This is a genomic window from Flavobacterium sp. AED, assembly GCF_000812945.1.
Taxonomy (GTDB): domain Bacteria; phylum Bacteroidota; class Bacteroidia; order Flavobacteriales; family Flavobacteriaceae; genus Flavobacterium.
Genome location: NZ_JSYM01000003.1, coordinates 346,029 through 459,917 on the forward strand (window position 1 = coordinate 346,029; position 113,889 = coordinate 459,917).

At 33.8% G+C, this 113,889-nt stretch carries 109 protein-coding genes and 1 tRNA gene (1 of these 110 cut by a window edge); 33 read left to right on the plus strand and 77 right to left on the minus strand.

Annotated features, from left to right (window positions below; all coding sequences use genetic code 11):
• The 33 genes from carA to rpsL all read right to left on the minus strand — a co-directional run.
• On the minus strand, nt 1-686 hold the 5' portion of the coding sequence (carA, locus tag OA85_RS13040; RefSeq protein WP_039110213.1) for a glutamine-hydrolyzing carbamoyl-phosphate synthase small subunit. The gene continues 415 nt to the left of window position 1, outside the view; only the first 686 of its 1,101 coding nucleotides appear in the window; it begins with the start codon at nt 684-686; its stop codon lies beyond the left edge, outside the window.
• A 465-nt stretch (nt 687-1,151) separates the two neighbouring features.
• Nucleotides 1,152-1,640 carry a 50S ribosomal protein L17 gene (rplQ, locus tag OA85_RS13045; protein ID WP_035668085.1) on the minus strand — a complete coding sequence of 163 codons (489 nt, stop codon included), beginning with the start codon at nt 1,638-1,640 and terminating at the stop codon, nt 1,152-1,154.
• 36 nt (nt 1,641-1,676) lie between these two features.
• The gene (locus OA85_RS13050) at nt 1,677-2,669 is read right to left on the minus strand and encodes a DNA-directed RNA polymerase subunit alpha (RefSeq protein WP_039110214.1); all 993 of its coding nucleotides are present in this window, start codon (nt 2,667-2,669) and stop codon (nt 1,677-1,679) included.
• Nucleotides 2,670-2,690: 21 nt separating this feature from the next.
• Entirely contained in the window at nt 2,691-3,296 is a 606-nt protein-coding gene (rpsD, locus tag OA85_RS13055; protein ID WP_039110215.1) for a 30S ribosomal protein S4, read from the minus strand.
• A gap of 94 nt (nt 3,297-3,390) precedes the next feature.
• Nucleotides 3,391-3,774, minus strand: coding sequence for a 30S ribosomal protein S11 (gene rpsK / locus OA85_RS13060; RefSeq protein WP_024981527.1), 384 nt, complete (start codon nt 3,772-3,774; stop codon nt 3,391-3,393).
• An 8-nt stretch (nt 3,775-3,782) separates the two neighbouring features.
• On the minus strand, nt 3,783-4,157 hold the full coding sequence (gene rpsM, locus OA85_RS13065) for a 30S ribosomal protein S13 (RefSeq protein ID WP_039110216.1): 375 nt from the start codon (nt 4,155-4,157) through the stop codon (nt 3,783-3,785).
• 2 nt (nt 4,158-4,159) lie between these two features.
• Nucleotides 4,160-4,276, minus strand: coding sequence for a type B 50S ribosomal protein L36 (gene ykgO, locus OA85_RS17240; RefSeq protein ID WP_008992256.1), 117 nt, complete (start codon nt 4,274-4,276; stop codon nt 4,160-4,162).
• A 12-nt stretch (nt 4,277-4,288) separates the two neighbouring features.
• Nucleotides 4,289-4,504, minus strand: a complete 216-nt coding sequence (infA, locus tag OA85_RS13070; RefSeq protein WP_007136545.1) for a translation initiation factor IF-1 — start codon at nt 4,502-4,504, stop codon at nt 4,289-4,291.
• A gap of 3 nt (nt 4,505-4,507) precedes the next feature.
• A complete protein-coding gene (secY, locus tag OA85_RS13075) occupies nt 4,508-5,854 on the minus strand; it encodes a preprotein translocase subunit SecY (protein WP_039110217.1) in 1,347 nt (448 codons plus the stop codon).
• 13 nt (nt 5,855-5,867) lie between these two features.
• The gene (gene rplO / locus OA85_RS13080; RefSeq protein WP_039110218.1) at nt 5,868-6,320 is read right to left on the minus strand and encodes a 50S ribosomal protein L15; all 453 of its coding nucleotides are present in this window, start codon (nt 6,318-6,320) and stop codon (nt 5,868-5,870) included.
• A gap of 11 nt (nt 6,321-6,331) precedes the next feature.
• Nucleotides 6,332-6,514: a 50S ribosomal protein L30 gene (rpmD, locus tag OA85_RS13085; RefSeq protein ID WP_035668100.1), complete on the minus strand. Its 183-nt coding sequence runs from the start codon at nt 6,512-6,514 to the stop codon at nt 6,332-6,334.
• A gap of 12 nt (nt 6,515-6,526) precedes the next feature.
• On the minus strand, nt 6,527-7,054 hold the full coding sequence (gene rpsE, locus OA85_RS13090) for a 30S ribosomal protein S5 (RefSeq protein ID WP_035668102.1): 528 nt from the start codon (nt 7,052-7,054) through the stop codon (nt 6,527-6,529).
• 6 nt (nt 7,055-7,060) lie between these two features.
• Nucleotides 7,061-7,411: a 50S ribosomal protein L18 gene (gene rplR / locus OA85_RS13095; protein ID WP_039110219.1), complete on the minus strand. Its 351-nt coding sequence runs from the start codon at nt 7,409-7,411 to the stop codon at nt 7,061-7,063.
• An 11-nt stretch (nt 7,412-7,422) separates the two neighbouring features.
• Nucleotides 7,423-7,965, minus strand: a complete 543-nt coding sequence (gene rplF / locus OA85_RS13100) for a 50S ribosomal protein L6 (RefSeq protein WP_039110220.1) — start codon at nt 7,963-7,965, stop codon at nt 7,423-7,425.
• Between the two features lie 18 nt (nt 7,966-7,983).
• Entirely contained in the window at nt 7,984-8,382 is a 399-nt protein-coding gene (gene rpsH, locus OA85_RS13105; RefSeq protein WP_039110221.1) for a 30S ribosomal protein S8, read from the minus strand.
• Between the two features lie 123 nt (nt 8,383-8,505).
• Complete coding sequence (rpsN, locus tag OA85_RS13110; RefSeq protein WP_007136553.1) at nt 8,506-8,775, minus strand: 30S ribosomal protein S14; 270 nt, start codon at nt 8,773-8,775, stop codon at nt 8,506-8,508.
• A gap of 3 nt (nt 8,776-8,778) precedes the next feature.
• Nucleotides 8,779-9,330: a 50S ribosomal protein L5 gene (gene rplE, locus OA85_RS13115; RefSeq protein ID WP_035668110.1), complete on the minus strand. Its 552-nt coding sequence runs from the start codon at nt 9,328-9,330 to the stop codon at nt 8,779-8,781.
• Between the two features lie 2 nt (nt 9,331-9,332).
• Nucleotides 9,333-9,647 carry a 50S ribosomal protein L24 gene (rplX, locus tag OA85_RS13120; RefSeq protein ID WP_035668111.1) on the minus strand — a complete coding sequence of 105 codons (315 nt, stop codon included), beginning with the start codon at nt 9,645-9,647 and terminating at the stop codon, nt 9,333-9,335.
• A 12-nt stretch (nt 9,648-9,659) separates the two neighbouring features.
• The gene (rplN, locus tag OA85_RS13125; RefSeq protein ID WP_026717863.1) at nt 9,660-10,028 is read right to left on the minus strand and encodes a 50S ribosomal protein L14; all 369 of its coding nucleotides are present in this window, start codon (nt 10,026-10,028) and stop codon (nt 9,660-9,662) included.
• A gap of 2 nt (nt 10,029-10,030) precedes the next feature.
• Nucleotides 10,031-10,291, minus strand: a complete 261-nt coding sequence (rpsQ, locus tag OA85_RS13130) for a 30S ribosomal protein S17 (RefSeq protein ID WP_039110222.1) — start codon at nt 10,289-10,291, stop codon at nt 10,031-10,033.
• A gap of 17 nt (nt 10,292-10,308) precedes the next feature.
• Nucleotides 10,309-10,500: a 50S ribosomal protein L29 gene (rpmC, locus tag OA85_RS13135; RefSeq protein ID WP_035668115.1), complete on the minus strand. Its 192-nt coding sequence runs from the start codon at nt 10,498-10,500 to the stop codon at nt 10,309-10,311.
• A 13-nt stretch (nt 10,501-10,513) separates the two neighbouring features.
• Complete coding sequence (gene rplP, locus OA85_RS13140; RefSeq protein ID WP_007803637.1) at nt 10,514-10,939, minus strand: 50S ribosomal protein L16; 426 nt, start codon at nt 10,937-10,939, stop codon at nt 10,514-10,516.
• A gap of 19 nt (nt 10,940-10,958) precedes the next feature.
• A complete protein-coding gene (gene rpsC, locus OA85_RS13145) occupies nt 10,959-11,720 on the minus strand; it encodes a 30S ribosomal protein S3 (RefSeq protein ID WP_039110223.1) in 762 nt (253 codons plus the stop codon).
• Nucleotides 11,721-11,725: 5 nt separating this feature from the next.
• Nucleotides 11,726-12,139 carry a 50S ribosomal protein L22 gene (gene rplV / locus OA85_RS13150; RefSeq protein ID WP_035668120.1) on the minus strand — a complete coding sequence of 138 codons (414 nt, stop codon included), beginning with the start codon at nt 12,137-12,139 and terminating at the stop codon, nt 11,726-11,728.
• A 6-nt stretch (nt 12,140-12,145) separates the two neighbouring features.
• Nucleotides 12,146-12,424, minus strand: coding sequence for a 30S ribosomal protein S19 (gene rpsS / locus OA85_RS13155; RefSeq protein ID WP_007136562.1), 279 nt, complete (start codon nt 12,422-12,424; stop codon nt 12,146-12,148).
• A 6-nt stretch (nt 12,425-12,430) separates the two neighbouring features.
• Nucleotides 12,431-13,255 carry a 50S ribosomal protein L2 gene (rplB, locus tag OA85_RS13160; protein WP_035668122.1) on the minus strand — a complete coding sequence of 275 codons (825 nt, stop codon included), beginning with the start codon at nt 13,253-13,255 and terminating at the stop codon, nt 12,431-12,433.
• Between the two features lie 6 nt (nt 13,256-13,261).
• Nucleotides 13,262-13,552 (minus strand): 50S ribosomal protein L23, encoded by a 291-nt coding sequence (rplW, locus tag OA85_RS13165; RefSeq protein ID WP_035668124.1) that lies wholly within the window; start codon nt 13,550-13,552, stop codon nt 13,262-13,264.
• Between the two features lie 6 nt (nt 13,553-13,558).
• A complete protein-coding gene (rplD, locus tag OA85_RS13170; protein ID WP_035668126.1) occupies nt 13,559-14,188 on the minus strand; it encodes a 50S ribosomal protein L4 in 630 nt (209 codons plus the stop codon).
• Nucleotides 14,188-14,805, minus strand: a complete 618-nt coding sequence (rplC, locus tag OA85_RS13175; protein ID WP_039110224.1) for a 50S ribosomal protein L3 — start codon at nt 14,803-14,805, stop codon at nt 14,188-14,190. The genes rplD and rplC overlap by 1 nt, the downstream gene beginning before the upstream one ends.
• Before the next feature lie 154 nt (nt 14,806-14,959).
• Entirely contained in the window at nt 14,960-15,265 is a 306-nt protein-coding gene (rpsJ, locus tag OA85_RS13180) for a 30S ribosomal protein S10 (RefSeq protein WP_011963470.1), read from the minus strand.
• Between the two features lie 11 nt (nt 15,266-15,276).
• Nucleotides 15,277-17,433 (minus strand): elongation factor G, encoded by a 2,157-nt coding sequence (gene fusA / locus OA85_RS13185; protein ID WP_039110225.1) that lies wholly within the window; start codon nt 17,431-17,433, stop codon nt 15,277-15,279.
• Between the two features lie 10 nt (nt 17,434-17,443).
• A complete protein-coding gene (gene rpsG / locus OA85_RS13190) occupies nt 17,444-17,920 on the minus strand; it encodes a 30S ribosomal protein S7 (RefSeq protein WP_035668130.1) in 477 nt (158 codons plus the stop codon).
• 73 nt (nt 17,921-17,993) lie between these two features.
• Nucleotides 17,994-18,377, minus strand: a complete 384-nt coding sequence (gene rpsL, locus OA85_RS13195; protein WP_007136570.1) for a 30S ribosomal protein S12 — start codon at nt 18,375-18,377, stop codon at nt 17,994-17,996.
• Between the two features lie 180 nt (nt 18,378-18,557).
• Between rpsL and OA85_RS13200 the strand changes: the two genes are divergently transcribed.
• The 4 genes from OA85_RS13200 (at nt 18,558) to rlmB (ending at nt 25,859) form a co-directional block, all read left to right on the plus strand.
• Nucleotides 18,558-20,267, plus strand: a complete 1,710-nt coding sequence (locus tag OA85_RS13200) for a membrane protein (RefSeq protein WP_039110226.1) — start codon at nt 18,558-18,560, stop codon at nt 20,265-20,267.
• A gap of 85 nt (nt 20,268-20,352) precedes the next feature.
• Nucleotides 20,353-23,610: a SusC/RagA family TonB-linked outer membrane protein gene (locus OA85_RS13205; RefSeq protein ID WP_039110227.1), complete on the plus strand. Its 3,258-nt coding sequence runs from the start codon at nt 20,353-20,355 to the stop codon at nt 23,608-23,610.
• 3 nt (nt 23,611-23,613) lie between these two features.
• Nucleotides 23,614-25,056: a SusD/RagB family nutrient-binding outer membrane lipoprotein gene (locus OA85_RS13210; protein WP_039110228.1), complete on the plus strand. Its 1,443-nt coding sequence runs from the start codon at nt 23,614-23,616 to the stop codon at nt 25,054-25,056.
• 68 nt (nt 25,057-25,124) lie between these two features.
• The gene (gene rlmB, locus OA85_RS13215; RefSeq protein ID WP_039110229.1) at nt 25,125-25,859 is read left to right on the plus strand and encodes a 23S rRNA (guanosine(2251)-2'-O)-methyltransferase RlmB; all 735 of its coding nucleotides are present in this window, start codon (nt 25,125-25,127) and stop codon (nt 25,857-25,859) included.
• 55 nt (nt 25,860-25,914) lie between these two features.
• Here rlmB and OA85_RS13220 read toward each other — a convergent pair whose 3' ends face one another.
• Nucleotides 25,915-26,706 carry a rhomboid family intramembrane serine protease gene (locus OA85_RS13220; protein WP_231557104.1) on the minus strand — a complete coding sequence of 264 codons (792 nt, stop codon included), beginning with the start codon at nt 26,704-26,706 and terminating at the stop codon, nt 25,915-25,917.
• A gap of 259 nt (nt 26,707-26,965) precedes the next feature.
• Here OA85_RS13220 and OA85_RS13225 point away from each other — a divergent pair, with 259 nt between their 5' ends.
• A complete protein-coding gene (locus OA85_RS13225; protein WP_039110231.1) occupies nt 26,966-28,243 on the plus strand; it encodes a replication-associated recombination protein A in 1,278 nt (425 codons plus the stop codon).
• 51 nt (nt 28,244-28,294) lie between these two features.
• Here the strand turns inward: OA85_RS13225 and OA85_RS13230 are convergent, their stop codons facing one another.
• From OA85_RS13230 to OA85_RS13255, 6 genes are all read right to left on the minus strand, one after another.
• Nucleotides 28,295-29,056, minus strand: coding sequence for a hypothetical protein (locus OA85_RS13230; protein WP_039110232.1), 762 nt, complete (start codon nt 29,054-29,056; stop codon nt 28,295-28,297).
• A gap of 85 nt (nt 29,057-29,141) precedes the next feature.
• Nucleotides 29,142-29,831: a YjjG family noncanonical pyrimidine nucleotidase gene (locus OA85_RS13235; RefSeq protein WP_039110233.1), complete on the minus strand. Its 690-nt coding sequence runs from the start codon at nt 29,829-29,831 to the stop codon at nt 29,142-29,144.
• 9 nt (nt 29,832-29,840) lie between these two features.
• A complete protein-coding gene (radC, locus tag OA85_RS13240) occupies nt 29,841-30,536 on the minus strand; it encodes a DNA repair protein RadC (RefSeq protein ID WP_039110337.1) in 696 nt (231 codons plus the stop codon).
• 13 nt (nt 30,537-30,549) lie between these two features.
• Nucleotides 30,550-31,008, minus strand: a complete 459-nt coding sequence (locus OA85_RS13245; RefSeq protein ID WP_039110234.1) for a GNAT family N-acetyltransferase — start codon at nt 31,006-31,008, stop codon at nt 30,550-30,552.
• A 7-nt stretch (nt 31,009-31,015) separates the two neighbouring features.
• Nucleotides 31,016-32,371: a UDP-N-acetylmuramate--L-alanine ligase gene (gene murC, locus OA85_RS13250; protein ID WP_039110235.1), complete on the minus strand. Its 1,356-nt coding sequence runs from the start codon at nt 32,369-32,371 to the stop codon at nt 31,016-31,018.
• A 61-nt stretch (nt 32,372-32,432) separates the two neighbouring features.
• The gene (locus OA85_RS13255) at nt 32,433-33,128 is read right to left on the minus strand and encodes a lipopolysaccharide assembly protein LapB (RefSeq protein ID WP_039110236.1); all 696 of its coding nucleotides are present in this window, start codon (nt 33,126-33,128) and stop codon (nt 32,433-32,435) included.
• A 134-nt stretch (nt 33,129-33,262) separates the two neighbouring features.
• Between OA85_RS13255 and OA85_RS13260 the strand changes: the two genes are divergently transcribed.
• Together OA85_RS13260 and OA85_RS13265 are read left to right on the plus strand one after the other, a co-directional pair.
• A complete protein-coding gene (locus OA85_RS13260) occupies nt 33,263-34,078 on the plus strand; it encodes a UDP-2,3-diacylglucosamine diphosphatase (RefSeq protein WP_039110237.1) in 816 nt (271 codons plus the stop codon).
• 102 nt (nt 34,079-34,180) lie between these two features.
• The gene (locus OA85_RS13265; protein ID WP_039110238.1) at nt 34,181-35,182 is read left to right on the plus strand and encodes a glycosyltransferase family protein; all 1,002 of its coding nucleotides are present in this window, start codon (nt 34,181-34,183) and stop codon (nt 35,180-35,182) included.
• 61 nt (nt 35,183-35,243) lie between these two features.
• Here OA85_RS13265 and obgE read toward each other — a convergent pair whose 3' ends face one another.
• The 4 genes from obgE to hpt all read right to left on the minus strand — a co-directional run bounded on the left by obgE (nt 35,244) and on the right by hpt (nt 38,937).
• Nucleotides 35,244-36,245, minus strand: coding sequence for a GTPase ObgE (gene obgE / locus OA85_RS13270; RefSeq protein WP_039110239.1), 1,002 nt, complete (start codon nt 36,243-36,245; stop codon nt 35,244-35,246).
• Nucleotides 36,246-36,332: 87 nt separating this feature from the next.
• Complete coding sequence (locus tag OA85_RS13275) at nt 36,333-37,604, minus strand: hemolysin family protein (protein WP_082014171.1); 1,272 nt, start codon at nt 37,602-37,604, stop codon at nt 36,333-36,335.
• 217 nt (nt 37,605-37,821) lie between these two features.
• Nucleotides 37,822-38,394 (minus strand): adenylate kinase, encoded by a 573-nt coding sequence (locus OA85_RS17645; protein ID WP_039110241.1) that lies wholly within the window; start codon nt 38,392-38,394, stop codon nt 37,822-37,824.
• 12 nt (nt 38,395-38,406) lie between these two features.
• Complete coding sequence (hpt, locus tag OA85_RS17650) at nt 38,407-38,937, minus strand: hypoxanthine phosphoribosyltransferase (RefSeq protein WP_039110242.1); 531 nt, start codon at nt 38,935-38,937, stop codon at nt 38,407-38,409.
• Between the two features lie 267 nt (nt 38,938-39,204).
• On the opposite strand from hpt, the gene OA85_RS13290 reads away from it, so the two are divergent.
• The 4 genes from OA85_RS13290 (at nt 39,205) to purE (ending at nt 44,488) form a co-directional block, all read left to right on the plus strand.
• Nucleotides 39,205-40,857, plus strand: a complete 1,653-nt coding sequence (locus OA85_RS13290) for a DUF1800 family protein (protein WP_039110243.1) — start codon at nt 39,205-39,207, stop codon at nt 40,855-40,857.
• Nucleotides 40,858-41,022: 165 nt separating this feature from the next.
• Nucleotides 41,023-42,666 carry a DUF1501 domain-containing protein gene (locus OA85_RS13295; protein ID WP_082014172.1) on the plus strand — a complete coding sequence of 548 codons (1,644 nt, stop codon included), beginning with the start codon at nt 41,023-41,025 and terminating at the stop codon, nt 42,664-42,666.
• A gap of 114 nt (nt 42,667-42,780) precedes the next feature.
• A complete protein-coding gene (locus OA85_RS13300) occupies nt 42,781-43,932 on the plus strand; it encodes a 5-(carboxyamino)imidazole ribonucleotide synthase (RefSeq protein ID WP_039110245.1) in 1,152 nt (383 codons plus the stop codon).
• 70 nt (nt 43,933-44,002) lie between these two features.
• Entirely contained in the window at nt 44,003-44,488 is a 486-nt protein-coding gene (gene purE / locus OA85_RS13305; RefSeq protein ID WP_039110246.1) for a 5-(carboxyamino)imidazole ribonucleotide mutase, read from the plus strand.
• A 49-nt stretch (nt 44,489-44,537) separates the two neighbouring features.
• Here purE and OA85_RS13310 read toward each other — a convergent pair whose 3' ends face one another.
• Nucleotides 44,538-45,203 (minus strand): hypothetical protein, encoded by a 666-nt coding sequence (locus tag OA85_RS13310; protein ID WP_039110247.1) that lies wholly within the window; start codon nt 45,201-45,203, stop codon nt 44,538-44,540.
• A 215-nt stretch (nt 45,204-45,418) separates the two neighbouring features.
• Between OA85_RS13310 and OA85_RS13315 the strand changes: the two genes are divergently transcribed.
• Complete coding sequence (locus tag OA85_RS13315; protein WP_039110248.1) at nt 45,419-47,446, plus strand: M3 family metallopeptidase; 2,028 nt, start codon at nt 45,419-45,421, stop codon at nt 47,444-47,446.
• Between the two features lie 175 nt (nt 47,447-47,621).
• Nucleotides 47,622-48,077 carry an SRPBCC family protein gene (locus tag OA85_RS13320; RefSeq protein ID WP_039110249.1) on the plus strand — a complete coding sequence of 152 codons (456 nt, stop codon included), beginning with the start codon at nt 47,622-47,624 and terminating at the stop codon, nt 48,075-48,077.
• Here OA85_RS13320 and OA85_RS13325 read toward each other — a convergent pair.
• Nucleotides 48,057-48,872 (minus strand): hypothetical protein, encoded by an 816-nt coding sequence (locus tag OA85_RS13325; RefSeq protein WP_039110250.1) that lies wholly within the window; start codon nt 48,870-48,872, stop codon nt 48,057-48,059. The genes OA85_RS13320 and OA85_RS13325 overlap by 21 nt on opposite strands.
• Before the next feature lie 136 nt (nt 48,873-49,008).
• On the opposite strand from OA85_RS13325, the gene gcvP reads away from it, so the two are divergent.
• The 6 genes from gcvP (at nt 49,009) to OA85_RS13355 (ending at nt 56,401) form a co-directional block, all read left to right on the plus strand.
• Nucleotides 49,009-51,858 (plus strand): aminomethyl-transferring glycine dehydrogenase, encoded by a 2,850-nt coding sequence (gcvP, locus tag OA85_RS13330; protein WP_039110251.1) that lies wholly within the window; start codon nt 49,009-49,011, stop codon nt 51,856-51,858.
• A gap of 291 nt (nt 51,859-52,149) precedes the next feature.
• The gene (locus tag OA85_RS13335; protein ID WP_039110252.1) at nt 52,150-53,208 is read left to right on the plus strand and encodes a 3-oxoacyl-ACP synthase III family protein; all 1,059 of its coding nucleotides are present in this window, start codon (nt 52,150-52,152) and stop codon (nt 53,206-53,208) included.
• 234 nt (nt 53,209-53,442) lie between these two features.
• Nucleotides 53,443-53,967 carry a methyltransferase gene (locus OA85_RS13340; RefSeq protein WP_039110253.1) on the plus strand — a complete coding sequence of 175 codons (525 nt, stop codon included), beginning with the start codon at nt 53,443-53,445 and terminating at the stop codon, nt 53,965-53,967.
• Complete coding sequence (locus tag OA85_RS13345; protein WP_039110254.1) at nt 53,967-54,815, plus strand: glycosyltransferase family 2 protein; 849 nt, start codon at nt 53,967-53,969, stop codon at nt 54,813-54,815. Before OA85_RS13340 ends, OA85_RS13345 begins: the two co-directional genes overlap by 1 nt.
• 78 nt (nt 54,816-54,893) lie before the next feature.
• Entirely contained in the window at nt 54,894-55,640 is a 747-nt protein-coding gene (locus OA85_RS13350; protein WP_039110255.1) for an ABC transporter permease, read from the plus strand.
• Complete coding sequence (locus tag OA85_RS13355) at nt 55,640-56,401, plus strand: ABC transporter ATP-binding protein (RefSeq protein ID WP_039110256.1); 762 nt, start codon at nt 55,640-55,642, stop codon at nt 56,399-56,401. The genes OA85_RS13350 and OA85_RS13355 overlap by 1 nt, the downstream gene beginning before the upstream one ends.
• 15 nt (nt 56,402-56,416) lie before the next feature.
• Here the strand turns inward: OA85_RS13355 and OA85_RS13360 are convergent, their stop codons facing one another.
• Nucleotides 56,417-57,019 (minus strand): SprT-like domain-containing protein, encoded by a 603-nt coding sequence (locus OA85_RS13360; protein WP_039110257.1) that lies wholly within the window; start codon nt 57,017-57,019, stop codon nt 56,417-56,419.
• A gap of 35 nt (nt 57,020-57,054) precedes the next feature.
• Entirely contained in the window at nt 57,055-57,732 is a 678-nt protein-coding gene (locus OA85_RS13365) for an SDR family oxidoreductase (protein ID WP_039110258.1), read from the minus strand.
• Between the two features lie 131 nt (nt 57,733-57,863).
• Here OA85_RS13365 and OA85_RS13370 point away from each other — a divergent pair, with 131 nt between their 5' ends.
• Nucleotides 57,864-58,433: a hypothetical protein gene (locus tag OA85_RS13370; RefSeq protein ID WP_052257256.1), complete on the plus strand. Its 570-nt coding sequence runs from the start codon at nt 57,864-57,866 to the stop codon at nt 58,431-58,433.
• A 6-nt stretch (nt 58,434-58,439) separates the two neighbouring features.
• Here OA85_RS13370 and OA85_RS13375 read toward each other — a convergent pair whose 3' ends face one another.
• The 9 genes from OA85_RS13375 to OA85_RS13415 all read right to left on the minus strand — a co-directional run bounded on the left by OA85_RS13375 (nt 58,440) and on the right by OA85_RS13415 (nt 65,294).
• Nucleotides 58,440-59,417, minus strand: coding sequence for a M20/M25/M40 family metallo-hydrolase (locus tag OA85_RS13375; protein WP_039110259.1), 978 nt, complete (start codon nt 59,415-59,417; stop codon nt 58,440-58,442).
• 61 nt (nt 59,418-59,478) lie between these two features.
• The gene (locus tag OA85_RS13380; RefSeq protein WP_039110260.1) at nt 59,479-60,120 is read right to left on the minus strand and encodes a LysE family transporter; all 642 of its coding nucleotides are present in this window, start codon (nt 60,118-60,120) and stop codon (nt 59,479-59,481) included.
• Between the two features lie 4 nt (nt 60,121-60,124).
• Nucleotides 60,125-61,159: a D-alanine--D-alanine ligase gene (locus tag OA85_RS13385; RefSeq protein ID WP_039110261.1), complete on the minus strand. Its 1,035-nt coding sequence runs from the start codon at nt 61,157-61,159 to the stop codon at nt 60,125-60,127.
• 11 nt (nt 61,160-61,170) lie between these two features.
• Entirely contained in the window at nt 61,171-61,881 is a 711-nt protein-coding gene (locus tag OA85_RS13390; protein WP_039110262.1) for an NRDE family protein, read from the minus strand.
• Nucleotides 61,869-62,357 carry a hypothetical protein gene (locus OA85_RS13395; RefSeq protein ID WP_039110263.1) on the minus strand — a complete coding sequence of 163 codons (489 nt, stop codon included), beginning with the start codon at nt 62,355-62,357 and terminating at the stop codon, nt 61,869-61,871. Before OA85_RS13395 ends, OA85_RS13390 begins: the two co-directional genes overlap by 13 nt.
• Nucleotide 62,358: 1 nt before the next feature.
• The gene (locus OA85_RS13400; protein ID WP_039110264.1) at nt 62,359-62,748 is read right to left on the minus strand and encodes a DoxX family protein; all 390 of its coding nucleotides are present in this window, start codon (nt 62,746-62,748) and stop codon (nt 62,359-62,361) included.
• 10 nt (nt 62,749-62,758) lie between these two features.
• On the minus strand, nt 62,759-63,268 hold the full coding sequence (locus OA85_RS13405) for a YHS domain-containing (seleno)protein (protein ID WP_052257257.1): 510 nt from the start codon (nt 63,266-63,268) through the stop codon (nt 62,759-62,761).
• Between the two features lie 107 nt (nt 63,269-63,375).
• Complete coding sequence (locus OA85_RS13410; RefSeq protein WP_039110265.1) at nt 63,376-64,053, minus strand: Crp/Fnr family transcriptional regulator; 678 nt, start codon at nt 64,051-64,053, stop codon at nt 63,376-63,378.
• A 101-nt stretch (nt 64,054-64,154) separates the two neighbouring features.
• Nucleotides 64,155-65,294, minus strand: coding sequence for an acyl-CoA dehydrogenase family protein (locus OA85_RS13415; RefSeq protein WP_039110266.1), 1,140 nt, complete (start codon nt 65,292-65,294; stop codon nt 64,155-64,157).
• Nucleotides 65,295-65,526: 232 nt separating this feature from the next.
• Here OA85_RS13415 and OA85_RS13420 point away from each other — a divergent pair, with 232 nt between their 5' ends.
• The 3 genes from OA85_RS13420 (at nt 65,527) to OA85_RS13430 (ending at nt 68,984) form a co-directional block, all read left to right on the plus strand.
• Nucleotides 65,527-66,597 (plus strand): anhydro-N-acetylmuramic acid kinase, encoded by a 1,071-nt coding sequence (locus OA85_RS13420; RefSeq protein WP_039110267.1) that lies wholly within the window; start codon nt 65,527-65,529, stop codon nt 66,595-66,597.
• Between the two features lie 67 nt (nt 66,598-66,664).
• Nucleotides 66,665-67,891, plus strand: coding sequence for a Glu/Leu/Phe/Val dehydrogenase dimerization domain-containing protein (locus tag OA85_RS13425; RefSeq protein ID WP_039110268.1), 1,227 nt, complete (start codon nt 66,665-66,667; stop codon nt 67,889-67,891).
• 193 nt (nt 67,892-68,084) lie between these two features.
• Nucleotides 68,085-68,984 carry a hypothetical protein gene (locus tag OA85_RS13430; RefSeq protein ID WP_039110269.1) on the plus strand — a complete coding sequence of 300 codons (900 nt, stop codon included), beginning with the start codon at nt 68,085-68,087 and terminating at the stop codon, nt 68,982-68,984.
• A 121-nt stretch (nt 68,985-69,105) separates the two neighbouring features.
• On the opposite strand, the gene OA85_RS13435 is transcribed toward OA85_RS13430, so the two are convergent.
• Together OA85_RS13435 and OA85_RS13440 are read right to left on the minus strand one after the other, a co-directional pair.
• On the minus strand, nt 69,106-69,501 hold the full coding sequence (locus tag OA85_RS13435) for a biopolymer transporter ExbD (protein WP_035668225.1): 396 nt from the start codon (nt 69,499-69,501) through the stop codon (nt 69,106-69,108).
• A 1-nt stretch (nt 69,502) separates the two neighbouring features.
• Complete coding sequence (locus tag OA85_RS13440; RefSeq protein ID WP_039110270.1) at nt 69,503-70,198, minus strand: MotA/TolQ/ExbB proton channel family protein; 696 nt, start codon at nt 70,196-70,198, stop codon at nt 69,503-69,505.
• Nucleotides 70,199-70,327: 129 nt separating this feature from the next.
• Here OA85_RS13440 and OA85_RS13445 point away from each other — a divergent pair, with 129 nt between their 5' ends.
• The 3 genes from OA85_RS13445 (at nt 70,328) to OA85_RS13455 (ending at nt 72,756) form a co-directional block, all read left to right on the plus strand.
• A complete protein-coding gene (locus OA85_RS13445; protein WP_039110271.1) occupies nt 70,328-71,563 on the plus strand; it encodes a folylpolyglutamate synthase/dihydrofolate synthase family protein in 1,236 nt (411 codons plus the stop codon).
• A gap of 117 nt (nt 71,564-71,680) precedes the next feature.
• Nucleotides 71,681-72,475 carry a hypothetical protein gene (locus tag OA85_RS13450; RefSeq protein WP_039110272.1) on the plus strand — a complete coding sequence of 265 codons (795 nt, stop codon included), beginning with the start codon at nt 71,681-71,683 and terminating at the stop codon, nt 72,473-72,475.
• 206 nt (nt 72,476-72,681) lie between these two features.
• A tRNA-Val gene (locus OA85_RS13455) sits at nt 72,682-72,756 on the plus strand.
• Nucleotides 72,757-72,829: 73 nt separating this feature from the next.
• Here OA85_RS13455 and OA85_RS13460 read toward each other — a convergent pair.
• The 12 genes from OA85_RS13460 to OA85_RS13515 all read right to left on the minus strand — a co-directional run bounded on the left by OA85_RS13460 (nt 72,830) and on the right by OA85_RS13515 (nt 92,680).
• Nucleotides 72,830-74,749 carry an alpha-amylase family protein gene (locus tag OA85_RS13460; RefSeq protein ID WP_052257258.1) on the minus strand — a complete coding sequence of 640 codons (1,920 nt, stop codon included), beginning with the start codon at nt 74,747-74,749 and terminating at the stop codon, nt 72,830-72,832.
• 294 nt (nt 74,750-75,043) lie between these two features.
• Nucleotides 75,044-75,799, minus strand: a complete 756-nt coding sequence (locus tag OA85_RS13465; RefSeq protein WP_039110273.1) for an NUDIX domain-containing protein — start codon at nt 75,797-75,799, stop codon at nt 75,044-75,046.
• Between the two features lie 1,008 nt (nt 75,800-76,807).
• Nucleotides 76,808-79,036, minus strand: coding sequence for a glycoside hydrolase family 3 N-terminal domain-containing protein (locus tag OA85_RS13470; protein WP_039110341.1), 2,229 nt, complete (start codon nt 79,034-79,036; stop codon nt 76,808-76,810).
• 76 nt (nt 79,037-79,112) lie between these two features.
• Nucleotides 79,113-80,852 carry a cellulase family glycosylhydrolase gene (locus OA85_RS13475; RefSeq protein ID WP_039110274.1) on the minus strand — a complete coding sequence of 580 codons (1,740 nt, stop codon included), beginning with the start codon at nt 80,850-80,852 and terminating at the stop codon, nt 79,113-79,115.
• A 33-nt stretch (nt 80,853-80,885) separates the two neighbouring features.
• Nucleotides 80,886-82,343 (minus strand): glycoside hydrolase family 30 beta sandwich domain-containing protein, encoded by a 1,458-nt coding sequence (locus OA85_RS13480; RefSeq protein ID WP_039110275.1) that lies wholly within the window; start codon nt 82,341-82,343, stop codon nt 80,886-80,888.
• Between the two features lie 43 nt (nt 82,344-82,386).
• The gene (locus OA85_RS13485; RefSeq protein ID WP_231557105.1) at nt 82,387-83,841 is read right to left on the minus strand and encodes a glycoside hydrolase family 30 beta sandwich domain-containing protein; all 1,455 of its coding nucleotides are present in this window, start codon (nt 83,839-83,841) and stop codon (nt 82,387-82,389) included.
• A 1-nt stretch (nt 83,842) separates the two neighbouring features.
• Nucleotides 83,843-84,691, minus strand: coding sequence for an endonuclease/exonuclease/phosphatase family protein (locus tag OA85_RS13490; RefSeq protein ID WP_039110276.1), 849 nt, complete (start codon nt 84,689-84,691; stop codon nt 83,843-83,845).
• Between the two features lie 97 nt (nt 84,692-84,788).
• The gene (locus tag OA85_RS13495; protein WP_082014173.1) at nt 84,789-85,892 is read right to left on the minus strand and encodes a glycoside hydrolase family 16 protein; all 1,104 of its coding nucleotides are present in this window, start codon (nt 85,890-85,892) and stop codon (nt 84,789-84,791) included.
• A gap of 85 nt (nt 85,893-85,977) precedes the next feature.
• The gene (locus OA85_RS13500) at nt 85,978-86,937 is read right to left on the minus strand and encodes a hypothetical protein (RefSeq protein WP_039110277.1); all 960 of its coding nucleotides are present in this window, start codon (nt 86,935-86,937) and stop codon (nt 85,978-85,980) included.
• Between the two features lie 9 nt (nt 86,938-86,946).
• Nucleotides 86,947-88,032, minus strand: coding sequence for a hypothetical protein (locus OA85_RS13505; protein WP_039110278.1), 1,086 nt, complete (start codon nt 88,030-88,032; stop codon nt 86,947-86,949).
• Between the two features lie 14 nt (nt 88,033-88,046).
• Nucleotides 88,047-89,555: a RagB/SusD family nutrient uptake outer membrane protein gene (locus OA85_RS13510; protein WP_039110279.1), complete on the minus strand. Its 1,509-nt coding sequence runs from the start codon at nt 89,553-89,555 to the stop codon at nt 88,047-88,049.
• 14 nt (nt 89,556-89,569) lie between these two features.
• A complete protein-coding gene (locus OA85_RS13515; RefSeq protein ID WP_039110280.1) occupies nt 89,570-92,680 on the minus strand; it encodes a TonB-dependent receptor in 3,111 nt (1,036 codons plus the stop codon).
• A gap of 348 nt (nt 92,681-93,028) precedes the next feature.
• On the opposite strand from OA85_RS13515, the gene OA85_RS13520 reads away from it, so the two are divergent.
• A complete protein-coding gene (locus OA85_RS13520; RefSeq protein WP_039110281.1) occupies nt 93,029-95,893 on the plus strand; it encodes a triple tyrosine motif-containing protein in 2,865 nt (954 codons plus the stop codon).
• A gap of 67 nt (nt 95,894-95,960) precedes the next feature.
• On the opposite strand, the gene murF is transcribed toward OA85_RS13520, so the two are convergent.
• Both murF and gldJ read right to left on the minus strand, forming a co-directional pair.
• Complete coding sequence (murF, locus tag OA85_RS13525) at nt 95,961-97,244, minus strand: UDP-N-acetylmuramoyl-tripeptide--D-alanyl-D-alanine ligase (protein WP_039110282.1); 1,284 nt, start codon at nt 97,242-97,244, stop codon at nt 95,961-95,963.
• Nucleotides 97,245-97,310: 66 nt separating this feature from the next.
• Nucleotides 97,311-98,996, minus strand: coding sequence for a gliding motility lipoprotein GldJ (gldJ, locus tag OA85_RS13530; protein WP_039110283.1), 1,686 nt, complete (start codon nt 98,994-98,996; stop codon nt 97,311-97,313).
• Between the two features lie 210 nt (nt 98,997-99,206).
• Here gldJ and porU point away from each other — a divergent pair, with 210 nt between their 5' ends.
• From porU to OA85_RS13555, 5 genes are all read left to right on the plus strand, one after another.
• Nucleotides 99,207-103,037 (plus strand): type IX secretion system sortase PorU, encoded by a 3,831-nt coding sequence (porU, locus tag OA85_RS13535; protein WP_039110284.1) that lies wholly within the window; start codon nt 99,207-99,209, stop codon nt 103,035-103,037.
• Between the two features lie 38 nt (nt 103,038-103,075).
• Entirely contained in the window at nt 103,076-104,245 is a 1,170-nt protein-coding gene (gene porV / locus OA85_RS13540; RefSeq protein WP_039110285.1) for a type IX secretion system outer membrane channel protein PorV, read from the plus strand.
• 77 nt (nt 104,246-104,322) lie between these two features.
• On the plus strand, nt 104,323-104,805 hold the full coding sequence (gene cdd, locus OA85_RS13545; protein WP_039110286.1) for a cytidine deaminase: 483 nt from the start codon (nt 104,323-104,325) through the stop codon (nt 104,803-104,805).
• A 144-nt stretch (nt 104,806-104,949) separates the two neighbouring features.
• Nucleotides 104,950-105,948: a pyruvate dehydrogenase (acetyl-transferring) E1 component subunit alpha gene (gene pdhA / locus OA85_RS13550; protein ID WP_039110287.1), complete on the plus strand. Its 999-nt coding sequence runs from the start codon at nt 104,950-104,952 to the stop codon at nt 105,946-105,948.
• A 7-nt stretch (nt 105,949-105,955) separates the two neighbouring features.
• On the plus strand, nt 105,956-107,593 hold the full coding sequence (locus OA85_RS13555) for a pyruvate dehydrogenase complex dihydrolipoamide acetyltransferase (protein WP_039110288.1): 1,638 nt from the start codon (nt 105,956-105,958) through the stop codon (nt 107,591-107,593).
• 55 nt (nt 107,594-107,648) lie between these two features.
• Here OA85_RS13555 and OA85_RS13560 read toward each other — a convergent pair whose 3' ends face one another.
• Nucleotides 107,649-108,890, minus strand: coding sequence for a glycosyltransferase (locus OA85_RS13560; RefSeq protein WP_039110289.1), 1,242 nt, complete (start codon nt 108,888-108,890; stop codon nt 107,649-107,651).
• A gap of 110 nt (nt 108,891-109,000) precedes the next feature.
• On the opposite strand from OA85_RS13560, the gene OA85_RS13565 reads away from it, so the two are divergent.
• Nucleotides 109,001-109,582, plus strand: a complete 582-nt coding sequence (locus tag OA85_RS13565) for a tRNA-(ms[2]io[6]A)-hydroxylase (RefSeq protein ID WP_039110290.1) — start codon at nt 109,001-109,003, stop codon at nt 109,580-109,582.
• Between the two features lie 89 nt (nt 109,583-109,671).
• Here OA85_RS13565 and OA85_RS13570 read toward each other — a convergent pair whose 3' ends face one another.
• From OA85_RS13570 to OA85_RS13580, 3 genes are all read right to left on the minus strand, one after another.
• Nucleotides 109,672-111,540, minus strand: a complete 1,869-nt coding sequence (locus OA85_RS13570) for an OmpA family protein (RefSeq protein ID WP_039110291.1) — start codon at nt 111,538-111,540, stop codon at nt 109,672-109,674.
• Nucleotides 111,541-111,557: 17 nt separating this feature from the next.
• Nucleotides 111,558-112,475, minus strand: a complete 918-nt coding sequence (locus OA85_RS13575; protein ID WP_039110292.1) for a type IX secretion system membrane protein PorP/SprF — start codon at nt 112,473-112,475, stop codon at nt 111,558-111,560.
• 62 nt (nt 112,476-112,537) lie between these two features.
• Nucleotides 112,538-113,889 (minus strand): gliding motility-associated C-terminal domain-containing protein (locus OA85_RS13580; protein ID WP_039110293.1); only part of this gene is annotated, 1,352 nt, incomplete at its 5' end.

Sequence of the window (113,889 nt, forward strand, 5' to 3'; positions counted from 1 at the left end):
CCATTAGATAAAAAATAGCCATCTGGATTAAATGCAGCTAGATCTTGGTAAGATGAATCAAAAGGGAATACTTTGATGTAGCAATCTCTTTTAGCAAGGTTACGAAGGATATTCGTTTTAATTCCTAAGTCAAGCGCAGAAATTTTATAGGTTGCATTCTCATCACCAAAAAAATAAGGCTCTGTAGTAGAAACTTTAGAAGCTAATTCTAAGCCTTTCATGTCTGGTACTTTTGACAATGCGATTTTTAATTCTTCGATTGGTGTTTCATCTGTACAAATTACAGCATTCATAGCACCATTGTCACGTATGTAGCTTACCAGCGCACGTGTATCAACATCAGAGATACAAATAAGGTTTTGTTTTATAAAATAGTCTTCCAAACTCCCTGAAGCACCTTCGCGAGAATAATTGAAGCTAAAGTTTTTACAAACTAAACCAGCTATTTTAATACTTTTTGATTCAACTTCTGAATCGTTTACTCCGTAGTTCCCAATATGGGCATTAGTGGCTACCATTAATTGACCAAAATAAGAAGGGTCAGTAAATATTTCTTGGTAACCTGTCATTCCTGTGTTAAAACAAACTTCACCAAAAGTAGTTCCACTGATTCCAATAGATTTACCATGGAATATGGTTCCGTCACTTAATAGAAGAATTGCTTTTTGTCGTGTTGTATATTTCATTCTTTGGTTTCTATTATTTTTTTAATAGTCTCATGTAACTCGAAAAAACTCGTTTCATGTGTAGTTAAATATTGTGCAAATTTAATTCTTTAAAACAATGGATGCAATGTTTTTTAAAATTTATATTTTAAAACATAAAACACCCATTATATCTAAAAAAATATAGCTTTTGAACTCTCGATTGTATCTTATTGAAACTTCATATAAAACAAACGTTCTAAATTAGCCCTGATTACTTCACTTACCTCTGTTTTTCATAGGAGTTCAGTGATCTTCGTTTGAAGCGGTATCCTTTTTCTTGTTATTCGAACGAAGAAAGAAAACAAGAAAAAGATATAGCGAAAAGCAGGTCAAAAGTTCCTCTAAACATATAATATTATGCTCCTGAAATTAAAAAAAATCAAAAAAAAAGGATAAACTAGTATTAGCTTATCCTTGATTTTTATAGAATGATTATTTTCATAATTATTCAGCAGTGTCTGTAGTTGTTTCAGTTTCAGCAACTGGAGCTTCAGTAGCTTCATCAGCTTTCTTAGCTTTACCACCACGACGGCTTTTTGCTTTTTTAACTTCTTTTTTACCACCATTGTAAAGTTCATTGAAATCTACTAATTCGATCATTGCCATATCAGCATTATCTCCTAAACGATTTCCAACTTTAATGATACGAGTGTATCCACCTGGACGGTCTCCTACTTTAGCCGCTACGTCTCTGAACAAGTCAGTTACCGCATATTTGCTACGTAAGTAAGCAAAAACGATACGACGATTGTGAGTCGTATCTTCTTTTGATTTTGTTATTAAAGGCTCAACAAATTGTTTAAGCGCTTTTGCTTTAGCAACAGTAGTGTTAATACGTTTGTGCTCGATAAGAGAACAAGCCATATTAGCTAACATAGATTTTCTATGTGCAGTCTGTCTGCTTAAGTGATTGAATTTTTTTCCGTGTCTCATTGCTTTATGAAATTTAATCCGCCAAGGCGGATTAGATTATTCTTTATCTAGTTTGTATTTTGCTAAATCCATACCGAAGTTTAAATTTTTAACTGCAACAAGCTCATCAAGTTCAGTTAAAGATTTTTTACCAAAATTACGGAATTTCATTAGGTCATTTTTATTGAACGATACTAAATCACCAAGTGTATCAACTTCAGCCGCTTTCAAACAATTTAATGCTCTAACAGAAAGATCCATATCAACAAGCTTAGTTTTAAGCAATTGTCTCATATGTAATGACTCTTCATCATAAGATTCTGTTTGTGCAATTTCGTCAGCCTCGAGTGTAATTCTTTCGTCAGAGAACAACATGAAATGGTGAATTAAAACTTTTGCAGCTTCAGTAAGGGCATCTTTTGGATTTATTGATCCATCAGTTTTTATTTCAAAAACTAATTTTTCATAATCTGTTTTTTGCTCTACACGGAAGTTTTCAATCGCATATTTTACATTTTTTACCGGAGTAAAAATTGAATCTGTAAAAATAGTTCCAATTGCAGCATTCTGTTTTTTGTTCTCTTCAGCAGGAACATATCCTCTACCTTTTTCGATAGTTAAATCGAAATTAAGTTTGATTTTACTATCTAAATTACAGATAACTAGTTCTGGATTCAAAACTTGGAAACCTGAAATAAATTTTTGAAAATCACCAGCTGTTAATTGATCTTTACCTGAAACAGAAATAGTAACTGATTCATTATCTATATCTTCAATTTGACGTTTGAAACGTACTTGTTTAAGATTAAGAATAATTTCGGTAACGTCCTCAACAACTCCTGAAATAGTAGAAAACTCATGATCTACACCTTCAATGCGAACAGATGTAATTGCATAACCTTCTAATGCTGAAAGCAAAACTCTTCTAAGTGCATTACCAACAGTCAATCCGTAACCAGGTTCTAAAGGTCTAAATTCAAATTTACCTTCAAAATCGGTTGAATCGATCATGATAACTTTATCGGGCTTCTGAAAATTAAATATTGCCATAAATTTCGACTAAGTCAATTATTATTTGTTGTACAACTCTACGATTAATTGTTCTTTGATGTTTTCTGGAATTTGAAGTCTAGCAGGAACAGTTACAAAAGTACCTGATTTAGTTTCGTTATTCCAAGTAATCCATTCATAAACATGACTTGAATTTGATAAAGAACGTTCGATAGCTTCTAATGATTTAGATTTTTCACGAACTCCAACTACATCACCTGGTTTCAAGTGGTAAGAAGGAATATTTACATTTTCTCCGTTTACAGTAACATGTCTGTGTGATACGATTTGACGAGCACCACGTCTAGAAGGAGCAATACCCATTCTAAAAACAACGTTGTCTAATCTTGCTTCACACAATTGTAAAAGAACTTCACCAGTAACACCTTTAGTTGCTGATGCTTTTTCGAATAAGTTTCTGAATTGTTTTTCTAATATTCCGTAAGAATATTTAGCTTTTTGCTTTTCCATTAACTGGACAGCATATTCAGATTTTTTTCCTCTTTTTTTAGCCATCCCGTGTTGTCCAGGTGGGTAATTTCTTTTTTCGAAAGCTTTATCGTCTCCGAAAATTGCTTCGCCAAATTTACGAGCGATTTTGGTTTTTGGACCAGTATATCTTGCCATTTTAAAAAATTTAAGGTAGAGATTATGAATTCAGGTCATATCCTCCGATAATCTATGTCCTACCTATGTTATACTATAAATATTGTTTTGAGTATTAAACTCTACGTCTTTTAGGAGGACGACATCCATTGTGAGGCATTGGAGTAACATCGATAATCTCAGTTACTTCAATTCCACCGTTATGCAAAGAACGAATAGCAGACTCACGTCCGTTTCCTGGTCCTTTTACATAAACTTTTACTTTTTTAAGTCCAGCTTCAAGAGCTACTTTACTACAATCTTCTGCTGCCATTTGGGCTGCGTATGGAGTGTTCTTTTTAGAACCTCTAAAACCCATTTTACCAGCTGAGGACCAAGAAATAACTTCACCTTTTTTGTTAGTCAAAGAAATGATGATATTGTTAAAAGTAGCAGAAATATGAGCTTCTCCCGTTGATTCAACGATAACTTTACGTTTTTTTGCAGTTGCTTTAGCCATATTACTTATTATTTAGTTGCTTTTTTCTTGTTGGCAACAGTTTTTCTCTTACCTTTTCTTGTTCTAGAGTTGTTCTTAGTTCTTTGTCCTCTTAATGGAAGACCAGTTCTATGACGGATACCTCTATAACATCCAATATCCATTAAACGTTTGATGTTTAAAGAAACCTCAGAACGTAATTCTCCTTCAATTTTGAAAGCTGATACTGCTTCACGAATTGCTCCGATCTCATCATCATTCCAATCTTGAACTTTTTTATCTTGGCTAACTTGAGCTTTTTCTAAAATCTCAATAGCTCTACTGCTTCCTAATCCGAAGATATAGGTAAGTGCTATAACACCTCTCTTATTTTTTGGGATATCTACCCCTGCTATTCTTGCCATAATTATCCTTGTCTTTGTTTAAATCTAGGATTCTTTTTGTTTATTACGTACAATCTCCCTTTTCTTCGCACAATTTTGCACTCGGGACTTCTCTTTTTTACTGAAGCTCTAACTTTCATTTTGAATATCCTTTAATATCTATAAGTAATTCTTGCTTTTGACAAATCGTAAGGGCTCATTTCTAGTTTCACTTTATCACCAGGTAATAATTTGATGTAATGCATACGCATTTTTCCAGATATATGGGCGATTACAATATGTCCATTTTCTAACTCTACACGGAACATCGCATTTGATAATGCTTCAATGATTGAACCGTCTTGTTCTATTGCTGATTGTTTTGCCATAAGTTAAGCTACTGCTTTTCTATTTTTACCACTCTTCATTAAACCATCATAATGCTTGTTTAACAAGTATGAATTGATTTGTTGAATTGTATCTATGGCAACACCAACCATAATTATTAATGAAGTACCTCCAAAAAACATTGCCCAAGATTGTTGAACATCCATAAGACTCACAACAATTGCTGGGAACACAGCTATTAAAGCAAGAAATAAAGATCCTGGAAAAGTTATTAAAGACATCACTTTGTCAAGAAAATCAGAAGTTTCAACTCCAGGTCTAACACCAGGAATAAAACCACCACTTCTCTTTAAATCATCAGACATTTTATTAGTAGGAACTGTAATTGCAGTATAAAAGAAAGTAAATACAACAATTAAAGTTGCAAAAACAAAATTATACCAAAATCCAAACATATTACTAAAAGCGCCAACAATTGATTGTGATGCATCTGATTTAGATAAACCTGCCACTGCAGCAGGAATAAACATAATCGCTTGAGCAAAGATGATAGGCATAACTCCAGAAGCATTAAGCTTCAATGGAATCCATTGTCTATTACCACCCATTAAATCTTGTTCATAATCCCCTGAAGACGTACGACGAGCGTACTGAACAGGTATTTTACGAACAGCCATAACAAGCAATACACAAGCAATAATAACTAATAACCAAATGATAATTTCAATAACCAATAACATTGGTCCACCGTTATTATTTGTAACTCTGGTTGTAAATTCTTGAATAAACGCCTGAGGCAATCTAGCCAAAATACCAACCATAATCAACAATGATATACCGTTACCAATACCTTTGTCAGTAATTTTTTCTCCTAACCACATGGCAAATATTGTACCAGTAACTAAGATTATTACTGAAGAAAATAAGAATTCAAATGAATTAAATCCTAACAAAAATGCACTACTAGGCAAAGTTCTATACAAATTATAAATGTATGTTGGACCTTGAACCAAAGTAATACCTATTGTCAGCCAACGGGTAATTTGATTAATCTTCTTTCTACCACTTTCTCCGTCATTTTGAAGTTTTTGTAAATATGGAATCGCAATTCCCATTAACTGAACAACAATAGATGCAGAAATATATGGCATTATACCTAAAGCAAAAACTGAAGCTTTAGAGAAAGCACCTCCTGTAAACATGTCTAAAATAGATCCAATACCATTTTTGGTTTGGCCAGCTAAACTGTTTAATTGAGTTGCATCAATTCCAGGAAGCGTAACGTGTGCTCCAAAACGATAAACTAAAAGAAGACCTAAGGTGATTAGGATTCTATTTTTCAGTTCCTCAATTTTCCAAACATTACTTAATGATTCAATAAATTTCTTCATCTTAATAGAAAAATTATATTGTTACAGCTTCTCCACCAGCAGCTTCAATAGCAGCTTTTGCAGTAGCAGTAAATTTGTGAGCGGTTACTTTTAATTTCGCTGTCAATTCTCCTCTTCCTAAAATCTTAACGATTTCATTTTTAGTAGCTAAACGATTAGCAACATAAACTGTCATATCAACAGAATCTGTTATCACACCATTATCTACTAATAATTGAAGTGTATCAAGATTAACACCTTCGTATTCTTTACGATTGATGTTTGTGAAACCAAACTTAGGCACACGTCTTTGAAGTGGCATTTGACCACCTTCAAAACCAATCTTTTTAGAATAACCAGAACGAGATTTTGCTCCTTTGTGACCTCTTGCAGAAGTACCACCTTTTCCAGAACCTTCTCCTCTACCTAATCTTTTATTTTGATTGTGTGTAGAACCTTCAGCAGGTTGTAAGTTACTTAAATTCATAACAGTATTTGTTATTTAGTTTCTTCAACAGAAACTAAGTGTTTAACTTTATTTATCATCCCAAGGATTGTAGGGTTTGAATCATGCTCTACAACTTGTCCCATTTTACGTAGACCTAAAGCTTCTAATCCTCTCTTTTGAGTAAGAGGACAGTTGATTTTGCTTCTAACTTGTTTTACTAATAATTTAGCCATAATTTCCTTGAATTAACCTTTAAAAACTTTTTCTAAAGAAACGCCTCTTTGTTTTGCAACAGTATAAGCACTTCTCATTTGCAATAAAGCATCAAAAGTTGCCTTAACTACGTTGTGAGGATTTGATGATCCTTGTGATTTAGATAATACATCATGAATTCCTACTGATTCAAGAACTGAACGAACAGCTCCACCAGCAATAACTCCAGTACCATGAGAGGCAGGAATTAAGAATACACGTGCACCACCAAATTTACCTTTTTGTTCGTGAGGAACTGATTGACCATTCAAAGGAATTTTAACTAAATTTTTCTTAGCATCTTCTACTGCTTTCGCAATTGCTTCAGAAACATCTTTAGATTTTCCTAATCCGTGTCCAACCACTCCATTTTCATCACCTACAACTACAATAGCAGAAAAACCAAAAGCTCTACCTCCCTTTGTAACCTTAGTAACACGATTTACACTCACCAAACGATCTTTTAATTCAAGACCACTTGGTTTTACTAACTCTACATTCTTGTATTTACTATTAGACATACTATATTAGAATTTAAGTCCAGCCGCTCTTGCGCCTTCCGCTAATGATTTAATACGACCGTGATATAAATAACCTCCTCTATCGAAAGTTACTACGTCAATCCCAGCTTTTAAAGCTTTTTCAGCAACTAGTTTTCCAACTGCTGTAGCAACTTCAATGTTCGTACCGTTACCTATTTCTTTTTCTCTTGAAGAAGCCGCCAATAAAGTAACTCCGTTTACATCATCAATAAGTTGAGCGTAAATTTCTTTGTTACTTCTAAATACAGAAAGTCTTGGATTAGTAGCAGTACCACTAATTGTTTTTCTAATTCTGAATCTAATTCTTTGTCTTCTTTCAGGTTTTGTTAATGACATAATCTTATTTTTTAAGCTGATTTACCTGCTTTTCTTCTTAATACTTCACCTACGAATTTAACACCTTTTCCTTTATACGGCTCTGGCTTACGGAAACCTCTGATTTTCGCAGCTACCTGACCTAAAAGTTGTTTGTCAAATGATGTTAATTTAACGATTGGGTTTTTACCTTTTTCAGATATAGTTTCTAAAGTTACTTCTGGAGCAATTTCTAAAACAATATTGTGAGAATATCCAAGAGCTAAATCTAACTTTTGTCCTTGATTTGAAGCTCTATAACCAACTCCAACCAATTCTAAAGATTTTGTAAAACCTTCATTTACACCAATAATCATGTTATTGATTAAAGATCTATATAAACCGTGTTTTGCTCTTTGATCTTTATGATCAGACGATCTGTCTACTTGAACTGAATCGCCTTCAACTGTTACAGTAACGTCCGAAAACTCCTGTGTAAGTTGACCATTTTTTCCTTTTACTGTAATAATACCATTTGCAACTTCAACAGTTACACCAGCAGGGATTACAACCGGATTTTTACCTATTCTTGACATCTTCTACTATTTTAATGATTAGTAAACGTAACAAATTACTTCACCACCAACATTTAACTGTCTGGCTTTCTTTCCTGTCATCAAACCTTTTGATGTAGAAACAATAGCAATTCCTAATCCGTTAAGGATTCTTGGAATAGATGAAGAACCTGAATACTTACGTAAACCTGGTTTACTAATTCTTTGGATATCTTTAATTACGGACTCTTTAGTATCTTTATCATACTTCAAAGCAATTTTGATTGAACCCTGTACAGCGTTGTCTTCAAATTTGTAACTCAAGATATAACCTTGATCAAATAAGATCTTAGTTATTTCTTTTTTTAGATTAGATGCAGGAATTTCAACAACTTTGTGGTTTGCAGCCACAGCGTTACGAACTCTTGTCAAGTAATCTGCAATAGGATCTGTATACATGTGTATTAATTTGCGGTTTTGGTTTTCAACAAACTATTTGCCGAACCTGAAACCAATTTATAAATGTTTATGATACAGACAAAACGTAAGTTAAGTCTGTATCAGGACGCAATAAATTACGTCTTACCAAGATGCTTTTTTAACACCAGGTATCAATCCGTTATTTGCCATTTCACGAAATGTAACACGTGAAAGACCGAATTGACGCATATACCCTCTTGGCCTACCTGTTAATTTACAACGATTGTGCAAACGAACTGGTGAAGCATTTTTAGGTAACTTTTGCAAACCTACGAAATCTCCAGCTTCTAACAAAGCTTTTCTTTTCTCAGCATACTTAGCTACTGTTTTTTCTCTCTTAACCTCGCGGGCTTTCATTGATTCTTTAGCCATGTCTTAATTCTTTTTAAAAGGTAATCCTAATTCTGTCAATAGAGACTTTGCTTCTTTATCTGTTTTTGCACTAGTTACAAAAGAGATATCCATTCCTGAAATTTTGTTTACTTTGTCAATATCAATTTCCGGGAAAATGATTTGCTCCAAAACTCCAAGGTTGTAATTTCCTCTTCCGTCAAAACCAGTAGCTTTAATACCACTGAAATCTCTTACACGTGGCAAAGCTGAAGTAATAAGTCTATCTAAAAACTCATACATTTTTTCTCCACGCAAAGTAACTTTTGCTCCAATAGGCATCCCTTTTCTCAATTTGAATGACGCAACGTCTTTCTTTGAAATTGTAGATACTGCTTTCTGTCCAGTGATCTTTGTTAACTCATCAACTGCATAGTCAATTAGTTTTTTATCAGATACAGCTGCACCAACTCCTTTACTTAAAACGATTTTTTCCAATTTTGGAACTTGCATTACGTTTACGTATCCGAATTCCTCTTTAAGAGCAGCAATTACTCTGCTCTTATATTCTTCTTTTAGTCTAGGTATATACGCCATTACTATAGTACTTGATTAGATTTTTTTGAAAATCTTACTTTCTTATCTCCTTCTACTCTAATACCAACTCTAGTTGTTTCCTTAGTTTTAGGATCAATTAAAGAAATATTAGATATTTGTATAGAAGCTTCTTTCTTTACGATACCACCTTGAGGGCTTTTTGCACTAGGTTTCGTATGTTTTGAAACCATGTTTACACCTTCAACAATCGCTTTGTTTTTCTCACGGTACACACGTAATACTTTACCTTCAGCACCTTTATGGTCTCCAGCAATTACTCTTACAATGTCACCTGATTTTATTTTTAGCTTTATCATCTTAAAAACGAATTAAAGCACTTCTGGTGCTAATGATACAATTTTCATGAATTGTTTTTCACGAAGTTCTCTTGCTACCGGACCAAAAACACGAGTTCCTCTCATTTCACCAGCAGCATTCAATAACACACATGCGTTGTCATCAAATCTAATGTATGAACCATCGGCTCTTCTTACTTCTTTTTTGGTACGTACAACAACTGCAGTTGAAACAGCTCCTTTTTTAACGCTTCCGTTAGGAGCAGTATCTTTGATAGAAACTACAATCTTGTCACCAACAGAGGCATACCTTCTTTTGGTACCTCCTAAAACACGGATAGTTAAAACTTCCTTTGCTCCAGTGTTATCTGCTACTTTTAGTCTTGATTCTTGTTGTACCATAATTATTTAGCTCTTTCTAGGATTTCAACTAACCTCCAACATTTTGTTTTACTCATAGGACGCGTTTCGCTAATCCTTACAGTATCTCCAATGTTGCAGTCGTTCTTTTCGTCGTGTGCGTGATACTTTTTAGTTTTCAACACGAACTTACCGTATAATGGGTGTTTAACTTTACGCACTTCAGCAACAACAATAGATTTATCCATTTTGTCCGAAGTAACAACACCAACTCTTTCTTTTCTTAAATTTCTTTTTTCTTCCATCTTTCAGCAGATTACAATTATTGCAACTCTCTTTTAGTAAGTTCCGTAGCTAATCTTGCAACTGTTCTTCTTACACTTCTAATTTGAAGTGGGTTCTCAATTGGAGAAATAGCGTGAGCCATTTTTAGGTCGGCATATGCCTTCTTAGTCTGGCTAAGTTTTTCTTGCAACTCCGCTGCAGAAAGATCTTTTATTTCTGATTGTTTCATAATATAATATAAATTATGCTTCGAAATCTCTAGCAACGACGAATTTAGTTTTTACTGGAAGCTTTTGAGCTGCAAGACGTAACGCCTCTTTTGCAACTGACAAAGGTACTCCTCCAACTTCAAACATAATTCTTCCGGGTTTAACAACAGCTGCCCAATATTCAACGGCACCTTTACCTTTACCCATACGTACCTCAAGAGGTTTCTTAGTGATAGGTTTGTCTGGAAATATTTTGATCCATAATTGTCCTTCTCTTTTCATAAAACGAGTTGCAGCAATACGTGCAGCTTCGATTTGACGAGAGGTTAAGAACATTCCATCTTCATGTACAGATTTAATACCAAACATTCCATTAGAAAGTTCATGTCCTCTTTGAGAATTTCCTTTCATTTTACCCTTTTGTACCTTACGGTATTTTGTTCTTTTAGGCTGTAACATTTTTCTTTAGTTTAAAAATTTACTTTCTTTTACGAGCGTCTGGTTTTCCACCTTTATTAAAAGGTTTTCTATCTCCTCTAGGAGAATCGCCACCTTTACCACCACCAGTTCCGGATTGTTTTTTATCCATTCCTGCAAGCGGGGAAAGATCTCTCTTTCCATAAACTTCACCTTTCATGATCCATACTTTGATTCCCATTCTACCATAAGTAGTATGAGCTTCAGCCAAAGCATAATCAATGTCAGCTCTGAAAGTTGATAGAGGAATTCTACCTTCTTTGAAACCTTCTGAACGAGCCATCTCTGCACCATTCAAACGACCAGAAATCAAAACTTTGATACCTTCAGCGTTCATACGCATAGAAGCAGCAATAGCCATTTTGATTGCACGTCTGTAAGAAATTCTGCTTTCGATTTGACGACAGATGCTTGTAGCAACTAGATACGCGTCAAGTTCAGGTCTTTTAATTTCAAAGATGTTGATTTGAACCTCTTTGTCAGTAATTTTCTTAAGTTCTTCTTTCAACTTGTCTACCTCTTGTCCACCTTTCCCAATAATAATACCAGGTCTTGCAGTAGTGATAGTAACGGTTACAAGTTTCAAAGTTCTCTCGATGATTACTTTTGATACACTAGCTTTTGATAAACGAGCGTGGATATACTTTCTGATTTTGTGATCTTCGGCAAGTTTATCACCGTAATCATTTCCACCATACCAGTTTGAGTCCCATCCTCTGATGATACCAAGTCTATTTCCAATTGGATTTGTCTTTTGTCCCATGCTGCTTAAGAATTGCTTTGTGTGTTATTGATAGCTCCAAGCACGATTGTTACGTGGTTAGAACGTTTTCTTATTCTGTGTGCTCTTCCTTGTGGAGCTGGACGAAGTCTTTTCAACATCATACCACCATCTACACGGATTTCCTTAACAAATAAACCAGCTTCTTCCATATTAGCTTCAGGGTTTTTAGCTTGCCAGTTGGCAATTACAGATAAAACCAATTTTTCTAATTTTCTTGAAGCTTCTTTAGAACTGAATCTTAAGATGTTAAGTGCTCTTTCTACCTTCTGACCTCTTACTAGATCTGCTACTAAGCGCATTTTTCTAGGTGAAGTAGGGCAGTTATTTAACTTTGCAAAAGCCAATGACTTGTTAGCCTCTTTTCTTGCATCTGCTGTTTCTCTTTTACGAACTCCCATTGCTTCTTATTTTTTACCTTTATTTTTTGCTCCAGCATGACCTCTAAAAGATCTAGTTGGTGAAAATTCTCCTAATTTGTGACCTACCATGTTTTCTGTTACGTAAACTGGTACAAATTGACGACCGTTATGAACTGCGATAGTTTGCCCAACAAAGTCTGGAGTAATCATAGAAGCTCTAGACCATGTCTTAACAACTCCTTTATTCCCACCTGCAATGTTTTCTTGAACTTTCTTGTCTAACTTATAATGAACGAAAGGTCCTTTTTTTAATGAACGTGCCATATCTTATTATTTCTTTCTACGTTCTACGATATACTTGTTACTCGGGTTTTTCTTAGAACGAGTTCTATAACCTTTAGCTGGTATTCCATTTCTTGAACGTGGATGTCCACCAGAAGAACGTCCTTCACCACCACCCATTGGGTGATCGACAGGGTTCATTGCAACAGGTCTTGTTCTAGGTCTTCTTCCTAACCATCTTGTTCTACCAGCTTTTCCTGATACAACTAATTGGTGATCTGAATTAGAAACCGCTCCAATTGTAGCCGAACAAGTCAACAAGATTAATCTTGTTTCTCCAGAAGGCATTTTAATTGTCGCATATTTTCCATCTCTTGCCATTAATTGAGCAAATGTTCCAGCAGAACGAGCGATTACAGCCCCTTGTCCTGGTCTCAATTCGATACAAGAAATTACAGTTCCAAGTGGAACTCTACTTAAAGGTAAAGTATTACCAATCTCAGGTTGAGATTCTGGACCAGAAACTAATTTCTGACCAACTTTCAATCCGTTTTGAGCAATAACATACGTTTTCTCTCCATCAGCATACGCCAACAAAGCGATAAATGCAGTACGATTTGGATCATATTCAATTGATTTAACCGTAGCAGGAATTCCTTCTTTTGTACGTTTAAAATCAATGATACGATATCTCTGCTTGTGACCACCACCCGTATAACGCATGGTCATCTTTCCTTGACTATTTCTACCACCAGAGTTTTTTATCGGCGCTATCAAAGAGCGTTCCGGCTTATCAGTTGTAATGGCGTCATAACCATTCACAACTCTAAATCGCTGACCTGGGGTAATAGGTTTTAATTTTCTTACTGACATTTTATCTTAGATATTGTTGTAAAAATCAATTGTTTCTCCTTCTTGTACTTGAACAATTGCTTTTTTAATTGCATTAGTCTTTCCACTGATTAAACCACTTTTAGTGTATTTAGTAGTTCTATCCGGTCTTACGTTCATCGTGTTAACACTCAAAATAGTCACTCCATAAGCAGCTTCAACAGCTTTCTTAATTTGCACTTTATTTGCTTTTTTGTCAACAACGAATCCGAAGCGGTTTAAAACTTCACTTTCTTTGGTTACTTTTTCCGTTACTATAGGCTTAATTATGATGCTCATATCCTATTATTTACTTAAATTTTCTTCAATTATCTCCAAAGAACTCTCTAAAAGCACTAAATTATTAGCGTTTAATATAGCGTAAGTACTTAATTCTAAGCTACTTACTACGCTAGAGCCTTTTAAATTGCGTGACGACAAATATACATTTTTATTCGTATCACCCAACACAAACAGGGATTTTTTATTCTCTAACTCTAAAGCTTTCAAAACGTTGATGAAATTTTTAGTGTTTGGTGTTTCAAAATTAAAGTCTTCAAGAACGATAATGTTCGACTCTTTTGCTTTAATTGAGAAAGCAGATTTTCTAGCCAAACGTTTCAAGCTTTTATTCAATTTAAATGAATAACTTCTTGGTCTTGGTCCGAAAACTGTTCCACCACCTTTAAACAATGGATTCTTTGCACTACCCGCACGAGCAGTACCAGTTCCTTTTTGCTTTTTAATCTTACGAGTACTACCCGCAACTTCAGCTCTTTCTTTAGCTTTGTGCGTCCCTTGTCTTTGATTAGCAAGATATTGCTTAACATCAAGGTATACTGCGTGATTGTTTGGTTCTATACCAAATACTGAATCAGAAAGTTGAACTTTTCTTCCAGTATCTTTTCCGTTGAAATCTAATACTTTTGCTTCCATTACTTCTGAATGATTACATAAGAGTTGTTACATCCAGGAACACATCCTTTAATAACAAGTAGGTTCTTTTCAGCCACTACTTTTAAAACTCTAAGGTTTTGAACTTTTACATTGTCTCCTCCCATACGTCCAGCCATACGCATTCCTTTGAATACTCTAGATGGATAAGAAGAAGCCCCCACAGAACCTGGCGCTCTTAAACGGTTGTGTTGACCGTGAGTTGCTTGACCAACACCACCAAAACCGTGACGTTTAACAACCCCTTGAAAACCTTTACCTTTAGATACACCTTGTACATCTACAAATTCTCCTTCTTGAAAAATAGAAACATCAATAAGATCTCCTAAATTTTGTTCAGTTGCGAAATCTCGGAATTCAACGACTTTTTTCTTAGCTACAGTTCCCGCTTTTTTAAAGTGACCTAAAGCCGCTTTTGTGGAATGTTTCTCGTTTTTGTCATCGAAACCAAGTTGCAACGCTTCGTACCCGTCAACACCTTTGGTTCTGACTTGGGTAACAACACATGGTCCAGCTTCGATTACTGTACAAGGAATATTTTTCCCGTTCTCGTCGAAAATGCTAGTCATGCCGATTTTTTTACCAATTAACCCAGACATAATTATTAATTATTAATTATTAAATATAAATATAGAACGCAGCTTTTAACCGAATCCTATTTTTTAAAGTGGTGCAAAAGTATAACTTATTTACACACAAACCAAAAAAATATTTTTCGCTTAAAAACAGCGTTCCTTTTTACTCTAAAAGTACTTAAACTTTGATTTCCACTTCAACTCCACTTGGCAATTCAAGTTTCATTAAAGCATCAATAGTTTTAGATGAAGATGAATAAATATCAATCAATCTCTTGTATGACATTACTTCAAATTGTTCTCTCGCTTTTTTGTTAACGTGTGGAGAACGTAGAACTGTAAAAAGTTTTTTGTGAGTTGGCAATGGAATTGGTCCTGTAACAACTGCACCGGTACTTTTTACCGTTTTTACAATCTTCTCAGCAGACTTGTCTACCAACATATGATCGTAAGATTTTAATTTTATTCTGATTTTTTGACTCATTTTCTTAAAGATTATGCGTTTCCTTTTGCTTTTTTGATAACTGCTTCTGAAATATTAGAAGGCGTTTCAGAGTAGTGTGAAAATTCCATAGTAGATGTTGCTCTACCAGATGAAAGTGTTCTTAACGTAGTAACGTATCCAAACATTTCAGATAATGGCACATCTGCTTTGATAGTTTTTGCACCAGCTCTATCACCCATATCATTCACCTGACCTCTACGACGGTTGATATCACCTACGATATCTCCCATGTTTTCTTCTGGTGTAATCACTTCCATTTTCATGATTGGCTCTAATATAACAGCACCAGCTGCTTTAGCAACCTCTCTATACCCCATTCTTGCTGCAAGTTCAAAAGAAAGTGCATCAGAATCCACCGGGTGGAAAGATCCGTCTAATAAAGTTACTTTCAAACTATCTACTTGATACCCTGCTAAAGGACCAGTTTTCATAGCTTCTCTAAAACCTTTTTCAACTGATGGAATATATTCTTTAGGAACGTTACCACCTTTTACTGCATTTACAAACTGCAATCCAACTGGAGCTTTACCATCAACTTCATCTGCTGGCTCAAGTATAAATACGATATCACCGAATTTACCACGACCTCCAGATTGTTTCTTGTATGTTTCTCTATGTTGTGCTTTCTTAGTAAAAGCTTCTTTGTATTCAACTTGAGGCTCACCTTGGTTTACTTCAACTTTGAATTCACGTCTCATTCTATCAACTAAGATATCTAAGTGAAGCTCACCCATACCCGAGATAATAGTTTGACCCGAAGCCTCATCTGTTCTAACTGTAAAAGTAGGATCTTCTTCAGCTAATTTAGCCAAAGCCATACCCATTTTATCTACATCAGCCTTAGTTTTAGGCTCAATTGCAATACCAATTACTGGCGCTGGGAATTTCATACTTTCTAAGATAATTGGGTGCTTTTCATCACACAAAGTATCTCCAGTTTTAATATCTTTAAATCCAACTGCCGCTCCAATATCACCCGCTTCGATATATTCGATTGGATTTTGCTTGTTAGCATGCATTTGGTAGATACGAGAAATTCTTTCTTTGTTCCCAGAACGTGTATTCAAAACGTAAGAACCTGCGTCCAAACGACCTGAATAAGCACGGAAAAATGCTAAACGACCTACGAATGGATCAGTAGCAATTTTAAACGCTAAAGCAGCGAATGGCTCTTTAACATCTGGCTTACGCAATATTTTAGTTTGATCTTCTTCTAATAAATCAGCATCATCAGGGTGAATTCCTTCGATACCAGCTTTATCCATTGGAGATGGCAAATATTTACATACTGCATCAAGCATGAATTGAACTCCTTTATTTTTAAAAGAAGAACCAGCGATCATCGGAATGATAGCCATATCCATTACAGCTGCTCTTAATGCAATGTTGATTTCCTCCTCTGTAATAGAGTTTTCATCTTCCATGAATTTTTCAAGCAAAGTCTCATCATAATCAGCTACTGCTTCAATAAGAATCGATCTGTACTCTTTTACTTCTTCAAGCATATCTTCCGGAATAGGCACAATATCATAAGTCGCCCCTAAACCTTCTTCATGCCATACTATAGCTTGATTTTTAACCAAATCCACAACACCTTTGAAATCATTTTCTTCACCAATTGGCAAAGTGATTGCAACCGCATTAGATTTTAACATATCTCTTACTTGTTGACATACCATCAAAAAGTTAGATCCTTGTCTGTCCATTTTATTAACAAAACCAATACGCGGTACATGATACTGATCTGCTAATCTCCAGTTAGTTTCCGATTGTGGCTCTACACCATCAACCGCACTAAATAAGAAAACCAACCCATCAAGTACACGCAAAGAACGGTTTACTTCAACTGTAAAGTCAACGTGTCCTGGGGTATCAATAATATTGAAGTGATAAGGCAATGTTTCAGGTAATACTTTACCTTGTGTAGTTGGAAAATTCCATTCACAAGTTGTAGCCGCAGAAGTAATTGTGATACCTCTTTCTTGCTCTTGTGCCATCCAGTCCATTGTTGCAGCACCATCGTGCACTTCACCAATTTTGTGTGATTTTCCTGTATAGAATAATATACGCTCCGTTGTTGTTGTTTTACCAGCATCAATGTGAGCAGCAATTCCTATATTTCTTGTATATTTAAGATCTCTAGCCATTTCTTAAGAATTAAAATCTAAAGTGAGAGAATGCTTTGTTAGCCTCTGCCATTTTGTGAGTATCCATTCTTTTCTTAACAGCTGCTCCTTCTTCTTTAGCCGCAGCTAAACACTCTGAAGCCAAACGCTGAGCCATAGATTTTTCATTTCTTCTTCTAGAATAAAGTATCAACCACTTCATTGCCATAGAAATTTTTCTATCCGGACGAATTTGCATTGGAATCTGAAATGTAGCTCCACCAACTCTACGACTACGTACTTCTACGTGAGGCATAACATTAGTTAACGCATCTTTCCAAATTTCTAATGATGGTTTCTCTGCATCTTGTTTTTTAGACTCAATGATGTCAATTGCATCATAAAATACTTTAAACGCTGTCGATTTTTTTCCATCCCACATTAAGTTGTTCACAAAACGTGTTACCAGTTGGTCATTAAACCTTGGATCTGGTAAAAGTGGTCTTTTCTTTGCCGCTCTTTTTCTCATGTCTTTTTTTTAATAAAATGTCATACCCATACAATTGCGATTAATCACATTCCTATGGAAATAACTTTTTAAATTACTTTTTTGCTTCTTTTGGGCGTTTTGCTCCGTACTTAGATCTTCTTTGCGTTCTTCCTGCTACTCCTGACGTATCAAGCGCACCACGAACGATGTGATATCTAACTCCTGGTAAATCTTTTACCCTTCCACCCCTAACTAATACTATCGAGTGCTCTTGTAAATTGTGTCCTTCACCAGGGATGTAAGCATTCACTTCATTACCATTTGTCAAACGTACACGCGCTACTTTACGCATTGCAGAGTTTGGTTTTTTTGGTGTTGTAGTGTAAACACGCGTACAAACCCCTCTTCTTTGAGGACAAGAATCTAAAGCAACCGATTTACTCTTCTTAGTTATCTGAGTTCTTCCTGTTCTTACTAATTGTTGAATTGTTGGCATAATTAATACTAAAAATTTCTTATTATATTAAATTCCCGCTTTTTACGGGGTTGCAAATGTAGAAAATATTTTTCACTCTACAAACGTTAAACCATTAATTTTCAATAAGATTATTTTGTCATTTGATTTTTATTACAAACCATAGATATTTGCATTACATTTATTAAAACTTACGCACATTTGAAACCTCATATAATTTCTTTTCTGCTTTTATTTTTCGGGCTAAATTGTTTTGCTCAAAATTTTCAGCTACATATAATCGGAAGCTCAGACTCCGAAACAAAAACTGTTGATTCCTTAAATTATAATTCAAATCATAAAAACACAAAATCCATTACTGATGAAATAGCTCGAATATCAGACAGACTATCCAAAATAGGATTTATAGAAAACAAAATCGTCACTACCATTAAAACTAAAGACTCCACTTATCTATCCAAATTAAGCCTGGGAAACAAAATTAAATTCATACATATATATATAGGTAGAAATAACCAATTAAACGACATACTAAACCCAACCAAAACTACCGACACAATAACCCTCAAATACGAAGAAATAGAAATCTTCCTGAATAACACCCTAAAAAAGCTAGAAGAAAACGGATTTGCTTTAGCAAAATTAAAACTAACTAATATCCAAAATAAAAGCAAAGCTCTTTATGCGGATTTAGAATTAATATCCGATAAAAAAAGGAAAATAAATTCAATCGAAATAAAATACGCAGAAAAAGACAAAAAAATCAACTTCCCAAAAAGTTACGCTAAGCAAATTAACCACAAATACAACAACAAAATTTTCAACAAAAACATCATTGAAGAAATCCATAATGAATTTGAGAAATTCAGATTTGTAAGCCAAGTTAAATATCCAGAGATTTTATTAACCAAAGACACCACTAAAATTTACATCTACCTTGAAAAAAGAAAATCAAATACTTTTGATGGATTTATAGGTTTTTCTAATAACAATAACAAAAAAATAAAATTTAATGGCTATTTAGACATAGCACTCGAAAACATGTTAGGCGCTGGAGAGGAGTTTTCGATTTACTGGAAAAGTGACGGAAACAAGCAAAAAACTTTTAAAACTAATATAGAAATACCCTATTTATTTAAAAGTCCACTAGGAATTAAAGCTAATCTTGCAATTTTCAAACAAGACAGCACTTTCCAAAACACAAAAACTGGCATTGATTTAGGATATTTGATCAATTACAACTCCAGAATTTATCTAGGATATCAATCAACAGAATCCAGCGACATACAAAACACAAACAGTGAACAACTAAGCGACTATAAAAATTCTTATTTGACTACAAATTTTGAATACACAAAAAATGACTACAACAACACCATCTCTTCAAAAAAATCAGCATTATCAATAACAATTGGTAACGGAAAAAGACAAATAAACAATCAACCCGAAACTATTGGACCAAATAAACAATTTTTTATAAATTTAGAAGCCTCTCATACTTTCTATTTGAATAAAAAAAACAACATCAACATAAAAAGTCAGAATTATTTTTTACAAAGCAATAAATACATAATAAACGAATTATTTCGTTTTGGAGGCATTAATTCAATAAGAGGTTTTGAAGAAAACAGTTTGCAAGGATATTTATTAACATCTATTTTAACAGAATATCGACATATCGTTTCCCCAAGTTTATACTTACATTCCATCATAGATTACGCTATCTATAAAGACAAAAATTCAACCTACAAAAACAACCAAAAAACTGAACTTATAGGACTAGGACTAGGACTGGGACTGCAAACAAAAAGCGGATTACTAAAATTAGCTTTAGCAAATGGAAATACAAAAAATCAAAAAATAAATTTTTATAACACTATTATTCACATATGTTATAATGTTAAATTTTGAATGCGCGCATAAAAAATCATTTCAAATGTTAGGAAAGTTAACAAATTATTAAGATTTTTGTCTCACTAATTCAAAATATTTAAAAATGAAACTAAAGTTCAATGGATTCTTAGTACTATTAGTAGTACTTGTGGCGCAACTAACTTTTGCGCAAGAAAGATCTGTTTCAGGAACCGTTTCTGATAATGCAGGATTGCCTTTACCAGGCGTGAGTGTATTAGTGAAAGGAACTAAATCTGGAACACAAACTGATTTTGATGGAAAATATTCTATCAAAGCAACACCAAGTCAAGTCTTGGTTTTTAGCTACATTGGTATGAAAAGCCAAGAAGCAGCAGCTAGTTCATCAACAGTTAATGTAAAATTAGCAAGCGGTGCATTAGAACTTGAAGGTGTTGTAGTAACAGCTTTGGGGATTAAAAGAGAAAAAAAATCTCTTGGTTATGCTACACAGGAAATTAAAGCAGCTGATTTAACTTCAGGTGCAGGAAGTGGAAACTTCATCAATGAACTTTCTGGTAAAGTAGCAGGTGTTTCTATCAAAAGAAACAACAACTTTGGTGGTTCATCAAGTATAATCTCTAGAGGGGTTAAAAGTTTAACTGGAAATAACGAAATGCTAATTGTTATTGATGGTATGCCAATTAACAACTCGAATGTGAATTCCAGTACCGGTAGCCAATCTGGTGGTGGTGGAAACACATATGACTATGGAAATGCAGCAATGGATATCAATCCTGATGACATCGAATCTATTAACGTATTGAAAGGAGCTGCCGCTTCTGCTTTATATGGTTATTTAGGTGGAAATGGTGTAGTTATGATTACTACTAAAAAAGGAAAATCTAAAAAAGGATTAGGCATCACAATTTCTAGTGAATTAGTAACTGGAAGCGTTGATAAATCTACTTTCCCTAAATATCAAAACAAATACGGAGCTGGATACGGTCCTTACTATGAGGATGCTTCAGGATTCTTTTTATCAAGAGATGTTAACGGTGATGGTATAGATGATTTAGTAGTACCTACATCTGAAGATGCTTCTTATGGTGCTCCTTTTGACCCAAACAAATTAGTCTATAACTGGAATGCTTTTACACCATACTCAGACAGTTATGGAAAAGCGACTCCATGGCAAGCTGCAAAAAACGGTCCGATTACCTTTTTTGAAACCCCTTTATCTTTAAGCAACTCAATTAGCTTAGAAGACGGTAATGAAACTACAAATTTTGTAGCTAATTTTAACAATTACAAACAAAATGGTATCCTACCAAACAGTGAATTAAAGAAAAATAGTTTAAGCGTAAAAATTAACCATAAATTTTCTGACAAACTATCTATCAGTGCATTTGCTAATTATTTAGCTCAAACAACAGTTGGTAGAAACTCTACTGGTTACAATGAGAACATCATGTCTAACTTCCGCCAATGGTGGCAAACTAACGTAGATGTTCAAGAATTGAAACAAGTTTATGAGAGATCTGGTGGACAAAATATTAACTGGAACTATTCTGACCCAGATAATTTAACACAAATTTACTGGGATAACCCATATTTTATTAGAAACAAAAACTACCAATCTGACGAAAGAAATCGTTTTACAGGGTATAGTAAATTAGATTACAAAATAAACGATTGGTTGACTGCAACTGGTAAAATATCTACTGATTCTTACAGCGAATTACGCGAAGAAAGAAGAGCTACAGGTTCAGTAGCTGGCGCATTTGGTATCAATAGACTGGATGAAACATCTGGATATCAAAAATACAACAGAACTTTCTCTGAGCAAAATTATGATTTCATCTTAACTTTCAAAAAGAATTTTTCTGAAGATTTTAGTTTCAACGGTGTAGCCGGTGGAACAGTGGTAAGAACAAGAGTAATATCTACATTAAACTCAACTCAAGGGGGTCTTATTGTTCCTGGATTATATAGTTTATCAAACTCAGTAGCATCAGTTCCTTTTCCTGTAGAAGGAGAAGTAAATTCTGGAATCAATAGTTATTACGCATCTACCTCTTTTGGATTTAGAGATTTCTTATTCTTAGACGCTACTGCTAGAAGAGATGCATTTTCAAGCTTACCAGCAGGAAGTAATGCAATTGGATCATACTCCGCTTCTGGAAGTTATGTATTCACAAAAACTATTGACAAATCATGGTTATCTTTTGGTAAAGTAAGAGCAGGATATTCTGAAAGTCCATTAGGAACTCCAGGTTTATCTTTAGTAGATACTTATGTAAAATCTGATCCATTTGGAACAAATCAACAATATTCTGTTGCATCAACAAAAAACAACCCTAATTTACAAGCTGTAAAAACGAACACACAAGAGGTTGGTTTAGAAATGCAGTTTTTAGACAGAAGAGTAGGATTTGATGTAAGTGCATACAAAAACGTAAATAAAGGAGAAGCTTTTCAAGTTCCTTATTCTACAGCAACCGGTAACAGCGCAAGATACATCAACGCTGCTACTGTAGAAAACAAAGGTATTGAGGTACAATTCAACGTTACTCCAATAAAAACTAAAGATTTTGCATGGGATATTTTTGTGAACTGGTCAAAAAACAAAAATACAGTAACAAAATTAGCTGAAGGAATTGAGAATTTACAATTAAACTCTTTCCAAGGTGGTGTTACTCTTAATGCAACTGTAGGACAACCTTACGGTGTTCTTAAAGGAACCGATTTTACTTACCTAAACGGACAAAAAGTAGTTGGTGCAAATGGTAGATATGTAATTAACGCTTCTACAAACAATGTTATTGGCGATGTTAATCCTGACTGGATGGGCGGAGTTCGTAATAAATTTACATACAAAAGCTTATCTTTAGGTTTCTTAATCGACATGAAACATGGTGGAGATATATTCTCTTTAGATCAATCTTACGGACAAGCAACTGGATTGTATGAAGCGTCTGCAGGACTTAACGAATTAGGAAATCCTGTAAGAAACACAATCGCTAATGGTGGTGGTGTAATTTTACCAGGGGTTAAAGCTGATGGTTCAGTAAATACTACAAGAACTCCAGCTCCTGATCAATATGGTAACATTTCTGGTTACAGAAGAGCTCCTAACAAAGCATTTGTATATGATGCATCATTCGTAAAATTAAGAGAAGTAAACATTACTTATTCTTTACCATCTTCTCTTGTTTCAAGATTGAAACTTAACGAAATGACATTTAGCATTGTAGGATCTAACTTATGGATAATAAGTAAAAATCTTCCAGATGCAGATCCAGAAAGCGGATTAAGTTCTTCAGCTTTATCTTCTGGATATTCTATAGGATCATTGCCAACAACTAAAAATATTGGTTGTAACGTAACATTTAAATTTTAAATTATGAAAAAGATAGTTTTATTAATAGCATTTATGGCACTGTCTGTATCATGCTCTGATGATATTACAGGATTAAATGCAGACACAAAAAGCCCAACGACTACTAAGTCTGAGTATTTGTTTACAAATGCTCAAAAAACATTAGTAGATCAAATGGTAAGTACATCTGTAAACAGGAATGTTTTCAGAATGTTTGCTCAGCAATGGACAGAAACGACTTATCCAGATGAAAGTCAATATAACATTACTACAAGAGTAATTCCTGACAATCATTTTACGATTTTTTATAGAGACGTATTAAGAGATTTAAAAGAAGCTAAAACCTTACTTAATGCAGAAGTGCCTGTTTCAGCTGAACAAACTGCTATTTTAAACAATAAAAAAGCAATTGTGGACATATTAACAGCTTATAGCTATAGTGTGTTAGTAGATGTTTTTGGAAATGTACCTTATTCAGAAGCTTTAGATATTGAAGCACATCCATTACCAAAGTATGATGATGCACAAACTATCTATAAAGACCTTATCACTAGATTAACTACTGATTCTGGTTTATTGACTGCAGGAGCAACAAGTTTTGGTTCAGCTGATTTAATTTATGGTGGTAATGCTGCAAAATGGAAAAAATTTGCTAATTCATTAAGATTAAGATTAGCAGTTAACATGCATGATGTTGATGCTGCTTACGCAAGCGCTCAAATATCTGCAGCTGTTGCTGGAGGTCTTATATCAAGTAACGCTGACAACACAAATCTTGTTTATTTAGCTTTGCAACCAAATGCGAATCCTTTATACGCAGATTTAGTAGTAAGTGGTAGAAATGATTTCGTTCCTGCTAACACTCTTGTTAACAAAATGAATACTTTATCTGATCCTAGAAGAGCAAAATACTTTGATTTAAAAACAGGTGCTACTGCTTATTCAGGTGGTATTTATGGAGCATCAAACAATTTTGCAGCTTTTTCTCATATTAGCTCAACAATTGCAGATCCAAAATTTCCTGGTACTTTATTTGATTATTCAGAGGTTGAATTTTTATTAGCCGAAGCAGCTGCTAGAGGTGTTGCTGTAGGGACTGCTCCAGCACATTATAATGCTGCAATTACTGCTTCAATGCAAAATTGGGGTGTTGCTGATGCTGATATCGCTATTTATTTAGCTCAAGCTAATGTAGTATATGATGCTGTAAACTGGAAAAAAAGTATTGGAGAACAAGCTTGGTTAGGTTTATACAACAGAGGTTTCGAAGCATGGACTTCTTATAGAAGACTTGATTTCCCAGTTTTACTTGCACCTGCAACTACTTACGACAATTTAACAACCGTTCCTGTAAGATATTCTTATCCATCAAGAGAACAAACGTTGAATGCAACTAATGTAACTGCTGCTGCAACTGCAATTGGTGGAGACAAATTAACAACGAAAATATTCTGGGATAAACACTAATTACCCCCAAAATAATTTTAAAAAACCATCCCATTTTTTGGGGTGGTTTTTTTTTATATATTTGCACCATGGAAAAAGAACACCAAATATTCGGGATTAGAGCAATAATTGAAGCCATCCAAGCAGGCGCAACAGTAGACAAAGTCTATATTCAAAAGGAAGCAAACAGCGAACTGATGAAAGACTTAATGAAAGTGATGAAACGAGGTAACATTAACTTCTCTTATGTTCCTGTAGAAAAATTAAACCGACTTACTCCTAATAACCACCAAGGTGCTGTAGCTACCATATCCCCTATCTCCTTTTTTGATTTAGAATCATTGATAGAATCAGTAATAGAAAATGGAAAAAAACCATTGTTTTTAATTTTGGATCAAATATCTGATGCACGTAATTTTGGTGCTATAATCAGAACTGCAGAATGTACTGGAGTAAATGGAATTATAGTTCAAAAGGCTGGTTCAGCACCCGTAAATGGCGATACCGTAAAAACTTCTGCTGGAGCTGTTTTCAACATTCCAATTTGTAAAGTAGAACATATCAAAGATGCTATTTTTCTTTTACAGGCCAGTGGTATAAAAACAGTAGCCGCTACCGAAAAAACCGACCAAAATATTTATGATATTTCTTTAAACGAACCTGTTGCTATTATAATGGGATCAGAGGATCGCGGGGTAAATCCTTCGGTTTTAAAAATTGTTGACGAAAAAGCAAAACTACCTATGTTTGGAACTATTGGATCTTTAAATGTTTCAGTAGCTTGCGGTGCATTTTTATATGAAGCGGTAAGACAAAGAAGTTAATCCCCAGCTTTCCCGAAGGGAAGCAATGAAACTAAATAAAGAAATAAGAAATGAATCAAGACTCCGGTTTTGGTTCATTTTTTTCATTTAAGACGATTGTATATTCTACCGGAAAATCAGAAGAGTAATACGACAGTAGTGCTTCCGTTTCATCTTGTGGGAGATTTACAAAATTCCCATTTGCATCGAAACGTTGCATGAATTTATCTCCCTCAGGATTGTAATCTGGTTTTTCCCAATCGTATTTGATTACTTTTTTATACTCTGGTGTTTTGTAGATTAAAGATAAAACAAAACCAGTTATCAATCCTGCCAAATGACCTTCCCAAGAAATTGCTTTTTCTCCCGAGGTCTCGGGACTTGGAAAAACATACCAAACCAAACCACCATAAATAACAATTACGGCAAGTGACAAAGCCACCAAGCGATAATATTGTGTTTGCATACCCTTGAAGAAAATAAAACTCACCAACACATAAATCAAACCACTAGCACCTATATGGTAATTATCTCTCCCAATAACCCAAGTAATTATTCCCGAAAGCAAAATTCCAAATACAATAACTTTGACAGACTGATTGGCATAAAAAAATTGCAAAGCAGCCAATAAAATTAGCAATGGAATTGAATTGTTATAAAGATGCTTAATATCAGCATGAATAAAAGGGCTAAATAAGACTCCTTGTAAACCAGAAAACTCTCTTGGATAAATTCCATATTCAACAAAATCAAAATCAAATCGAATTTCAAGCCAAAAAACAAACCAAAGGAATACTACAAAAAAAAGCGGAAGTCCAATAACCGCATTAGTAAATTTGAAATGATTATCCATTAGTTTTAGTTTCATGTTCTTTTAAATTAAACTCAAAAACTTATCCAAAAGCAATTTAGTGCTATTTTGTCATAGTATAACTAAAAGGGCATTTTAAATACAATCCCCTAGCCCAGATGGAAACGGCATCCTTTTTATCTCGTTTTTTAACGAGATAAAAAGATATAGTGGACAGCTGGAAATAGCTCCAAATAAAAATAGTAATTTTACCAAAGTTATATTTTTGATTTATGATTGAAGATTAACGAATTTAGATTTCAGATTTAAAAAACAAATGGAAGCACCACTTGCAGAACGCATTCGACCACAAAAACTAGAAGACTATATCAGTCAATCCCATTTGGTAGGACCAAGCGGCTCATTGACTCAACAAATTACAAAAGGAATAATTCCTTCGCTTATTTTCTGGGGACCACCTGGAACTGGAAAAACAACTTTGGCACAAATTATTGCACAAGAATCTAAACGACCTTTTTACATTTTGAGCGCTATCAATTCAGGTGTGAAGGATATTCGAGATGTTATTGAAAAAGCAAAACAAAGTGGCGGATTATTTACTGCAAAAAATCCTATCCTATTTATTGATGAGATTCATCGTTTTAGCAAATCTCAGCAAGACTCTTTACTGGCTGCTGTGGAAAAAGGCTGGATAACACTGATAGGTGCAACCACAGAAAATCCAAGTTTTGAAGTTATTCCGGCGTTACTTTCGCGTTGCCAAGTTTATGTTTTAAATGCTTTTACAAAAGCCGATTTAGAAGCCTTATTGGAACGCGCCATGAAAACGGATAATTATTTAGCAAACAAAAAAATTGTTTTAAAAGAAACAGAAGCTCTATTAAGACTTTCCGGAGGTGATGGACGCAAGCTATTAAATATTTTTGAACTTGTCGTAAACGCTTCTAATGAAGCCGAAATTATAATCACTAACGATCGAGTCTTTGAATTGGTGCAACAAAATACCGTTTTGTATGACAAAAGTGGCGAACAGCATTATGATATTGTTTCGGCTTTTATAAAATCAATTCGAGGAAGTGATCCAAACGGAGCCGTTTATTGGCTTGCAAGAATGATTGAAGGTGGTGAAGATGTAAAATTCATAGCCAGACGTATGCTTATTCTAAGTAGTGAAGATATAGGAAATGCAAACCCTACTGCTTTCATCATGGCAAATAATGCATTCCAGGCAGTTTCAACTATCGGCTATCCTGAAAGCAGAATTATATTAAGCCAATGCGCTATTTACTTAGCAACTTCCCCTAAAAGCAATGCTTCGTATCTTGCTATAGGAACTGCACAACAACTGGTGAAACAAACAGGCGACTTACCGGTCCCCATTCATTTGCGTAATGCACCCACAAAATTAATGAAAGAATTAGGCTATGGGGAAGAGTATAAATATTCTCATGATTTTGCCAACAATTTTGCTGAACAAGAATTTCTTCCTAATGATTTAAGTAATACCCCTATTTATAATCCGGGAAACAACTCGCGAGAAAATACCATTCGGGAATTCCTAAAAAATCGTTGGAAAAATAAATACGGGTATTAAAATTAAAAGCGATGCATTGTGCATCGCTTAGAAAATTATATCTTTTGAAATCTAAAATTTAACATCTACTTTTTCAGAAATTAATTTATCATTCTGGTAATATTCAAAAAACCATTGGTTGTCCTTTGCAATTAGAATACCTTGTATATTCCCTCTAGCAGCAATGAAACAATCCTTTCTTGAAGAATTAAATATTTTCAGAATCACTTTTGGCGTACTATCAATTAATTGAAAACCTGTAGCTGTAGGTTGTGCATAAAGTGTTCCCAAATTATCCCCACCTATGTTTGCCTTAACAGTTTCGCTTGTAGATAGAGGTGCTGAAACTTCTTGATAAACTGGCGATGGACTAGTTGGGCTAAAATTTGTATCTGAATTGCGAACAACTGTATTATTATATTTATATTCCAATGCATAAACAGAAATAAAAGCTTTATTCAAAGCCTCAGTATAGGCCAATTGAAAATCTTTTTCTTTACTTATACCGCTAGCAGATTGAAAAATAATTTTTCCATTACAATCCTTGAAAGTGATATATAATTTTGTTGTTAAAAAAGACTTTTCTTTTACAACATCAAAATACATCAAACTACATCTATCATTGTATTCTTTTGGTAAAGACTCATTTGCATAAAAGGCCTGAAAGCCAGCTTTATTCAAATTAAACTTAGATAAAGTTGCGAGTCTATATTGATTATCACTTTTTATAAAGTCAAATTTTAAAGGAATAAGTACTGCTTTATAATCATTTATAGATTGCGAGAAACAGTAACTTGAAATTAATACTGCGAGAAATAGGAATCGTGTTTTCATATGTAGCTAATATTTGTTTTTAATTTAAATGGCATCGTCTTTCTTCATTTATGCTTGCATTTTTGAATCATGGCGATAGGATAATTTATAAATATTTTTTTAATTCTAATAAGTGATTGACTTGTTTAATATCTTGTTCCACTTGTGCTTTACTTTCATTAAAATAAATAGCATCAAAACCTGCATTAAGAGCTCCTTCAACATCTGCTTCTAAGCTATCCCCAATCATAATACTGCTTTCTTTTTTGGCTTTTGCCAAATCAAGGGCATATTCGAAAATAATAGGATTTGGCTTTTTTACACCTGCCATTTCAGAATTAGTAATTGTTTGAAAATAATTCCCAATATTTGAATTGTTTAACTTTTTAAATTGCACTTCAGCAAAACCATTGGTAATAATATGCAGTTTATATTTTTGATTTAAATAATCCAAAACCTCAAAAGTTCCATCAAAAAGATGGTTATTTTCAGGTAATCGCTGAATGTATTCTTGAGCTATCGTTTCAATCTCCTCATCAGAAATAGCGTAGTTTAATGCATCAAAAGAATGTTTCAACCGATTGTAGCGCAATTCACCATGCGTAATTTTATCATATTGATATAACTTCCAACATGCTTGATTTATTGGCACATATTTTTCAATGAATGCTGCGGTTTCAATTGTTGGGTGGCTTTTATTAAAAATAGCCTCAAACGTTAATTCAGAATTTTTATCAAAATCCCAAAGCGTATGATCTAAATCAAAGAATACGTCTTTTATAATGGTATGTTTCATTTTTAACTTCTAAAATATTCCTTCATCGACAAAGCTAAAATAACTAGTTTCAGTCACGATAAGATGGTCTAAAACTTTTATTTCTAAGCTATCTCCTGCTAGTTTTAGTTTCCGTGTAATTTGTTTGTCAGCATCGCTTGGAATCAATGTTCCCGAAGGATGATTATGACATAATATTAATCCCGTTGCCCCCATTTCAAGTGCCGTTTTAAAAACCAATCGCACATCAACCAAAGTTCCAGTTATTCCGCCTTTACTTAATTGTGATTTTGAAATGACTTTATTTGAATTATTCAAATATACAATCCAAAATTCCTCGTGTGGCAATTCACCAATAATAGGTTGCATGATTTCAAAAATCGTTTTACTGGAAGTAATTTTTGTTAATTCAACTGCATCCTCTGCCCTTCTTCGTCTTCCCAGTTCCAAAGCGGCAATAATCGAAATTGCTTTGGCCTCGCCTATTCCTTTAAAATTTGTCAATTGAGAAATCGATAATTTTCCTAACGCATTCAAATTATTATTGACACTCCCTAAAATCCGTTTACTTAAATCAACCGCTGATTCGTTACGACTTCCTGAACCTATCAAAATAGCAATCAGTTCTGCATCGCTCAAAACACTTTTGCCTTTGAGCATTAGTTTTTCTCTTGGTTTGTCGTCTTCGGACCAATTAGTAATTGGGAAAAAAGAATTTTCAGGCATAGGCATATTTCTCTTAAATTTGTTTTTTCATACAAATACTATTTTCTAAGCCTACATAAGGTTCGTAATTATCAACAATAGTATAGCCTACTTTTTGATACAAACCGATGGCTTCTTTTTGTTTATACAACGTTTCTAAAACAGAGAAAGAAAAACCTAACTCATGCGCCCAAAGCTCTAGTTCTTGCAATATTTTTTGCGCGAACCCCATTCCTCGTGCTTCGGGAGAAACAAACATACGCTTTAATTCAATTGTATTTTTATCGTATTTCTTAAAACAACCACAGGCTACAGCTTTATCATCGAGATAAATAATAACAACATTAGGATTTAATTCTATAACGTTATTTCCCCAATAATTTGTTTTTAATTCTGGATAACGCTCCCAAAGACTGGCATCTAATGCTGCAATGAGAGTTCCAAAATCTAGATTCTCACTGGTCGTTTTAATAACTTCTATTTTGTTATTCATCCTATTTCTATTTCATCAATTCCTTTACTTCATCGAAATTTAATCCACCATAATTCCCTGAACTCATCAATAACAAAGCTGAATTTTCAAGATTTAAATGAAACAAATAGTCTTTGAAATCTTTTGGATTGGTATAAATGATTAAATCTTTTCTGTTGAATGCATTTGCTATTTGTTCATAAGTCACTTCTTCCAGCTGCTTAATTTTTACTGCATCAGGCGAATAGAAAACAACTGCTTTATCAGCATGTTCCAACGCACCTTCATATTCTTTTAAAAATTCAGCATTCAGGCTACTATACGTATGCAACTCTAAACAAGCCACCAAAGTTCTATTTGGATATTGTTCTTTTACAGCTTTTGTTGTTGCCGCCACTTTGCTTGGCGAATGGGCAAAATCTTTATACGCTACTTTAGTTTTGCTTTCAGCGATTTTTTCTAATCGTTTTGAAGCGCCTTTAAAACTCGCGATAGCTTCATAAAAATCGGCTTCATCGACTCCCATATTCTGGCAAATCCATTTGGCTCCAGCCAAATTATTAAGATTGTGTGCTCCAAAAACTTCTATTGGCATGTCGCCTTCCGGAGTTTCGAGAAGTGTAACACCATCACTTACGGTATATTTTGGAGTATGATAGGATAATTTTCGGATTGGGTTCGTAGCGGCTTCGGCAACACGTTTCACTTCGGAATCATCTTCATTGTAAACCAAAATCCCACCATTTGTAATTTTGTCAATAAAAATTTCAAACTGTTCTACATAATTTTCATACGTTGGAAAAACATTGATATGATCCCAAGCTATTCCAGAAATCAAAGCAATATTGGGTTGGTACAAATGAAACTTTGGCCTTCTGTCTATTGGAGAAGACAAATATTCATCTCCTTCCAAAACAATAAAATCATTTTCTTCTGTAAGATGCACCATCGTGTCAAATCCTTCCAGTTGTGCACCAACCATATAATCTACCGCTATATCGTGGTAATGCATCACATGAAGAATCATTGAAGTTATGGTTGTTTTCCCATGAGAACCACCAATGACAACACGTGTTTTATTTTTAGATTGTTCATAAAGGAATTCAGGATAGGAATATATTTTCAAACCTAATTCTTGAGCTTTCAACAGTTCTGGATTATCAGCTTTGGCATGCATTCCTAGAATTACTGCTTCAACATCTGAGGTAATTTTTTCAGGAAACCAACCTAACTCAGGAGGCAAAATTCCTTTCTTATCTAATCTTGATTTTGATGGTTCAAAAATGGCATCATCACTTCCCGTTACTTGGTATCCTTTGTTGTGTAATGCTAAAGCTAGATTGTGCATGGCACTTCCACCGATAGCTATAAAATGTGTACGCATTTTAGTTTATGATTTATAGTTGTTGTATTCGAAATAAGTCAGTAATTAATACTTGATCCATTTATCCTTTTTTATCTTTATATTCTTCTAAAACTGATTTGGCTTTTTCAGGATCATTCATTTTGTTTTTATACAAATTAGCCAGCATTTGATAGCTGACTTTTGACCCACCTACAGCTATTGCTTTTTTATATTGTTGTTCGGCGACTTTGTATCTTTTAAAATATTCATCAATATGTCCTTTAGATAAATACCCATCAACGGGTGACAATCGTAACAATTCATTTGAATACTTTATAGCTTTAGATTCACTACCCCCAACAATTCCGGGTAACTGAATATACAATTCTACTAATGCCCAACGTGCCTCAATATGCTTTGGGTTAAAAACTATCGCTTTTTCAAAGGACTCTTTAACTTCATCTATCATTCCAAGGGCCTTAAATTTATTGACCTGTGTGGCTTTCATTCCTAGCGCTCCTCCATATTTAAAATAATAATTAGCTTCCGAAGGTTTTAATTGTTTGAGTTTTTTATAATAACCAATCGCTTTATCCCAAGATTTATTTCGTCCGGCTATATCTCCTAAATATTCAATGGTTTTCAAATCAGAAGGATTGGTCTTCAAAATGGATTCAAAAAGGGACTGTGCCTGATCAAATTTTTCTTCTTTGAAAAATTTCTCTGCTTTATCAAAATTGGATTGAGACCAAATCATTAAAGGAAGTAATAAAAAGAAGTATACCATTTTTTTCATCTTTCAAAAATAAGGAAATTTTGAAGTATTAAACAGCTTTTTTTAGGCTAAAAGAACCCAAAATTAAAAAAGGAAACATAATGAATAAGAAACATTACCATAACATAGAGTAATTACTTTCGTTAAAACAAATTATGAAAAGAAAGAGAAAAATTCCTTTAGTGGTATTAAGCGATGTACACTTAGGAACATATGGCTGCCAAGCCAAAGAATTACTGCAATATTTAAAATCTATTCAACCACAAATGTTGGTTTTAAATGGAGATATTATTGATATGTGGAGTTTTAGCAAAAGCTATTTTCCAGCATCACACATGAATGTCTTGAGACAAATTATAAAGATGTCAAATCAAGGAACCCGTGTTATTTACATTACCGGAAATCATGATGAAGCTTTGAGAAAATATTCTGATTTTATTTTAGGGAATTTTGAGCTGGCAGATAAATTAATTCTGGATTTAGACGGAAAGAAAACGTGGATTTTCCACGGAGATGTATTTGACTCCTCTACGAAAGGTTATGCTAAAATATTAGCCAAGCTTGGTGGAAAAGGATATGATTTATTGATTTTAATCAACAGTTTGATTAATTGGTTTTTAGTGCTTTTGGGAAAAGAGAAAAGAAGCTATTCAAAAATGATTAAAGACAGTGTCAAGAAAGCGGTTTCGTTTGTATCCAATTTTGAAACTACAGCAGCAGAAATTGCCATTCAAAAAAAATACAGCTATGTAATTTGTGGACATATTCATAAACCCCAAATGAAGGAAGTTGAAAACGAACATGGGAAAGTGATGTATCTCAATAGTGGCGATTGGGTTGAAAACCTAACTGCATTGGAATACAAAAAAGAAAAGTGGCGTATTTATCAATACAAAAGATCCGACTATTTAGACCTTGAAAACAAAGAAGACAAAATTGTCAATGATATTGTTACTAAAATTTTATCCTAGCTATTTCGCACAATTACTTTCAAAATCAAACCATTAAAAAACAAGTTTTTCTATCATTTTTTAATTAGAAATTTATATTCGATACAATCTAAATAAATTCACATGAAAATATTTTATGCTATTCAAGCTACTGGCAATGGACATATCAGCAGAGCAATTCAATTACATCCTTATTTAAAAAAGTTTGGAACTGTCGATTTTTTTATGAGCGGAAACAATGCCAATCTGGATGTCAATTTGCCTATAAAATTCAAAAGCGATGGCTGTAGCTTACACTACAGTAAATGTGGCGGTTTAAATTATTGGGATATTGCCAAAAACATTAAACCATTACAGATGTTCAACGATGCAAAGTCGCTACCATTAAAAAATTATGATGTTGTAATTAATGATTTTGATTCGATAACTTCCCTTGCCTGCAAATTACAAAAAGTACACTCCGTACAATTTGGACACCAAGCCAGTTTTATTTCAGAATCGACGCCAAGACCAGAAAAGAAGAGCATTATGGGAGAAATGATTCTGAAACATTATGCGCCTTCTCCACAATATATTGGCTTGCATTTTGACAAATACGACTCCTTTATACGCCCTCCAATTATCAAGGATGAGATCCTAAATGCCGAACCTAAAAATAAGGGTCATATTACCGTTTATTTGCCTTCTTTTCAAAAGGATTGTTTAGAAAAAGCATTCAACAAGCTTCCTAACTTCTCTTTCCATTGGTTTTTGAATGATATAAAAACCAAACACACTATAAAAAACGTTACTTATTTTCCCGTTAATCAAGCATACTTCAATAAAAGTCTAATAACTTGTGAAGGAATTATTACTGGCGGAGGATTTGAAACGCCCGCTGAGGCATTATATTTAGAAAAAAAAATACTTTCTATTCCTATTCGGAAACACTATGAACAAGAATGCAATGCAGCGGCTCTCAAAAAAATGGGTGTTCCAGTCCTTTATGATGTTGATGATGATCTCTATTTAACAATAGAAAACTGGCTTGATTCTCCTACAAAATACCCAAAGATACAGGCTAACAATATCCCCGAAACCTTGCAATTTTTATTTGATACTTATAATCATAACGGAATCCAATAAATTATAAAAACAGAAAAAGGTGCTCTTTTCAGAACACCTTTTTATATAATTTTTAAAAATATTAGTCATTCAACATTTTCCATAATTTGTCTTTCAATTCGGTCAAACCTTGTTGAGCCACAGAAGAGATAAACATATAAGGAATGTCTTTGAAAGCAACGTCTAATTCTGTTTTCAATTCAGCTTTCAACTCATCATCGAGCATGTCGCATTTTGAAATCACCAATAAACGCTCTTTGTCAAGCATTTCTGGATTGTATTTTGTCAATTCGTTTACCAAAATATCGTATTCGGCTTTAATGTCTGGCGTATCCACTGGAACTAAGAACAATAAAGTTGAATTACGTTCAATATGTCGCAAGAAATAATGTCCAAGACCTTTCCCTTCGGCAGCACCTTCGATAATTCCGGGAATATCAGCAATTACAAAAGATTGGAAATCTCTGTAGGCTACAATTCCAAGATTTGGTTTTAGAGTAGTAAACGGATAATCCGCAATTTTTGGTTTAGCTGAAGTCAGTACTGACAACAATGTTGATTTTCCTGCATTAGGAAAACCTACTAAACCTACATCGGCTAGCACTTTTAGTTCAAGAATAACATCCATTTCTGCACCTGGCAAACCTGGTTGTGAGTATCTAGGCGTTTGATTGGTTGAGCTTCTAAAATGCCAGTTCCCTAAACCTCCTTTTCCACCACGAGAAAGTATTTGTTTTTCACCGTCCTCGGTAATTTCAAATAATATTTCTCCGGTTTCTTTATCTTTTACAACAGTTCCTAGCGGAACTTCAATGAATTTATCATCTCCATCAGCACCTGTGCTTCTGTCACCACTACCATCTCCACCGTTACCAGCTTTAATATGTCGCGCAAATTTAAGGTGAAACAATGTCCAAAGACCTTTGTTACCAACCAAAAAAACATGACCACCACGACCACCATCACCACCATCAGGACCACCTTTTTCAATAAATTTTTCTCTATGCAAATGCGTAGATCCTTTTCCTCCTTTTCCGGAAGAAACATATATTTTAACGTAATCTACAAAATTCCCTTCAGTCATTTTTTTTAATTTCAGATTTCAGATTTCAGATTTCAGATTGAAAAATTCAAACTGCTATCTGTCTCCTGTCCTCTATTTCTATTATTATTATTTAAGTGCTTTCACCATCACTTTATCAATCTTCACGCCATCCATATCAATGACTTCCAACTCAAATTTTTGCCAAATTAATTTCTCCCCTTGTTTAGGTATATGAGAGAGTTCTGTCATTATTAACCCACTCACTGTGGTTACCTCGTAATCATTGATTAATTCATCTAATTCAAAATACGTCAAGAAATCATGTAAGGAATAATGACCATCAACTAGCCAACTTCCATCTTCTCTTTCAATCAACTGAAAATCATCTTTATAAAAATCAGAAGCGTCTCCTACCAAGGCTTCCAGAATATCATTTAAAGTAATTACGCCTTGAAAAACACCGTATTCATCAGAAACAAATGCATAATGAATACCTGTTTTTTTGAAGTTTTCTAAGGCTATATAAGCAGTAGTTTGCTCCATCATAAAAGGAGCTTCCGTCATTATATCCGCTAAATTGAAGTTTTCATTTTCAAAATGAGCAAAAATATTTTTTAAATTAACAACACCAACAATATCATCATAATTTTCACCATAAACAGGGTAAATGGAATGTAGCTCTTTTAACATGAATTCCTTAACCTGTTCTTTATCAGAATGCAAAGGTAAAAAAACTACTGACTTCCTGTGCGTCATCAAGGAGTTTATTTTTCGGTCTCCAATATGAAAAACACGCTCCACAATATCTTGTTCAATTTCCTGTACTTCTCCACCTTCAGTACCTTCTTTGATAATCGCTTTTATTTCTTCTTCGGTTACTTTACCGTCGGCTGTTGGTTTTATTTTTAAAATATCCAATAAAAAATCAGTTGAAGTGGTCAACATCCAAATAAATGGCGCCGTAATAATAGACACCACTTTCATGGGTAATGCCACCGCTTTAGCAATCGATTCCGGATGATTCAATCCTATTCTTTTAGGTAATAACTCTCCTAAAACCAAAGAGAAAAAAGTCAATATTACTACTACTATACCTACTGCAACTGAATGCGCGTAAGGTCTTATCATTTCAAATCCAAATATAAACGCTTCAACATCTTTGGTTATTTTATCACCACTATAAATACCGGTAAGAATCCCTATCAGTGTTATTCCTATTTGTACTGTTGACAAAAACTTATTTGGAGAATTAGCTAAATCCAATGCAATTTTAGCGCTTTTATTTCCTTTTTTTGCTGCGGTCTCTAATCTGTTTTTTCGTGCTGAAATCAATGCGATTTCTGACATAGAGAAAACCCCATTTAATAGTATTAGAAAAAATATTATTAGTATTTCCAATTTTTTAGTTGATTCGTTTTTTATTTAAATTCTGATTCCTGAGTTTTTACTTTCTGAAATCTGCGATCCAGATTTTTAGCCCTGATGGTAATGAAAAGCCCGGAGTTAAAAAAGCTAATTTTTCTTGTCAAAAAAGAGCGACCAAAGGAAGCTCCTTTTATTACTTAGAAAAATAGTTTTTTTAACGAGGACTTGTAATGTACAGCTGGAATTGCTGCTATAAATTATCAATAACGCTACTTACTCTTTCAGTAATTTCAGCAATTGAACCTATTCCATTTACTGCGTGAAATTTTCCTTGCTCCTGATAATAATCCATTAAAGGAGCTGTTTTTTCATTGTATTCTTGGTACCGATTTCTGATTTTTTCTTCGTCTTGATCATCAATTCTACCACTTGTTTTTCCTCTTTCAAGTAATCTTGCAACCAAGATTTCATCATCGGCCTCGAGCGCAATTGTTGCGGCAACTTGAGAACCTATTGAAGTAAGAAATACATCTAAATCTTTGGCTTGTGAAATTGTTCTTGGGTACCCGTCAAACAAAATTCCATTGGTATCTGGGTGTTTATTTACCTCATCTATTAGCATTTTAGTAGTCAATTCATCTGGCACTAAATCCCCAGCATCCATATATACTCTTGCTTGTTTCCCAAGTTCGGTATCGTTTTTTAAATTAAAACGAAATACATCACCCGTGGAGATATGCGTTAATTTGTATTTTTCTTTTAAAAATTCAGCTTGAGTTCCTTTACCTGCTCCTGGTTTTCCAAATAAAACAATGTTAGTCATGTTGTTGTGTAGTTATTCTTTTAATTTATATACTTCGGGTAAATTCCTTCCTAAACCATCATAATCTAGTCCAAAACCTACAATAAACTTATTTGGAATTCGAATTCCAACGTAATCTATTTTTACTTCCTTTGTGTATGCTTCCGGTTTGAAAAAAAGTGTTGCTATTTTAAAATGTTTTACATTTTGTTTTTTGAATAATTCTTTCAGTTCCACTAAAGTATTTCCGGTATCTACAATATCTTCTATTATAATAACGGTGCGTCCGGTCAAATCCTGATTCAGTCCTATTAATTGTTTTACTTCGTTTGTGGAAGAAGTTCCTTCGTAAGAGGCCATTTTTATGAAAGATACCTCACATGGTTTTTTATACAGTTTCATAAAATCCGAAACTACCATAAAAGAACCATTCAAGACACCCACAAATACTGGTATTTCGTCAGCAAAATCATCTTCTATTTGCGCAACCATTTTTGCGATTGCAAAGTCAATTTCTTTAGCAGAAATAAACGGAACAAATTGTTTATCGTGAAGTTGTATCATTATTTTCGTGTTTAAAATAATGCGCAAAGATACAGAATTCGAATTTGACAATTGATAAATGGGCATTAATTTGTAATCGAGTGATTGAATGCACTAATTATCCTAATAACACAACTATAAAATTTAAATTAAAAATCTTAAAAAATTCATATAATTTAATCAAAAACAAGCAGTTAGACGACTATTAGAATCTGTTAATCGAAAAAATATTGTATTGAATTTATTTATTCCTAAATTTAAGTGTAGGATATTGAAAATCGTAAAATTATGGCTTCATTAAATCCAAATACAGCAGTTTTAGGTGTCAAAAACGCTAAACATTTATTGCGAAGAGCAACTTTTGTTTACACCAAGGTCTTGATAGACCAATATTCTAAATTAACTCCAAGCGAAGCTTTGGATTTATTATTAGCAGACAATCCACTTACCATTAATCTACCTTATGACCCTCTTCCATTAACAGCACCCGATGGTTACTGGACTGAATCTACAAATTTAGCAACTACATTTCTTGATCAAAATAGAAAAGCAACAATTGTAACTGGATGGTGGTGGTATAATTCTATAAGTAGTCCGACGTTAAAATTCAAACTTTCTCATTTTCTATCAACCCGATTTACCGTGATAAGAAATACTGATGTATCTGGATCAGCAACAGAGTTTTATGACTACATCCGTTTGCTTTTATTTTATTCTTATGGTAACTATAAAAAGTTAGCAAAAAAAATGACGCTCAATAATGCTATGCTTTGTTTTTTAAATAACAATTCTAATATAAAGAGTTCCCCAAATGAAAATTATGCTCGTGAATTTCTAGAATTATTCACCATAGGCAAAGGTGTGCAAATTGCCGCTGGAAATTACACGAATTATACGGAGTCAGATATTGTTCAGGCAGCACGAATTTTAACCGGATTTAAAAGAAAAGCGGACCGGTCTATAATTGATTCTGATACTGGAATTCCAAAAGGATACAATCAATTCTCTGATCACAATACTAGTTCTAAAACATTTAGCGGTGCTTTTAACAACAAAATAATTACTTCTGCAAGTGATGCCGCTTCGATGGATACCGAATTAGAGAATTACATTGAAATGGTTTTTAACCAACCGGCTACAGCCAAAAATATTTGCAGAAAAATATATTCCTATTTTGTAAAAAGTACTATTTCAACCGAAGCTGAAAATGATATTATAACTCCCTTAGCACAAGAACTCTATGACAATGGCTATGAAATTATTCCAATTATTAGAAAATTATTAGAAAGCCAACATTTTTATGATTTAGATGACAGTAATGCAACTGATGAAACTATTGGAGGAATTATAAAATCCCCAATTCAACAACTCTCAGAAATATGTACGTATTTACAAGCTACCATACCAGATCCTACTTCTAAGCCATTAGAATTTTACAGTACTTTTTGGTTCAATTTTGCTTATAATACATTTTTAACAAGTTCAAATATGGGGTTATTTAATCCTGAAAATGTAGCTGGTCATGCTGCCTATTATCAGGCTCCTGATTTTGATAAAAACTGGATCTCTTCTTCCACTTTAATCGCAAAATATAGGTTAGGGGAGTCCTTACTTGACGGAGTAAACAGGATTGCTGGCAATAGTAATATCACCGCCAAAATATATATTCCAGACGTACTAAAAAACACTGGAATTGTATCAAATCCTTCGGATCCTTTTGTGTTAACTTCTGAGTTATGTAATGCACTTTTTGCTCAGGAAGCAGACACTGATCGTATTAACTATTTTATGAATTCTTTCCTCCTGCAGGGTCTTTCTGATTATTATTGGACAGATGCATGGAATACTTTTATCAGCACCAATAATAGTACAGTGGTCGAGTCTCGATTAAAGCTATTAGTAACCAAAATATTAAGAGCTCCCGAATCTCAAATGTTTTAGTATTATTTCAAAAATTTATTTAGGAACCAAGATATTTAAGGAAACTTAAATCTCAAATATTTTGGTATCATTCAAAAATTCATTTAACGACCAAGGTATTAAGAGACCCCAAATCTCGTACGTTTTAGTATTATTTCCATAATTAATAACAAAACAACAAATATCATGAGAAGAAGAAATTTTATTAAATTGACTTCAACAGCTAGTGCACTTTCATTATTGCCTACAGAAGTTTTTGCTCTTTTCAAATCAGCAGGCATGACAACCTGCCCTGATTCCAGCTCAAAAAAAATAGTTTTAATTCAATTAGCTGGCGCTAATGATGGATTAAATACTATTGTACCCATCAATCAATATGATACTTATGCAGCATTGCGACCGAACATAAAGCTTAATAATGTTGGGATGACAAATGGTATTATAAATCTGGATTCAACTTTAGCATTAACAGATCAAGTAGGACTACATCCTTCATTAATAGGGTTTAAAAACCTGTATGATAACGGATTCATGAGAATCATTCAAGGGGTTGGCTATCCATCCCAAGACAAATCCCATTTTAAATCAACTGATTTATGGTTAACAGGAGGAGATGGCACCATGGCCAATAATAATTTTGACAGCGGATGGACGGGACGTTTTCTTGAGAATTATTATGCCGATTTTTTAAATTCAAACTTTCCTTTAGGAATTCAACTTGGAAGCAGTGACAATTCATTAGGTTTTCATGGTGAAATTGAACACGGCATGTCTTTAAATATTAGCGGTCAGGATTTATCCGGATTTTATTCTGTAGTGAATGGTTTAGGAGGACAACCACCAGCAACTATTGCAGATTCAGAATATGGAGGTTTAATTCAATACATTATTAACAATGATACTTCCACAAATTCTTATGCGCAAACTATTTCGAATTCCTTTAATTCTGGATCCAACACATTAACCTATCCTAATACCAATTTATCCAATCAGTTAAAAACAGTAGCACGTTTTATTTCAGGTGGTCTTCAAACCAAGGTTTATTTAGTTAAAGTGGGCGGATTTGACACTCATGACATGCAAGTAGCCGCAAATAATACGACACATTTAGGTAATCATGCCAATCTTTTGACTCAAATATCAGAGGCGATTAGCACTTTCATCACGGATTTGAACAATCAAAACATAGGAAATGATGTTGTGGCGGTAACTTTTTCAGAATTTGGGAGAAAAGCGGGAGAAAATGCAAGCCTAGGTACTGATCATGGAGAAATTGCCCCGATGTTTGTTTTTGGAAATGCAATAAATCCGGGAATCTCTGGTACAAATATTAATTTATCAGAAGCCGTTTTAGCAAATAATTATCAGGTTCGAACTGTTCAGCATGATAACAGGAGAGTTTTTAGTACAATCCTTCAAGATTGGTTTGGAACGAGCAACCAAACATTGGATTTGACTTTTTATAATAACACCACCAATACTGGATTTTCAAATAATAAAATAGCGGATTTAATAAAAACTCCAAACGTAGTTAATTCGACCTGTTATACTGACAAATTACTTTCCCTAAATGAATTCAAAAATGCGTATGAAGTTCTCATTTATCCAAATCCAACTTCAGAACTCATCACCATTAATGCACCAAACAACAATGATATTTATTCGGTTTCCATATATTCAATAGACGGGAAATTTATTGGAAAATATAAAAACCCTTTAAACGGCAGTCAGTTTTCAATTAATGTTGAAAATCTATCCACGGGGTTTTATAATTTAAAAATCGAGACTACCAACGGGAACTTTTCTAAAAAAGTAATCGTGAGAAGATAACATCCTCAATATTGAAATATCTATAAAACTATTTTACAAGTCGTATCTTTTTATTATTAATCATTTAAAAGTATCTTTGTAAAATCAATTTTACAGATAAATTTCTATACAACGATGAATTATTTTTCTTCTGATTTTAAACTGGGAATTCTAGGCGGCGGACAACTTGGCAAAATGCTGTTGTTTGACACCCGAAAATTCGACATACAAACTTATGTACTTGATCCAAGTGATGAAGCACCATGCAAAATAGCTTGCGACCAATTTTTCAAAGGGGACTTAATGAATTTTGAAACCGTTTATAATTTTGGAAAATTAGTTGATGTTTTGACTTTTGAAATCGAATTGGTTAATCTTGAAGCTTTAGTAAAACTCGAGGAAGAAGGATTAAAAGTATATCCTTCTCCTAAAACACTGAAACTTATTCAAAACAAAGGAATTCAAAAAGATTTTTACTTACAACATACTATTCCAACTGCAAATTACAAGCGATTTCCTAATCTAAAAAGTGTAATTGTTGACATTCTTGATTCCAAACTAAAATTACCATTTATATGGAAATGTACGGAATTTGGATACGACGGAAATGGCGTTAAAGTAATTCGACAAATATCGGATTTAGATAATTTAGCCAATGTAGAATGCATTGCTGAAGAAATGATTCCATTCAAAAATGAATTGGCAGTTATTGTTTGTCGCAATCCTTCAGGAGAAATAAAAACCTATCCTGTGGTTGAAATGGAATTTCATCCAGAAGCCAACCAAGTGGAATATGTCATTTGTCCTGCTCGCATTGATGATAAAGTAGCCGAAAAAGCAAGAGCAATCGCGTTGAATGTTTCCGAAAAATTCAATCACGTTGGTTTATTAGCCGTTGAAATGTTTCAAACTGAAAATGATGAAATACTAGTTAACGAAGTTGCTCCTCGCCCGCACAATTCAGGTCATTATTCTATTGAAGCCAGTTATACCTCACAATTTGAAAACCATTTACGCGCCATTCTCAATTTACCTTTAGGAAATACGGACAGTAAAGTAGCAGGGATTATGGTGAATTTGGTAGGTGCAGAAGGTTTTTCTGGAGATGTAATTTATGAAAATATCGAAAAAATATTAGGTTGGAATGGTGTTACGCCGCACATTTACGGAAAAAAACAAACGCGTCCCTTTAGAAAAATGGGACATGTAACCATCGTAAATGAAGATATTAACGAAGCCCGAAGAATTGCTGAAAACGTGAAGAATACGATTCGAGTAATTGCCTAAATTATTTAAAAGTAAAATTATAAATTTTGATTAATCGATTAAACGGATAAGCAAATAAACAAATAAAACGATAATGAAAGTAGCCGTAATAATGGGAAGCATCTCTGATATGCCAGTTATGCAAGAAGCCATAGACATCTTAAAAGCATTTGATATAGAAACAGAAGTTGACATTGTTTCTGCACACAGAACTCCAGAAAAATTATTTGATTTTAGTAAAAATGCACATCATCGTGGAATTACGGTAATTATTGCCGGTGCTGGCGGTGCTGCACATTTACCTGGAATGGTCGCTTCGATGTCGCCACTTCCAGTAATTGGTGTTCCTGTAAAATCCAGTAATTCAATTGATGGTTGGGATAGTATTTTATCCATTCTTCAAATGCCGGGTGGCGTTCCTGTAGCAACTGTTGCACTAAATGGAGCAAAAAATGCTGGAATTCTTGCCGCTCAAATCATAGGAAGTCACAACAAAAGTGTCCTTGACAGAATCATATTGTATAAAACTGGATTGAAAGAAGCGGTAAATATTGCCTCCGAAACTCTTAATAAATAATAAAAAAAGCTCCATTACGGAGCTTTTTTTATTTCAAATCAGGAATTCTTTATTCTACATTGACTGCTACTTCCAGAACTCCTTCGAATTCCGAAGCAATGATATCTTCTTTGTTTAACCAATATTCTGAGGTAGTCAAAGTATAATTTACGTTATCCGAAGTTGTCAAATTCCATAAAATATCTTCGGCTTCCGGAAAAGGTGCATTTTCATTCATCGCGTGATCAAACAATCTTTTGATAAGAGTACTCCCTGACAAACCGTTACTTAACAATTTTAAAACATTTTCTTTCGTTAATTCACTTGCTCCTTCTGATGCCGTCATACTGCACTCAAGAATTGTGGCTTTTGCATTAGGGAATTTACCGTTGTACGCTTTAAAAAGCAATTGATTGACATGAAATAAAGTCGAATGCAAACCTATTTCAGGATATTCTTCACAGACTTTGTCTAAAAACATATCATTTGAAATTTGCTGAATTTGACCTTCATTTAAATCTTGTGATAATTTGTATTCCAATACAATTACAGCAGCATCTTTAGGTTCAAAATCAGAAATTGCCATAAATAACAATTCTCTTAAACTGGCTGCATCAGCATCTGAAGCATCTGGATAATCGAATTTTTCAAGTAGTTTGACATAATCTTCATTTGTCCAATATTCCTCGATTTGATCAACAGTATTAGCGCTTTTTATTATAATTTGATACTTCATATTTTATTTATTTTTTAATCCGTTTCTTCAAAAACCAATCCTTTTTTTACAATTTAAGGCTTTATTACTGCCAAACGAAATAAATAACATTTAAATAACACAATCCATTCTAGCATTTTAGGGCAAATCAATTCCTTTAGCAACCTCATTTTTTTCAATAAATCCATACCTTTGTTATCTTTAAACATCGAATTATTTTTATAAAAAAAATACAAATGAGCATCCTAACACACCATTTCAATACAAAATATAACACTGCCCCTTTTTCGAAAATAAAGAACGAAGATTTTCTTCCTGCTTTTCAAAAAGGAATCGAATTTGCAAAAGCCGAAATCGATGCTATTGTAAGAAATCCTATAAAACCAACTTTCGAAAATACGATTGAAGCATTAGCATTCAGCGGAGATGTTTTGGATAGAATTTCAAGTATATTTTTCAATTTGAATTCAGCGGAAACGAATGATGAGATTCAAAAAATTGCACAGGAAGTCTCTCCTTTATTGTCTGAATTTGGAAATGATGTTCGCCTAAATCCAGATTTATTTGCTAGAGTAAAAACGGTTTACGAGCAAAGAGACAAGCTGAATCTAAATCCGGAACAAACAACACTTTTAGATAAAAAATACAAAAGCTTCTCCAGAAACGGAGCTAATTTACCGGAAGACAAGAAGAATCAATTACGAGAAATCGACAAAGAATTATCGAAAATGAGTTTGCAGTTTGGTGAAAATGTTTTGGCCGAAACGCAAGCGTATCAATTGCATATTACAAACGAATCCGATTTAGCTGGTTTACCGGAAGGAACTACAGAAGCAGCCCATTCATTGGCTAAAAGTCAAGAAAAAGAAGGCTGGATTTTTACGTTGGATTATCCAAGCTATGTTCCGTTTGTGACGTATGCTGATAATCGTGAACTACGCAAGAAAATGGCAATCGCTTTTGGTGCCAAAGGTTTTCAAAATAACGAATTTGACAATCAGGAAATCGTACTTAAAATTGCCAAATTGCGTTTTGACCGAGCTCAGGTTTTAGGATATGCATCTCACGCTCATTTTGTTCTTGAAGAAAGAATGGCAGAAAATCCAGAGAAAGTAAAAACATTTTCGAATGACTTATTAGAAAAAGCCAAACCGGCCGCTTTGAAAGAATTTGCACAATTGACCGCTTTCGCAAAAGAATTAGATGGTATTGAACAATTGGAAAAATGGGATGGTGCCTATTATTCGGAGAAATTGAAGCAGCAATTATTCAATCTGGATGATGAAATATTAAAACCGTATTTCCAATTAGAAAAAGTCTTGGACGGTGCTTTTGCAGTAGCACAAAAATTATATGGAATCACCTTCGAAGAAATTTTCGAAGTGGATAAATACCATGAAGAAGTAAAAACGTATGAAGTAAAAGACGAGGAAGACCAATTAGTTGCCGTATTTTATGCTGATTTCTTTCCAAGAAAAGGCAAACGCAACGGAGCCTGGATGACGTCTTTTAAATCGCAATACATAAAAAAAGGAATCAACGAAAGACCACACATTTCAATTGTATGTAATTTCACAAAACCTACAGAAACAAAACCATCTTTGTTAACTTTTAATGAAGTAACGACTTTGTTTCATGAATTTGGCCATGCGCTACACGGCATGTTAGCTAACACAACATATCCAAGTCTATCAGGAACTTCTGTGTATTGGGATTTCGTGGAATTGCCAAGTCAAATTTTGGAAAACTGGTGCTACGAGCCGGAAGCATTGGCTTTGTTCGCATACCATTATCAAACTGGCGAAATGATTCCGATGAAATTAGTTCATAAAATTAAAGAAAGTGCCAGTTTTCAAGAAGGAATGGCAACGATGCGCCAATTGAGTTTTGGATTGTTAGATATGGGTTGGCATGCTCAGAATCCATCAAACATTAAAGATATCAAAGCTTTCGAAACCGAACAATTTGCAGCCACACAACTCTATCCTGATGTAAAGGAAAATGCAATGAGCACTTCTTTTTCCCATATTTTTCAAGGTGGTTATTCTTCTGGATATTACAGCTACAAATGGGCGGAAGTTCTGGATGCTGATGCTTTCGAATATTTTCAGGAAAAAGGTATTTTCAATAAAGAAGTGGCAACCAAATTCAAGGAAAATGTACTTTCTAAAGGCGGAACAGAACATCCGATGATTTTGTACAAACGCTTTAGAGGACAGGAACCGAAGCCGGAAGCGCTGTTGAGAAGAGCGGGATTGGTTTAAATGAATGATTATTTGAAACCCGAAGTTTAAATTTCTTCGGGTTTTTTAATGCGCTATGATTTAGTACTGAAAATTAAAATGCAATAATTTACTTTTGTTAAAGATTTAAAATCAACTCATTCTTACCATTGGGTCAAAAATCATTATTGAAGACAAACGAAAAACCTAAATTTTGATGACTACCATAAAAATTCGAACAAAAATAAAAGCACCAATACAAACTGTTTTTGATGTATCAAGAGATATTGACGTACACCAACAATCAGCAAGTCCTACAAAGGAAACCGCTATCGACGGAATAACTACAGGATTGATCAATTACAACGAAACGGTGACTTGGCGCGGTAAACATTTTGGTTTTTATCTGACTCATAAAAGCCGAATAACTGCTATGAATCTGTATGAGTATTTTGTAGATGAAATGGAAGAAGGAAAATTCAAATCATTCCGACACGAACATTTTTTTTATGAAAAAAATGGCGTCACCACAATGAAGGACAAATTGTATTATGAAATGCCCTATGGACTCCTTGGCGAACTATTTGACTTTTTATTTTTAAAAAATCATCTGATCAATTTTCTTATCGAAAGAAATAAAATATTAAAAAATTTATCTGAAAACGAGCAGTAATAACCACCAAACAATTGGCACGCTTTCCACCCAAAAAGAAGTATAGTATTTGGAGCGTTTTTCATTGGCAAAAACCAGAAACAATGCAATCATAATCACTAGTATCAAGTTTACAATTAATTGATTTTCATCAAAATTACTTTTTAGTAATTCCAGAAAATAAAAAGGAATCAAAAGTAACAATCCCAGCATTTTGGTTCGCTTCACTCCTATTTGTTGCGGTACGGTTTGTAAATGTGGATCATCATTTGCCAAATCAATAATTTCAAAAATAAGCACCAATACAAAAATCAGGATAAATCGCTGTATGCATTTCAGATAGAAATCAAGTGTTATCGAAACATCAGCATTCAAAATAGGCAAAGCCAAAGTCACTCCTACCCAACACAACGCCACAATGTAAATTTTTACGCCAGCCCAGTTTCTTGCATTTTTTTTATTTGGAAAAAACGGAAGCGTGTACAATAAAGTGATACTCAAAAAAGCGACTGCTACGATTTGGGTAATCCGCTGCAAATGAAAAAAATAAAAACCAACCAAAAGAAGCGCAAAAAAACTAAATACGGCAATGATTTTCAACTCCTTGCGCATCTTTAATTTTTTGGCTCTGGCCAAAGCATCATATTTTACGAAATTATATCCTACAATTGTTCCAAAAAAAACAAAATTAGCTATTGGTTCATCCGAAAAAATGTGGAACATATGTTGCGTCATTCGCACTAAGGCATAACACGACAATCCCACGTGAATACTGCTATTGATATAAAAATTGAATAGTTGTTTAAAAATCTTCATTAGACAAAATTAGTCAATTGTGAACAAATACATCATTTAGTTGAAAAATTGATAAAAAAGGAGACCAAAAATACCTTTTAGATTATTAATAATACTTAATTTTGCACCACTAAAAAAACAACACCTACATTTTTATATGAAAACAGATGCTTTTGCTTTAAGACACATTGGTCCAAGAGAAAACGACCTACAACATATGTTGAAAACGATTGGAGCGGAGACGCTTGACCAGTTGATTTTCGAGACAATTCCTAGTGATATTCGTCTAAAAGCTGATTTAGATTTAGATCCGGCAATGACCGAATATGAATTTGCAAATCACATTCAAAAATTAGGGAATAAAAATAAAGTTTTCCAATCCTACATTGGTTTGGGTTACAATGCAGCTATTATCCCTGCAGTTATCCAAAGAAACGTTTTTGAAAACCCGGGATGGTACACTGCTTACACACCTTATCAAGCTGAAATTGCCCAAGGTCGTTTAGAAGCAATTTTGAATTTTCAAACTATGGTTATCGAATTAACCGGAATGGAAATTGCCAATGCTTCTTTATTGGACGAAGGAACTGCCGCTGCTGAAGCAATGGCATTACTTTTTGATGTTCGCTCTCGTGACCAAAAGAAAAATAATGTTTGTAAATTCTTCGTTTCCGAAGAAATATTACCGCAAACTTTATCGGTTTTACAAACGCGTTCTACACCAGTTGGTGTTGAATTAGTAATTGGAAACCATGAAGATTTTGACTTTTCAACGGAATATTTTGGAGCTATTCTTCAATATCCAGGAAAATTTGGACAAGTTCATGACTATGCTGATTTCATAGCTAAAGCTGCCACAAACGAAATAAAAGTAGCTGTTGCTGCTGACATTTTGAGTTTGGCAAAATTAACTCCTCCTGGAGAAATGGGCGCTGCAGTTGTTCTTGGAACTACACAACGTTTCGGAATTCCATTAGGTTACGGTGGTCCACATGCTGCCTATTTCGCTACTAAAGACGAATACAAAAGAAGCATGCCAGGAAGAATCATCGGTGTAACTGTTGATACGAATGGCAATCGTGCCTTGCGTATGGCGTTACAAACCCGTGAGCAACACATTAAACGTGACAAAGCCACTTCAAATATTTGTACTGCACAAGTTTTATTGTCCGTTATGGCAGGAATGTATGCCGTTTATCACGGACCAAAAGGCTTGCAATATATCGCTAATAAAGTCCATGCTTCGGCAGCTACATTGGCAAACGCATTAGAAAAACTAGGTTTACAACAAACCAATACTGCTTTCTTTGACACTATTGTTGTTAAGGCTGATGCCAAAAAAGTGAAGGCTATTGCTGAACAAAACGAAATCAACTTTTATTACATCGACGAAAATACGGTTTCAATTTCTTTAAACGAAACAACAAGTATAGCTGATTTAAATACTATTATTGCTGTTTTTGCTTCCGCAAAAGAGACTCAAGCAACTACAATTGAAAGTTTATCAGAAACCAATCATTTTCCAGAAAACATAAACAGAACATCTACTTTCTTACAACATGATGTTTTCAACAAACACCATTCGGAAACCGCTTTGATGCGTTACATCAAAATGCTGGAACGAAAAGATTTGGCTTTAAATCATTCCATGATTTCACTAGGTTCTTGTACCATGAAACTGAATGCAGCTTCAGAAATGTTGCCATTAAGCATGCCACAATGGAATAACATTCACCCATTTGCACCGCTTGACCAAGCACAAGGATACCAAGAAATGTTGGCTAAACTAGAGCAACAATTAAATGTTATCACTGGTTTTGCAGGAACAACTTTACAACCTAACTCAGGTGCGCAAGGGGAATATGCAGGATTAATGGTTATTCGTGCCTACCATCAGTCAAGAGGAGATCATCATAGAAATATTGCTTTAATTCCATCATCAGCTCACGGAACAAATCCGGCTTCAGCAGCTATGGCAGGAATGAAAGTAATTGTTACTAAAACATTGGAAAATGGAAATATCGACGTTGAAGATTTACGTGAAAAAGCAGTTCTTCATGCAGCCAATCTTTCTTGTTTAATGGTAACCTATCCATCAACTCACGGTGTTTTTGAAAGTGCTATTAAAGAAATCACACAATTGATTCACGATAACGGTGGACAAGTTTATATGGATGGTGCCAATATGAATGCGCAAGTAGGATTAACAAATCCTGCAACTATTGGTGCTGACGTTTGTCACTTAAACTTACACAAAACGTTTGCAATTCCTCACGGTGGTGGTGGACCAGGAGTTGGACCAATATGTGTTGCTCCACAATTAGTTCCATTTTTACCATCAAACCCTGTAATCCCAACAGGAGGTTCAACTGCAATCACAGCTATCTCTGCAGCTCCTTGGGGTTCTGCTTTAGTCTGTTTGATTTCTTACGGTTACATCTCAATGTTGGGTGCCGAAGGTTTGAAACAATCCACTCAATATGCGATTCTAAACGCAAACTACATTAAAGAAAAATTAAACGGTCATTATGATACGTTATATTCTGGAGAAATGGGTCGTGCGGCTCACGAAATGATCTTGGAATGTCGTCCTTTCAAACAAAAAGGAATTGAAGTTACTGATATCGCAAAACGTCTAATGGATTATGGTTTCCACGCTCCTACCGTTTCTTTCCCAGTTGCAGGAACCTTAATGATTGAACCAACAGAAAGTGAAAATTTAGAAGAGTTAGACCGTTTTTGTGACGCGATGATTTCAATCAGAAAAGAAATTGAAGCTGCTACTATTGAAGATAAAAACAATGTTTTGAAAAATTCTCCACATACGTTAGCCATGCTTACAACTGATGTTTGGGACTTCCCTTACACTCGCGAACAAGCAGCTTTCCCATTAGATTATATTGCTGAAAATAAATTCTGGCCAACTGTTCGTCGTGCTGACGATGCTTATGGCGATAGAAATTTAGTTTGTTCTTGTGCGCCAATTGAGGCGTATATGGAAAGCTAATTTTTAAATTAATTCAATAAAATGTCTCGAGAAATCGGGGCATTTTTTTTATACTTGAAAATTTATACAAAATTTTAAAAATAGTACAATGTAAATTCTTAAAAGATCCATTTTACTAATTGCAACAATTAGCAAAGAAATATCGCATCGTTTTTTGTAATTTGTAAAAAAATAATCAATATTTTTGCCAATAAATTATTATTTCATAATTATATGCATGCATAGTAAATTTTATGAGTGTACTAATTTATTTATGATTAAATTAGCCTGAATTTTTGGAAAAATAACCCGATGAAAATAAAAATAACTGGAATAGGAAGTTATATTCCTGAGAAAAAAGTAAGCAATACAGACTTTGGCGAACATGTTTTTTTAAACGAAGATGGAACCGCCTTTGGTTACCCTAACGAAGTTGTCATTAATAAATTTAAAGGGATAACGGGAATCGAACACAGACGTTATGCCGAGGATGAGTACACCTCATCTGATTTAGCTTTTTTTGCTTCTCAAAAAGCAATAGAAAATGCAGGAATTGATCCGGAAACAATAGATTATATCATCTTTGCACACAACTTTGGTGATGTAAAATCCGGAACAAATCAATCTGATATGATTCCAAGTTTGGCCACACGTGTGAAACATAAACTACAAATAAAGAACCCAAAATGCGTTGCTTATGATATCCTTTTTGGATGTCCAGGCTGGATAGAAGGGGTTATGCAGGCCAATGCTTTCATCAAATCAGGAATGGCAAAACGATGCCTTGTAATTGGAGCCGAAACGCTTTCAAGGGTAGTCGACGCACATGACAGGGATTCTATGATATATTCGGATGGCGCTGGTGCCTCAGTCATTGAAGCTTCTGATGATGAAACAGGAATGTTGTCTTATGAAAGTGCTACGTATGCGAATGATGAAGCTAATTATTTATTTTTTGGAAAATCATACAATCCTGATTTAGATCCAGACATTCGTTACATAAAAATGTATGGTCGAAAAATATACGAATTTGCATTAAGCCAAGTTCCGGCTGCAATGAAAAGTTGCTTAGACAAAAGCGGAATAGGCATTGATGACGTGAAAAAAATCCTTATCCATCAAGCCAATGAAAAAATGGACGAAGCGATAATTCAACGTTTTTACAAATTACACGACAGACCCGTACCAAAAGACATCATGCCTATGAGCATCCATGAACTTGGAAATAGCAGTGTGGCAACAGTACCTACGCTTTACGACCTGTTAATTCGCGGAGAAATAGAAAACCAATCCATACAAAAAGGCGATGTTCTTATCTTTGCATCAGTTGGTGCGGGAATGAATATCAACGCATTTGTTTATAGATATTAAGCATCAAGGAATTTGGTAATCAGGAGCTAATCCGGCTGTACATTACAATTCCTCACTACAAAACTTGTTTTTCTAAGGTGCAAGAAAGCTTCTTTTAGTCGCTTTTTGCACCTTGAAAAACTACATTTTGAAGCTCCGGGATTTTCATTCCCATCCGGGCTAAAAAACAATGCCCAAAAACACATTTATTACTATATTTGTGCCTTCGTGCCCTTGCGGCAAAATCAAAAAAACATGTACGAAAAAACGTTTCCCAATAAAAGATTCAAACACACTTTAGAATTTCTAAAAAAACACATCTCAACGGATGAAACCATATTAGATTTAGGTGTAGAAAACCCTTTTTCTAAAATCATGAAATCGGAAGGATTTACTGTTAAAAACACAACAGGAGAAGACTTAGATACCGACCAAACTGTACTTTCAAATGAAAAAAAGGATGTGGTAACAGCTTTTGAAATCTTTGAACATTTGCTAAATCCTTACACGATTTTAAGCGAAATAAAATCCGATAAGCTTTTTATATCGATCCCAATGCGTTTGTGGTTTTCACCAGCATATAGAAGTAAAACTGATATGTGGGATAGACATTACCATGAATTTGAAGATTGGCAATTAGACTGGCTATTGGAAAAAACAGGTTGGAAAATAATCGACAGAGAAAAATGGACCAATCCAGTAAAAAAATTTGGTCTTCGTCCCTTATTGAGAAAATTCACCAACAGGTATTATATTGTTTACGCTGAAAAAATAAAATAATGAATTATTACATTGTTATTCCGGCTCATAACGAAGAAGCATTTATTGCTTTAACATTGGAATCTTTGATTTCTCAAACCGTTTTACCAAAAAAAGTAGTCGTAGTCAATGACAATTCCACTGATAAAACTGCCGAAATTGTAACAGCTTTCGCTAAAGAAAATCCGTTTATCACTTTGGTAAACAAAACTTCAAGTGCCATACATCTCCCGGGAAGTAAAGTCATTCAGGCTTTTCACAAAGGTTTCGAAACATTGGACGAAGCGTATGACGTTATCGTAAAACTGGATGCAGATTTAATTTTACCTAACAACTATTTTGAAACTGTTTTAAATATTTTCGAAAAAGATGCAACAATAGGAATGGCAGGTGGATTTGCCTACATTGAAAAAAATGGCGAATGGATTCTGGAAAACCTAACCGATAAAGACCATATTCGTGGTGCCTTTAAAGCCTACAGAAAAGCATGTTTTGAACAAATAGGGAATTTAAAACCAGCTATGGGTTGGGATACCGTTGATGAATTATTATCTAAATTTCACGGATGGAAAGTAGTTACTGATGCTTCCTTAATCGTAAAACATTTGAAACCAACAGGTGCTAATTATAACAAAACAGCCCGATACAAACAAGGCGAAGCATTTTACACTTTAGGTTACGGATTTTTAATCACTTCGATTGCTTCAGCAAAACTGGCAATGATGAAGAAAAAGCCTTTCCTTTTTTTAGATTACATCAAAGGTTTTTGGAAAGCCAAAGCGGCTAAAACTCCTTTATTAGTAACAGCAGAACAAGCAAAATTTATTCGAAAGTATCGTTTAAAGAAAATGAAAGAAAAGCTTTTTTAGCTTCATTAATCAAAAAATTGCAAACTGAAAAGTATAAACTGCTAACTAATCCTTAATTTAGCCTATAATCGTAAAACTATGATGCTCATTCGTTATATATCTCAAATAGGAAGATACTTCCTAATGCTGAAAGAAATTTTCAATAAACAGACGAAATGGTCTGTGATGAAAAATTTAATTTTCAAAGAAATTGATGATTTAATTATTGGCTCTCTTGGAATTGTAGCTTTCATTTCTTTCTTCGTAGGAGGTGTTGTTGCTATACAGACTGCATTAAATTTGACAAACCCTTTGATTCCTAAATATCTTATAGGTTTTGCGACTCGACAATCTATTATTTTAGAGTTTGCACCTACTTTTATTTCCGTGGTTATGGCAGGAAAAATGGGTTCGTTTATTACCTCAAGTATTGGTACCATGAGAGTAACGGAACAAATCGATGCCCTTGAAGTTATGGGAGTAAATTCATTAAATTATTTAGTTTTTCCTAAACTAATGGCATTATTATTATATCCGTTTCTTATTGGGATTGCTATGTTTCTTGGTATTCTAGGTGGTTATATAGCTAGTGTATATGGCGGTTTTGGAAGCAGCGTTGATTTTGTTGATGGAATTCAAAGAGAATTTATTCCTTTTCATATTGCCTATGCTTTTATAAAGACTTTCATATTTGCTTTACTTTTAGCAACAATCCCATCCTTTCACGGATACTATATGAAAGGTGGAGCACTAGAGGTAGGAAAAGCCAGTACAGTATCCTTTGTATGGACATCAGTGACCATTATTTTGATGAATTATATTTTAACACAATTACTCTTAACGTAATGATAGAAGTAAAAAACGTAGAAAAATCATTTGGCGATATTAAAATTCTTAAAGGCGTATCGACTGTTTTTGAAACTGGTAAAACAAATCTAATTATAGGACAAAGTGGATCAGGTAAAACCGTTTTGCTAAAAAGTCTTTTAGGAATTCATCAACCAGAATCTGGAACAATATCATTTGACGGAAGAGTATATTGTGATTTTAATGCTGATGAAAAACGGGAACTACGAACTGAAATAGGAATGGTTTTTCAAGGTAGTGCCTTATTTGATTCTATGACTGTCGCTGAAAATGTGGGCTTCCCATTGAAAATGTTCACCAAAGATAATAGAGCAAAAATTCAACAACGTGTAGATTTTGTATTAAAAAGAGTCAATCTTACTGACGCCCATAAAAAATTACCATCTGAAATTTCAGGAGGGATGCAAAAACGTGTCGCTATTGCCCGCGCTATTGTAAACAATCCAAAATACCTTTTCTGTGATGAACCAAACTCTGGATTAGACCCAAATACAGCTATATTAATAGATAATCTTATTAAAGAAATCACGGAAGAATACAATATCACTACTGTTATAAACACTCATGATATGAACTCAGTGATGGAAATTGGGGAGAAAATTTTATTCCTAAAAGATGGTGTAAAAGCTTGGGAAGGAACTAAAGAAGAAATTTTCAGGACTGATAATCAAGCTGTAGTTGACTTTGTTTATTCTTCGAATTTATTCAAAAAAGTAAGAGAGGCTTATTTGAAAGAGTAATTTTTTTAAAAAAAATTAACTGGTTTTCAATAACTCTACTTCTGCATTAGGATTGAATAAATACGTTTTACCAGAACTTATCTCTAAGCATTCAAAACGTTTGGTTCTAATGGCTATTTTTTTAAAAATCTTTCCGTTTTGGATTCTGAAAACGCTGCCATAAGGAATTTCGAAAACATAATTTTTATCATTTTGCTGATCAAATTGTTTTAATGCCAATGCCAAAGTAGCATCGGTATCACTGCTGGCTGTTGGATTTTTGAAATGTCTCGCCAACAACGGCAACAAGTGATTTGGAAAAATCTCCGGGCGAATGTATGGAATCATTAATCGTTGAAAGGAATACTTCCACTCGTTTCCATGAGGCTTAATATGTCTCCCAAATTTCTCAAACGCAACCAAATGAGAAATTTCATGAATCAACGTAATCAAAAACTTGTATTTATTCAAGTTTGAATTTACCGTGATTTCATGCTTACCATTCAAGCCTTTTCGATAATCACCATGACGCGTTTGACGCTCGTTAACAATCTTAAGGTGAACCTGATTTTCCACAATGAGTTCAAAGACTGGCTTTACGGCATGTTCCGGTATGTAACGCGCTAATGTCTCACTCATAATTCACCACTTACTTAAATTTTTATAACTCTTTGTTACGGATTTGTAGAAGACACTTGCAACACTTTTCCGTTGAAATATTTATTTCCGGTCAGTGTAAAATTAAAAATATAATCTGCCATTTCACTTGCCGTAATTGGAGCTTGATAACCAGGAAAAGCTTCCGCCAACATTTCTGTTTGAACGGAACCTAATGCCAAAACATTAAAAGCAATACCTCGCTCTTTATATTCCTCTGCTAATAACTCTGACAGTGTAATAACGGCACCTTTACTGGAACTATACGCTGCAAGTCCGGCAAACTTTAAACTTCCTTGAATTCCGCCCATAGAACTTATCGTTACAACGTGACTACCTTTTTGTAAATAAGACAAGCAAATTCGGGTCAAATTAGCAACACCAAAAACATTGACTTTATAGATATTTTCAAAATCTTCCTGAGACGTTTCTGAAAAGGGTTTCAACAATAAACTTCCTGCATTATGAACGACAGCATCAATTTGTTTCCAAGACTTAGAAAGAAAATCTTGCACTTTTTCCAATTCAGACTCATTGGACAAATCAACCGAAAGACAAGTGATATTTTCATTCCCTAATAAAGCCTGAGGAATTTTTCTCGAAATAGCCAAAACTTGATGTCCAGCCTTGGCAAATTGCAATGCCAACTCATATCCTATACCTCTGCTCGTTCCTGTAATAATAATATTTTTCATGTAGCAAAAATAAACAAAAACACTAAAAAAACATCATTTTGACGGTAGGTATTCTTTCGAAGATAAAAATAAGGTTTTCTATAATTTTGCTTAATTTTGCCGAAACAAAATAAGATTTGAATTCGCATAAGATGATAGCAAACATACAATTTGAAGTAGCAAAACTGAGTGACATTGATGGAGTATTAGCATTACAGGAATTATATCTTGTGTCTAATTTATCTGAAGAAGAAAAAGAATTTGGTTTTGTTACCACACCGTTTACAATTCCCCAATTAACCGAAGTCATAGAGCAACAAGGCTTATTTCTTGCTAAAGACAATAGTAAAACCATTGCTTACATATTTTCTGGAAGCTGGGATTTTTTCAACCAATGGCCCATATTCAATTACATGATTACGCTATTACCTGATCTTAAATTTTTAGATTTCGATGTTACTACAACCAACAGTTTTCAATATGGACCTATTTGTATCGATAAAAAATACAGAGGAAAAGGATTGATAACTCCCCTTTTTGAATTCATGAGAAAACACATTGTCAAAAGGTATCCATTAGCATTGACCTTTATCAATAAAACTAATATTCCATCGACAAAAGCGCATACCGAAAAACTAAAATGGACGATTATTGGTGATTTTCAATTCAACAATAACAACTATTTTATTTTGGCTTATAATATGAATCAGCCTGTCTCTTAATATTCACTAATTCATATGAATTTCATGTGTTGCCGTATTGGCCATTTGTGTTACGGCAGGTAATAATTCCTGAATAAATGAAGTCATGTGAGGTAAATCCATAACTTTAAATTCATCCGAAACATGATGGTAGAATTCGAAATTTTCAAAATCGAAAGTACTAACAGACTGGCAAGGGACCTTGAAAACATTGTAAAAAGAATAATTATCTGACCTGTAAAACAATTGATATTCGGCTTCTTTTGGTAGAAAACCAATCGTGTTTTTTCCTGTATATTCATTGATTTTACCTGCCATATTCGATTTGTCAAAACCGGTAATATACGCCAGATAATCTCTTTTCATTGGCACTCCTATCATCTCAATATTGAATTGTGCGTATAAATTAAAATTTTGAGCTTTTAGCTTTTTGGCTAAATGTTTAGAGCCTAACAATCCCTTTTCTTCACCAGCAAAGAACACAAAAAGAATACTCCTTTTATTGTTTTTAGCACTACTGAAATATTTTGCCATTTCAGCAACTGCTGTTGTTCCCGAAGCATCATCATTCGCACCATTATTTATAAAATCTCCATTTACCCCTTTTTTATCGATTCCTATATGATCATAATGTCCGCTAATAATAACGAATTCATTTTTTAGTACAGGATCGTTTCCTTCAACAAAACCGACGATATTAAAAGCAGGTTCTTTGAAATTTGATAACGTATCGCGATAACTGGAAAAATAAGGCTTAACATTATTGTCTTTGAAAAACTGTTCCAAATAATCTGCGGCTTTCACCATTCCTTTTGTTCCGGTTTCTCTGCCTTCCAATTCATCCGAAGTCAAGTATTTCAACGTTTCCGCAACATCACTTTCTTTGACTCTATATTCAGACAGCTCTAATTTTAATCGGGTATCGTTTGTAGCTTGAGCTGTGATAGGAGAATTTCGTACGCATCCGAACAGAACTAACGGTAGCAGTAAAAATCTGTTTTTCATAGTTAATAATTCTTTGGTTAAAAGAAGCAATATCCTTATTCTAATTAATAGGATCAAAATCTTATTTCTTATAATATTTTTTGTAGACAGTATACATTTGAATAAGAGCTAAAACTACAAAAAATAACGGAATAATTACGGGTACTATATATCTTGAAAAACTAGCCGTGTTTTGGGAAAACAAATTTAGAATAATTACTAAAGCCAGCATTCCAAAAAATGTCCCTACCAAAGTCCCAAAAACGTAATAATATTTAAGTCTTTTCTCGATAGCAATATAATTTCCATTAATCAAATAGAGATTCCATCCCGTCCAGAATGGCACTTGAAGAAAATTGATACCATTCAAAAACACACCGATAAGAAAAGGCGAATATTCTATAAACTTCTCTAAATCGTTATGATTTTCTACGGTTTGATTCGAATGAGCATAAAACGAATATCCCAGAAACAGCAAAAAGAAGACTGCAAAAAAATCGATAATTTTCATCAATTTTTTATTGTTTACCAATTGATTTGCAAAAATCAACGTGAAGTAAATTACAAAAACCTCAACCGAAATAACGCCCAACAAATAAAAAATCAAACTATTAATTCCTAATTCAGAATAAATTTCGAATCCAATAATATTTAAATATCCCAGTGGAACTGAGCCAAGAAAACTCACCAAGAAACCAACGAGAATATTTTTTATAACTTTCATTTTATTAGAAATTTACTATTCTATTGCTTTGCTCTACATGCAAACGATATTCTTTCATCCCTTCCTTGTGGGACAAATACGGATTTCCGGCTTTATGATTTTCAACACTTATTTCATACATATACGTAATATGCCGAGCAAGTTCTTTCCACGCAAATAGCAACGAATGTTTTGGATCATAAATATGCGTAGGTTCACTTGCAGCTCCATTCAACTCAACAATAGCACAATTTTTCCCTTCTTCTAAATCTTCGAAAGTAGTGTACATCACATCCAATCTTCCGAAATAGAAACCCGGAATTTGCAAACACATTTCATTGATGCTTTCATTTAATTTTGGGGTTATCCAATGGCTTCCATCAATAAATTTTGCGCCTCGTGCGTGATTTCCGTACGGAACCAAATTTAGTTTTTCTCCTTTTGGCAAAACCTCCAATAATTTCTTACCGTATTCTTGTTGCAATACTTTAAGCTGTAATTCGTAACGCGGGTTTTTCTTGATTAACTGTTCAATAGTTGCAATTCCATCCCCGGTGATTATTAGAAATTCTTTGGAAACTATTCCTGTTATTTTACCCGTTTTCTCGTGTGGATAACGTACATAAAAAATGCCAACTTCATTTTCAAAAGGAATTAAATCTTGCACTACATAATCAAAATTTGCCTTTTCAGCGTATATTTTTAAATCGGCAACAGTATTTATTTTCTTGACTCCAGAACCACGCAAACCAATATCAGGTTTTGCAATCAATGGATATTTTATTCCAGAAAATTCGATTATTTTTAGAATTTCTTCCAGTGAAGTTCCTTCGATTATGAGTTCGGTTTTTGGATAATACCGCTGTGGGATTAAATCGTAGATGGCTTTTTTGGACTCCATCATAAATCCGCCATTTTTTATTGTTGGATTTGCCGCGTTAAAGAAAAAAATAGATTTTGCTTTAAGCGAATAAAATGCCCAAAGAAAATAAATTGGAATATAAACAATCTGAAATGGCCAATATTCCCAATGCGTAATCTTATGAAAAAGTAATTTCAATTGAGAAAATTTTAAATAGTGATAAATGAGGTCTTATGCTCTTTTTGTGCAATCAAATCGCAATGCAATATAGCGACTTTATTTTTTTCGATTACAGATTGGGTAATACTTAAGGTTTTCATTTCGTCATTCCGATTGATAACCAATCCGTTTTCTTGATTTTCCTCTTCGGTATAGCGATGAAAATGAAGCATCTCTGTTTCAGATATTTCTGGATTTGCATCCAAAAAAGTATAAAACCAATTTGTACGTTTCTCCCGAATTGCCGCTGGATACAATGTTGACGAAGACCAAATATGATTTTTATGAATATCTAAAGGAGTCGTTTCTTTTTGACTTCCATTCCATCGCAATTGAAACAGCTCCTTATTTTGAAATAAAACTAATGTAAAAGGTTCTATGTTTTCCAAATCAATTTCGTTCCAAAAATCCTTCGGCGATAAACTGCTAATAACATCTAGCACAATTAGACCACGACTTTTCCTGTAAGGAAGTACTACTTTGTGTTTTTCGTCAGCACCATTTAATAAAACTAAAACAGTTCCATTTGCATCGACAACAAACCAAGTTCCACCAGCTTTTGGGTCTTTTGGAAAAATGACATTCTTGCCTTTTAAGGTATAATCTCTGGGTGGTATTGCAGACGGTCTAATTACTTTTTCATCTCGATTTGAGGTAATGATTATCCTATCATGGACATGAACAAAACTTACTGTGCACATTGATTCCTGTATTCAATTGTAGAACGGGCAACTCCAAAATTCTCATCGACCGTAATATTTTCACATTTTAAAATAGCCACTTTTATCAGTGCCTGATGATGAATACAATGTTCTAAATTATAAAGCAATTCTCTATAATAATTACTTTGAATTCGGATTTCTTCACCGTCAATCACTTGTTGTAAATCGATATTTTTATTCTCTTTTTCAAGATTATTTTTAATTTCTAAAATATGATGAATCGCATAATTCATATCAGTTTGGATTAATACATTACGTTCTCTTTTATCGTAATTCACAATCCCTAAATCGTATTGATTCTCGAGGCATTGAAACATTTCGATAATATGCCTCGTGTGTTCACCTATACTGGCATTACTCAATTCAGCACATGGGTTTGAGTAATCCTTTTTCGATAATTGATTGAGTAAATCAATCAATTCGTTTAGACTATTAGTAATAGAAGGTATCAGCATATTATCGTTTTAATTTTAACAAATTTGACAGTTTATCTCTATTTAAAAAGATCAAAGTAAGACAACTAAATAAGGTTATGTTAGCCAACGCAAATAGTGTTCCACCATCTCCCTCGACTTCAATTCCAAGAACAAACAGGTGCGAAAGAATAGCACCAACCATTATTCCGGAACCCAGTAATGCACCCTGCAATGTAGTTCTAGGCATTAAAATTAGAATTACAGTAATCAATTCTAAAATTCCAGTACCAATTCTTCCATAAGGTTCCACTCCCAAAGTACTAAAAATATAAATACTTTCTTCAGCTCCAGTAAATTTAAAATATAACGTTTGTGATAAAATTACTGCAACTGCAATCCGTAAAATCCAAGATAAAATAGTTGTTTTCATGATTACTGTTTTATTTGATTATTTTTTTCCAATTACTCTCTGCTTTTGACTTTAAATTAGCTTGGTCTTTATTCCAACTTTTCAATGTATTATTGAAATAAGCATTATAAAATAAATATAATTTTTCGTCAATAATTTTAAAAGTATCTGGGTTAATCTCGACTTTTTCTCCTGAGTCCCCCATCGCATAAGCGCACCAACCTCCAAATTGTGGTTCATATTTCAAAGGATTTTTTAAGAAATACTCTTTATTTACAGGCATTGAAAAATTATATGTCACCCCTTCGTATGTTGCTGTCAGTTCTTTTTTTCCCTTTACGGCTTTCCCTTGTTTAAAATAAGCTACTGGATCGTAGCCTTGTATGGCAACTTTACGTTCTAAATTGAAATGAGTTAATCGACTATTTTCGGTTTGCGCAAATGTTGATAATGAAATAAAGACAACAAATAGATATAGAATCTGTTTTTTGCTTACAAGTTTAAAACTATTTTTTTGGCCTTTGTGATTTTTTGACTTCATTGTATTTTAATTTAAAAATGATACTTCGTTTATTTCTTAAACAAAGATATTTAGAATCAAAAAAGCCATTTGTCAGCTACTTTACAATAGATACGAAATAATTGAAACTACAGTTTTGAAATGTCCGAGATAATGATTTCTTTTCGGTTATAAATCAGTGTTCCGTTAGTTTCCATTTCATTTAGCAATTGAGTCGCAGTCTGTCTTGAAGTACAAATAATCTGTGCAATGTCATTTTGTGTGAGATAATTTTCAATCACGACTTTATTATCTACTCTTTTACCTTCTTTTTCAGCCCAATCTTTTAGAAACTGAAACAATCTGGTTTTTGCATCTTTAGAAATCAAATTAGAATAACTATTCTTGATGCGTTTCATTTTTAAACCTACAAATTTGGTATAAGAAAGTGCCAAACTAGGATTTCGCAACAATAAATCCTCGAAATCTGACATTAGAAAGCTACAAATAGCCACATCATCAGAAAGTACTTTTGCATATTCATTTGCTTCATCATCGGCTTCTAAAGTCAGTTCCCCGAATAAATCCCCTTTTTGAATAATATCTTTTATCGTTTCATTTCCTTCTTCATCAACTGCTACAATTTTGATATTCCCTTTTTTCAGCAGAAAAATCCTTGGCACATCCGAAGAAGAAAAATAAATAATTTCGCCTTTTTTCGCTTTTTTAAAACCGGTAATAATGCACAATTGTTTGATTTGTCCAAAACTCAATGTTCGAAACAATTTGTGATCGCGCAAATACCAATATTTTAAATCTTCGTACATGAAAGTAATTGTTTCAGTAAATGTATTAAAAAAATGACTTAAAAAACAAAACCCTTTCAAATCATAACTTGAAAGGGTTTAAAAATTTAATACAATTTTATCTACGAAACTAATGTTCTTGAAATCACAATACGCTGAATTTCAGAAGTCCCCTCATATATTTGAGTGATTTTGGCATCACGCATCATACGTTCTACATGATACTCGGCAACATAGCCATTCCCACCGTGAATTTGAACTGCTTCAATAGTCGTATCCATAGCGGTTTGTGAAGCAAATAACTTAGCCATTGCTCCAGATTGAGAAATATCCATTCCCAAGTCTTTTTCAGATGCCGCTTTAAAACACAACATTCTGGCAGCCATAATTTGAGTTGCCATATCCGCTAATTTAAAAGCAATCGCTTGGTGTTTGAAAATTTCTTTCCCAAAAGCTTTACGTTCTTGAGAATATTTCAAAGCCAACTCATAAGCACCAGTGGCAATTCCCAATGCTTGAGAAGCAATTCCTATTCTTCCGCCGTTTAGTACACTCATCGCAAAATTAAATCCAAATCCGTCTGCTCCAATTCGGTTTTCCTTTGGTACTTTAACATCATTAAACATTAACGAATGGGTATCTGAACCACGAATTCCCATTTTTTTCTCTTTTGGACCAATATCAAAACCTGCCCAACCTTTTTCAACTATAAATGCATTAATTCCTTTATGTCCTTTTTCAACATCAGTTTGAGCAATTACAATATAGGTAGATGCCGAAGATCCATTAGTAATCCAGTTCTTGGTTCCATTCAATAAATAATAATCTCCCTTATCGATTGCCGTTGTTTTTTGCGAAGTCGCATCAGAACCTGCTTCAGGCTCAGACAAACAAAAAGCGCCAATTACATCTCCTTTGGCAAGAGGAACTAAGTATTTCATTTTTTGTTCTTCATTGCAATACTTTTCTAAACCTGCACAAACCAAAGAGTTATTTACAGACATTACCACTGCCGAAGATGCATCTACTTTAGCAATTTCAGTAATCGCCAAAACATAAGAAACGCTATCCAATCCGGAACCGCCATATTTAGGATCCACCATCATTCCTAAAAAACCAAGCTCCGCCATTTTTTTCACCTGTTCCGTTGGAAATTTAGAGAATTCATCTCTTTCAATAACACCTGGCAATAATTCGTTTTGAGCAAAATCTTTAGCTGCTTGCTGAATCATTAACTGCTCCTCGGTTAGATTAAAATCCATAACTATATATTGTTTATTTTATTAAAATTTCAACTCTACAAATAAAAGTAAAATTACTCAATTACAATCCTTAAATTTACAGCTTAAGAATTTTTTTTATATATTTTACTTTTCGTTTTAAAATTGACGATTGTTTTGATTTGCTTCCATTAAATTACTTTTTATTTAAAAAAAGCATCCAAAGATACTTTTTTATTATGAAATTACTAATTTTGATTTAGAATTTTATTCAATGAAGGAAGATTACTATAACGTTATCGGAGTAATGTCAGGAACTTCGCTTGACGGAGTCGATTTAGCACATATTCAATTTAGTGTAAAGAACAATAAATGGACTTTCGAAATTCTTGAAAGCGAAACTATTGCCTATGGTTTAAGCTGGATAAAAAGTCTAAAATCTGCGGTGGATTACTCTAAAGTACAGCTCGAAAAATTAAATCAGGATTACACCCACCTTCTCGCTTCCATTATTGCTGCTTTTATCGAAAAACATAAAATCGAAAACCTGGATGCCGTTTGTTCGCATGGACATACTATTTTACATCAACCACAGAATGGGTTTACGCTTCAAATTGGGAATTTATCCGAAATCGCTACTTTAATTCACCAAACGGTAGTCTGCGACTTTAGAGTACAAGATGTCCAACTTGGCGGTCAAGGTGCTCCTTTAGTTCCTATTGGTGACCGAATATTATTTCCTGAATACGATTATTGCATGAATTTAGGTGGTTTTTCGAATGTATCTTTTGAACAAGACAAGCAACGAATTGCCTTTGATATTTCACCGGTAAACACCGTTTTAAATTTTTACGCTAATCAATTGGGATTCGATTATGATGATAAAGGGACCATTTCTAGAACTGGAAAAATCGACACTAATTTGCTACAAGAATTAAATGCTTTGGATTTTTACCAAAAAAAATATCCTAAATCATTGGGTTTTGAATTTGTAAAAGAAACCGTTTTACCTTTAATCGAAAGTTTTGAAATTACTATTGAAGACAAATTATGCACGTTTACTGAACATGTAGCGCTACAGATTGCTTTGGCTTTGCCTAATAAAAACGGAAGTCTTTATATAACTGGCGGTGGCGCCTACAATGATTTTCTTATCGAACGTATTCAATTCTATTTACCGGAAATGAAAATCATAATTCCGTCAGCTAAAATTCTGGAATTCAAAGAAGCGTTGATTTTTGCGTTGCTTGGCGTATTAAAATTACGAGGAGAAATCAATGTTTTGAGCAGCGTTACGGGTGCTAAAATGGATCACAGCTCTGGAAATATTTATTACTCAAAATAATATCAAAAATACATAATTCGCATTATTCTATTTTTTATATTTGTCAAAATTAAACATATCGCAATAAATGAAAGATTTATTAAAGAAATTCGAAAATAAAGAACCTGAGATAGTTTTCCATTGGAAAGATGCTGAAACAGAAGCCGAAGGTTGGACTGTGATTAATTCTCTTCGTGGTGGCGCTGCTGGCGGCGGAACTCGTATGAGAAAAGGATTGGATATGAATGAAGTTTTGTCTTTGGCAAAAACAATGGAAGTGAAATTTTCGGTTTCAGGACCTGCTATTGGCGGTGCTAAATCCGGAATTAATTTTGACCCAAATGACCCAAGAAAAAAAGGCGTTTTGCAACGTTGGTACAAAGCAGTTTCTCCTTTATTGAAAAGTTATTACGGAACCGGAGGCGATTTGAATGTGGATGAAATTCATGAAGTTATCCCCATGACGGAAGAATGTGGTGTTTGGCATCCACAAGAAGGCGTTTTTAATGGACATTTCAAACCTACCGAAGCAGATAAAATCAACAGAATTGGTCAATTGCGTCAAGGTGTGGTTAAAGTAATTGAGAATCCAAAATTCTCACCGGATGTTTCTCGAAAATATACCATTGCAGATATGATAACCGGTTTTGGCGTTGCCGAAGCAGTTCGTAATTATTACACTATTTATGGCGGCGATGTAAAAGGCAAGAAAGCCATTGTTCAAGGCTTTGGAAATGTAGGATCAGCCGCAGCATTTTATTTGGCCGAAATGGGAGCAAAAATCATCGGTATTATTGATAGAGATGGCGGATTAATAAATGAAGAAGGTTTTACTTTTGAAGAAATAAAAGCATTATTCCTTGCTAAAGACGGAAACAAACTGGTTGCCGAAAACATGATTCCTTTTGAAGAAATCAATAAAAAAATCTGGACAATCGGTGCTGAAATATTTACCCCTTGTGCAGCTTCCAGATTAGTGGCCCAATCTCAAATTGATAGCTTGATCGCTAATGGTCTTGAAGTAATTTCATGTGGTGCTAATGTTCCTTTTGCAGACAAAGAAATATTTTTCGGTCCAATTATGGAAGATGTAGATCATAAAGTGAGTTTGATTCCTGATTTTATTTCTAATTGTGGAATGGCTCGCGTTTTTGCTTATTTCATGGAAAAGAAAGTACAAATGACGGATGAAGCTATCTTTCAAGACACATCAGAAACCATTAAAAAGGCAATTGAAAAAGCACATGATTTGAATCCAAGCAAAACAAATATTAGTGCCACTGCTTTCGAAATTGCATTGAAACAGCTTACTTAAAAAATAGCATTCATAAAACATATTGGAACTGGGATTAAGTAGATTATTCAACATCTATTTAATCCCTTTTCTTATTTCTAATTTTAAATAAAAGCAAACTTATTTATATTCCCTCAGTAGCTTTTTACTCTTGACAATTTTTAGTACTTTTCAACGTTTTTTAGTAATACACTTTTTTAAATTTAAAATACAAATGAGTTCCACCATTTCATCAGACCAAAAGAAATCTTTAGCAATATCAATTCTTTTGTATGCGACAATGTTGTTAATTTTATTTTTCATACGCTTTTGGCCACCAGCAAACTTGGCTGAACTTGCCGGAGGTGGTGGAGGTGGCGGCGTTACCGTTAATTTTGGAGATAGCGATTTAGGATCTGGAGCGAATTATAAAAGCGAAGTGCTGCAAGTAAAAAATCAAACCAAACAAACACCAACAAAAACAATACCTCAAGAAGCTATCTTATCCCAGGAAAACAGTACCGAAGAAAGTGTTGTCATTCCTCAAAAAGAAAAACCTAAAAAACCAATAACTGTTGTAAAGGAAGAACCTAAACCGGTGGTTGTAAAACCTAAAGTTTCCAATAATACTAACGATGCGTTATCCAGTATTCTAAAAGGTTCCAATAAAGGTGGTGATGGCGATGACAAAGCTGCCGGAAATAAAGGAAAATCAAACGGAAGTTTAAGTTCTAATGGTTATTACGGAACTGGAGGTTCCGGTGGAGGAACAGGTGGCGGAAATGGCACTGGAAACGGAATAGGGACTGGTAGTGGATATGGCTCTGGAAGTGGAGGAGGAAACGGAAGTGGTTCCGGAGGCGGTAGCGGTTACTCCTTAGGAAACAGAAAAGCAGTTTCTAAACCAGCACCTAAATACACCTGTAACGAAGAAGGAAAAGTTGTTGTAGAAGTTTCTGTAGATAGAAATGGACGAACTATAAATGCAATTGCCGGTATAAAAGGAACCACTAATACAGCGCGATGTTTGCTAGATCAAGCAAGAATCGCAGCGATGAATACTAAATGGGATGCCAGCAGTGATGCCCCGGAAAAACAAGTGGGCAAGATTGTTTACAATTTCAATTTAAATTAAATACCAATAATTTAAACATAAAAAAAATGCCTCGACTTATCGAGGCATTTTTTATATAATTTACAATCATCCGAAGAAAAATCTCAACTATGCAATTGCTTATTAAAAACTCGCAATGACGTTACTTTGGACTGGTAGCAATCACAAACTTCAAATTATTTTTTACCCCTATTTGCAATACATCAACTAAGTCTTGCACTTGCAAATTAAATGGGATTCTCACGACAACCGTTTGATCCTTTTCACTATTCATTTTAGACATTAAAGTCGCCTCTAGTTCCTCAAATGCTACCGGTTGTTTGTCGATATAGAATTTCTTGTCTTCGGTAACTGACAAACTGATGTATTGCTTGTTGGTTTTCTCGTTAGCCTTAGCTTTTGGTAATGTCATTTTTATAACATTAGGATTAGCCAAAGTGGATATGATCAGGAAAAACAACAACAAGAAAAACATAATATCACTTAATGACGAAGTAGCCACTTCGGCATGAAATCTTCTTTTTCGTTTTATAGACATGTTACGATCTTTGAATAATATTTACGAATTCCAGTATCTGTTTTTGAATTTTCAAAGCAAAATTATCAATTTTTCCGTTTAATAAGTGATATGCGCTATACGCAATAATACCAACTAATAATCCAGAACCACTACTGATCATTTTCTCGTATAAACCACCAGAGATATTACCAATACTAATATTTTCAGTAACCGAAATACTATAAAATATTTTAATTACTCCTGAAATAGTTCCAATAAATCCTAAAGTTGGCGCAATCCCTGCAATAAGACCTAATTGACCCAAATGCTTCTCCATTTCTCCAATTTCAATGTCGGCAGCGCGATCCATATTAGATTCAATTTCGGCAATAGGTCTGCCAATAACAAGAATTCCTTCTTTAATAATGTTCCCGGAAGACGTGTTGCTTCTTTCAGCGATAGATCGAGCCAATTCCAAATTACCTGAATTTAGATTATCTCTTACATCTAACATCAATCGGTGATCAATTTTCGATGCTTTATTAATATATAAAGTACGTTCTATAATCAAATAAAAAGTATAGAATAATAGGATTGAAATTGGGATTAAGAAGAACCCTCCTTTTAAAATAAATTCCAAAACAGAGATTTCAGTATTTGGTGCAATTTTCTCGATTACTACGTTTGACGCAGCATTAGCAATAGTGTCGGCCTGTAATTGTATAAAACTAAACATATATTATTATTGATTTTTACTCATTAATTCTAAAAATTATTTCAATTTTGCAATAAAGATACTTTTCGATGTACTATTAAACTAAAAAAATCGAAAAATATTTTAAACAACTACTATTTTATTCAAAAAATGAACTATCAGGAAACTATAAATTGGATGTTTAATCAACTCCCGATGTACCAACTGCAGGGCGCTTCGGCCTATAAAAAAGATTTAACCAACACGCATTTACTAATAGATCATCTTGACAATCCTCAAGAAAAAATAAAATGCATTCATGTTGCAGGAACTAACGGAAAAGGTTCTACCTCGCACATGCTGGCTTCCATACTACAGGAAGCGGGCTATAAAGTGGGATTATACACTTCTCCTCATCTAAAAGATTTCCGGGAGCGCATCAAAATTAACGGAATGGAAATTTCTGAAGCATTTGTTACTGATTTTACAAATAAGCACAAAGCTTTTTTTGAAGCAAATGATATGAGTTTCTTTGAAATGACCGTTGGATTGGCTTTTGATTATTTTGCAAAAGAAAAAGTGGACATCACCATTATAGAAGTTGGAATGGGCGGAAGATTAGACGCTACCAATGTCATTACGCCACTTGTATCCGTTATTACAAATATTGGATTGGATCATACCCAATTTCTTGGCAACACACTTGAAGCTGTTGCTTTTGAAAAAGCGGGAATTATAAAACCAAACATTCCCGTAGTGATTGGAGAATATACTCCTGAAACCAAACCCGTTTTTTTGGCGAAAGCCAAAGAATGCAACTCCGAAATCTATTTTGCTTCCGATTCAATTACAGAAACCTATCCTTCTGATTTAATTGGCGATTATCAACTCCATAATAAAAAAACCGCAATACAAACAATTGCTATTTTAAATGCGCAAAAAGAATTTAAAGTCTTCCAGGATGATATCAAATCTGGTTTGCTTCTGGTTGTAAAAAATACAGGACTTCAAGGAAGATGGCAACAACTAGGTGAATCCCCAAAAGTTATTTGCGACACCGCACACAACAAAAACGGATTAGAAATTGTCATGAACCAGATTCAAAAAGAAACGTTCGAAAAACTACATATTGTACTTGGAATGGTCAATGACAAAGATTTAGATGAAGTTTTACCTTTATTCCCAAAGAATGCCATTTATTATTTCTGTAAACCAAACATTCCCCGTGGTTTAGACGCTGCCATTTTACAAGAAAAAGCAAAAACACATCATCTTAATGGAAACACATATACCTCTGTAACAGACGCTTATGAGTCATCTAAGAATACTGCCACAAAAAATGATTTTATCTTTATTGGTGGCAGTACGTTTGTAGTAGCTGAATTGCCTTTAAATAAAGGGATTTAACTTTGCGCAATAATTATCTTCAAAAATAAATTGTTTATTTCCGCAACTAATTGACTCATAATTAGTTAAATTTATGTGACTATTTTTATTCATTAATCACTTAATTCTTAAACTATTATGAAAAAGAAAGACAATTTAGCATTGAGATTGTTAATTTTAACATTCATGTTAAGCATCGGAATGTTTGCTCAAGAGGACCCTAAACCTGTATTTATTACAGTGACGACATTACACAGAAATTTAGATACGGATAGGAAAGACTGGAAACAAACCGAACAAGAATACTTTGACAAAGTCACCAGTAAGAACGATTTAATAATTGGCTCCGAAATTCTTAATCATTATTTTACAGAAAATAGTTCTGAGGTTTTACTGGTATCTGTTTTTAAAACTTGGGAAGACATCGAAAAATCTAATGATGTTTCTAATGAATTAATTAAAAAAGGTTGGCCAGATGAAAAAATCAGAAAGGCCTTTTTTGATAAATACAATACGTATTACGGCCCTATGCATTCTGATGAAATCTATTCTTCAATTACAGGATCTAAAGAATTCAAACCCACTTCAAAAGAACCTATGGTTGTCTATATCCGAAAATCTCAAATGTCGCTGAATGGTCAAGGAAAAGGCATGAAAGAATTTAATGAAAAAATAACCATGAACAACCCTTATATCAAAGGATATTACCCAAATCGTCATGCTTGGGGATCTGACAGCAGGGATTTTCTCGAAGCTTATTATTATGATTCCTTATCCGATTTAGAAAAATCCAGCGATAAACAAACGGAGTTAATAAAAACAACTTGGCCAAAAGAAGATGATCGAAAAGTATTTTTTGATGGATTGAACAAAGCTTTTACAGGCATTCATGGTGATTTCATTTACCATAACGAACCTTCACTTTCCAAATAAATTATAAATTTTCAAATAAACTCCGTCTTGCAATCTATAATCGGAGTTTATTTGAAAATTCAATCAAACCTAATAAACTAAATACCAATTAAATATAAATTCTTTCGAAAAAATATTAAAATTTGTGCAGAAATGTTTTGGATAAGCGAAAAACAAGCTTATATTTGCACTCGCAATAAGGTAATGAAAATTACTAAATTGTACTAGGGCGATTAGCTCAGCTGGTTCAGAGCACCTCGTTTACACCGAGGGGGTCGGGGGTTCGAACCCCTCATCGCCCACAAAAAACTTCATTAGAAATAATGGAGTTTTTTTTATGCTTATATTTTTCTAAATTTTCAGGATTACCCCTTGTTATTTCCTAAGCCACAATACATCATAAGCGCTAATAAAGTTTTTTTCGTGAATCTCAATATCAGTTGCCGTTAGCAAATTATACATTTTATCTCCACTAAAATCAGCAAACAAACTTCTTTCAAAAACAGTATCAAATTCAGAAAAATTCACAATAACACATATCTCCTCCCCTTTGCTATCCGTTTTTTTATATACTAACAAATGTGTATTCCCGTAATCAATAAATTCTAAATCATTATTATCTGCGAAAGCTGGAGTTTGCTTCCTGATTTCAATTAATTGCTTTAACTGTTTATAAACCTGAGCTTGTGCCGATGCAGAATCTTCTATGTTTTCGACCAAACTCCAATTCATTTTAGAACGGTGCAACCAGCGGTTATCATACTTCTTACTTTCATCATTTAAGTAATCGTAATTATTTGGCAGAGCAACCTCATCTCCACTATAAATCATTGGCAAACCACCTAAAGACAAAATAACAGCATGCTGTAAATTGATACGTTTTATAGCTAGTTGAATTTGTTCTTGATTATTTTCTTTTAATGCTTTTTCAAAACCACATAATGCCGCCATAGAGCCAGAAATACGGGCATTACCAGTTTCATGCTCAATCATAAAACGCGCACCCAATGCAAAACTGCCATTAAAACCATCACAATAATGTTTTAAAATATACAAGCGATGCTGTAAACTGTCTAATCCAAGTTCAGTAACTAATTTGTCATCAAATCCCAGTCCTATATCATCATGACAACGGGCATAATTTATCCAGGTTGTATTTCTTGGTTTTTTAGGAACCGCTTTGATTGATTTTTTAAGTAAATTAGTATTTCGCGTAGCCAAAGCTTCCCAACTCAACGCCATAAAATTAGCATTATACGCAATGTCACACTCATCACCTTGAGCTACTCCTTCACCAAAATACTTTATAATTTCCTCAGGAGCCACAATCGCTTCAGCAATATAGGCAACACCCGGAGCCACAATCTGACCACATAATTTAAAGAGCTGCAACAAAGAATGAACTTCCGGTAAATTTTGATTAAATTTCCCTATTACCTTCCACATGAAAGCTACAGCATCTAAACGAAAAATATCTATTCCTTTATTAGACCAAAACAACATGGTGTCTATCATTTCCACTAGAACCATTGGATTCTTATAATTCAAATCCCATTGATAGCCATAAAATAAAGTCATTACCCATTGATCACTCTCTGGCAAATAGGTGAAATTCCCAGGTGAAGTATCCGGAAAAATTTCAATCATTGTTTGTTCATAAGCATTCGGTAAATTTCTGTCTGGAAAAAAATAGAAAAAATCTTTGTACTTTGGATGCCCTTTACGAGCCTCAACAGCCCATTGATGCTGATCTGCACAATGATTGAGCACAAAATCCATAATTAAATTCATATCATTTTTTTGAAACTCTTGTACCAAAGCTTCAAAATCCTTCATTGTTCCAAATTTAGGATTCACCTCACGGTAATTACGCACAGCATAACCGCCATCATTTTCAAATTCTGGCACATCCAAAAAAGGCATTAGATGCACTGTGTTAATTCCCAAATCTCTGAAGTAAGGGATTTTCTCTTTCAATCCATTAAAATCAGTATTAAAAAGATCAACATACAACATCATCCCAACAATTTTCTCACTAGAATACCAATTAGGATTAGAAACACGCGTCATATCGCGTTTCTTTTGCAAAGCAGAACGTTCTTCAAAATTCTTGACCAAAGACTTCAATAATAAATCAAACGCCTCATCTTTATAAGGACTATTGGAATATAATTTTTGATATAAATCACTAATAATTGGAAAATTTGCTCCCAATCTTAAATGAAAATTCTTGTCTTTAATTTTTATATCTTCCAAGAAAACATTCAATTTCGATAACTTTTCAGCCTGTTGCATATTTATATAAATTTTTACCTATTTATCATTATTTATCTTAAAATAATATAGAGTCCTATTTCCAAAGATAAAATGATTTTAAATATAATAAAAAAATGCATCCCGAAAAAAAATTACATTAAGAACCTAATTTATTACAAAAATAACAAAGACATTATTCATTATTATTTCCAAGCATAAAGGCTACCCTTTCGGATAGCCTTTATCGTTTATTATTCTTCAAATTGGTTTTAAAAATGCATTTCATTCCACTTTATATTCTTTTTTTTGAATCAATCATGGAACATAGAAAAACTACCAACCTTGATGCAACCCATTCTTTACAACTTCATTGTATTTATCTTGATCGAAGCTATATAAATTTGGCGCTTTATGAGCCACATTGCTTTTCTTTTCATCGAGTTTTGTAAGTATTCCTATAGCAGTTATTTTGCGAAGAAAATTTCTTCGATCGAGCTTTCTGCCTAATATAGTTTCATACAGTTTTTGCAATTCAGGTATCGTAAATTTTTCAGGAAGTAAATTGTACCCTACCGGTATTAGATTCAATTCCATTCGTAAAGTCTCCAATGCCTTATCCAAAATTTCTTTATGATCCAAAATCAAATCTGGTACCGCATCATGATCAATCCATTCCACAATTTCATTTTTACCTTCTGGTTGCGGAACCGTTTTTAAAAAATCTACTAATGCATAATAACCTACAGTTACGAAACGATTCGTATACCACTTCCCATCATCTAAAGGTATCCCGTAAAAATTCAAAACGCCGTTACTAAAATCAATACTATTTCTTTTAACGGCTCCAAATGTTGCAAATTGCCTCAGGAAAATTCCCTTTAAACCTGTTCTCCCATGTAAAATACTAACTGCCGCTTGATCAATATCTTCATTAATAGGCACAAAACCACCAGGTAAGGCCCACTGATCGTTGTATTTTGTTTTTATCAATAATATCTTAAGCTGATTATCATGAAATCCGAAAATCACACAATCTATTGATAAACCTGGCTGATAATTTTCCCTGTTATCTAAAATATTTTTTAACATGCGATTTTTATAGTATTAAATTTATGCGTTTTAAAAGGCGCAATTTAGTTCATTTTTTCAAAGAAAATAAATGAATGTTACATTTTCAAAACGAGTCCTATAATTCTACGCTTTAAAGACCAAGGAAATGATTTGAATAAAAAACAAACCTATTCAATAATAAGACATACTCCCGCAAAAATTAACTAAAAAATATTCAAAAAAAAGATACATAAAAAAATCATTTGAAATGCATTGCAAATCAAAAAAAAATGTACATTGCGTCAAAACAACACAAGTATTACCAAAGCAATAAATAGCTCTCAAAAAAGAACTAAATTAAAGATTACGAAAAACAACTAATTGTGACTAGTTAAGAACTCAATCTTATGCCTAAAAGCAGACGATAGGGATAAACTACAAGTCTAGTTTTGAAAAGATAATTGAAGAAAAAGTTCTTACTGTTCTAGAAAAACATCATGGACTGAAGAGGAAAAAAAGCTTCGTTTTTAGAAGCGATCTTATCAGACTTATTAATAAATTTATTTTCTTGAGAAAAATTCACAAGTAAAAATCTAGATATAATATTGAAATCTGCTAACCAAAATTTAAAAAGCATTTGCGAAAATTGTTGATTAATTGTTGTTAAAAAAGTATTGAAACAGAATTTAAAAGAGGTTGACCTGTAAGTCAACCTCTTTTTTAAATTCCCTCTTTATCAAATGTGTTTTCCTATATTTAATACTATAACTACAAGTTCATCAGGAAAATTGATTAAGAGTCAATACTTTTTTTATTCATACCTACATCAATTTCAACATTCTAGCAAGTGCGATTCATTAAAAAAATACCGCATCAAATATATTAATTTTGAGCAATAAAGCCCAAAATACTATTAAAATATAAAATAAATTCCTTTTTATTTACATAAAATTAAAGGATTTAAGAAATAGAACTCCTTAGTAATCACAATCATTTACTATAAATCCTTATTTTATCTAAAAAAACAAATCCCTATTCTTTCAGTAATTATTGTTTCATCAATTCAAAAGTGTCTTTCAAACGAATATCTACAGAAGATGATCCAATCATTAAATCAAAGTCCCCAGGTTCAGTACCCCACTGTAATGCTGCATTATAAAAAGACAGTTTTTCTTTGTCAATACTAAATTTTACTGTTTTAGTTTCTCCAGCATTCAGTTTTATCTTTTGGAAATCTTTCAGTTCAATAATTGGTCGTACTACTGACCCAACTTTGTCTCTTAAATACAACTGAACTACTTCTTCTCCCGCTACTTTTCCTGAATTGGTTATAGTTACTGAAGCTTCGATTGTCTCTGTACTTTTTATTTTATTTTTAGATAATTTCAAATTAGAATATTCAAAAGTGGTATAACTCAACCCGTATCCAAAAGGAAATTTAGGACTGTTTTTTAAGTCCGTATATGCCGAAACATAATTGGATTCCGTTTCGTTTTTAGCTGGTCTTCCTGTATTAAAATGATTGTAATAGATAGGAATTTGTCCTTCTTCTCTTGGAAAAGACATTGGTAATTTCCCCGAAGGATTGTAATCGCCAAACAAAACATCGGCAATGGCATTTCCTGCTTCGCTTCCCAACCACCACGTATACAGAATTGCAGGAACATTATCAGCAGTCCAATTAAAAATAAGCGGTCTTCCTGCGTTGATTAAAACCACAACAGGTTTTCCCGTCCCTTGAATCGCTTTTATCAAATCTTCCTGAACGCCCGGCAAACGAAGATTGCTGCGACTTTTTGCCTCACCGCTCATATCTCTTCTTTCCCCAATACTTAAAATTACAACATCAGCTTGATTCGCAACAGCGATCGCTTCAGCAAAACCATCTTTATTATCACCTTCAATTTCACAACCTTTGGCGTAAAGCAACTTCGCAGTATTCCCAACCTTATTTTGCAAACCTTCCCATTGTGAAATAACTTGTTTGTCATAATCCACTTCTGGCAATTCTACGGACCAAAAACCCATGTTTTGCTTGCGTTCTTTAACCAACGGACCAATAAAAGCAATTGTTTTTGTTTGTTTTGAAATAGGTAAAATGTTTTTATCATTCTTCAACAATACAATACTTTTTGCTGCAACTTCTCTCGCTGCTTTTCTATGTTCCGGATTGTTCAATTCTTTTTGTTCTCTTTCCGGATTGAAATATTTATACGGATCTTCAAATAATCCCAATTCAAATTTCTTGCGTAAAATTCTTTTCACGGCATCATCAATTAGCGCAATTGGAACTTTTTTCTCTTTTACTAATTGTGCCAAATTATATCGGTACGCATTACTTTCCATGTCCATATCACTTCCTGCAGTTATAGCAGCTAATGCGGCTTCTTTACTGTCTTTTACATATCCGTGATTGATCATTTCTCCTATTGACCCCCAATCAGAAACCACAAAACCTTGAAAATTCCATTTCCCTTTCAGAATGTCTCTTTGCAAATATTTATTTCCTGTTGCCGGAATTCCGTTAAGGTCATTGAAAGAATTCATGAAAGTAGCCGCCCCAGCATCCAAAGCTGACTTGAAAGGTGGCAAATACGTTTCCCAAAGCATTCTTTCGCTCATATCAACCGAATTGTAATCTCTCCCGCCAACAGCAGCTCCATAAGCCGCAAAATGTTTCACGCAAGCCATTACGGAATTGACATCACCCAATTTCCCTTGAAAACCTTTCACCCTGGCATAAGCAATCCTCGAACCCAAATAGGTATCTTCTCCGGCACCTTCCATTACACGTCCCCAACGAGGATCACGCGCAATATCCACCATGGGCGCAAATGTCCAATGGATTCCGCTTGCAGCCGCTTCGGTTGCAGCAATTCTTGCCGAAAGTTCCATCGCATCTAAATCCCAACTTGCGGCTTCTGCCAAAGGAATTGGAAAAGTAGTTTTATATCCATGAATAACATCTTGGCCAAATAACAACGGAATTTTCAATCTCGATTGCATCGCTAATTCTTGGTATTGTCTCGTGTGTTGCGTTCCCAAAACATTCAACATAGAACCGATTAAACCTGTTTTAATTTCGGATTGTTTATTCGGATTTATGGTTATTGGTCCAGTCGCAGCATTGTCTCCAGTATATTGATTAAGTTGCCCTATTTTCTCTTCAAGAGTCATTCGCTTTAGCAAAGCATCTACTTTTTGGCCAATCGTTTTTTGTTGAGAAAACGTAATAAAGCAGGTCAATAAAAGTGTTGTAGTTACTATTTTTTTCATTTCTAATTGCTGTGTTATTTTATAATCAATTTCATTTATACCATAATCCAAAAATTAGGAAATGGCATTTTATTTTTTACTCGCTTGGTTTTTTAAATTCTAAAAAGTTTAAATTGAAATTTCCTTTTTCGAAATAGACTCTAATTTTATTTGTTCCTTGTTTTAAAACCACATTTTTCAAAGTCACCGTTTGCCAATTACCTATCCCTCCAGAAGATGGAATCGTAATGGTTTCAGAAAGTTGCCCGTTTTCATCTTTAAGAAAAAGCTTCCCTCCGGCTACTTCACTTGAATACCGAATATCAACATCGAATGTTTTCTCTGCATTTAAATTTAATGTGTATTGCAACCATTCCCCGTCTTCAATAAAGGCTACATGAAAACCATTAGTAACTTTATCATTGCAAGATTGAATGTCAACACCATCATTTCTCATGGCACCACCTTTATTCCATTTGGTAAATTTAGTGCCATCATAATTGGCGACATCTTTATCAAAATAAGCATATCCGTTTTGCCCTAAATCATATTCTGTTGCAAACACTTTTCCAGGCAACGGATGACTTTTGTATTTTTTAGTGTCAGTTGTTTGCACTTGTCTGAACATCGCATCAATCACATCATATCTGATGGTCAGATTTTTAATTTTGTAGTTTTCAGCAATTTGCATTAGCGCTTTTTTTGCAAAAGCTACTGTTGGCTTTTTTCCTCCGGTTGCCCAATATTGCAATAATTGCTCGTATTCCGGTGTTTTTGTAACCGAAGTAACTCCCGCTAAATTTTCAATTTTTTTCATTGGCCAAAAAGCCCAACCTATATTATTGGATTCTACCAAAGAGATTGCTTCCTTAAACCAAACATTAGAGTTTTCACCACTTTCACCTAACCAAATTGGCACATTGTATTCGGTTCTGAAATTCAACATATTCTGTATGGAAGCCGTATCATTATCGTTCCAGTATTTGTGAAAGCTCAACGCCATATTATCGTCCCAAAGCGGAAACATCCCATTGTAATTATTTCCCCAGCAATTTCCTTCTATAAAAATTAAATGATTGGTATCTACTTCTCTTATGGTCTTTGTAATTCTGACTTGCAATGCTCTTAAAGGCGCGTTAGATTTTTCATCACATCCATTTTGATTCGTTCCCGTGAAATTCCAATTGGGTTCATTGATAATATCATAGGCTCCAATCCAAGGATTATCTTTGTAACGCAATGCTAATTTTTTCCAAAGCGCCACCATTTTATCCTGATTTGCCGTATTTTCCCAAAGTGATGGTTTTGAATCATCATAATCGGATATATTGGCATCTTTTCCCTGACCTCCAGGAGTTGCATGTAAATCTAAAATCAAATATATTTTATTGGCAGCGCACCATTTCAATACATCATCCGTCATTTTAAAACCTTCTTCCAACCAAGTATTCTGACCCGAAACTGCTTCTTTTTCAATAGGCAATGTATACAAGTTGTAATGCATGGGCAATCGAATGGAGTTGAAACCCCAAGCCGCCAATGAATCAATATCGCTTTTTGTAATTCCGTTTGCTTTATAGGCATCATAAAACTTCTCCGTGTTTTTAGTTCCAATTAAATCCGTAATCTTTTGTTTTATTGCATGTTGCGAACCTGCAAACGAACCAGTTTGAAGCATGTATCCTTCCTGAACCATCCATCCTCCTAATCCCAAACCGCGCAACACCACATTTTGTCCATTTCCATCGACAATTTTCTGTCCATTTCTATGTAGAAATCCTTGTCCGAAGGAGGAAACTGATAAAGAAATAAGAAATAATAGAACTATTTTTTTCATAGAGAAGATTTTAAAACAAATCGTTTTTGGCATTTAATAAACTAATGTTTGAATAGCATGAGGCAGTATATAAATTTCGGCAGCTTTTGTTCCAATGCACAAATTATACTTCAACTTCTTATCGGTTTTATTCATAACCACCGTTACTGCTTTACCATTCTGGTTTAAAAACGAAGTAGTCATTAAATAGCTTTGACTGGAAACACTGCTTATTCTTTTTGCGCTTTTACCAATAAATTTAGAAAAATGACCAATAAAATAATAGGAAGGCGTATAGATTAATTCCCCTGTTTTTGTATCGCCATGTATCGGCGAAAAGCAAAAATTTCCTACATGATTTGGTCCTCCATTTTCATCCAAAAGAATATTCCAATCTGTCCAACCTACTGTACCATTATTAAAGTCATGAATCATGGATTCTCCATATCGTTCCCCATTTGCCCAAAGTTGTAATTTTTTAAAATCAAATTTCTCAACACAACCTTCCGTGAACATTAAGTTTTTGTCAGGATACATTTCGTGCACTTTTCCAACATTTTCAAACATAGAATCTCCTCCGCTCCAGTTTTCATACCAATGAAAACCAATTCCCCAAACATATTTATTAGCTTGCGGGTCATCAAGAATTGTACTCGCTCTTTGTGCCAGTAAATCTCTGTTGTGATCCCAAACCGTAATTTTTTTATCACCAAGTCCTGCTTTTTTCAATGTTGGTCCCAAATAATTCTTCAGAAAATCACGTTCTTCTTCGGCCGTGTAAATACAGGATTCCCATGTTTGTCTAGCCATTGGCTCATTTTGAATTGTCAATCCCCAAACTGGAATTCCTTCTTTTTGGTAGCTATTAATAAATTTCACATAATAATTAGCCCAAGACTGATAAAATTCAGGTAGTAATCTACCACCTCTCAACATGTTTTTAGTGTCTTTCATAAAAGCTGGTGGACTCCATGGAGTTACATACAATGTAGCCTTACCTCCAGCTGCTGCAATTGCCTTTTTGATTAATGGAATTTTAAATTCTTTATCATGTGCAATGTTGAAACTTTTTAAAGCTGCATCACCTTCATCAATATAAGTATAACTTCCTGAACTAAAATCACAACTGTGAATATTCGTTCTTATTATTGAATACCCAATTCCTTTTTCTTTATCATAATAAGCTTCTAAGAATTCTTTCTGATTTTCTTTAGTCAATTTAGCAAAAACCTCAGCACTCGCATCCGTTATTGCTCCACCAATACCCAAAAATGTCTGAAAAGTTTTACTTGGATTCACAAAAACACACAGTTGAGTTTCTAAAGGTTGTTTTAAGTCCGTGAATTGCAGATTATCTGTTTTTGTTAATCTTAAATTTGTCCCGTCTGCGGTAGTATAGACGGTAACTGTCTTATTATTTGTTGAAAAAGGCTTCGATTGTATTTTACTTTTTTGCTGAGCAAAAGCCAAAATAGACACTGCTATAAGTGCAGCCGTTGTGATTTTTTTCATTCTATAAATATTACGTATGTTATTTTACCAAATATAGGCAGTTTTACCAAATAAATGTCCCTACTGAACCCGATTCTAATGACGTTGTTACCCAATTTCCATTGTACTTAACATTGAAAATTTCAGCATTACTTCCATCATTTTCAACAATTAAAACGTTTTTCCCACTTGGTGTTTTAAAAGCTACGTTATTCAAGTTCCCACTTATAGTACTTGCAATTCTAACGGAACCTGCAGGCACAAATTTAGAAGCATGTGCAATGATATAATACCCTACATTTCTGGTAAAATTATCACTACTATTTATCGTCAATGCTCCTTTACAGGTTGTACAACCACCCGGAGTATTAGGCCCAAAAGAAGCATTATTGGCTAAGTTCCATTCTAATGCTGTTTTGCTCCAATTTCTCATAGAACCAATAACAACATTTTTCACATGCCATTTCAAATCCCCTTCAAAACTTCCGGTTGAGGATGTGTATTGTTCTGTGAAATATAAGTTTTTATTAGGGAAAGCATTGTGAACTGTTGACAAAGCACTTATATCTCCTTCGTACAAATGAAATGCAGAACCATCAACAAAAGGATAAGCTCCAGAATCGTTTAGAACTGCTATAGGATATTCCGGTTTGTTGCAATTATGGTCATAAGCCACAATTTTAGTCGTCAAATTTGCAGCCTGAAAAGCTGGTCCCAAATTGTTTTTTATAAAATCGGCCTGTTGTGAAGCGAGCATCAGCATACTAGGATTATTTCCAGGATGCAACGGCTCATTTTGTGGCGTAATGGCGTCAATAGTAATCCCTTCGGCTTTCATTTTTTGGATGTATTTCACAAAATACTGTGCATAAATTCCATAATACTCCGATTTCAAACTTCCTCCAATAAAATTAGCATTGTCTTTCATCCATACTGGCGGGGACCATGGCGTAGCCATAATTTTAATCTTTGGATTGATTGCCACAATTTCTTTTAACATGGGAATCAAATCCGTTTTATCCGGAGCTAAACTAAAATTGTCTAAATTCATATCTGTTTGTCCGCTTGGCAAATCATCATAAGTAAAGGGCGTAGCATTCATATCTGAGGCGCCAATACTGATTCTTAAATAACTTATTGCAATTGAATTGCCATTGGCACCAAATAATTCTTGCAATAATTCTTGTCTTTTTTGTGTATTTAATAAATTAATAACTTGAGCGCTTCCTCCAGTCAAAGTGTATCCAAATCCATCAATACTTTGAAATGTCTGAGAATCATCAACCTCAATAGTAGCATAATTATTATAGGTTGTCCCAAATGCTAAAATTGATGTTTGCTTTTGAAGATTTACAGTCTGATTGCCTTTGGTCAACCAAAAGTCAACTTCATTTACTGCTACCGGTGGAGTTGGTTTTGGAGTAGGATTAACAGTATCACTAGCCGGAGAACATTTAGATAGCAGGACTGATAAGGTTATTAAAAAGAAAATTTTCATAGTATATTTTATAGTATTCATATTAATTATTAAAATTTATTTCGACATAAACCGGCAAATGGTCTGATGGATATCTTACATTTTTTGAATCGCTTAAAACTGCATATTTTTTGACTTTTAAAACACTGTCTTTAGAAATAAAAATATAGTCTATCAATTTGGTTACTGGTTCATTATGTACAAAATTATTAAATGTTCCAGAAGGTCCAAAAGGCTTCTCTACTGAAGCTTCTCTACAATCGTTCATTACTTTTTTTAGTGCGATTATTCTATCTTCGTTAGGTTCTGAATTGAAATCTCCCATAAAAATTACAGGATATTTTTTAGTGTTCAGTTCCTTTATTTTCGAAAGAATAAGCTGTATTCCTTTGGTTCTTGCGTCTTCGCCAATGTGATCCAAATGCGTATTAAAAACCCAAAACAGTTGTTTTGTTTTCAAATCCTTGAACAGCGCATACGTACAAACTCGGTTGCAAGCGGCATCCCATCCCATAGAAATTTCATTTGGTGTTTCAGAAAGCCAAAAAGTGTTGCTTTCCTTAACGCTAAATCTTTCCTTTTTATAAAAAATATTCGAAGATTCTCCTTTTCCAATTCCTTCTCTCCCAATACCTACATTATCATATTGCAATAGCGCCGTTGCAATATCAATAACTTGATTGGGTCTTGCTTCTTGAACTCCAAAAATATCTGGTTCGTAAAATTGAATCTGCGATGTAAAATAATCTTTTCGATGGTTCCAATCATTTTCTCCGTCACTCGCAACATCCAAACGAATGTTATACGTCATTACTTTTAATGTTTGGGCTTGAGAAAACAAACTCATTAGAAGAAAAAACACCGAATAGATTATTTTTTTTGACTGATACATTTCTTTATTTTTAAATTATTATTCTCCACTGAAGCTTCTATCCAACTTACATATAGAAGCTCACAATGAAGAACGTACTAACTAAACAAAAACACCATTAATTATACACTCTAATATAATCTATCTCAAAAGTTGAAGAAGTAAAATTAGGATCAACAGGACCTCCCCAAACACCTCCCATTGCTAAATTTACAATCAAGTAAAAGTTTTTGTTGAATGGAAATTTATCTGAATTTACAAACGTATAATACAAAATATCATCTACGTAAAACTTTATAGAAGTAGCCGTCCAATCAGCTGTATAGATATGAAATTCGGTATTATCATTAGGCACATTTATAGTTCCTGTATCTGGAGTATTTCCTGAACGCCCGGGGGAGTGCAATGATGAATGATTGACATTCAACTCTTTCCCAACAGATTCTAAAATATCTACTTCACCACATGCAGGCCACCCAACACTGCCAATATTGCTTCCCAGCATCCAAACTGCAGGCCAAGTCCCAACTCCAGTAGGTAATTTTGCTCTAATCACTATTTTGCCATAAGTAAAATCAAATTTTCCATTGGATTCCAGTCTTCCAGAAGTATAGTTTCCTTTCCCATATTGTTCCCTAATGGCTTTTATTTTCAAAACTCCCCCTTCAACAATGGTGTTTTCTGAACGATTGGTATACGATTGAAGTTCGTCGTTTACATAACCTGGATCCCATACTTGAAAATTCCATTTGGAGGCATCAGGTGCTCCGTCAATATTAAATTCATCTGACCAAACTAAAGAAGATCCCACAAAAACTGTTAATGAAAGCTTGGAAGAAATAAAATGCTCTGAATTGTATGCAGATACATATATAACATAAGTATTAGTCCCTGATGTTGTATAGGTATAAGTAAAATCCCCACTTGTTAGCTCTTTAGTTTCTCCATTTCCAAGTAAAATTTTATAGGAAGTTGCATTAGTTGCACTTATACTAAAATTCACAGTTCCGGTACCATTCCCATTTGGATTTTGTGCACTTACTCCAACTACTGTTGCTGAAATTGCAAGATTTGAAGGCGTTATTACAGCTTCACTTCCATCATTAGTACTCCCACTACAGGAAAACAACATGAAAAAATTAGCTAAAGCAATGAAAAACAGAACTTTTGAAAATCGATAATTATTGTTTTTTGAAAATTGAATCAACACATTATTTTTCATATTTTTTTATTTTTTTAAAACTAATGTTAAAATAAAGCTCAGAACTACCAAATGTAGTTCTGAGCTCACATTTAATTTCAATTAATTAGAGTGCTGGTTTTAATTTTAAGTACCACGCATTTCCAGTTTCAGTTCCTTGAACTCTAACATACAAATAAGTTGATGTTATAGCCAAAATCTCATATTCTTTCTGAACAGCACCATACCCTATAAAGGTATTAACTCCTGATAATAAAATACTAGTCTGAGTAGAAGGGGAATTTGCAGGCTTAGATGCAACAGCAGGTGCTCCTGATGATGCAGGTATAAAACTAAAAGCCGAAGTTCCTCCTCCATAAGGATAACATCCTTCATCACCTGATGATGGAATACCCGGAAGACTTGTCAACGAACCCGTTTTTGTGAATGCTCCATCCGGAGTGGTAACTTGTAAAGAATAAGTTCCTGTTCCGGTAACTTTAGCAAAAGTAAAAGTGGCTGTATAAAACCCATTTGCAGAAGCAACTTTTTCATTAACTCCAGCAGCCCACCATTCTGGATTAATAGAATCTACACTCCATGGACCAACACCAAGATGACCTGTTACGCTTTTATCAACAACCCAAGTTTTTGACGCATTATTTGTTAAAGCTGTAACGATTGAAGCATCAACAGTAAAATCACTTCTTACCGTAACATCCTTAGTGACATTTGTAGAAGACCCACCTTTACCATAAGCAACAACAGTAATCCTATAGGTATTTATACCAAGAGTTGTGTACTTTTTAGTAGCTGTAGCATTAGGCAAATAGATTAAATCTACTGCAGTATTAGCATCATAATCTATTTTATATGAAAGAGCATTTTCTCCCGTTACAGAAATTTTTACGCTTCCTGAACCGTCACCATTTGGATGCGCTGCATCTTGCCCTACAACTTCTGTATTGACAACAATATTTGACGGAGCTGTTAAATCTCCTAACGAATAGGTTTCTTGAGTACAACTACTTAATGTTAGAAGCAACACCAAGAAAACACCAAAAATATATTTTAAATTTGTTTTCATAGTTTTATTTTAATTTGTTAATCGAATGTTATCAACATAAATAACTTCTCCAACTCCAGGATCTGAATCATTGTAACGCAAAACAAGTTGTGTAAATTTAGCTCCTGCAGGTATCCCTGAAATAGTACTGTAATCAAATACAATTTCTTCCCAAGCGCCAGATGTAGTAAATGGTGCTTTTAGTACCGCAACTCCATTTGCAGGAGTTCCACCAACAGCCCATTCTAATTCAACATTTAATTTTTTACCAATATTTGCAGGATCAGGATTGTAAGCTAAAACTTTAATTTTACTTCCATACGCAAAATTAAGAGGGATATTCAATGGACTATACGTACCACTCCATGAAGGCACTCCAGTTGGTTTAGTATATTTACCTACTGTTGCACTAGTATTTAAACCTGTCGCATTTGGATTTGCTACTTTAGAAAAAGTCACATCACCAAAAGTTCCAAAAAAGTAATTTACGGCTGCAGTTTCAAAATCAATAGGGAATCCAAATAATGTTTTAGTTCCTTGCGCAGTTGCCACTCCACCACTTTGGGCTATCACTTTCAAAACAAAAGGTCCTCCCGTTGCCGGATATGTATGAGCTGGCAATTCTTGGTCTATAGCCATTGGTGTACCTACTTCATTTGACACATCTCCATAATATACTAAAAATGATTTAGCGTATAATGCTGTAGCTTTTACTTTCATCTCACCAGAGGTAGAAATGATTAAGTTTTCGGGAGCTCTATAAACAACATCTAATGGAAATGTTTGTTCTGTTTTAGCACCAGAGATAGAAGTAGCAATAATTTTTACCGTATATTTTCCTTCAGGATAAACGTGAGTTGTACTTGCTCCTGGAGCAACTGTTGCTGGTGATCCAGTACCTTGCCCATAAACTACTTGAAACGAAGTAGCGCCATCAGCTGTTGGAGTTATCTTTACTTTCCCTGAGTTATCCGTACTGATATCAAATATTTTATTGACATTTGCTGATGAATCTGTCCCTAAAAGAGCAGTGTCATTATTGATTCCCTCAACAGTACAACTTATAGTAACAGCCAGTAGTAATACAAAGCTGAAAATAAATTTTATCTTTTTCATAATTTTATCTTTTATTAATTATACCCTGAGTTTTGTTTCAATTTAGTTCCTTGAAGTTCTCTGGTTGGTAATGGAAAAATTTCATCTTTACCTGCTACGAAACCTCTGTTTGCTAATTTAGTTGCAGCATCTCCCCATCTCACTAAATCAAAGAATCTATGTCCTTCGCCTGCAAGTTCCATTCTTCTTTCATTTTTAATAGCCGCAAGTGTAACCGGAACAGAAGGCAAACCAACTCTTGCCCTAACCGCATCAAGTAAAGCTTGAGCTCTTGCTCCTGAACCTAATGCTTCAGCTTCCATCAAATAAGTATCGGCAAGTCTAATTACATAAGTATTCTGTCTGTAATTTAACTCTGCTGCTCCACCACCAGTACGAACATCTGTTTTTCTTGGAAGGAATTTATTCAAGAAATATCCTGTATCTTGATAGCCTCCAATATAATCTGCCTGACCTGCCGCTTTTAGAGCTTTTAGATCAAATACAGTAGCCCCAAATCTTGGATCTAATTTAATGGCATCATATAAATCTTGTGTGATAACATTGAAACTCCATCCTGATGGCAAATCTGCAGCTGTAGAACCAGATGGTCTCGAATAACTTCTAGGACCTACCATAACATTTAATGAATTCCCTTCATCTCTACCACTTCCCCAGAATCCCCAATCAGAATTACCGGCACTTGTGTGGGATACTTCAATAATTGACTCAGTATTAAATTTATTGGCAACAACCCATAAATCATTAAAGTTAGACAACAATTTATTGCCGTATTGATTCGTTGCGCCCGGTGTACCATTTACTTGAGCCAAAACAGTAGCTGCCTCCGTTTTTTTACCTTCATACAAATATACTTTACCAAGCATTGCTTGAGCGGCACCTTTTGTAAGACGTCCAGATTCTGTTGCAGCTGGAACACTTGTTGGCAAAACACTTATTGCTTCTGACAAATCTTTTTCTATTTGAGCGTAAACGGCTTCAGGAGCTGCTTGCTCTACCTCATACATATTAGTCGCAGTCAATGGCTCTAATAATAATGGAACGTTTTTAAATATTCGAACCAAATTAAAATAATAGATAGCACGCAAGGCTTTCGACTCTCCAGTAAATCTGGATTTTAGATTATCTGCCATTGCAACATCCGGTAATTTTAAAAGCAAGGTATTTGCTCTAAAAATCCCTTGGTAATGATCATTCCAAAAACTGCCAGGTACATTTGTTGAAGTAAGCGTATGTGTGGAGAAAGCTTGAATTCCTGCTCCATCTGTAGAACCACCACCACCGGCATAAAAATCATCTGAACCTGCGTTCATCATGGAAATTATATTTTCAAAACCGCCTGAATTTTTTCTGATTGGATCATAAACTCCAACTAGGGCTGCAGTCGCTTGTTCTTCATTAGCATAATAATTATCAGAAAGAAAGGCTCCTTTTGGTGTAACATTCACAAACTCTTCAGAACAAGAGCCTAAGGAAACCAGTGCTGCTGCTATAAATAAATATTTAAATTTTATCGTTTTCATAATTCTTGATTTTATTAAAATTGTAAATTGGCTCCAAACATAAATGTTCTTGCTTGTGGATAGATTCCTTTGTCTATTCCAAATACACCTCCACCAATTTCAGGATCATATCCCGTATATTTGGTTAATGTAAATAGGTTTTCAGCAGTTAAATACAAGCGCAATTTATTGGCTCCAATTTTACTAATCACATCACTTGGTATTGAATATCCTAACTGAACTAATTTTAATCTCAGATAATCTCCTTTTTCTAAATAGAAATCAGACATTTTACCAAAATTGCCATTTGTATCATCATTTGTAAGTCTAGGATACACATTTGATGTTCCTTCACCAGTCCATCTGCTTAATGCAACAGTTTGATAGTTGGCGTTACCAACATCCAATCTACGCAAACCTTGGAAAATTTTATTTCCTGCAGCACCCTGTGTAAAGGCCATAAAGTCGAAATTTTTATAATCTAAATTCAAAGTCAATCCGTAAGTGTATTTTGGAATATTACTTCCCAAAAATTGTTTATCATCATCACCTATAGAACCATTACCATCTGTATCAACCCAACGGAAATCTCCTGGACGAGCATTTGGTTGAATTAAACCACCTGAAGTATTTGTATAAGCAGCTATTTCAGCCTGATTTTGAAAAATTCCAGCAGTTTTAAATCCGTAGAATGAATTATAGGATTGCCCAACCTGTGTTCTAGTTACTGCCCCCATAGATTGAAAAGAAGCATCCCCTGTAATATAATTTGAATCCGCAGCAATATAAGTAACTGTGTTTTTCAAATAAGCAATATTTCCATTAACGGAGAAATTTACTTCCCCAAATTTCTTCTTATATCCTAATTCAATCTCAATACCTTTATTATCCATGTCAGCAACGTTTCCTGTAGGATTTGCACCAACTCCAACATAACCAGGTATGTTAATCGGACGTAAAATTCCATTGGTTGTTTTCTTGTATAAATCTACCGTAAGATTGAAATCATTGAAAAATCTTGATTCAAAACCAATATTTGTTTGAGAAGTTTCCTCCCATCTCAAATCAGGATTATCAAGAGTAAGGTTAGCATAACCAGTAGTTATTGCTCCTGTATTTCCAAAAGAATAATTATAACCTCCTTCGACTAAGGAAAGATATCTGAAATTTGGAATTGCATCATTTCCTACAACTCCATATCCACCTCTAATTTTCAACGTATTAAGTACATTGTTTTCTTTCCAAAAATCTTCTTTGGTTAGTACCCATCCTATATTAAACGATGGAAATACACCAAATTTATTATTGGCTCCAAAACGACTTGAACCATCACGACGAATAATCCCTGTAAACAAATACTTTTCTTTATAATCATAATTCACACGTGCGAACAAAGAAGTCAATTTATGTTCTGTCAAATCGAATGTATAACTACTTCTGTCTGACTGTGGTATATCAAAGTTAAAAGAGGCATCACGATAATCTGTAATTGGCAATCCAAACATGGTAGAACCCGATCCTCCTCCGATATTGTCCACATAAGAACCTTGTCCCAACAATACCGTTAAATTATGGTTGCCGAATTGATTTGTATAGGTTAGTATGTTTTCAATATTCCAAGCAAAACTTTTGTTATCATTTTTACTGTAACTGTTTTTAAGCACACTTGAAGTGGCACTTAAATAAAAAACAGGTGTAAAACCTTGTCCACCCCAAGAAGATAATTTTCCTCCAAGAGTTGATCTCACTTTAATATGTTTCGTTATTGCAGCTTCCAAATACGCATTTCCAACGATATCATCAGACAAACCATAACCCCCTAATCTAGTTTTGGCATAAGCCAAAGGATTACTCATTTCTTGACCAACTAAGCTTGAAATTCCATAAGGATTTCCGTTGGCATCTCTAATAACAGGATTTGTGCTATATGGAGCACCATTCGCTTTAACAGGATCTGTTTCAATAATTGGAGTGGTTGGATCCAAGTTAATTGCAGAACTCAATGGTCCTCCAAATTCACTATTTGTATTCCCAATTCCGACTGTTTTTTGTCTCGAAAATCCAAAAGTCTGCCCGAAAGTAAATACTTTAGATATTTTATGAGTCGAGTTCAAGCGGAAATTCTTTTTGGTATAATTCGAAATTTCAGTAGAAACAATTCCTTCCTGATCTTGAAGCCCAAAAGAAGCATAAAAATTAGAAACATCGCTTCCACCACTGATACTTAATTCATGGGAATAACGAAAAGCATTTGTATTAAAAATTGCTTTTTGCCAATCCGTTCCAACCCCTAAAGTTGATAAATTAGGAAATATAACGAGACCTCCAGCAGCAACTGATTTTTCATTTAATAAAGCACCGTACTGAGTTGCGTTTAGTAAATGCAACGTTTTTTCAGGTGATGAAACTCCAGAGAATCCATTGTAGTTTACAGTAATTTTTCCAGATTTTCCTTTTTTGGTTGTAACCAAAATAACTCCAGTTGCAGCACGCGTTCCGTAAATTGCAGCAGAAGCAGCATCTTTAAGTACTTCTATCGATTCAATATCAGATTGATTAAGAAATCCTATTCCACCTGCATCAACAACAACACCATCAACAACCCAAAGAGGATCATTCCCTCCTTCACCAAAAGTAGTCACCCCTCTAATTCGAATTGTAGATGACGAACCTGGTTGACCAGAACTGGCAGCAATGGTAACTCCTGAAACTCTACCTTGCAAAGCTTGTTCAATACGCCCATTAGGAACTTTCTCAAGATCTTTAGCCTTAACACTTGATATTGCACCTGTAACAACACTTTTCTTTTGAGTACCATATCCTACAACAACAACTTCCTGTAAGGATTCTGATGAAGGATTAAGTTTAACATCAATTTTATTTCTTCCGTTAATAGGTTCCTGAACGGAAGTATACCCTAAATAACTAAATACTAAAGTCCCTTTTGAAGTGGTCTTTATTTGATAATTTCCATCAAAATCCGTAGCCGTGGCTTTGGAAGTTCCTTTAATTAAAATGGATACTCCTGGGATGGGAAGTCCGTTTTCGTCATAAACTTTTCCGCTTACATTAACATCTTGTGCTTGTGCGTAAACTGAGAATAGAATAGATAAAAAACAAAAAATAAACAATTTTGTAAATTTCATATTTCTAAAAATTTTGGTTAATTAATTAGTAATTTCCAGCAATATTATATTTATTTTTTCTATATTATCATTTATCTTTCCTTACAAAAACACATCAAAGTCATTTTTAATACTTGACAAAAACACATCAAATTTTACATAAGTATCTAATTATAAATTATTTAAATTTAATTTTATAGTGTTACACAAATGTTAATTAAAAAAAAAACCACTACATTTATAGAATATATAAATACTTCCATTTTTTTATCAAAATCTAACTAAAACAAGTACTTCTTCTTATTGTTCATGAGTAGAAACCAAAGTCTTTTTAAATAATAATCAATTCATTACATTTAGAATTTAATCATGAGATTTACAAAATTCCATCTTCTAATTTTATTAATAACAACAACACTCTGTAGTCAGGTCAAAAACATAGGACTACCAGATATTAGAAATTATAAAAGATCTGACTATAAAGGAGGTACTCAAAATTGGGATATTGACCAAGATAAAAACGGCAATTTATATTTTGCTAATAATAGCGGTCTTTTTCAATTTGACGGCTCATCATGGAGGAAATATAATATCCCAAACTCTGCAGCTGTACGATGTGTAAAAATTGATAATTCTGGAAAAATTTTCGTGGGAGGTTATAGTGAATTTGGCTATTTTAAATCTAATTCAAAAGGGAAATTGGTTTATTTTTCTTTGTCTAAAATGATAAACAAATCCAATTTCAAACTGATGGACTTTATCTGGAAAATACACATTCATAATGACGAAGTTATTTTTCAATCATTTGAAAGAACGTACATCTTTAAAAACAAAAAAATTAAAATCCTCGAGGCCCCTAAAAGATTCCAATTCTCATTTCAAGTAAAAAACCACCTTTATATACAAGATATTTCAATGGGGATATTGGAGTACAAAAATGGAAAACTATTTCAACTGAAAAATTCCACCATTTTAAATAACACAGAAATCTGGGGTATTTTCCCTTTACCTAAAAACAAGTTATTAATTGCCACTTTAAATAAAGGTCTTTATATATATGACAATGAAAAAATGATTCCTTGGGATACCGAGGCGAATGTTTTCATTAGAAAAAATAGTTCACTTGGTGGTGTAGCAATAAAAGATAAGTTCATTGTACTCAATTCCGTTTTAGAGGGAATTATTGTATGTGATTTAAATGGGAAAATTATTCAACATATTAACCGCACAAAAGGATTACAAAACAATACCATTCTCACCTCTTTTGTTGACAGCAAAAATAATCTTTGGCTAGGCCTTGATAACGGAATCTCTTTTGTAAATGAAAATTCTCCTTTTACTTATTTTGGATTTAGTTATAATCTAAGTACTGTTTATGGTACCGCATTACATAAAGGAAATCTTTACGTAGCTACGAATCAGGGTGTTTTTTATCATTCTTGGAATAATTCAACCAAAGAAGATACTTTTAAACTAGTAGAAGGAACTACTGGACAAGCATGGAACATACAAGTGATTGACGACCAATTGTTTTGCTCACACAACACAGGAGCGCTATTGATTGCGGGGGCAAAAACTATAAAAATATTGGACAACATAGGTTATTGGAAATTTATGCAAATTCCCAATCATCCAAATTATATAATTGGCTCCAATTATAATGGCTTTTCAATATTTGAAAAAACACTAAATGGCTGGCAATTTAAAAATAGAATTGAAGGTTTTTCTAAGTCATCCGGCTCATTTGAAATGGAAGGAAAAAATATTTGGATAAAAAAAGACAACTTAGCTTATAGGATGACATTAAGTAACGACTTGAAAAGGTTCGAATCTATAAAAACATATCAAGATTTGTCGAAAACAATAAAAGGAATTGGAAACATACAACAATTGGAAAACAAGGTCTATTTCCAAACAAACAATCACTTTTATAACTATTCCTACGAACAAAATTTATTTTTTGAAGATAAAAAAATGAGTGATTTATTTGCTAATCTTCCAAAAATAAACACTTTAACTCAAGATAATTATGGAAATATTTGGTATATTTTTGATGAATCATTAGGTGTCTTAATGAAAACCAAAACGGGTAATTCCAAAAATATTGTATCTCCCTTTTCAAAACTTACCGGTAATATAGTATATAATAATCTATCCATAAATACGACTGGCCCTAACGATACATTCATTGGCTTAACAGATGGATTAGCGCATTATGACTCCGATTTATTAACCAATTACGAAGCAAAACCAAAAGCCTACATAAGAGGATTTTCGTTCCCCGGAGACACCATAGTTTTAGGAAATGGCCAAAAAGCATTGGATAATTATAAAATTCCATATGCTTCTAATCATGTAAAATTCACTTTTTCATCTCCTTCGTATGAAAATCTTGAGAATCTTGAATTTTCTTATCAGCTGGACGGTTTTGATAACCAATGGAGCAATTGGACTACAAATGTCATTAAAGAATACACCAATCTAAGAGAAGGCGATTACACTATGAAGTTAAAAGCCAGAACTAATTATGGCAAACAATCAGAACAAACCACATTAAATTTCTGCATTTCTCCTCCTTGGTACAGACATTTTTTAGCGTATTTATTTTATATTTCACTTGTTATAGCTTCTGTATATTTTATTAGAAAACGAATAAAAAACAAAATACGAAAAAACAAATACTATGAAACTATTGAGCAAAGAAGGCTCTATTTGGAAAAAGAATCAAAAATCAGGCAAGAACAATACGAGCTGGAAAAAGAAATTGAAAAATTAAAAAATGATAAACTTCAAATTAAAATTTTAGCAAAAGACAAGGAACTTGTAAACAATTCTTTACAAGTTGTAAAGAAAAATAAAATCCTGAATGGAATTATCTATAAACTAAAAGATATTAATGTAGAATCCTTTGATGAGTCAACCAAATTCCAATTTACAAAACTGAACAGAAGTATTACAAAGGAAGTAAATGCAGACAAAAGCTGGAAAGATTTAGAAAAACACATTAAGAATGTCCATTTTGATTTTCTAAAAAGATTGAAAGAAAAATATCCAACAATTTCTCCACGAGAATTAGATTTATCAACCTATTTATTGATGAACATGTCAACAAAGGAAATTGCCGAAATCATGAATATTTCAAACGGAGGTGTTGAATTAGCACGTTACCGATTAAGAAAAAAATTAGACCTTAATAAAAAGGAAAATCTTATTGGATTTTTAATGAGCATTTAAATTGAAATAAAAAAGCCATCATAAATTAAAATGATGGCTTTTAAATTCTAAAAAATAGAAGTTTCCGTTACAAAAAATCCAAAGTTCGCTCTAAAGCCATTCCCCTAGAACCTTTTATTAGAATAGTACTATTTTCAATTTTTATTTCTTTTAAATGACTTGCTAAAGCCTCAAATGTATCATAAAAACGAAAATTGTTTTTATCAATTCTATTGTCATAAAATGCTTTGCCAATAAAGTAACTGGTTACATTTTTTTCATTCAAAAGCATTGTTACAATTGCTTTATGCTCTTGTTGACTTTCCTGCCCCAACTCAAACATATCACCTAATATCATAATCTTATTTGGATTATCCAATTGTATGAAATTGGCAATAGCAACACTCATACTACTCGGATTTGCATTATAGGCATCCAGAATAATTTGATTAGTTCCTTTGGTTAATAGCTGTGATCTATTGTTCTCAGGAATATAACTCTCTAAAGCCTCTTTAATAGCGTTATCCTCAACTTCAAAATATTTTCCTATAGTAAGTGCCGCATTAATATTATTGGCATTGTATAATCCAATTAAATGAGAAACGATTGTACCACTAGAATAATTTATTTCTACAAATGGATTCGCTGTTACACTCGTTATATTCACATTAGCATTTTCTTTATTTATGCCAAAAGAAAATGATTTCAATATTTTTGCTTTTTCAACTTGAATCGGATCTTCTAAGTTTATAAAAGCTAGTTTATCGTTCTCAAAAAGATAGTGATACATCTCACTTTTCCCTTCAATAACACCTGCTACCCCACCAAAACCTTCTAGATGGGCTTTACCAAAATTAGTTATATAGCCATAATCCGGTTTTGCTAATTCACAAAGAAATTGAATTTCTTTTTTATGATTTGCCCCCATTTCTACAATTCCAATTTCAGTTTCTGAATTAAAAGAAAGCAAAGTCAATGGCACTCCAATATGGTTATTTAAATTTCCAATTGTTGCCTTGGTTTTGTATTTTTTTGAAAGAACAACATTAATAAGCTCTTTTGTTGTTGTCTTTCCATTACTACCTGTAAGAGCAATTATAGGTAATTTTAAATAAGTTCTATGAAACTTAGCTAATTCTTGCAGCGCCATTAAACTATCTTCAACCAAAATAGTTCTTTCGTCAATAAAGTATTCGCTATTATCAATAATAACATAAGACGCGCCTTTTTCCAATGCTTCCGCAGCAAATGTATTAGCATCAAAACGATCTCCTTTTATGGCAACAAATAATGAGTTTGGTTCAATTTTACGCGTATCTATTGAAACCGATTTACATTTTAAAAACAAACTATGAATGTAATTAATATCCATTTAAAAACGATTTAAAAAAATAAAAGCCCTAATCAAAGGGCTTTTATTACTATTATATATAAAAAATTAATTTCTTGCTGATTTTTTCTTATCTGCTTTAGGTCCAACTCTTGACATCGCACATCTAAATCCAATATAATCAGTTGCCATATCTTGTGGAAAATATCTTCTTTGAGCTGGATCTAACCAATATGCTCTATCTCTCCAAGATCCTCCTTTATAAACTCTTACATCATCATTTATCAAAGTGGTTCTTTTACTGGAAACATCATATTTTCTAACCATTTTCCCTAAACTGTCCGTAGTGACATTGTGTTTAGGAGAATTGTACATGATTTTTTCTTCTTTTTGTTTTTCGTTATCCGATTCAGAAGATCCAAAATTATAATACCTAGTAGACTGCTTATCACCATCTCTATAATTGATATTATCACTTTTATCAAAATTTGTTCTTAAATAGGTTTCATTTTCATCAACTGGAACCTGAGCAATTTGACCTGGAAAACTAGTCGCAACTTTTTTACCATTGCTTAAAGTTTTATACTGCATGGTTTCTTTAGTGACAATTTCTACTTTACCATCAGCTCCAATTTTATTTTTAGTGTATTGATTTCCTCTAAAATAGTTAAAATCATTCGATTCATTATCAATAATTGGTCTATAAACATCCTGTACCCATTCAGCAACATTTCCAGCCATATCATACAAACCAAAATCATTCGCTGGATAACTTTTTACTGCGTTAGTAATATCAGCACCATCATCAGACCATCCTGCTATTCCTCCATAATCACCATTACCTTGTTTGAAATTGGCCAATTGATCTCCTTTGCTTTGTCTTTTTCCAGAACGGGTATAACTACCAGACCAAGGATATTTCTTTTGACCTTTGTAAATATTGTATTCTCTTTGTCCAACATCGGCTGCTGCTGCATATTCCCATTCTGCCTCAGTAGGAAGTCTGTATTCTGGGAGTATAATTCCAGAAGAACGTTGTGCATATATGTTTTTTTCTTCAGTAACCTTACCATCTTTTCCAGCTTTTGGTGCTTTTCTAGCGCCTTTTCTTCCTTTTAAAACAATTTCTTCATTACCTCCATAAGTCAATGTAGGACTATTCAAATAAGTTTCAGTACTAAAAGAACTTTCTGCACTTACATCATTAGTTTTTGCATTTTTCTTAAGGTAACCGTTTTTTTCTAGAATTGCTTCATTCACACGATCCGTTCTCCATTTACTAAACTCAACTGCTTGAATCCAATTAACTCCTACAACAGGATAATTTGCATAAGAAGGATGTCTTAAATAGTTATTGGTCATTGTTTCATTATACCCCAATCTGTTTCTCCAAACTAAAGTATCTGGTGAAGCACCTTCATATATATTTTTGTAATTTTCTTCAGTAGGAGGAAATACTTTTTTCAACCAATCTAAATACTCCAAATACATAAAGTTTGTAACTTCAGTTTCATCCATGTAAAAAGACTGCACATGTTGCTGTGTAGGAGTATTGTTCCAATCATGCATAACATCATCTTCAACTTTCCCCATTGTAAATGTACCACCTTCAACAAAAACCAAACCTGGTCCTGCTTCTTGCTTTTTACTGCTAGAACCTTTTTTACTGTCTACATTCCAACCTGTAGCTCTTGATGCATTTTTTGAGCTGGATTTTTTACTGCAACTCGCCAAACCTACTATCAAAATCATTGATATCATCAATCGCAAGGTCATAATTTTGTTTACTTTCATACTCTTTAGTCGGTAATAATTTAGGTGCCGCAATATAATAATTAACCATTAACTGACAACATCCTTTTTTAATAAATTTAATTCTCTAAATTTTATCAGAAAATTATACAATAGAAACGCAAATTTATAATATTTATTATTTACAATAACACTAAATGATTTATTTTTACTCATTAATAACAATTCACTTTATATCACGTTTAAAAAACAATGAAAAAAATAATTCTGGTTTATTTATCACTAATTTCTTTCGTTTCTTTTGCACAAATTAAAGGTGATGTAACCATCGAATGGTTAGAAAAAAAGGAAATGTTTTTTGGCGATTTCAAAGTTACTGTCCCTCAATTTAGTGGGAATAGTTATTATTTTGATTTTTCAAAAAAAACAATAATTTATACCCTTAAAATATCAGAATCAGCTTCATTTGATGAAAATGACCTCCAAATTACAAATGTAATATACGAATCAATTCCAACTTCACAACTTGGCGAATTGGCTTTGGAAAACATTCCAAAAACGCCAAATCCTGCACTAAAAAATACTAATTCAAGAGATATTAAACAAGCCTTTCTTTCTTTATCTCCGATTGTAAAAGATGACTTTGGATACAAACGAATTAAATCATTTTCTTACAGTATTAAAACCAGTTCTTCCAGAATTTCACAATCCAATAAAAGCACGAGTGTCATTTCTAATTCTATTTTAGCTTCTGGAGATTGGTATCAATTTTACGTAGAGAAATCTGGTGTTTATAAAATTCCCAAGAGTTTTTTGCAACAATTAGGACTCGACGTAAACAATATTGACCCAAAAAAAATAAAAATTTATGGCAATGGAGGTAAAATGTTGCCTTTATCAAACAGTACTTATTACCCATCCGATTTAACCGAAAATCCTATTCAAATTATTGGCGAAAGCGATGGTGTTTTCAATAACGATGATTATATTTTATTTTATGCCGAAGGATTAGACACTTGGAATGAAGAAAGTCAAACCTTCAATAACTTGTATGATACAAAATCCTACTATTATGTAACAGTTCAAGGTGACGATGGAAAAAGAATTCCTGAAATGACCCAACCTACGGGAAACAGCTCATTAATATTAGACACATTTGATGACCATCAATACCATGAACTAGATCTTGTAAATATTGTACATCTTGGACGTCAATGGTTCGGAGAATCGTTTGACATCAATCAAGAACAGGAATTTGAATTTAATTTTCCAAACTACGATTCAACAACGCCAATAAAAATTATGGCAACAACTGCTTCTGCTGCTTTTACTCCTACTTCATTCAAAGTAGCAGCAAATGGTCAAGAAATAGGAAACATATCATTTGCATCTTTGAATACCAATTCAGATACCGAATTCAATTTAGGTTTTTTACCAAAAAACACTACTTTTAATGGTTCCGAAAATGTAAAAATAAAGCTAACTTATAATAATAATAGTGTCCCTGGTTCAAAAGGATATTTAGATAACATTCGGCTTATCGCCAAAAGAAAACTTCAAGGTTATGGAAAACAGTTTGCTTTTCAATACGACTTATCTAATTCAAGCCTTGGCGTAGTTAGTTATTCCATTGCTAATGCAACTGGCATTTCTCAAGTTTGGGATGTAACTGATTTATTCAATGTAACCAAAATTGAAAATTCAAATCAAAGCTCCTTTACTTTTAAAGCTAATTTGGGTGAACTCAGAAAATATATCGCAGTTGATGCTTCAGACTATTATACTCCTTTAAAAGACAGTAAAACAAAAATCAACAACCAAAACTTAAAAGGAACACTTTTTAAAAATAATCAAGGCCAATTTCAAGATATTGATTATGTAATTATAACTCCAAATTCCCTAACGACACAAGCTGAAAAATTAGCTAATTTCCACCGTACTAATTCTAATTTAAATGTAAAAGTAATCACCCTTGAATCCATTTATAAAGAATTTTCATCAGGAAAACAGGATATCTCTGCCATAAGAAATTGTGTAAAATATATTTATGAAAACGCATCGACAGCTGATAAAAGAATAAAATACGTAAACCTTTTTGGCGACGCTTCCTATGATTTCAAAAACCGAATTACAAACAACACCAATGTAGTTCCTATTTATCATTCCTTAAATAGCAATACTTCGGGGGAAACTTCCTTTGCTTCCGATGATTTTTTTGGATTGATGGATGCTAATGAAGGGAATATTGTTTCCTATTTTGGAGGAATTGATATTGCAGTTGGAAGAATGCTCGTAAATGATGCTACACAAGCTGATGAAATGGTAAATAAAGTCATAGAATATTATGATTTAAAATCATACGGAAGCTGGAGAAATAATTTTGTTTTAATTTCAGACGATGCAGATAAATCTTCGGACGCAAGTCTTCAAACCCGTCAAAATAATTTAGCCGATGTCATTGCTATCGAAAAACCATTTCTGAATGTCAATAAAATAATATTGGACTCCTATGTTCAAGAAGCTTCCGCAGGAGGTTTTAGATATCCAAAAGCAAGAACAGATCTTTTTAATGCTTTCGAAAAAGGAGCATTAGTCTTTAATTATTTAGGACATGGCGGAGAAGATGGCTTATCAAGTGAGCGCATTTGGGAAAAATCAGATGGACAAAATTTAAGTAACCAATACAAATATCCTTTATTCATAACCATAACTTGTGAATTTTCTCGTTTTGACAATCCTTCCAGACCAACTGCGGGTGAATATACCTACTGGAATCCTAAAGGCGGTGCCATTGCAATGATTACAACCATACGGGCTATAGGCCAATATAACGCAGAAAATTTCAATGATATTCTTTCTGAGAATTTATTGTCATTTGGCTCTAACCAATATACTTCTATTGCTGAAACATTGCGACTTTCCAAAAACAGCAACCCAAATTCAGCAACTAATGTAGTTTTTTATATTGGCGATCCTGCATTAATGCTTGCGATCCCTAAACCAAAAATAAGTCTTACTAAAGTAAATGACGTTTCCATTTCACAACCTGTTGATGATTTCAAATCATTAGCCAAAATTAAATTGACCGGAGAAATCACGGATGAAAACAACAATTTACTATCAAACTACAATGGGGAAGTTTCCACAACCATTTTTGACAAAATCATTCCAAGGACAACACTTAATAATGATGGAAATAGTACCCCAATAAATTTCAATGTTTTGGGTGAAACTATTTTCAGAGGAAATGCATCTGTAACTAATGGTAAATTTGAATTTACTTTTGTTGTTCCCAGGGATATCCGAATTCCATTAGCCAACGGAAGAATCAGTTTTTACGCCAAAAAAAATCAAATATTAGAAAATGAAACGGGCTATAACGCCACTATAAAAGTGGGAGGAATTAATGAAAATGCAGTTGCGGACAATATTAGTCCAAGAGTGAAGTTATATATGAATGATGAGACTTTTGTTTCAGGAGGCACAACTAATGAATCGCCTTTCCTACTTGCTTTTCTTGAAGATGAAAATGGTATAAACACAGCCAGTGGAATTGGTCATGACATTGTTGCAATATTAGATGGCGATGTGAATAATCCTTACATTTTAAATGATTATTACCAAACAAAATTAGATGATTACACTAGTGGAACACTTCGGTTTCCGCTACGTAATTTATCAGTCGGCTTGCATACTATAACTTTCAAAGCATGGGATGTGTATAATAACCCCATAATTACTGAGATTCAGTTTGTAGTAGTTGGTGATGAAACGATAACATTGACTCATGTCTTGAATTATCCCAACCCATTTGTTAATTACACCGAATTTTGGTTTACGCATAACAGACCTTACGAAGCGTTAGAAGTCCAGGTTCAAGTTATGACGATAACAGGAAAAGTGGTTTGGACTAAAAACCAAGTTGTTTTAACCGAAGGTTTTTTATCAAAAGAAATCACTTGGGATGGAAAAGATGATTTTGGCAGCAAAATTGGGAAAGGAGTTTATATTTATAAACTCACGGTAAAATCAAACTTGACGAATAAAAAGGTTGAAAAGTTTGAAAAACTTGTAATACTTTAATAAAATACTATATTTGTTTAACCCATATTCTTACAATAATGAAAAAAATTACGTCAGTCTTTATCTTTTTATTTATAGTTTCATTAGCTAAAGCACAAGATAGAGTCATAACAACAGGAGTTCCATTTTTATTAGTATCTGCCGATGCAAGAGCTGCAGGTATGGCTGATATAGGTGTTGCATCATCCGCAGACGCTTTTTCACAACAATGGAATCCAGCAAAATATGCTTTTGCAATAGACAAGCAAGGCTTCTCCGTGAGTTACACCCCATATCTTACTGATTTAGTAAACGATATTTCATTGGGGCAATTAACTTATTATAACAAACTGAACGAGCGAAGCGCATTTGCAGGAAGCTTTAGATACTTTGGTTTAGGTAACATTGAACTTCGTGAAACTGGTAATCCAGATGAAGTTCCAAGGATAGTTTCTCCAAACGAATTTGCTCTTGACGGCTCTTATTCTTTAAAGCTAAGTGAACGTTTCTCTATGGCTGTTGCCGGACGCTATATTCATTCCAGTCTAAAAGTGGCATCTGACAATGGTGATGCTACACCAGCGAGTTCATTTGCAGTTGATGTGGCAGGATTCTATCAATCAGAAGAAATAGCTTATACTGACTTTAACGGAAGATGGAGAGCAGGATTTAACATTCAAAATTTAGGCCCAAAAATAAGTTATGACAATGATGAATTTAGCACTAATTTTCTACCCGCAAATTTAAAAATAGGAACTGGTTTTGATTTCATATTAGATGATTATAATAAAGTAGCTTTAAATCTAGAATTCAATAAATTATTAGTACCCACTCCACAAAACCCAGATTTAAATGGAGACGGAACAGTGACTAGCGAAGAAAGAGCACAAAACCAACAGGATTATCGTTCTATTAGTTGGGTATCTGGCGTATTTAAATCATTTGGTGATGCTCCAGACGGATTTAAAGAAGAATTAAAAGAATTCACTTATGCTGCAGGTGCTGAATATTTATACCAAGATTCATTTGCTATGCGAATGGGATATTTTCACGAAAGTCCACAAAAAGGAGCGAGACAATTTTTCTCTCTTGGAGCAGGATTTAAATATACAATTGTAAAAGTGGATGTCTCTTATTTGTTCTCCGCATCGAAAGTAAAAAACCCTTTGGAAAACACACTTAGATTTTCACTTACTTTCAATTTTGGAGATAAGTATGACGAATATTAAATAAAGTAAATTTTAACTATAACAACAAATCCAAATTTCATATCGTTGAAATTTGGATTTTTTTTCCTGTAAAAAGAATGAAAGAAATTACCATTACTACACAATTCAATGTCTTTGATTCCGTTGAAGACTTGCCAAATGACATAATAAATTTAATGGAACAAGCTATAGCTGTCAGAAAGAAAGCATACGCTCCTTATTCTAAATTCAGAGTCGGCACCGCTATTCTTTTAGACAATGGAAAAATTGTACTCGGTTCAAATCAAGAAAATGCAGCTTATCCTTCTGGTCTTTGTGCAGAACGTGTGGCAATTTTTCAAGCAGGAGCAATTTATCCTGACGCAAAAATTTTGAAAATGGCCATAACAGCAGCTTCAGACACAAATAAAACAAGTGTCCCCATTCCCCCTTGCGGTTCCTGTAGACAATCAATTGCAGAATATGAAATAAACCAAGATACCCCTATAGAAATCTATTTCATGGGAGAAATAGGAGCTATTTACAAATCTGCATCCCTAAAAAACCTGCTCCCATTCATGTTTGACAAAAAGTTCTTGTAAAAAAGACCAAAAACTAGCGTATAAATTTTACTTCTTAGTTGGAATGTCTTATTTTTGCGATTCGCAAATTTGTGGGAGGAAACTATTTTGCGTTATGGTACCAATTGATAATACAATAACACTTTAGCAAAAGAATTAATTCAGATGAAAGAAGTTACAAAAGAAGTTTATTTAAAGTGGTATGAAGACATGCTGCTTTGGAGAAAGTTTGAGGACAAACTTGCAGCATTATACATACAACAAAAAGTTAGAGGATTTCTACACTTATATAATGGTCAAGAAGCCGTTCTGGCAGGTGCATTGCACGCCATGGACTTGACAAAAGACAAAATGATTACCGCTTATAGAAATCACGTTCAACCAATAGGAATGGGTGTTGACCCAAGACGCGTAATGGCTGAACTAATGGGAAAAGTTACAGGAACATCTAAAGGAATGGGTGGATCTATGCACATTTTCTCAAAAGAACACCGTTTTTATGGTGGTCACGGAATTGTAGGTGGACAAATACCTGTAGGAGCTGGATTGGCTTTTGCAGATAAATATTTTGAAACAGGTGGCGTTACTATGACCTATTTTGGTGATGGAGCTGCTCGTCAAGGTTCTTTACACGAAGCTTTCAACATGGCTATGTTGTGGAAACTTCCAGTAGTCTTTATCGTTGAAAACAACGGTTACGCTATGGGAACTTCTGTAGAAAGAACTGCAAACCATACAGATATCTGGAAACTAGGCTTAGGATACGAAATGCCTTGTGGACCAGTTGATGGAATGAATCCGGTAAAAGTTGCTGAAGCAATGACAGAAGCTATTGATAGAGCACGTCGTGGTGATGGACCAACTTTTCTTGAAATGAAAACATACCGTTACAGAGGACACTCCATGTCTGATGCACAATTATACCGTTCGAAAGAAGAAGTAGAAGAATACAAAAAAATAGATCCAATTACACAAGTTTTAGATGTAATTAAAGATCAAAAATATGCTACTGAGGAAGAGATTGAAGTAATTGATCAAAGAGTAAAAGATTTAGTGGAAGAATGCGTAAAATTCGCTGAAGAATCCCCTTATCCTGAAATCCAACAATTATACGACGTAGTATACGATCAAGAAAACTATCCATTTTTACCTCATAAACTATAAATCAATTATGGCAACAATAATAACAATGCCTCGTTTGAGCGATACTATGACGGAAGGAACGGTAGCGACTTGGCTAAAAAAAGTAGGAGACAAAATCAGCGAAGGTGATATCCTTGCAGAAATTGAAACTGACAAAGCAACAATGGAATTTGAGTCTTTCAATGAAGGAACTCTTTTATATATTGGTATTCCAGAAGGAGAAACTGCACCAGTAGACTCTCTATTGGCAATAATAGGAAATGAAGGTGAAGATGTTTCAGCTTTAATAGCTGGAAAAACAACTCCCACAACTGAAGAAGCTAAACCTGCCGTTGCTGAAACTGCAGCAGCTCCAGAAGTTAAAAAAGAAGAAACAACTGCTTCTGCAGCTTCTTTACCAAAAGGAGTAATCGTCGTTACGATGCCTCGATTGAGCGATACCATGACAGAAGGTACAGTAGCTACTTGGTTGAAAAAAGTAGGTGATAAAATTACCGAAGGTGATATTCTTGCTGAAATTGAAACCGATAAAGCAACAATGGAATTTGAATCTTTCAACGAAGGAACTCTATTATACATAGGAATTGAAGAAGGAAATACGGCACCTGTTGATAGTCTTTTAGCCATCATTGGACCTGAAGGAACTAACATTAGCGGTATTGCTGAAAATTATAAAACAGGAGGAGCTCCACAAGCTCCTGTTGCAACTGAAGAAGCAAAATCAGCAACAGCTGAAAAAGCAGAATCAATTGTACAAGAAGCATCAACTGATGCACAACGAATTTTAGCGTCACCATTAGCAAAGAAAATTGCAAGTGATAAAGGAATCCAACTGACTCAAGTGAAGGGTTCAGGTGAAAACGGACGTATCGTAAAAAGCGATATCGAAAACTTCACACCACAAACTGCTTCTACGCCAGCAACTGCTGCACCAGCCAAAACAGAAACTGTTGCTGCAGCAAAACCATTTGTTCCTGCAGGAGAAGTTTTCACAGAAGAAATCAAGAATTCGCAAATGCGAAAAATTATTGCTAAACGTTTAGCAGAATCTTTATTTACAGCTCCACATTACAACTTAGTAATAGAAGTAACTATGGATGATGCAATGAAATCAAGAGCTATCATTAACAGTGTTCCAGATACAAAAGTATCTTTTAACGACATGGTGATAAAAGCTTGTGCATTAGCTTTGAAAAAACATCCAAAAATAAACTCACAGTGGAGAGAAGATGCTATCATCATCAACCATCACGTGAATATTGGAGTTGCCGTAGCTGTTGAAGACGGACTTGTAGTTCCTGTATTACGATTTACTGATGCTATGAGTTTATCTCAAATTGGTGGAAATGTAAGAGATCTTGCAGGAAGAGCTAAAAACAAAAAATTATTACCTACTGAAATGGAAGGAAGTACTTTTACTGTTTCTAATCTTGGAATGTTTGGTATCACTGAATTCAATTCTATCATCAACCAACCGAACTCTGCAATCCTTTCAGTAGGAGCTATTGTAGAAAAACCGGTAGTGAAAAATGGACAAATTGTAGTAGGAAATACAATGATGCTCTCTTTAGCTTGTGATCACAGAACAATTGATGGCGCTACAGGAGCACAATTTTTACAAACATTGAAACAATTCATAGAAAACCCAGTTACGATGCTTGCGTAATAACTTGGTCTTTAAAATACAAATCCCGTCTTGTTTTAAAACTTGACGGGATTTTTTATTTATTCTTTGCTTCTATCCAACGGGACATATACTTTGTACTGTTCAACGTATGATGTTGCAACATAGCTCCCATAAAGTTAGTCAAACGGTGTTTTTGTAAATCGGATTGTAACAACTCAACTACTTTTGAAAAATCATCCTCGAATATTTTTTTCTGGTACCGTTTATTTATAATTTTTATTCCACTATGTTGTGCTTGTTGCCAAATAATTTCATCTTGATACAATTGAACGGCCCTATCTGCAAAAATACTAGGTTCATCAACAATAAAGCCATTCCAAGGTAAATCGCCAAACATTGATTCACCTCCAATAGTTGTAGTAACACTTGGTGTACCACATAGCATTGCTTCCAATAATTTCCCTTTTATACCTGCGCCAAAACGCAAAGGCGCCAAAACAACTCGAGCATTGCAAACTACTTCTTGGGCATCATTCGCACGACCCATAATTAAAAAACCTTCTTTATTATTATGCAATTGCAGTACTTTTTGCGAAGGATACGCTCCATAAATATGCAAAACAGCTTGTGGTAATTCTTTTCTAATTAAAGGCCAAATTGTTTCTTTTAAGTACTGAACTGCATTCCAATTGGGTTCATGAAGAAAATTTCCAATAAAAATAAAGTTTTTTCGATTTTCAAATAAAGGTAATTCTTGAAGCTGAGCAATCTCGATTGGTTCCAATAAAAAGGGTAAATAATACAACAACGTTTTATCAATTTTAAAAACGGATTTTAATAATTCCATTTCAAATTCAGAAATCATCAAAGACAGATCACAACGTAAAATGCTGGCAATTTCTCGTTTAGCAACATCTTCAAGAAACAAATCAGTCACACTAAATAATCGATTTTCCTTAAATGCCTTTTGTCGTGCTAAGCGTAAACAGTGTAAATCTTCAGTATCTAACAATCGCAATGCATTAGGACAATTTTCGGCAACGCGCCAACCAAATTGTTCTTCCATCATAAAACGATCAAACAAAACTACAGTCGGATTCAGTTCTTTTACAAAATCATCAAAACTAGAATTATTTAACTCAATTGATTTTTTATCAACTTCATGTTCTTCTAAATCGACCATAAATTCACTATTCTGTGCTGGACTTGCAAACGTTATGCTAAATCCTTGCGCTTTAAAAAGCGAAATCAATTGCATCATCCTTCCCCCCGCTGCCGATGAATTGGGCTCTGGCCAAACAAAACCAATAACTAAAAGCTTTTGAACCTGATTCATAATTATTATAATTTCAACTGCAAAATAATGCTATTTAGATGGCAATTATATCATTTCAAAGAAAAATCAGTAAGAAAAGACTAATTTTGCATTAAATAAATTCCAATAAGATGTTAGGATTAAAATTAGCCACAGACCCACGTTGGGTAAATATAGTTGAATCAAATATAGAAGAAATCTTAACCGATCATGCTTGGTGCGAACAAAAAGCAGCCTCAAATGCGATAAGTTTAGTTACTTACAATTCTGAATTAGAGGAATTAGTAACCGAAATGTTGATTATAGCAAAAGAAGAATTAGACCACCTCCAATTGGTTCATAACCTAATAAAAAGTAAAGGTCTAACTTTAGGACGAGAGCGTAAAGACCATTATGTAAATGAACTTTTCAAATTTATGAAAAAAGATGGTAGCCGAAAAGATGCTTTATGTGATCGATTGTTATTTTCTGCCATGATTGAAGCCAGAAGTTGCGAGCGTTTTAAAGTCCTATCCGAAAACATAAAAGACCCAGAATTAGCTACTTTTTATCGCGATCTTATGATTTCAGAAGCTGGACATTACACCACTTTCTTGGGATTTGCACGAAAATATGCTGATAATGTTGACGTAGACAAACGATGGGCTGCATGGATTGAATTTGAAACTTCCATCATTACTAATTATGGTAAAAATGAAACCATTCATGGTTAATAAACTATAAAAATTTAAGTGATTTTTACAATAAACAAAAAGAGGATGCTCAATTGAACATCCTCTTTTGTTATAATTCCGATTGAATTTTATTTAATAATCATAAACTCTGAACGTCTGTTTAAGGCATGCTCATCATCAGTACAATTATCTCCACAAGCTACTTTTGGTTCTGATTCACCAAAGCCTTTTCCTGATATCTTATCAGCACTAATTCCTTTTGAAATGATATATTGTATAGTAGCGTTAGCTCTTCTATCCGAAAGATTTAAATTATATTCATCACTACCTCTTGAATCTGTATGAGACTTAACATAAATAACCAACTTATCATTTTGTGACATTACATAAACTAATTTATCGAGTTCCTTAGCTCCTTGTTTAGTTATATTGCTTTTATTGTATTCGAAATATATAGGATTCAATATAATTTCTTTTTCAGTTACTGTAACCTCAATTGGATCTATAGCAGCATCAATACTCACAGTCCCTTTTTCAATTTTAGAAACCGGAAATGATTTAGTAATAAATCCATCTTTGTGCACTTCTAATAAATATGGCTTTTGGCAATCAACTTCATATGACACTTCCCCTTTTTCATTAGATATTTTAGTATCTAAAATAGTATTATTTTCATCTAAAATAATTACTCTGGAATCAGCCAAAACAGCATTATTTTTTGCGTTTTTTACTATCGCTAAAATTTGTCCTTTACAAACTGGTACTGCACTATAAATATGATCTACACCAGATCGATTACTGGACAAATATCCAATATTTTTTTCTTTGTTAAATGTAAATGCAAAATCATCTTTTTCTGTATTTACAGGATTTCCAACATTATTTGGAATCCCATTTTTATTTAAGTCTACAGCAAAAACATCTAAACCTCCAAAACCTGTTAGACCATTCGAAGAAAAATACAAAACAGAATCGTCCGTAACAAAAGGAAAGTTTTCATCCCCTACCGTATTTATTTTATTTCCTAAATTTTCAGGTGAGCCAAAGCTCCCATCTGAATTTATTGCTACTTTCCAGATATCAGTTCCACCAATTGATCCTGGCATATTTGAAGCGAAATAAAGAAAATTCCCTTCTTTGTCAATAGATGGATTTCCGGTAGAATAACTTTTACTATTAAATGGAAGCGCTGTAATTGCAGTCCATTTATCATTTTCTTTAACAGCTTTATACAAACTTACCTGTCCGTATTTTATTTTCTTTGCTTTATCTTTTTCAAATAGCTTGTCTTTAAAACTTTCACTAGAAAAATAAATTGTATTACCATCTTTTGTCATCGTCAAAGGACCTTCATGATAAACTGTGTTTAATTCTGAAATTAGCGTAGGCTCTGAATAAGTCGCGTTTTCTTCTTTATAATTTGATTGATATAGATCTAAATAGGGTTCGTTATTCCATCCATAGATTTTTCCGTTTTCATTTCTTGCACTTGCAAAATAGAGTACATTATTATAAAGTATAGCTCCAAAATCAGATTTTTCAGAATTAATATTTATTTTCTCCAATATAAATAATTTTTCTTTCTGTTCAAGTTTAGAGAGATAATTTGGGTTTTCATTGAATACCTTGGTTCTTTCATCATTAGGTAACATACCTGCAAATACTTTCATTTGAGCATCAGATTCTGCATATTTACCGTTAGATTTTAACACCTGAGCATATTTATAATATGTTTCTGCATCCTGTTTAGTCTTTACAGCTTGCTTATACCATTTTTCAGCTTCAACAAAATTATACATGTTATAATAACTATCTCCGAGTTGCTTATACACATATACATCTGCTTTCCCTTTTTCGACTAAAGCTAAATATTCTTTAACCGCTTGAACATATTCATATCTGTCAAATAACTCATCTGCATTCTTAGTATCTTTATTTTGTGCGGTAAGCGAAATTACATTGAGCACAAAAAAGAACAATAGGGTATATTTTTTCATTAATTATAAATTTAATATTAGAAAAATCTTGGAGAACGTGAAACTTTTTTCGAAACAAACAAATCATATAATAATATGAATTCATGAGAAGACGGCGCAGTAACTTTTAAATCCGAAATAACATGATCGTATGCATAACCTATTCTTAATTCCGGTGTTATTGCAAAATTAATCATTGCTCCAAAACTATCTTCTAATCTATATGTAGCACCTATTTCAAACTTTTCTTGGTACAAAAAATTGGCAGAAAGATCGAGAGAAGGTTTTACATTAAATGCTGACTTCAACATAAAAGAAGGCTTAAATTTCAACTCATAATTAAGGTCAAACACATATCCTGCTGTTAAAAAATAGTGCGATACATCTGAACCGTATTCACGCCCGTTATAATCCAAATGCGCTGCCTTTAAAACATTAGGTACCGATAATGACACATAATATTTATCCGTGTAATAAAAAACACCTGTTCCTAAATTTAATGCCACGTCATTTATATCTTCTCCAAAAATACCTTCAGAAGGATCTGGCAAACTAGATTGTATATCCCTAAGTCCTACTTTGTGAAAAGAGGCACCAGCTTTCAATCCAAAAGCTAATCGTTGTACATCTCCTAATTTCAACGTATAAGAGAAATCGCCGTATACATTTTGTTCCGTAACCGGACCAATTTTATCAGAAATAAACGACAATCCTAAACCGACATTTTTTCCTACGGGCGTATGCCCCGAAAAGCTAAAGGTCGTTGGAGCATCTTCTATATTTACCCATTGTTTTCGGTACAAAAGACCAAAAGAAATATTTTCTTTTGATCCTGCATAAGCTGGATTAATTACATTCATATTATACATATATTGGGTATAATGTGGATCTTGTTGTGCTTTTACATCCATATAGGTAATAAGAACCAAAAGAGACGTCAAAAATATTTTGTTCATATCTGTTTATTTTTCGATTTATTAGTCTATGAAAATTTCATAACCTATAAATTTATTAATTACTATTTTTCTCTGATTAAATAAATCCAACCTGTTTTTGTTTCTCCATTATTGAATTGTATCACATAGTAATAGGTTGCGCTTGGAAGCTCATTTCCTTTGTCAGACTGGCCTTTCCATTGATCAGTATAATTAGTCTGATTGTAAACTTTAATACCATATCTATCAAATATTTCTAAGTTTTTTACATCCATTAATCTTAAATCAAAATAGTCATTTGACCCATTACCATCAGGAGAAATTCCTTTTTGGATGTTACAATAAATAGATTCAATTGTAACATTATCCGTTGTTTCACAACCAGTTGCAATTGATTTTACAGTTAAACTATACTTAATAGGAAATACCTCTTGACCTGTGGTAGATGCAATCACATCAGATACATTTAAAACATTAGAATTTGTTCCAATAAGAGCTCCAGCACTATCTTTCCATTGATAATCAACATTGCTTGAATCATACGAAGATGCAATTGGACTTGCAGTTAAAACATAATCTTTAGAATCACATTCTCCTGAAATTTGAAATTGAATTTGTGGAGGAATAGGATTAATAGTTATTTGAGAACCTGTACTGATACAAGCAATACTATTTGTAAATCGCACACTTATTGTATATTTTCCAGGCGCTAAATTTAAAAACTCTGGATCGTCTTGATATCCATTTCCTAAACTATATTGAACATTCGCTTGTGCAGTAATCTGAATTCTACCCATAGGTTGTAAACAAGTTGGCTGTGTAATTTGTGCCAATGTTGGTGTTAACGGTAATGGAGGAAGAGGATCGATTGTTACACTTAAAGTACTTTGAACAGAACATGTATTATCAGCAATATTTCTTGCATATAAGATATAATTATTTGGAGCTAATCCAGAAAACATACTTGAAGTTTGATACGTAGTTCCATCTAAACTATACTCGACACCAGATTGTGCAGCCACTACTATAGTCCCTGAGGGTACAGCACATGTTGGTTGAAGCGTACTTACCATTGTTGGTACAACTGGAGGAGTTGGTATTTGATTAATTGTTACTAGCGAGGTTGATAAATTTAGACATGAGTTGTCCGCAAGATTCCTTACATACAATGTATAATCGGCAGGTGCCAATCCTGTAAAGGTATTCGATGACTGATACGTTATTCCATCCAAACTATATTCAACGCCAGATTGGGTTGCTATCGCTATACTTCCTGATGGAGTTCCACAAGTTGGTTGTACGACACTGGTACTTGTTGGTACAACTGGAGGAGTTGGAATTGCATTAATTGTTGTTACGGAAGCCGATGGGGTGATACATGTATTGTCAGCAAGGTTTCTTACATACAATGTATAATCTGCAGGTGCCAATCCTG

Bases quoted from the DNA above. Each gene is read 5' to 3' on its own strand.
- rplQ (WP_035668085.1), bottom strand. From the start codon at position 1,640: ATGAGACACGGAAAAAAATTCAATCACTTAAGCAGACAGACTGCACAT.
- OA85_RS13050 (WP_039110214.1), bottom strand. From the start codon at position 2,669: ATGGCAATATTTAATTTTCAGAAGCCCGATAAAGTTATCATGATCGAT.
- rpsD (WP_039110215.1), bottom strand. From the start codon at position 3,296: ATGGCAAGATATACTGGTCCAAAAACCAAAATCGCTCGTAAATTTGGC.
- rpsK (WP_024981527.1), bottom strand. From the start codon at position 3,774: ATGGCTAAAGCAACTGCAAAAAAACGTAAAGTTATCGTTGAATCAACG.
- rpsM (WP_039110216.1), bottom strand. From the start codon at position 4,157: ATGGCAAGAATAGCAGGGGTAGATATCCCAAAAAATAAGAGAGGTGTT.
- ykgO (WP_008992256.1), bottom strand. From the start codon at position 4,276: ATGAAAGTTAGAGCTTCAGTAAAAAAGAGAAGTCCCGAGTGCAAAATT.
- infA (WP_007136545.1), bottom strand. From the start codon at position 4,504: ATGGCAAAACAATCAGCAATAGAACAAGACGGTTCAATCATTGAAGCA.
- secY (WP_039110217.1), bottom strand. From the start codon at position 5,854: ATGAAGAAATTTATTGAATCATTAAGTAATGTTTGGAAAATTGAGGAA.
- rplO (WP_039110218.1), bottom strand. From the start codon at position 6,320: ATGAATTTAAGTAACTTACAACCTGCTGAAGGTTCTACACACAATCAA.
- rpmD (WP_035668100.1), bottom strand. From the start codon at position 6,514: ATGGCTAAATTATTAGTAAAACAAGTTAGAAGCAAAATCAACTGTCCT.
- rpsE (WP_035668102.1), bottom strand. From the start codon at position 7,054: ATGTCTAATAGTAAATACAAGAATGTAGAGTTAGTAAAACCAAGTGGT.
- rplR (WP_039110219.1), bottom strand. From the start codon at position 7,411: ATGTCATTAACAAAACCTGAAAGAAGACAAAGAATTAGATTCAGAATT.
- rplF (WP_039110220.1), bottom strand. From the start codon at position 7,965: ATGTCAAGAATAGGTAAAAATCCGGTTGTAATCCCTGCTGGTGTAACT.
- rpsH (WP_039110221.1), bottom strand. From the start codon at position 8,382: ATGTATACAGATCCTATTGCAGATTACTTGACAAGAGTTCGTAACGCT.
- rpsN (WP_007136553.1), bottom strand. From the start codon at position 8,775: ATGGCTAAAGAATCAATGAAAGCCCGCGAGGTTAAGAGAGAAAAAACA.
- rplE (WP_035668110.1), bottom strand. From the start codon at position 9,330: ATGGCGTATATACCTAGACTAAAAGAAGAATATAAGAGCAGAGTAATT.
- rplX (WP_035668111.1), bottom strand. From the start codon at position 9,647: ATGATAAAGCTAAAAATAAAATCAGGTGACATTGTAAGAGTAATTGCT.
- rplN (WP_026717863.1), bottom strand. From the start codon at position 10,028: ATGGTACAACAAGAATCAAGACTAAAAGTAGCAGATAACACTGGAGCA.
- rpsQ (WP_039110222.1), bottom strand. From the start codon at position 10,291: ATGGAAGAAAAAAGAAATTTAAGAAAAGAAAGAGTTGGTGTTGTTACT.
- rpmC (WP_035668115.1), bottom strand. From the start codon at position 10,500: ATGAAACAATCAGAAATAAAAGATCTTTCTGCAGCGGAGTTGCAAGAA.
- rplP (WP_007803637.1), bottom strand. From the start codon at position 10,939: ATGTTACAGCCTAAAAGAACAAAATACCGTAAGGTACAAAAGGGTAAA.
- rpsC (WP_039110223.1), bottom strand. From the start codon at position 11,720: ATGGGACAAAAGACAAATCCAATTGGAAATAGACTTGGTATCATCAGA.
- rplV (WP_035668120.1), bottom strand. From the start codon at position 12,139: ATGGGAGTTCGTAAAAGAGAAACAGCAGATGCAAGAAAAGAGGCTAAC.
- rpsS (WP_007136562.1), bottom strand. From the start codon at position 12,424: ATGGCACGTTCATTAAAAAAAGGACCTTTCGTTCATTATAAGTTAGAC.
- rplB (WP_035668122.1), bottom strand. From the start codon at position 13,255: ATGTCAGTAAGAAAATTAAAACCTATTACCCCAGGTCAGCGATTTAGA.
- rplW (WP_035668124.1), bottom strand. From the start codon at position 13,552: ATGAGCATCATAATTAAGCCTATAGTAACGGAAAAAGTAACCAAAGAA.
- rplD (WP_035668126.1), bottom strand. From the start codon at position 14,188: ATGGAAGCAAAAGTATTAGATTTCAACGGAAAAGATACTGGAAGAAAA.
- rplC (WP_039110224.1), bottom strand. From the start codon at position 14,805: ATGTCTGGGTTAATTGGTAAAAAAATCGGCATGACTAGCATTTTCGAC.
- rpsJ (WP_011963470.1), bottom strand. From the start codon at position 15,265: ATGAGTCAAAAAATCAGAATAAAATTAAAATCTTACGATCATATGTTG.
- fusA (WP_039110225.1), bottom strand. From the start codon at position 17,433: ATGGCTAGAGATCTTAAATATACAAGAAATATAGGAATTGCTGCTCAC.
- rpsG (WP_035668130.1), bottom strand. From the start codon at position 17,920: ATGAGAAAAAGAGCGGCAAAGAAAAGACCACTTTTACCAGATCCAAGG.
- rpsL (WP_007136570.1), bottom strand. From the start codon at position 18,377: ATGCCAACAATTCAACAATTAGTAAGAACAGGAAGAACTCAGATAACT.
- OA85_RS13205 (WP_039110227.1), top strand. From the start codon at position 20,353: ATGAAACTAAAGTTCAATGGATTCTTAGTACTATTAGTAGTACTTGTG.
- OA85_RS13210 (WP_039110228.1), top strand. From the start codon at position 23,614: ATGAAAAAGATAGTTTTATTAATAGCATTTATGGCACTGTCTGTATCA.
- rlmB (WP_039110229.1), top strand. From the start codon at position 25,125: ATGGAAAAAGAACACCAAATATTCGGGATTAGAGCAATAATTGAAGCC.
- OA85_RS13220 (WP_231557104.1), bottom strand. From the start codon at position 26,706: ATGAAACTAAAACTAATGGATAATCATTTCAAATTTACTAATGCGGTT.
- OA85_RS13225 (WP_039110231.1), top strand. From the start codon at position 26,966: ATGGAAGCACCACTTGCAGAACGCATTCGACCACAAAAACTAGAAGAC.
- OA85_RS13230 (WP_039110232.1), bottom strand. From the start codon at position 29,056: ATGAAAACACGATTCCTATTTCTCGCAGTATTAATTTCAAGTTACTGT.
- OA85_RS13235 (WP_039110233.1), bottom strand. From the start codon at position 29,831: ATGAAACATACCATTATAAAAGACGTATTCTTTGATTTAGATCATACG.
- radC (WP_039110337.1), bottom strand. From the start codon at position 30,536: ATGCCTGAAAATTCTTTTTTCCCAATTACTAATTGGTCCGAAGACGAC.
- OA85_RS13245 (WP_039110234.1), bottom strand. From the start codon at position 31,008: ATGAATAACAAAATAGAAGTTATTAAAACGACCAGTGAGAATCTAGAT.
- murC (WP_039110235.1), bottom strand. From the start codon at position 32,371: ATGCGTACACATTTTATAGCTATCGGTGGAAGTGCCATGCACAATCTA.
- OA85_RS13255 (WP_039110236.1), bottom strand. From the start codon at position 33,128: ATGAAAAAAATGGTATACTTCTTTTTATTACTTCCTTTAATGATTTGG.
- OA85_RS13260 (WP_039110237.1), top strand. From the start codon at position 33,263: ATGAAAAGAAAGAGAAAAATTCCTTTAGTGGTATTAAGCGATGTACAC.
- OA85_RS13265 (WP_039110238.1), top strand. From the start codon at position 34,181: ATGAAAATATTTTATGCTATTCAAGCTACTGGCAATGGACATATCAGC.
- obgE (WP_039110239.1), bottom strand. From the start codon at position 36,245: ATGACTGAAGGGAATTTTGTAGATTACGTTAAAATATATGTTTCTTCC.
- OA85_RS17645 (WP_039110241.1), bottom strand. From the start codon at position 38,394: ATGACTAACATTGTTTTATTTGGAAAACCAGGAGCAGGTAAAGGAACT.
- hpt (WP_039110242.1), bottom strand. From the start codon at position 38,937: ATGATACAACTTCACGATAAACAATTTGTTCCGTTTATTTCTGCTAAA.
- OA85_RS13290 (WP_039110243.1), top strand. From the start codon at position 39,205: ATGGCTTCATTAAATCCAAATACAGCAGTTTTAGGTGTCAAAAACGCT.
- OA85_RS13295 (WP_082014172.1), top strand. From the start codon at position 41,023: ATGAGAAGAAGAAATTTTATTAAATTGACTTCAACAGCTAGTGCACTT.
- OA85_RS13300 (WP_039110245.1), top strand. From the start codon at position 42,781: ATGAATTATTTTTCTTCTGATTTTAAACTGGGAATTCTAGGCGGCGGA.
- OA85_RS13310 (WP_039110247.1), bottom strand. From the start codon at position 45,203: ATGAAGTATCAAATTATAATAAAAAGCGCTAATACTGTTGATCAAATC.
- OA85_RS13315 (WP_039110248.1), top strand. From the start codon at position 45,419: ATGAGCATCCTAACACACCATTTCAATACAAAATATAACACTGCCCCT.
- OA85_RS13320 (WP_039110249.1), top strand. From the start codon at position 47,622: ATGACTACCATAAAAATTCGAACAAAAATAAAAGCACCAATACAAACT.
- OA85_RS13325 (WP_039110250.1), bottom strand. From the start codon at position 48,872: ATGAAGATTTTTAAACAACTATTCAATTTTTATATCAATAGCAGTATT.
- gcvP (WP_039110251.1), top strand. From the start codon at position 49,009: ATGAAAACAGATGCTTTTGCTTTAAGACACATTGGTCCAAGAGAAAAC.
- OA85_RS13335 (WP_039110252.1), top strand. From the start codon at position 52,150: ATGAAAATAAAAATAACTGGAATAGGAAGTTATATTCCTGAGAAAAAA.
- OA85_RS13340 (WP_039110253.1), top strand. From the start codon at position 53,443: ATGTACGAAAAAACGTTTCCCAATAAAAGATTCAAACACACTTTAGAA.
- OA85_RS13345 (WP_039110254.1), top strand. From the start codon at position 53,967: ATGAATTATTACATTGTTATTCCGGCTCATAACGAAGAAGCATTTATT.
- OA85_RS13350 (WP_039110255.1), top strand. From the start codon at position 54,894: ATGATGCTCATTCGTTATATATCTCAAATAGGAAGATACTTCCTAATG.
- OA85_RS13355 (WP_039110256.1), top strand. From the start codon at position 55,640: ATGATAGAAGTAAAAAACGTAGAAAAATCATTTGGCGATATTAAAATT.
- OA85_RS13360 (WP_039110257.1), bottom strand. From the start codon at position 57,019: ATGAGTGAGACATTAGCGCGTTACATACCGGAACATGCCGTAAAGCCA.
- OA85_RS13365 (WP_039110258.1), bottom strand. From the start codon at position 57,732: ATGAAAAATATTATTATTACAGGAACGAGCAGAGGTATAGGATATGAG.
- OA85_RS13370 (WP_052257256.1), top strand. From the start codon at position 57,864: ATGATAGCAAACATACAATTTGAAGTAGCAAAACTGAGTGACATTGAT.
- OA85_RS13375 (WP_039110259.1), bottom strand. From the start codon at position 59,417: ATGAAAAACAGATTTTTACTGCTACCGTTAGTTCTGTTCGGATGCGTA.
- OA85_RS13380 (WP_039110260.1), bottom strand. From the start codon at position 60,120: ATGAAAGTTATAAAAAATATTCTCGTTGGTTTCTTGGTGAGTTTTCTT.
- OA85_RS13390 (WP_039110262.1), bottom strand. From the start codon at position 61,881: ATGTGCACAGTAAGTTTTGTTCATGTCCATGATAGGATAATCATTACC.
- OA85_RS13395 (WP_039110263.1), bottom strand. From the start codon at position 62,357: ATGCTGATACCTTCTATTACTAATAGTCTAAACGAATTGATTGATTTA.
- OA85_RS13400 (WP_039110264.1), bottom strand. From the start codon at position 62,748: ATGAAAACAACTATTTTATCTTGGATTTTACGGATTGCAGTTGCAGTA.
- OA85_RS13405 (WP_052257257.1), bottom strand. From the start codon at position 63,268: ATGAAGTCAAAAAATCACAAAGGCCAAAAAAATAGTTTTAAACTTGTA.
- OA85_RS13410 (WP_039110265.1), bottom strand. From the start codon at position 64,053: ATGTACGAAGATTTAAAATATTGGTATTTGCGCGATCACAAATTGTTT.
- OA85_RS13415 (WP_039110266.1), bottom strand. From the start codon at position 65,294: ATGGATTTTAATCTAACCGAGGAGCAGTTAATGATTCAGCAAGCAGCT.
- OA85_RS13420 (WP_039110267.1), top strand. From the start codon at position 65,527: ATGAAGGAAGATTACTATAACGTTATCGGAGTAATGTCAGGAACTTCG.
- OA85_RS13425 (WP_039110268.1), top strand. From the start codon at position 66,665: ATGAAAGATTTATTAAAGAAATTCGAAAATAAAGAACCTGAGATAGTT.
- OA85_RS13430 (WP_039110269.1), top strand. From the start codon at position 68,085: ATGAGTTCCACCATTTCATCAGACCAAAAGAAATCTTTAGCAATATCA.
- OA85_RS13435 (WP_035668225.1), bottom strand. From the start codon at position 69,501: ATGTCTATAAAACGAAAAAGAAGATTTCATGCCGAAGTGGCTACTTCG.
- OA85_RS13440 (WP_039110270.1), bottom strand. From the start codon at position 70,198: ATGTTTAGTTTTATACAATTACAGGCCGACACTATTGCTAATGCTGCG.
- OA85_RS13445 (WP_039110271.1), top strand. From the start codon at position 70,328: ATGAACTATCAGGAAACTATAAATTGGATGTTTAATCAACTCCCGATG.
- OA85_RS13450 (WP_039110272.1), top strand. From the start codon at position 71,681: ATGAAAAAGAAAGACAATTTAGCATTGAGATTGTTAATTTTAACATTC.
- OA85_RS13460 (WP_052257258.1), bottom strand. From the start codon at position 74,749: ATGCAACAGGCTGAAAAGTTATCGAAATTGAATGTTTTCTTGGAAGAT.
- OA85_RS13465 (WP_039110273.1), bottom strand. From the start codon at position 75,799: ATGTTAAAAAATATTTTAGATAACAGGGAAAATTATCAGCCAGGTTTA.
- OA85_RS13470 (WP_039110341.1), bottom strand. From the start codon at position 79,036: ATGAAAAAAATAGTAACTACAACACTTTTATTGACCTGCTTTATTACG.
- OA85_RS13475 (WP_039110274.1), bottom strand. From the start codon at position 80,852: ATGAAAAAAATAGTTCTATTATTTCTTATTTCTTTATCAGTTTCCTCC.
- OA85_RS13480 (WP_039110275.1), bottom strand. From the start codon at position 82,343: ATGAAAAAAATCACAACGGCTGCACTTATAGCAGTGTCTATTTTGGCT.
- OA85_RS13485 (WP_231557105.1), bottom strand. From the start codon at position 83,841: ATGAATACTATAAAATATACTATGAAAATTTTCTTTTTAATAACCTTA.
- OA85_RS13490 (WP_039110276.1), bottom strand. From the start codon at position 84,691: ATGTATCAGTCAAAAAAAATAATCTATTCGGTGTTTTTTCTTCTAATG.
- OA85_RS13495 (WP_082014173.1), bottom strand. From the start codon at position 85,892: ATGAAAAATAATGTGTTGATTCAATTTTCAAAAAACAATAATTATCGA.
- OA85_RS13500 (WP_039110277.1), bottom strand. From the start codon at position 86,937: ATGAAAACAAATTTAAAATATATTTTTGGTGTTTTCTTGGTGTTGCTT.
- OA85_RS13505 (WP_039110278.1), bottom strand. From the start codon at position 88,032: ATGAAAAAGATAAAATTTATTTTCAGCTTTGTATTACTACTGGCTGTT.
- OA85_RS13510 (WP_039110279.1), bottom strand. From the start codon at position 89,555: ATGAAAACGATAAAATTTAAATATTTATTTATAGCAGCAGCACTGGTT.
- OA85_RS13515 (WP_039110280.1), bottom strand. From the start codon at position 92,680: ATGAAATTTACAAAATTGTTTATTTTTTGTTTTTTATCTATTCTATTC.
- OA85_RS13520 (WP_039110281.1), top strand. From the start codon at position 93,029: ATGAGATTTACAAAATTCCATCTTCTAATTTTATTAATAACAACAACA.
- murF (WP_039110282.1), bottom strand. From the start codon at position 97,244: ATGGATATTAATTACATTCATAGTTTGTTTTTAAAATGTAAATCGGTT.
- gldJ (WP_039110283.1), bottom strand. From the start codon at position 98,996: ATGAAAGTAAACAAAATTATGACCTTGCGATTGATGATATCAATGATT.
- porU (WP_039110284.1), top strand. From the start codon at position 99,207: ATGAAAAAAATAATTCTGGTTTATTTATCACTAATTTCTTTCGTTTCT.
- porV (WP_039110285.1), top strand. From the start codon at position 103,076: ATGAAAAAAATTACGTCAGTCTTTATCTTTTTATTTATAGTTTCATTA.
- cdd (WP_039110286.1), top strand. From the start codon at position 104,323: ATGAAAGAAATTACCATTACTACACAATTCAATGTCTTTGATTCCGTT.
- pdhA (WP_039110287.1), top strand. From the start codon at position 104,950: ATGAAAGAAGTTACAAAAGAAGTTTATTTAAAGTGGTATGAAGACATG.
- OA85_RS13555 (WP_039110288.1), top strand. From the start codon at position 105,956: ATGGCAACAATAATAACAATGCCTCGTTTGAGCGATACTATGACGGAA.
- OA85_RS13560 (WP_039110289.1), bottom strand. From the start codon at position 108,890: ATGAATCAGGTTCAAAAGCTTTTAGTTATTGGTTTTGTTTGGCCAGAG.
- OA85_RS13565 (WP_039110290.1), top strand. From the start codon at position 109,001: ATGTTAGGATTAAAATTAGCCACAGACCCACGTTGGGTAAATATAGTT.
- OA85_RS13570 (WP_039110291.1), bottom strand. From the start codon at position 111,540: ATGAAAAAATATACCCTATTGTTCTTTTTTGTGCTCAATGTAATTTCG.
- OA85_RS13575 (WP_039110292.1), bottom strand. From the start codon at position 112,475: ATGAACAAAATATTTTTGACGTCTCTTTTGGTTCTTATTACCTATATG.